This is a genomic window from Curtobacterium sp. RM9, from assembly GCF_054956955.1.
The window spans coordinates 1,302,988-1,418,330 of sequence record NZ_CM143271.1; the positions used below are offsets into that span (position 1 = coordinate 1,302,988).

The window sequence follows — 115,343 nt, forward strand, 5'->3', positions numbered from 1 at the left end:
GGCTCCCGTCGGTACGTGCGGCTGGCCGTCGAGTCGTCGCTGCGGCGGCTCGGGACGGACTGGATCGACCTCTACCAGCTGCACGCGCCGGACACGACGACGCCGATCGAGGAGACGCTGTCCGTGCTGGACGACCTCGTGCGCGAGGGCAAGATCCGGTACGTCGGGCACTCGAACTTCGCCGGGTGGCAGATCGCCGAGGCCGAGCTGACGGCCTCGATCGCCGGCACCACCGCGTTCGTGTCCGCGCAGAACGAGTACAGCCCGCTCGCCCGGGCCGTCGAGGACGAGGTGCTGCCCGCCGTCCGCGCCTATGCGATCGGCTTCCTGCCGTACTTCCCGCTGTACAACGGGCTGCTCACCGGCAAGTACACGCGCTCGGGTGGGCCGGCCGACGGTCGCCTGACGACGGCCAAGCCGCACCTGCTGCAGGACGCGCCGTGGGCGGTGCTCGAGGAGTACCAGCGGTTCTGTGACGAACGGCACGTCACGATGCTGCAGGCCACCTTCGCGTGGCTCCTCGCCCAGCCCGGGCTGTCGAGCGTCATCGCCGGAGCGACGAAGCCCGAGCAGGTGGTGCAGAACGTCGACGCCGGGGCGGCGTGGACCCCGTCCGAGGACGACCTCGCCGAGATGACGATCATCTTCGACGGTGCCTGACCCCGGACGGGGCGCGGGTCACATGTCGCGGTAGCGCACCGCGTCGGCGAGCTTCTGGCGGAGCTCGTCGGCGGTGAAGCGGGCGACGTACCCGGGGGTGTCACGCTGGATGCGCCAGCCCTCGGCGAGGGGACCGGCGTCGACCACGTCGAAGCCGAACTGGTCGATGAGGTCCGACACGGTGCGCTTGGCGTCCGCGTCGTCACCGGCGACCACCAGGGCGCGACGGTCCGGCGTGCCGGCGGGGGAGGCGTGGCCGGTCAGGTCGGCGGCACCGATGTGGTTGAACGCCTTCACGACGTGTGCCCCGGGCAGGTGGTCCTGCAGCAGTTCCGCGGTGGTGGTCGTCTCGTCGTCGAGCGCCGCGATGTGGCCGTCGCGCTGCGGGTAGTAGTTGTTCGTGTCGATCACGACCTTGCCCACGAGGGGCTCGACCGGGATCGTCTCGATCGCCGCGAGCGGGGTCGTCACGACGACGACCTCCCCGGCGGACGCCGCCTCGTCACGGGTCGCCGCGCGCGCCGCGCCCTGCCGGATGCCGTCCAGCTCCGACACGAGGTCCGCGAGGGTCTCCGGACCGCGGGAGTTCGCGATCACCACCTCGTGGCCGTGCTGCACGGCGAGGCGTGCCAGCTGGGATCCGATGTTGCCTGCTCCGATGATGCCGATGGTCGTCATGCTCCCGTCCAACGCGCGGGGCGGGCGCGCATTCCCCGAGCGCTACCCGTGCCCGGCACCCTCGCGGACGGCAGGGGCCGCGTTCCGCGCACTCCTCGGGCGGGCGCGTTCCGTGCGGTGGCGCCGGGGTGCATGATGGCGGCATGGACCACGAGTTCCGCAACGAGGCAGACCGGGACCGCTACGCGATGTACGTCGGCGGCCAGCTCGTGAGCGTCCTCGACTACCGCGAGAACGACGACGCCATCGCCTTCCCGCACACGTACACGGTGCCGGCGCACCGTGGCCACGGGTACGCTGCCCAACTCGTCGACCACGCGGTCGCCGACGTCGAGGCGACCACCACGAAGCGCATCGTCCCGATGTGCTGGTTCGTCGGCAAGTGGTTCGACGAACACCCCGAGAAGGCCGACCTCCTCAGCCGCGGTGTCGCGGAGTAGGGAAAGACCATGCCGTCCATCACCCCGTTCCTCTGGTACGACTCCGAGGCCGAGCAGGCCGTCGAGCGGTACGTGTCGCTGTTCCCGGACAGCCGGGTCGACAGCGTCGCGCGGACACCCGACGGCGCCGCGCTCGTGGTCGAGTTCACGCTGCTCGGTCGTCCGTACCGGGCGATGAACGGCGGGCCGGGGCACCCGCACTCCGACGCCGTCTCCTTCCAGGTCGACGTCGACACGCAGGAGGAGCTCGACCGGGTCTGGGACGCGCTGCTCGAGGGCGGGACCCCGAGCCGGTGCGGCTGGCTCGCCGACCGGTGGGGCGTCACGTGGCAGGTCACGCCGTCGATGATGGGCGAGCTCATGGCCGGCTCGGGCGACCCGGCGGCGAACGCCCGCGTCTACGAGGCCATGATGCAGATGGTCAAGCTCGACATCCCGACGCTGCAGGCCGCAGCGGCGGGTCGGTAGCGACGGGCTCCGACCGTGGGCCGGGCGCGGCGGGTCGCTGAGCCGAGGCGGACCGGACCCGCCGGTATGGTGGCGGGACCGCAGCCGTCGGTGCCGTGCCGACACGACAGGTGGGAGTCAGCGCGATGAACGACCGGGAGTCCGGCGTCCGCAACAGCGACATCGGACGTGCGTACACCGAACTCGCCCGCATCACGCGCCGGGCGAGCATCCGGGCACGGGGATCCGAGTCGTTCCTCAGCGTCGTCGACCAGTCCCTCGTCGACTTCGTCGTGCAGCACCCCGGCTGCATGGCGATCGACATCGCCCGCTACCTCCGGCTGAACCGCTCCACGATCTCGCGCCAGCTCTCCGGCCTCATCGCCGCGGGGCTCGTCCGCACGGTCGACGGCGGCTCGGGCAACGCGAAGCCGCTCGAGGCCACCGCCGAGGGGTGCGCCGCGCTCGACCGGTCCGTCAAGCTGCACCGCGACGCCCTCGAGGAACGGCTCGCCGACTGGTCCGACGACGACGTCGCCCTGCTCGCCGGCCTGCTCGAACGCCTCGGCGCGGCGGACGAGGCCGGGTTGCCGATGCCCGGACGCCCGGCGTCGTGACCACCTCGTTCGTCCTCCTCTCCGACACCCACCTGCCGAAGCGTGCGAAGGACCTGCCCGCACCGCTGTGGGACGACATCGACGCCGCCGACCTGGTCGTGCACGCCGGCGACTGGGTCGACCTCGCGACGGTGGAGGCCGTGCAGGCCCGCGCGCGCCGGTTCGAGGGCGTCCGCGGGAACAACGACGGGCCGGAGTTCGACGACCGGCTGCCCCTCGAGGCCCGCTTCGCCGTCGACGACCTCCGCTTCGGCCTGGTGCACGAGACCGGCGCCGCGGCCGGACGGGAGCGCCGCATGGACGCCGCGTGGCCGGACGTCGACGTCCTCGTGTTCGGGCACTCGCACATCCCGTGGGACACCGTCGCACCGTCCGGCCTGCGGCTGCTCAACCCGGGCTCGCCGACCGACCGCCGCCGGCAGCCCGACTTCACGTGGATGCGCGGGACGGTCGGCGGCAGCGAGCTGACGGTCGAGCTCGTCCGGCTGCCACCGAGCCGCTAGTCGTCAGCGCGTCGTCGGCTGGCGCCGGCCCGCTCGCCGCCAGCGCGCTCGACCGGCATCCGGAAGAAGGCCTCCTCCCACGCCACCGACCGGCGGAACGCCCGCGTCATCCGTCCCCGTTCCCCGGGATCGGCGGCGGCCGCGGCCTCCTCGACGTACGCCGTCGCGGTGGCGCTCGCCGCCGCGAACCCGGGGTCGCCGTACGCGCCGAGCCAGTCCGCGAACGGATGCCCGACCGGCGCGACCCCGAGCTGCGTACCGACCCACGCGTAGACCCGGAAGCACGGCAGCACCGCGGCCGCGAGGACCGCCGTCGAACCCGTGGCAGCGGCGGCGTCGAGGTGCGCGAGGTACCCGGCGCACACCGGGTGCACGGGGTCCTCGGCGTGCGTACCGGCGAGGCGTCGGTGGTGCAGGTCGCGTGCCTCCCGTTCGCACCCGACCGCGGCCTCAGCCCAGAACGCCGCTTCGGCGCCGGACGTCCGCTCGGCGAGCGAGGCGAGGTGCCCCTGGTACGCCCGCAGGTAGTGCACGTCCTGCGCGAGGTACCCGGCGAACGCGTCGGGGTCGAGCGTGCCGTCGCGCAGGCCGACGAGGAAGTCGCCGGCGATCGTCGCCGCCAGGACCGGCCGTGCGTCCGCCCACCACCGGTCCGTCCAGGACGGCGTCGGCAGGGCTGCCCGGGTCTCGGCACCGTGGTCGACCGGGCCGGTCCCGCTGCCGACCGCGAGGGCGTCCGCTCCCCGGAGCGCCGTCGTCAACCAGGCCTTCGCGGTGCCGACGGCGAGCTCCCAGTCGCCGTCCCGCGCCATCCGGGTCGCGATCGCGCTCGACAGGGAGCACCCGGTGCCGTGCGTGTTCGTCGTCGCGACGCGGGGTGCCGTGAAGGTCCGGACGGCACCGTCGGCGTCCACCAGCACGTCGTCCGAGGTCGGTCCGTCGTCGTGCCCGCCCTTCGCGAGCACGAGCACGTCCCACCGCCGGGCGACCGCGCGGGCGGCGGCGACCGGGTCGGCGCCGACGGGTGCACCGGCGAGCTCCGCCAGTGCGGCGAGCTCCGGCCGGTTCGGCGTCACCAGGTCGGCCAGGGCGAGCAGGTCCGCCATCGCCCCGGCGGCGTCCTCGTCGAGCAGCCGGTCGCCGCTCGAGGCCACCATCACGGGGTCGACGACGACGACCGGCGGCCGGTGCGCGCGCAGCCAGTCCGTCACCGTCCGCGCGACCGCTGCGGTGCCGAGCATCCCGGTCTTCACCGCGTCCACCTCGACGTCGTCGGACACCGCGTCGAGCTGCTCCCGCAGGAACGACGGGTCCGGCACGTGCACCGATCGGACGCCGCGGGTGTTCTGCGCGACGAGCGCGGTGACGACCCCCATGCCGTAGCCGTCGTGTGCCGCGATCGCCTTGAGGTCGGCCTGCAGTCCTGCCCCGCCGGTCGGGTCGGTCCCGGCGACGGACAGCACGCGGGGCACGCGCGCTCCGCCCGCGCTCACGCCCGGTCCTCCGCGTCGGACGGCGCGGTCTGGAGGCGCGGCTCGCCACCTCCGGGCACCGTCCGGCCCGGCGCGGCACCGGTCCACGCCGCCACGTAGGCCGCCGCCGCAGCGCCCGGATCCGGGGCGGCGCAGATCCCGGACACCACCGCGACGCCGGCTGCGCCGCGGACGCGGAGCGCCGGGACGTCGTCCAGCGTCACCCCGCCGATCGCCACGCACGGCAGGGCGGTCGCGCCTGCGATCCGGGCGAAGCCGTCGTGCCCGAGCGCCGGTGGGTGGTCGGGCTTCGTCGTGGTCGGGTGCACGACCCCGACGCCGAGCAGGTCCACGGACCCGGAGGGCAGACGATCGAGCGCGTCGAGGTGCGCGGCGGTGTTCGCGGTGAGGCCGACGTGCGCATCCGCCCCGAGGAGCGCCCGCGCCGCGGTGACCGGCACGTCCGCCTGCCCGAGGTGCACCCCCGCGACGCGGTGTCCGGCGAGCCGGGCGGCGAGGGCCACGTCGAGCCGGTCGTCGACCACCACCGTCGCCCGGTCGCCGACCGCGTCCGCGACCGCCGACACGAGCGCGAGGAGGTCCCGGGCGGAGGCGTCCTTGTCGCGCACCTGCACCGTCCGGACCCCCGCGTGCACCGCGGCGCGGACGACCCCGAGCACGCCGTGCCCGTACCGGTCGCACAGGGCGCCGTCGGTGACGAGGTAGACCCCGACCTCGTGCGCGCCGGTCACGCTGCGGCCTCCTGCTCGACGCTGATCCGGGCGTGCCGCACGACGTCCTCGGGGGAGAGCGCGGCCAGCCGGTCGAGGAACAGCGGCTGGAACGTGCCCGGGCCGCCGGCCTCCTCCGCCGCGAGCTCGGCGGCGATGGTGTGCACCGCGGTCGCCGCGACCGCCGCCGCGCCGGCGTCCGGGGTGACCGCGGCGAATGCCGCGACGACCGCGCCGAGTGCACACCCGCCGCCCGTGATCCGGGTGAGCAGCTCGGTGCCGTTCGCGACCCGGACCGTCCCGGTGTCCGGCGCGACCAGCAGGTCGACCGGACCCGACACGGCCACCGCGGCCACGCGCCTCCCGGCCGCCGCGACCGCCGCCGCACGCGCGTCGTCGGGACCGGCCGTGCTGTCCACCCCGCGACCGCCCGCCGCGTCGCCCAGCACGGCGAGGACCTCGGACGCGTTGCCGCGCAGGACCGTCGGACCGAGCGCGAGCAGCTCGCGGGCGAGCGCCGTGCGGACCGGCAGCGAGCCGACCGCGACCGGGTCGAGGACCCACGGCGTCCCGGCGTCGACCGCGGCGGACGCGGCCTCGACCGCGGCGGCCCGTGGCTCGGCGTGCGGGGTGCCGGTGTTCACGAGCAGCGCGTCCGCGACGCGGGCGAACGGCCCCGCCTCGGTGACGACGTCGACCATCGCGGCCGAGGCGCCGATCGCGAGCAGGACGTTCGCCGTGACGTTCTGCACCACGGTGTTCGTGATGCAGTGCACCAGGGGACTCCTGGCGCGCACGGCCTCCAGCAGGTCGGCGGTGCGGTGGGCCCAGGCAGGGGAGGGCGCAGCAGTGTGCATGGACGATCCCTTCGCGAGTACGAACTCGAGCAGGTTCGACGGGTGTGATCTCAGCCGCCGGATGCGGCACCCCGTGTCTCGGGACAGACCGTACACGGGCCGCGTGTGCCAGGGTTGACGGGTGCCCGATGCAACGCCTCCCGGCCCGCCGCCCGGTCCCCGCGACCCCGGAGACGCGTGGGCCGTCGGCCCGGACGGCACGAAGGCGTGGGGGCTCTTCGGCGCGGCCGGCCTGCTCGTCGACGACGGCGACGGCCGGGTGCTCCTGCAGCACCGCGTCGAGTGGAGCCACCACGGCGGCACCTGGGGCATCCCCGGCGGGGCACGCCACCAGGGCGAGGACGCCGTCACCGGGGCGCTCCGCGAGTCCGCCGAGGAAGCCGGCGTCCCCGAGGACGGCATCGACCTACGACACACGGCCGTGCTCGACCTCGGCTTCTGGACCTACACGACCGTGGTGGGGCGCGCCTCCCGGCCGTTCGAACCGGTGATCGCCGACCGGGAGAGCCTCGAGCTGTCCTGGGTCCCGGTGGCCGACGTCGACGACCTGCCGCTGCACCCGGGGTTCGGGGCGGCCTGGCCGGCGCTCCGGGCCGGCATCGCGACCACCCCGCACGTCGTGGTGGACGCGGCCAACGTGGTCGGCAGCGTGCCCGACGGCTGGTGGAAGGACCGTGCCGGCGCGGCCGAGCGGCTGCTCGTGTCGGTCGGGGCGCTCGCCGCGGCAGGGGTGTCGGCGGCCGAGCTGGACCTGCCCTTCGCGCGGTGGTGGCCGCGGTGGACCGTCGTGCTCGAGGGCGCGGCGAAGGACGCTGCGGACCGGGCCGGGATCGACGTCGTCCGGGCCGGGGGCTCCGGCGACGACGCGATCGTGACGGCGGCGCGTGCAGCGGTCGAGCGGGGGGACGCGCCGGTGCTCGTCGTCACCGCGGACCGGGAACTCCGGGCGCGGGTGGAGGCCGTGGGTGCCGGCGTCCGCGGACCGGGGTGGTTCCGCGACCTGACGGCATCAGTCGACTGAGCCGAGACGCGTGCCGCGTGCCGCGTGCCGCGTGACGCGTGCCGCGTGCCGCGTGCCGCGTGCCGCGTGCCGCGTGCCGCGTGCCGCGCCCGCGTGCCGCGCCCCGCGCGCGGGGTGACCGCGCTCCCTACTCCGGGACGTGTCGCCGTGAGCCCGCGAGCAGCGCCACCCACGACACCACCCCGAGGCCCACGACCACGCCGAGCACGACCGTGACCGGCACCCCCGACGCCCCGACCACGGCCGCGATGACCGCCGGCACGAGGAACCCGGCGTAGGCCACGGCGTAGAACGCCCCGGTCAGCCCGGCGAGGTCACGCGGGCCCGCGATCCGCTGCACCTCGAGCAGCGACGACACGAGCGCGGTCCCCATGCCGACGCCGATGACCGCGTTCGCCGCGAGCCCGACCCACACCGACTGCAGCTGCACGGCGACGCCGACGACCGCGATCCCCACCGTCATCACGGCCACCGCGACGACGAGCCCGCGCGCCGACGACACCGAGTGCAGGCGCTTGGCGACCGGCTGCACGGCGCTCGACACCCCGAGGGCGACGACCGTGGCCGCGGTCGCGAAGACGAGCCCCCAGGTGCCGGTCGCCCCGGCGAGGCGCGTCGGCAGGTACCCGTACCCGATCGCCGCCGAGCCGAAGATCCACGGGGCGGCGACGAGCACGACCCGGGTGAACCGGCGGTGGCCGGCGCTGGGGATGCGCAGCTGCCGCCACCACGGTCCCGGCAGGCCGCCCGAGCGGCTCGTCTCCGGCGTGCGCCAGACGACGACGGCGAAGGGCAGCGCCACGGCGACGTGCACGAGGAAGGGCAGCACCTCGGGGATCGGGCCCCACTGCGCGATGAGCCCGGCGACGAGCGCCCCGGAGCCGGAGCCGAGCGTGAACGCGAGCGAGGCGCGCCGGGCCCCGGCTCCGACGTCGGCCCGCGGGTCGTGACGGCCCTGCGACAGCTCCTTCACCCAGCTGTTGCCCACCGCCATCGCGATGCCCACGGTGCAGCCCGAGAAGAGACGACCGGCCATCAGGAACCCGACGCCGAGCGGACCGAGGGCGAGCAGGGTGCTGCCCACGACCGCGGTGCCGATCCCGACGAGCACGAGCGGTCGGCGGCCGTGCCGGTCGGAGAGCGACCCGGCGACGAGCAGCGCCGGGGCGAGCCCGAGCACGTAGACGCCGAGGAGCACGTTCACGACGAGCGACGAGTAGTGGGCCCGCTCCTCGTACATGAGGAGCAGCGGCGAGAACTGGTTCCCGCCCCACGAGCAGACGAAGACGGCACCCCACACCGCGACCCACGGCATGACCCGGGTGTGCGGAACGGCGACGGAGCCGGTGGTGGGGATGCTCCCCGTCGTGGCGCTCACAGCGCGCCCCGGTGCGATGCGACGTGGGCGCGCAGCACCTCGGCGTACCGGGCGGCGTCCCCGGCGTCGAGCGCGGCGGCGAGGGCACGGTGGTCGTCGAGCGACGCTCCCAGCTGCGCGGGCTGCAGGCGCATCAGGTGGTGCCGCAGCCGCTGCTGCCGGTCGCGCAGGGTGCCGGCGAACATGACCGCGATCGCGTTGCGCGACGCGGCGATGACGGCGCCGTGGAACGCGGCGTCCGCCTCGACGAAGCGGTCGACGTCGCCGGCCGCGACGGCCGCCTCCTGCTCCGCCAGGACGGTCTGGAGGCGCAGGGCCACGTCCGGCACGCGGCCGTCGGTCACGACGCGGGTCGCCGCGGTCGACTCGATCGCCTCCCGCATCTCGAGCACGTCGGCGGCCTCGCTCGGGGACATCGGTCGGACGACGGCGCCCTTCCGGGACTCGAGGCTGAGCAGTCCCTCGGCGGCCAGGCGCAGGAACGCCTCGTGCACCGGGGTCCGCGAGACGCCGATCTCACCGGTGAGCGCGTTCTCGCTGATCGCCGTCCCGCCCGGGAGGTCGCCGCGGATGATCGCCCGCTTGACGTGCTCGTAGGCCCGGTCGGACGCTGCCTCGGTGCGCTGCTCGATCGTCACCCGCCCCAGTGTACGTCCTTGCATGCAACGATGCATCCGGTCATGTGACGCGATGTTCACACGGCAACCGGACGACACCCCCGCAGCGGTGGATACGCTGGCCCACACGTCAACGGAGACGTGCCGACAGGAGGTTCCGCATGGAACGGATCACCAGGGCCGACGACCGCGTCCACCGCCCGGCCGGACCGTGGACACCCACGGTGCACCGGCTGCTCGCGCACCTGCACGAGCAGGGGTTCGTGGGCGCGCCGGAACCGATCGAGCACGGTGACGTCCTCGAGACCGTGTCCTTCGTGCCCGGCGTCGCGGGGGAGTACCCGTGGCCCGCCGACGTCGCGAGCGAAGCCGCCCTCGTCACGAGCGCCCGGCTGCTCCGGCACTACCACGACGCCGCCGCGACCTACCCGCGCGACCCCGGACTCGACCGCTGGTCCCGGGCAGAGCGCTCGCCCGCCGAGACGATCGTGCACGGCGACTTCGCCCCGTACAACTGCGTCTACGACGGCATCGCCGCCGTCGGGCTCATCGACTTCGACACCGCGCACCCCGGGCCGCGGGTGTGGGACGTCGCGAGCGCGGTGTACCGCTTCGCCCCGTTCACCACCGGGATCGTCGAAGGGGCCACCGCGCCCTCGCTCGACGAACGCCTCGACCGCGCCGCCGAGTTCTGCCGCGCCTACGACCTCGACACCCGGTCCCGCGAGGTCCTCGTCGAGACGATGATCGCCTCGCTCGTCGCCCTCGTCACCACGATCGAGACCGAGGCCGCAGCCGGCGACCCGAAGTTCGTCAGCGACCTCGAGCACGGGCACGCCGACCTGTACCGCGCGGACGTGACCTACCTCGAGCAGCACGCCGGGGACATCGCGGCCGCGGTCGCCTGACACGCGGGGCACCGTGCCGACCTCGCCCGTGCAGCTCCGCGCCCTGCGGCTCGCCGCACAGGGTGTCGGAGCACGCGGGCAGGACCCGGTGGCGGCCGTCACCCGCATGACGGCGGTGCAGGGACAGGACCTCGGGCAGGTGCTGTGGGCGATCGGCGTCCGCTCGCCCGGGTCGAACCGTGAAGACGTCCGCGCCGCCTTCGACCGCGGCGACCTCGTCCGGTCGTGGCCGATGCGGGGCACGCTGCACGCCCTCGCCCCGGACGACCTCCGGCTCCTGCTCTCCCTGACCGCCGAGCGGACGGTCCGGGCGCTCGCCCGCCGCGAGGCAGAGCTCGGCATCGACGGCGCGCTCCTCGGACGGGCCCGCGACGTGCTCGTCACCGCGCTGACCTCGGGACCCGCACTCCCGCGCGACGAGGTGTTCGCCGTGTGGCGCGCCGCCGACATCGACCCGACCGGTGGCCGCGGCTACCACCTGCTGCTCCGGCTCGCCCAGGAGGCGCTCATCGCGTGGGGACCGACGGCCCGCGTCGGGCAGGGGGTCGTCCTCCTCGACGCGTGGTCGCCACCGCGCGAGCCCGTGCCGGACCGCGACGAGGCGCTCCGCCGGGTCCTGCGCGCGTACCTCCGCGGCAGGGGACCGGCGACCGTCGCGGACGCCGCCGCGTGGACCAAGCTGCCGCTCGGGGACCTCCGCCGAGCCGTGTCGGCCCTCGGCGACGAGGTCGAGGACCTCGGCGACGGACTCCTCGCGCTCGCCGACCGCCCCGACCCCGGCGGCCTGCCCACCGGGCACCTGCTCCCCGGGTTCGACGAGTACCTGCTTGGGTACGCGGACCGCTCCGCGCAGCTCGACCCCGTGCACGCCGACCGGGTCGTGCCGGGCGGCAACGGCATGTTCCTCCCGATGGCCGTCGTCCGCGGCCGGGTCGTCGGGACCTGGAGCCGCGCGGAACGCTCCCGGGGCACCACGGTCACGGTGACGCCGTTCGCCCCGCTCGACGCCGCCGCGGCGCGCGCACTCGACGCCGCCGCCGACCGGCTCGGCCGCTTCCTCGGCGCGCCCGTGACCTGCACCGTCTCCTGACCTGCTCGCCCCGCGCCTCCAGGCAGCGTCCAGCCCGCGCGCGGCGGACTCCGACGCTCCCTCCGGTACTGTCGCAGGGCCATGACCGACAGCCCGGCCGACGCCACCCCGTACGAGGTCCTCGGCGTCCCCGCGACCGCCGACGACGACGAACTCCGCCGTGCCTACCGCCGGGCCGCCCGCGAGTCCCACCCCGACCTCGGCGGCGATGCCCGCCACTTCCGCCGGGTGCAGATCGCGTGGGAGCGCATCGGCACCCCCGCAGCGCGCCGCGCCTACGACGCCGGATCGCACGCAGGCGCCGATGCGGGTCCGTCCGGCTCCGCGACCTGGCGGCCCGGGTCGGAACGCGACGCCTACGCGCCGCCGGCAGCGCGCCGCGACTCCCGACCGCGGGCCCGGTCCCACGGCCACCCCGGCGGTCGGTCGCGCGAGGTCTTCCTGCAGGCCGAGCGCGAGTGGGTCGGCCTCGGCGACCCGATCGAGGACCCGTACGACCCGACGCTCGTCCGCTCCGCCCCGCGGCACGTCCGCCGACTGCTCGGCGAGGCGCTGGCGGAGGAGGCGACCGCTGCGATCGTCGCCGAGATGGGCATCGGCGTGACGGTGTGGCACGACCTCGACGCCGGGGCCGAGGGCAAGCTCGACCACGCGGTGCTCACCCCGACGGGCCTCTGGGCGGTCGAGTCGATCGACTGGGGCGGCCCGGTCCGCATCGAGCACGGCGAGGTCGTCGGCGACACGCTGGCGCCGGGGGAGCGCCCGGTCAAGGAGCTCGTCCGCGCGGCCCGTGCCGTGCAGAAGCAGACGCGGGTGCGCTTCACCGGACGGCTCCTCGTCGTGCCGGACGGCGCCGTCGACGACGACGTGCAGGTCGTCGGGTCGGACCGGAAGCCCACGGCCTTCGTCGTCCGACGCGGTGCGCTCCGCCAGGTCCTCGCGGGCGTGTGGTCACCGGAGGGCCGGGTGGACGTCTTCGACATCCGCGACCGGCTGCAGCAGACCGTCCGGTTCGTCTGACGACCGAACGCGCGCCCTGCGCCGGGCCGCCCAGTCGGCGGCTCAGTAGCCGCGGAGCTTCTCGAGGTCGCGGCGCTCCCGCTTGCTCGGGCGTCCGGCGCCCCGTTCGCGCATCGGCACGAAGCCGGCTTCCTCCTTCGGGAGCCGTGGCGGGGTCTTGTCCGCGTAGTGCTTCGCGGCCTCGGGAGCGCTCGTGCGCTTCAGGATGATGCCGGTGACGACCACGATCCGGTCGAACCCGGCCTGCCGGACCCGGACCTCGTCGCCCGGCCCGATCGGCTGCGCGGGCTTGGCGCGTTCGCCGTTCACCCGGACGTGGCCGGCCTTGCACGCGGCGGTCGCGGCCGAGCGGGTCTTCGTGATCCGAACCGCCCAGATCCAGCTGTCGACGCGCGCCTTCTCCATGCCTCCACCCTACGTGCGGTCCTAACCTGGCACGGTGACGGACGCCGGTGGACAGGACCAGGTCGCCCGGGCCCGCGCCCTCGCGGTGGTCCGCGGTGCTGCCGTGGGGGACCGGCTCGTGGTCCGCGCGCACCACGGGTCCGGGGCGCGGGACGCGCTCGGGGTGCTGCTCGGACGGACCGCCGAGTCGGTGACCATCGAGACCCGGCGAGGGGTCGTCGAGGTACGGCTCGCCGACGTCGTCGCCGCGCGTCCGGTCCCGCCGCCGCCCGAGCCGCGCCGCCGGGGCTGACCGCACCGACTCCGGCGAGCCGTGCCCGGCGCGACGCCCGCCCCGCCGTAGCCTGACGACCATGGCCGTCCCCGTCCCGCTCGGCACCGAGGACCGCACCGCCCGCCTCACCCTCCGCCGCCCCGACTCGTGGCGTCGCGAGGAGTCGGCCCAGGCGGACCTGCGCGTCTCCGGTGACGACGTCGTGCTCACCGTCCGCTCCCGTCCGAGCGAGCGGACCATCGCGGAGGAACACACCAGCCTCCTCGAACGGCTGCCCGGTTCGGTCGACGGGCTCCGGCTCATCGGCTGCGACCCCTGGACCGCCGCGGGCGCACCGGCACGGCTCGTCGAGTACGTCCGACCGGACGAGGACGGCGACGTCGCGGGCGCGCACCTGGTGTTCGTCACCGGCCGACACCGCGTCGACCTCACCGTCGAGCGACCGCTCGCGCGGATGCTCGCCACCGACGACGTGGTCTCCGCCGTCCTCGAGTCCGTCCGGGCCACCGAGCCGGCACCGGTCCGTCCGCAGCGCGACCTCGAGGCGCTGCCCGCACCCGCACCTGCACCTGAGGTCGACGGCCCCCGCCTGAGCGCCGGCGCGCTCGGCACCCTCCGCAGCCTCGCGGGGCGGCGTTGGAACCCGACGCTCCTCCGCTCCGAGGCCGGCCGCGAGCTCATCGAGTCCGGCCTCGTCGGCCGACTCGGCACCCTGCCGGAGGCGACCCAGGAGCTCATCGCACCGTGGGGCGGCGACGCCCGGCCGGTCACCCTGGAACAGCGGCTGCCCGACGGACGCACCACGCGCCTCCAGACCTGGTCGGACACCGTCGTCGACGGGACCGACGAGACGGGGTCCGTGGTCACCCGGCTGTCCGCCGAGCAGGTGGTCGCGCTGGCGGCCGGGAGGCTCGGCATCGGTCCGGCATGGACCTTCCCGTTCCGGACGGGGTCGCTCCGCGCCGACCTGCTGGGTCGCCGTACCGGCACAGCCGACGAGGCACCGGACCTGCCCGCGGCACTCGCCGAGGCGGACCCGCGGCTCGCCCGGTTCTGGGCGGCGCCGTGGACGGTGTCCTCACTGCAGCGGCCCGACCGGCCGACGCCGGTCGTCGTCGTGCACGCCGAGGGGATCGGCTTCGCACGGGTCGGACGGACGGAGGCCGGGGAGACGGCCTTCCGGTCCGACTCCCCGGCCAACGTGTACCGGTCGCTCGTGCGCGCGCTGCTGGGCTGACCCGGAGCGCCCGCAACGGGCTGGCTGTCCAGCGGGCGGCTAGGCCGCGGGGCCCGCGGTCAGGGTGACCGTGACGGTCTTCGCGGCTCCGGAGGCGTCGGTGTACCCGACCGTCACCTCGTCGCCCACCGCGTGCGAGTGGACCGCCGACGTCAGCGCATCCGCGCTCGAGACCGCCGTGCCGTCGAGGCTCGTGATGGTGTCGCCGGCGACGAGCCCTGCCGCCGCCGCACCCGAGCCCTCGACCGTGCCGGCCACCGCGACGCCGCCGGTCGTGGCCGTGCCGCTGACCTGCACCCCGAGGAACGCCGGCAGGCCGATCGTGATGGTGTCCGACGACTCGCCCGCGAGGATCTTGTCCGCGATGGCCTTCGCCGTGGTGATCGGGATCGCGTACCCGGTGACGTCGGCCGATCCGGAGGACGCCGCGGTCGCCATGCCGACGACCTCGCCCTCGCTGTCCAGGACGGGGCCGCCGGAGTCGCCGGAGACGATGTCCGCCGCGACCTCGATGAGGCCCTTGAGCGACTCCGTGCCGGTGCCGGTCTCGCTCTGCACCTGGATGTCCTGGTCGAGTGCGGTCACCGTGCCCGTCGCGGAGACCAGGTTGCCCGTGCCTTCGGCGTTGCCGACGTCGGTCACGGTGTCGCCGGTGGACGGCTCGCCGTCGTCGTCGAGCGTCACGGTGGACAGGCCCGACGCGTCGCGGAGCTTGAGGACGGCGACGTCGTTCGTGGCGTCCGACCCCACGACGTCCGCGGTGTACTCCTTGCCGGTGGTCTCGTCGGTGACGGTGATGCTCGTCGCGCCCTGGATCACGTGGTTGTTCGTCAGCACGGTGCCGTCGGAGGTGAGGACCATGCCGGTCCCCGCCGCCTGGGACGCAGCGTCGTAGTCCAGGACCGTGTTGATCGTGACGACGCCCTTCTTCTGGGCGGACGTCGCTGCAGTGGCCTCGGACTGGGTGCCGGTACCGGTGCTGCCGCTGCCGCTGCCGCTGCCGCTGCCGTTCCCGGGGACGGTGAAGCCGTTCGTGCCGGAGCCGTCGCTGCCGGTGCCACTGCTGCCGTCGCTGCCGGTGCCGTTGCCCGGGAACGTCGTGCTGCCCTGCGACTGGCTCGACGTCGTCGTGGTGTGCTGCGTGGAGAGCCCGAGTGCTGTCCCGCCGGCGGCGCCGAGGACCGCCAGCGCGGCGAGCCCCGAGCCGATCACCAGGCCGAGTCGCCGCGGACGCTTCGTCCCGGTCGCGCCGTGGTCGGCCGCAGCGGCGTACTGCGCCCAGCCCGCCTGCACCCGGAACGGGCCGCTGCCGTCCGGGGCGTAGGCGTAGGGGCCGGAGCCGTCCGGTGCGTAGAGGTACGGGCCGCTGCCGTCGAACGCGTACGCCGAGCGGAGCGTCGACGGGTCCACGGGGGCGGTGCCGCGCTGGTCGTCGGCGGTCGGGTGGTTCGGGGTCTCGTTCATGGTGCTCTCCGGTCGTCCCTCGACGACCCGGTCGGGTGTCGATGGATCCGAGTACAGGCCGGTTCCCCATGACGGCCCTATGAACGGACTCTGCGCCTGCTCCGGGCTTCCTCGGCGGTCGCCGAGCGGGGTGGTCGCATAGGGTTGCTGCACCAGCCATGCGTTCCCCGTCGCCCACCCCACCCGCGCCCAGCTCCGTCTCCCGCCTCGTCGGCGCGACCGTGCTGGCGGTGGTCGTCCTCGCCGTGGCGGTGGCGCTCTCGGTGGCCTTCGGCTCACGGCCCATCCCGCTCGGCACCGTGCTCGACGCCGTCCTGCACCCCGGTCGGAACGACGAGGTCGGGCTCATCGTCCTCGGCAACCGCGTGCCCCGCACCGTCGTCGGACTGCTCGCCGGCTCGGCCCTCGGCGTCGCCGGCGCGGTCATGCAGGGCGTCACGCGCAACCCCCTCGCCGACCCGAGTGTCCTCGGCATCAACGCCGGGGCCGCACTCGCCGTGGTCGCCGGCATCGCGCTGTTCGGCATCAGCGGGACCGCGGCGTACCTGCCGTTCGCGTTCGTCGGCGCGGGGCTCGCCGCACTGCTCGTCTACGGCATCGCTGCGGTCGCCCGGCGCGGTCTGTCCCCGGTCGGCCTCGCCCTCTCCGGCGCCGTGGTCGCGGCTGCGCTGTCGTCGATCACCACCGCCGTGCTCGTGACCGACCAGAGCCTGCTCGACCAGCTCCGGTTCTGGCAGGTCGGGGCGCTCGCCGGGAAGGACCTCGGCACCGCGGGCGTCGTCGTCGCGCCGGTGCTCGTCGGCCTCGTCGTCGCGGCCGCCCTCGGCCGTTCCCTGAACACCCTGGCGCTCGGCGACGAGCTCGCGGCGTCGCTCGGCCAGCGGGTCGTCCTCGTCCGGGTCGTCGGCGGCATCGTCACGGTCCTGCTCGCCGGGTCCGCCGTGGCCGCCGCCGGGCCGATCGCGTTCGTCGGCCTCGCCGTGCCGCACGCCGTCCGTCGGCTCACCGGACCGGACCAGCGGTGGACGATCCTGCTCTCCGCCGTCGTCGCGCCGGCGCTGCTCCTCGTGGCCGACGTCGTGGGCCGGGTCGTCGCGTACCCGGGTGAGCTGCAGGTCGGCATCGTCACGGCCCTCATCGGCGCGCCGGTCTTCATCTGGCTCGTCCGGTCGCGGGCGGTGCGGGGCCTGTGACCGCCCGTCGCCGCGAGGGCCTCGTGCTCGCCGTCGTGCTCGTCGTCGTGATCGCCCTCGTGCTCGTCGGCCTCGGTGTCGGCGAGATCCCGCTGTCGCCCGTGCAGGTCGTGCAGGCGCTCGTCGGACACGGGGACACGGTGTCCGACTTCGTGATCGGACAGCTGCGCGGGCCCCGAGTCGCCGCGGCGGTCCTCGTCGGGGCGTCCCTCGGCGCGGCAGGCGGGATCGTGCAGAGCGTCGTGCGGAACCCGATCGCGAGCCCCGACGTCATCGGCATCACCTCCGGGGCGAGCGCCTCGGGCCTGGCCGCGATCGTGCTGTTCGGGGCGAGCGGCGGTGCGCTGTTCTCGGTCGTGCTCGTCGGCGCCGTCCTCGTCGCGCTCGTCATCGCCGGACTGTCCTGGCGGCGGGGCATCACCGGCAACCGCGTGGTCCTCGTCGGCATCGGCGTCGCGGCGATCTGCCTGAGCATCACCGGGTGGCTGCTCACCACCGGCAACGTGCAGCAGGCCGGCACGGCGCTGCTCTGGCTCTCCGGCAGCCTGAACGCCGTCGACCGGACGACCGTGGCGATCCTCGCGGGAGCGTTCGTCGTGCTGCTCGTGCTCGCGCTCATGCAGTCGCCGCGGCTCACCGTCCTGACGCTCGGCGACGAGGTCGCCGCGGCACTCGGCCTCCGGCCGGACCGGGCGAAGGTGCTGCTCCTGCTGACGGCGGTGCTCCTCACCGCGGGCGCTGTGGCCACCGCGGGGCCGGTGTCCTTCGTCGCGCTGATGGCGGCGCCGATCGCCCGCCGGCTGGTCGGGGGAGGGCGCGTGGCGCTGGGGCCGATCGCGGCGGTCGGGGCGGCGATCGTGCTCGGGAGCGACCTCGTGGCGCAGTTCGCGATCCCCGGGAACGCACTGCCGGTCGGTGTCGTGACCGGCGTCGTCGGCGCGCCGTACCTCCTCTGGCTCCTGGCCCGCGGCCGCTGACGGGGCGCCGGCGGTGGAGCCGAGGCGACCCCATGCCGGCCTGGAGGCGCGGTACCAGCTGGCACCGCGCCTCCCGTCCGTCGGCGGTGCGGCCCCGGTACGCGACCCGTGTGGCGGCGGTGCGTTCGCTGAGCGCGATCTGCCGAGTTCTCCCGACCCTGATTCGGGGCTGCCGCGGAGTCACTGCTTTCCGATACGCTGGTGCGCCAAGAGGAGGAGGTCCACCGATGCCAGAACCAGTGGTCCCGCAGCCGGGTGGTCAGAAGACCCCGGAGCAGCGGCTGGTCGACACCACGCTGACCTTCAGCATGGACATGGGGGCGGCCCTGACGGCCGAGTCCGGTGTCTCCGCAGAAGAGCGCGAGGCGATCAACGCCCTGCCCTCCGGGTCGGCGCTGCTCGTCGTCCGTCGCGGTCCGAACGTGGGGGCGCGCTTCCTGCTCGACTCCGACGTCACGACCGCCGGCCGTCACCCCGACGCCGAGATCTTCCTCGACGACGTCACGGTGTCCCGCAAGCACGCGCAGTTCCTGCGTCACGGCACCGCGTTCAGCGTCCGTGACAACGGCTCGCTCAACGGCACGTACTTCGACGGTGTCCGCATCGACGAGGCGCTGCTCACCGACGGGTCAGAGGTCCAGGTCGGCAAGTTCCGCCTGACCTTCTACGCCTCCCGGGTCGACCTGGCGCGCCTGGCGAACGCGTAGTGGCCGCACGGTCCGCCGCGGCCCGGGCGGGGTCCGCGGTCCCGGACCTGCTCACGATCGGGCAGGTCCTCGCGCGCCTCAAACCGGAGTTCCCGGACCTGTCCAGCTCGAAGCTGCGCTTCCTCGAGGAACGCGAACTCGTCACGCCGATCCGCACGGCGAGCGGCTACCGGAAGTTCTCCGGGGCCGACGTCGAGCGGCTCCGTGTCGTGCTCGGACTCCAGCGCGACCACTACCTGCCGCTCAAGGTCATCAAGGACTACCTCGCCGACCTCGACGCCGGGCGCGAGCCCGTGCTGCCCGGTGGCGGAGACGCGCCGAAGCCGTCGATCCTCGGGCGCGAGCGCCGGTACACGCGCGACGAGACCATCCGGGCCGCCGGCGCGACGCCGATGCTGCTCGCCGATGCGGTGTCCGCGTCGCTCCTTCCCGCCGCCGACACGTACGGTGACGACGGGGTCGCGGTGCTCAAGGCCCTCGTCGACCTGCAGCGGTCCGGCATCGAGCCACGACACCTGCGCACGATGCGGACCGTCGCGGAGCGTGAGGTCGGGCTCATCGAGTCGGCGCTCATGCCCGTGTCGCGGCGCGGCGATGCGACCTCGCGGGCGAAGGCGACGGAGTTGGCGCGGGAGATCGCGGGGCACCTCGAGGTCATCCGGTCGAGTCTCATCCGGTCCGCGATCGGACGGCTCGACGCGTGAGCGCGGTTCCTCCGAGGCACACGGTCGTGTCCTCCGGGCCTGTCGTTCGTCGGGGGTCCGGGCGTATCCTCGACACGCCGGACGCGCCGAGTCGGATGTCCCGCGCCGGAGGGGTCGGAGTCGCTACCGTGGACCTCGGAACAACCCTCAACCCGTCGTTGAAACTTCAGGTGAGGGGCCGTACGTCGTGGAAGGCATGCACATGAGTGGGACTGACACCCCCGGTACCGAGTCCGAGGTGACCCGGTACGACCTCGGCCTGCTCTTCACCGACGGTCTCCCCGAGCACGACGAGCAGAACGGCTACCGCGGCACCGTCGCCGCCCGGGCCGCCGGCATCTCCTACCGCCAGCTCGACTACTGGGCCCGCACCGAGCTCGTCGAGCCGACGATCCGCGGGGCAGCCGGGTCCGGATCGCAGCGGCTCTACGGCTTCCGCGACATCCTCGTGCTCAAGCTCGTGAAGCGCCTGCTCGACACCGGCATCTCCCTGCAGCAGATCCGCACCGCCGTGAACCAGCTCCGCGAGTCCGGCGTGAGCGACCTCGCCCAGACGACGCTGATGTCGGACGGCGCCTCGGTGTACCTGTGCACCTCGGACGACGAGGTCATCGACCTGGTGTCCCGCGGCCAGGGCGTCTTCGGCATCGCGGTGGGCAAGGTCCTGCGCGAGGTGGAGTCCTCCCTCGTGGAGCTCGACGCCACCCCGGCGGCCGACCCCGCCGACGAGCTCGCCGCTCGTCGGGCCACCCGCGCTTCCTGACGGCCGCCGGCGCTGCCCCGGCCCGTCTGTTCCACCCTGCCCTGCCCTGCCCTGCCCTGCCCTGCGCTGCCCAACCCGCCCTGCCCAGCCCGCCCCGCCCTGCCACCGAGCGGGCCTGTTCTGTCACGCTCGGTGAGCCCCGCCGACGACGACTGCCCGACCGGCGTCACGCGCGCGGCGTGTCCTGACCGCTCGGCACCCGCAGCCGGGCGTGTCGGCCGACGCTCGCCAGGCGTCTCCGCACTCACTTCGGTCGCGCAAGCCGCCGCTCGCGTCCGTTCCGATCGCACGTCCCCCCCCGGGTCCGTTCCGGTCGCACGACGCGCTGCGCGGCGAGACGGCGACCGGCATGTCGTGCAACGGGAACCACCGGATGCGGGCACGTCGAAGGCGCGGTCGACCCCGACGCCGACGCCAACACCGAACAGCTGCAGGCTGCAGCCGCGAGTCACGTCCGACAGGCGCACCGAGCGGGTAGGACACGCCGCATGTGGTTCGCCGGGCGGGCAGAACCTGCCGCCGTCTTCCGCCGAACGTGACGGTAAAGGCCCGCTCGGCGAAGCCGAGCGGGCCGGCCCGCAGCGCCGAGCGCGGTCCGCCTAGGCGGCGCCGCCCTCGGCGTACGGGCCGATCTTGCCCGTCCGCATGATGCGCTCGAGCAGCTGGTCGAAGTTCTTCGCCATCTCCTGCGCCGACTCACCCGGCCACACGTGCAGGGGCTTCGCGGCACCCTGCGCCTGCTGCAGCGAGGTCCGCTCGGGCAGCTGCGGGGAGAGCACGAGCGGCCCGAACATGTCGCGGAGCTCCTTGATGCGGAACTGGTGCTCGAGGGACTGCACGCGAGCCCGGTTCACGACGATGCCGAGCGGCTGCAGGCGGGGGGAGAGTCCGCGGCGGATCTCCTCGATCGCGCGGAGGGCACGGTCGGCGGCGGCCACCGAGAACAGCCCCGGCTCGGTGACGACGGTCACCCGGTCGGACGCTGCCCACGCGGTGCGGGTGAGGGCGTTCAACGACGGAGCGCAGTCGATGAGGACGAGTTCGTAGTCCTGCTCGACGTTCGCCAGTGCTTCCTCGAGCTTCCAGATGTCCCGGATGGAGGGGTGCGGCCCATCGAAGTTGATGGCCGAGGGGGAGCCGACCATGACGTCGATCTTGCCCTGGGAGCCCTTCGTCCACCCGGACGGGGCGATCGCCTGCCGGACGATCTTCTCCTTGGGGTTCTCGAGCACGTCGGCGACGTTGAGGTGACCCGAGATGTCGATGTCGAGGCCTGTCGAGACGTCGGACTGCGGGTCCAGATCCACCACCAGCGTGCGCAGTCCCTTGGCGAACGCGGCCGAAGTCAGGCCGAGCGTCACCGTCGTCTTGCCGACACCACCCTTGAGGGAGCTCACGCTGAGTACATGCACGGTGAGCCACGTTACCGCCACTAGGGTTGTGTCACCTCAACCCGGGCTGAAAGGGACGTCGTGTTCAGCAAGATCCTCGTGGCGAACCGTGGCGAGATCGCCATCCGCGCGTTCCGTGCCGCGTACGAGCTGGGGGCGAACACGGTCGCCGTCTACCCGTACGAGGACCGCAACTCCCTGCACCGTCTCAAGGCCGACGAGGCCTACCTCATCGGTGAGCGGGGACACCCCGTCCGGGCGTACCTGGACGTCTCCGAGATCATCCGGGTCGCCCGCGAGTCGGGAGCCGACGCGATCTACCCGGGGTACGGGTTCCTGTCGGAGAACCCGGAGCTCGCCGCTGCTGCGGCCGCTGCCGGCATCACCTTCATCGGTCCCGGTGAACACGTCCTCGAGATGGCCGGCAACAAGGTGACGGCGAAGGAGCACGCGATCGCGGCGGGTGTGCCCGTCCTCGCGAGCACCGCGCCGAGCCGCGACGTCGAGGAACTCCTCGCGGGCGCTGACGCGATCGGCTTCCCGGTGTTCGCGAAGGCGGTCGCCGGCGGCGGCGGTCGCGGCATGCGCCGGGTGGAGACGAAGGCCGAACTGCGCGGAGCCCTCGAGGCCGCGATGCGCGAGGCCGACAGCGCGTTCGGCGACCCGACGATGTTCCTCGAGCAGGCGGTCATCCGTCCGCGGCACATCGAGGTGCAGATCCTCGCGGACGCCACCGGCACCGACGCCGGCACGATGCACCTGTTCGAGCGGGACTGCTCCGTGCAGCGCCGCCACCAGAAGGTCGTCGAGATCGCTCCGGCGCCGAACCTCGACCCGGCCGTCGCCGCCGCTCTGCACCGCGACGCCGTGGCCTTCGCCCGCTCGATCGGCTACGTGAACGCCGGCACCGTCGAGTTCCTGCTCGACACCGAGGGTGAGCGCGCCGGCCAGCACGTGTTCATCGAGATGAACCCCCGCATCCAGGTCGAGCACACCGTGACCGAGGAGGTCACCGACGTCGACCTCGTGCAGTCGCAGATGCGGATCGCCGCGGGGGAGACCCTCGCTGACCTCGGCCTGTCCCAGGACACCGTCAGCGTGCACGGCGCCGCCCTGCAGACCCGCATCACCACCGAGGACCCCACCCAGGGCTTCCGGCCGGACACCGGGCGGATCACGACCTACCGCAGCCCGGGTGGCGCGGGTGTGCGCCTCGACGGCGGCACGGTCGCGACCGGCGCCCAGATCAGCCCGCACTTCGACTCGATGCTCGCGAAGATGACCTGCCGTGGGCGGGACTTCCCGGCGGCCGTCGCCCGCGCCAAGCGCGCCCTCGCCGAGTTCCGGATCCGCGGCGTCAGCACGAACATCCCGTTCCTGCAGGCCGTCCTCGACGACCCGGACTTCGCACGCGGCGACGTCTCGACGAAGTTCATCGAGGAGCGCCCGCAGCTCTTCGGCGGGCACGTGTCGCGCGACCGTGGCACGAAGGTCCTCGGCTGGCTCGCGGACGTCACGGTCAACAAGCCGAACGGCGAGCGTCGTCCGCAGACCGTCGAGCCGAGCGAGAAGCTCCCGGCCGTCGACTTGTCCGTGCCGCCGCCCGCCGGGGAGCGTGACCGTCTCCGCGAGCTCGGGCCGGCGGCCTGGGCGCGGTCGCTGCGGGAGCAGACGGCCCTCGCGGTGACCGAGACCACGATGCGGGACGCGCACCAGTCGCTCCTGGCCACGCGGGTCCGCACGAAGGACCTCGTCGCGGTCGCCCCGCACGTCGCACGGCTCACCCCGCAGCTGCTCAGCGTCGAGGCCTGGGGCGGTGCGACGTACGACGTCGCGCTCCGCTTCCTCGGCGAGGACCCGTGGGAGCGCCTGACCGCGCTGCGCGAGGCGATGCCGAACATCCCGGTCCAGATGCTGCTGCGTGGCCGCAACACGGTCGGGTACACCCCGTACCCCACTGAGGTCACGGACGCCTTCGTCGCCGAGGCGGCGGCGACGGGCGTCGACGTGTTCCGGGTCTTCGACGCACTGAACGACGTGTCGCAGCTGCGTCCCGCCCTGGAGGCCGTGCTCGCCACCGACACGGCCGTCGCCGAAGCGGCGCTCTGCTACACCGCCGACCTCCTCGACCCCGCCGAGGACCTCTACACGCTCGACTACTACCTCCGCCTCGCGGAGCAGATGGTGGAGGCTGGCGCCCACGTCATCGGCATCAAGGACATGGCCGGTCTGCTCCGCGCCGGCGCCGCCGAGAAGCTGGTCACCGCGCTGCGCGCGCGCTTTGACCAGCCCGTGCACGTGCACACCCACGACACCGCGGGTGGTCAGCTCGCGACCCTGCTCGCGGCTGCCCGCGCCGGGGCGGACGCGGTCGACGTCGCAGCGGCGCCGATGGCGGGCACGACGAGCCAGCCGAGCATGTCCGCCCTCGTGGCGGCGCTCGCGCACACCGAACGCGACACGGGCATCTCGCTCACGGCCGTCGGCGACCTCGAGCCCTACTGGGAGGCGGTCCGCCGGGTGTACGCGCCCTTCGAGTCCGGGCTCCCGGGTCCGACCGGCCGTGTCTACAAGCACGAGATCCCGGGCGGGCAGCTGTCGAACCTCCGGCAGCAGGCGATCGCGCTCGGCCTCGGCGACCGCTTCGAGCAGGTCGAGGACTGGTACGCCGAGGCGAACCGGATCCTCGGCCGACCGACGAAGGTCACCCCGTCGTCGAAGGTCGTCGGCGACCTCGCCCTGCAGCTCGCGGCGGTCGACGCCGACCCTGCCGACTTCGAGGAGAACCCGCAGCAGTACGACATCCCGGACTCGGTGGTCGGCTTCATGGCCGGCGAGCTCGGCGACCTGCCGGGCGGGTGGCCGGAGCCGTTCCGCTCGAAGGTCCTCGCCGGGCGTCACGTCGAGCCGTCGATCACGCCCGTGCCGGACGACGAGCGCCCGAACCTGGCGACGCCGGGCAGGGACCGGCAGCAGGCGCTGAACCGCCTGCTCTTCCCGCAGCCGGCCCGTGAGTTCGAGCGCGTCCGTGAGCAGTACGGCGACGTCTCGGTCGTCCCCACCGTCGACTACCTCTACGGTCTGCGCCCCGGGCAGGAGCACATCGTGCCGCTCGGGCGCGGCGTGAACCTGCTGGTCGGGCTCGAGGCGATCGGCGAGGTGGACGAGCAGGGCATCCGCACGGTCATGACGACCCTCAACGGGCAGCTCCGCCCGGTGGCCGTCCGTGACCGTTCGGTCGAGGTCGAGACGAAGACCGCCGAGCAGGCGGACCGGTCCGACCCGAAGCAGGTCGCGGCGCCGTTCTCCGGCGTCGTGACGCTCAAGGTCGCCGTCGGTGACGTCGTCGAGGCCGGTCAGGCCGTGGCGAGCATCGAGGCGATGAAGATGGAAGCGGCCATCACGGCGCCCGTGTCGGGCACCGTCGGCCGTCTCGCGATCCCGGCGACCCAGCAGGTGGACGCCGGCGACCTCCTGGTGGTGCTGCAGTAACGTGACCGTCCGTCCCATCCGCCTGTTCGGCGACCCCGTCCTCCGCTCGCCCGCCGACCCCGTGACGATCGGTGCCGACGGGGTCCGTGAGCTCGTGCAGGACCTCATCGACACCGTCAAGGAGCCTGGTCGCGCCGGGGTGGCCGCGCCGCAGATCGGCGTGGGCCTGCGCGCCTTCTCGTACAACGTGGACGGCGAGGTCGGCTACGTGCTCAACCCCGAGATCGTCGAGGTCTCCGGCGAACCCGAGCTGATGGACGAGGGCTGCCTCTCGGTACCCGGTCTGGCCTACCCGACGCGACGGTCCCCGTACGCGAAGGTCCGCGGCGTGGACGTCGACGGCGACGAGGTCGTCCTCGAGGGCACCGGGCTGATGGCCGAGGCGCTGCAGCACGAGGTCGACCACCTCGACGGCACGGTCTACGTGATGACGCTCGACCCGGAGGTCCGCCGGCAGGCGCTCCGCGACATCCGCGCACAGGACTGGTTCCACTAGATCCCGCAGACCTCGTTGCGGGACTCCGTGACACCCGGACGTGGGATTGTCCGGTCGTCCTGCCCGCGAGGTACTGTGTCCGCGTCGGTCTCCCAGCCGACGCCCTTCCCACACCTCAGGACCCAGCATGACCCCTCAGAACGACGAGCTCAGCTCGCACCGCACCCGCACCAACCGCCGCCCCGACGACGTCCCGGCGACCACCGCGTCGACCGCCGTCCTCGACGCCCCGGAGGCGCAGCAGACCCCGGCGGCGTAGCGCGCCGACGCGTTCCTCGGTCGGGTCGCGCCCCGCGCGCAGACGACGGTCAGGAGGCCCGGTGCCGGTCCGTGGGACCGGCACCGGGCCTCCTGTCCGTCGTCCAGGGCGGGTGGTCAGCCGCGGCGTCGGCGTCCCGCCACGACGGGCGTGGCGGTGGTCTGCACCTTCGAACCCGAGTAGATGTGCGCGATGTCCGCGGCGAAGTCGCGGAGGATCACCGAACGCTTGATGGTGAGCTTCGGTGTGAGGTGCCCGGAGCCCTCGGTGAACTCGGTGTCCAGGATCGTGAAGGACCTGACCGACTCGGCGCGCGAGACGCGCTGGTTCGCGGCGTCGATGGCCTCCTGCACGGCCTGGTGCACGCGCTCGTCGTACGCCGCGTCGCGCGCGCTGAGTGCCGGCGTGATGCCACGGCTCTCGCACCACCCTGGCAGCATGTCCCGGTCGAGCGTGACGAGGGCGGCGACGAACGGCTTGCCCTCGCCGACGACGACGACCTGGCCGACCAGCGGGTGCTCGCGGATGCCGTCCTCGAGCGGCGCCGGCGCGACGTTCTTGCCGCTCGCGGTGACGATGAGCTCCTTCGCGCGACCGGTGACGGTGAGGACGCCGTCCGCGTCGAGTCGGCCGAGGTCGCCGGTGCGGAACCAGCCGTCGACGAAGGCCTGCCGGGTGGCCTCGTCGTTGTGCCAGTAGCGGTCGAACACGTCGACGCCGCGGATGAGGATCTCGCCGTCCTCGGCGATCCGGACGTCCACGCCCGGCAGTGCGCGGCCGACCGAGCCGATCCGGAGCTCCGACGCCCGGTTCACGGTGGCGGGCGCGGTGGTCTCGGTGAGGCCGTAGCCCTCGAGGATGTGCACCCCGATCGACCGGAAGAAGTGCGACAGTCGCGGCGACAGCGGTGCGGAGCCGCTGACGGCGTGCGTGACCCGGCCGCCGATCGCCCCACGGAGCTTCGCGTAGACGAGGCGGTCGAACAGCCGGAACCGGAGCGACAGGCCGAGCGGCACCCGACCGGCGGCGAGGGCCTCGGAGTGCGCCACGGCGGTCGCGGCGGCGGCGCGGAAGATCCGGCCCTTGCCGCCGAGGTCGGCCTTCTGCTCGGCGGAGTTGTAGATCTTCTCGAACACCCGCGGCACGGCGAGCAGGAACGTCGGCTTGAAGGACGACACCGCGGGCAGCAGGTCCTTCGTGTCCGGCTCGTGGCCGACGAGGACGCCGGCGGAGAGGCTCATCACGGCGATGAAACGGGCGAAGACGTGGGCCATCGGGATGAACAGCAGCGTGGAGGCGCCGTCGGCGACGATCTCCGGCATCGCCTCGGTGGCGCCCTCGACGGTGCCGGTGAAGTTGTCGTGGCGGAGCACGCAGCCCTTCGGCCTGCCGGTGGAGCCGGACGTGTAGATGATCGTCGCGTCGTCGTGTCCGTGCACCGCGGCGGTGCGCGCGTCGAGCTCGGCGTCGCTGACCTCCTCGCCGAGCCGGACGAGGTCGTCGAGTCCGCCGCCGTCGATGGTCCAGTGCTGGCCGAGGCGCGGGAGGTCTGGAGCGATGCCAGCGACCCGTCGCGCGTGCTCCTCCTGTTCGACGACGATGGCGACGGCCTCGGAGTCGCCGAGGAGGTAACGGACCTGGTCCGCGGAGCTCGTCTCGTAGACCGGCACGGAGACCAGGCCCGCGGTCCACACCGCGAAGTCCACCAGCGTCCACTCGAGGCGGGTGCGGGACAGGATCGCGACGTGCGCGCCCGGTTCGAGGCCCGCGGCGACGAAGCCCTTGGCGATGCCGCGCACCCGGGCGAGGGTGTCCGCGGCGGTGATCGGGGTCCAGGTCGACCCGTGCCGCTCGGCGAGCACCGGTCGGTCCGGGGTGCGACGGGCCCGGTCGGCGAGCAGCCCGGCGGCTGATCCGTGGTCGGGTGCGGTGGTGGGGGCTGGGTGCCGCTGATCGTTCACGGTGACTCCCTTGTCGGCCGGTTCGATTCGAGTGTGTCTCAGCGTCGAGGACACATCGTCAGCATAGGGCGGGTGGCCGCGCGTTCCGTGTGGACTCGGCGAACCGGTAGGCTCCTTGCTCGTGCATGCCATCGGAATCGACATCGGGGGCACCAAGATCGCTGGGGCGGTCGTCACGGAGCTCGGCGAGATCCTCGCCGAGGACCGGGTGGCCACCAACGCTGCGGACCCGGACGCCATGCTCGACGACGTCGTCGCGATGGTCACACGACTGCGCGCCTCGAACGAGGTCGGCGCCGTCGGGGTGGCCGCGCCCGGCTTCATCGACGCCTCGCAGTCGATCGTCTACTACACGCCGAACATCCGCTGGCGGAACGAACCGCTGCGCCAGAAGCTGCAGCAGCGCATCGGCGACCTGCACATCACGGTCGACAACGACGCCAACGCCGCGGGGTGGGCGGAGTTCCGCTTCGGCGCCGGCCGACTCGTCTCCGACATGACCATGCTGACGATCGGCACCGGCGTGGGTGGCGCGATCGTCACCGAGGACCGCCTCTTCCGCGGGGGCTTCGGCACCGGTGGCGAGATCGGCCACCTCAGGATCGTGCCGAACGGCCTGCCCTGCGGCTGCGGTGCCCGCGGCTGCATCGAGCAGTACGGCTCCGGCCGGGCCCTGCAGCGCATGGCGAACGACGTGGCGGACGCCGGCGGCATCGGCCAGGCACTCGCCGACGCCCGCGCCGACAACGGCGGCCAGCTCGACGGCAAGCTCGTCGGCGACCTCATCCTCGCCGACGACCCCGGCGCCCTCGCGGCCCTCCGTCGCCTCGGCCGGCACCTCGGCGAGGCGTGCGCGTCGTTGTCCGCGGTGCTCGACCCACAGCTCTTCGTGTTCGGCGGCGGCGTCGCGAGCGCGGGGGACCGGCTCCTCGACCCGATCAAGCAGGCCTACCTGTCGAACCTGCCGGCTCGCGGCTACCACCCGGAGCCGGACTTCGTGATCGCCGAGCTCGTCAACGACGCCGGTGTCGTCGGGGCCGCCGACCTCGCCCGGATCCACGCCCGCACGGCGTAGGGTCGGGCACACCCCACCCCCTCGGAGTCATCGATGACCTACTGGCTGCTGAAGAACTTCGTGCTCGGCCCGCTCATCCTCACGCTCTTCCGGCCGTGGGTCGTCGGGCGTGAGCACGTGCCCGCCAAGGGTCCCGTCATCTTCGCGTCGAACCACATCTCCTTCATCGACTCGGTGATCCTCCCCGCGGTCCTCGACCGGCGGATCTCGTTCCTGGCGAAGAGCGACTACTTCACCGGGCGTGGCCTCAAGGGCTGGGCGACGAAGACGTTCTTCAACGCGATCGGACAGCTGCCGATCGACCGCTCCGGCGGGAAGGCCTCGGAGGCGTCGCTGCGCACCGGGCTCCAGGTCCTGGCCCGCGGTGAGCAGCTCGGCATCTACCCCGAGGGCACGCGGAGCCCGGACGGCCACCTGTACCGCGGTCGGACCGGCATCGCCCGGATGATCCTCGAGGGGCGTGTGACCGTGGTCCCCGTCGCCATGGTGGGGACGCGCGAGGTGCAGCAGATCGGGCAGCGGTTCCCGAAGTTCAAGCGGGTCGGTGTCGTCTTCGGCGAGCCCCTCGACTTCTCGCGGTTCGCGGGCTTCGAGACCGACCGCTTCATCCTCCGCAGCGTCACCGACGAGGTCATGCACGCCCTCGCGGGGCTGTCCCGGCAGGAGTACGTCGACGTCTACGCGACGAGCGTCAAGGAGCGCGCGAGCACCGCGCGCGAGCAGGTCATGCGGGGCAAGGTCACACGCGCCGGTCGCGACGCCGCCACACGTTAGGATTCGAGGGTCCGGCACCCGGCCGGCGCGGTCCCAGCGGACCTGACCACCCGAGAACACCGAGGTAACGCCTTGTTCGAGTCGACCGACTTCGTCGCCCTGCAGGATCCGGACGTCATCGAGGGCCTCGACCACTGGCGCACCCTGCCGATCAAGCAGCAGCCCACCTGGCCCGACTCCGGCGCCGCCGAGGCCGCCTCCGCCGAGATCGCCACGCTGCCCCCGCTCGTCTTCGCGGGCGAGGTCGACAAGCTGCGCGAGCGGCTCGCCTCGGCCGCCCAGGGCAAGGCGTTCCTGCTGCAGGGCGGCGACTGCGCCGAGACCTTCGCCGGGGCCACCGCGGACTCGATCCGCGACCGGGTGAAGACGATCCTGCAGATGGCCGTCGTGCTGACGTACGGCGCCTCGATGCCGGTCATCAAGATGGGCCGGATGGCGGGGCAGTTCGCCAAGCCCCGGTCGAGCGACTTCGAGACCCGTGGCGACGTCACGCTGCCCGCCTACCGCGGCGACATCGTGAACGGCTACGACTTCACGCCGGAGAGCCGTCAGGCCGACCCGCGGCGCCTCGTGCAGGGCTACCACACGGCGGCATCCACGCTGAACCTCGTCCGCGCCTTCACGCAGGGCGGGTTCGCCGACCTGCGCCAGGTGCACTCGTGGAACAAGGGCTTCGCATCGAACCCGGCGAACGCCCGGTACGAGCACCTCGCGCAGGAGATCGACCGTGCGATCCGCTTCATGGACGCATGCGGGGCTGACTTCGACGAGCTGAAGCACGTCGAGTTCTACGCCTCGCACGAGGGCCTGCTGATGGACTACGAGCGGCCGATGACCCGCATCGACTCACGCTCCGGGCTGCCCTACGACACCTCCGGCCACTTCATCTGGATCGGGGAGCGCACGCGCGACCTCGACGGCGCGCACGTCGACTTCCTGTCGCGGGTCCGCAACCCGATCGGCGTGAAGCTGGGCCCGACCACCAGCGTCGACGACATGAAGGCCCTCGTCGAGAAGCTCGACCCGAACCGCGAGCCCGGCCGACTCACCTTCATCACCCGGATGGGTGCCGGCAAGATCCGCGACGAGCTGCCGAAGCTGCTCGAGGCGATCAAGGGCATGGACGCGAACCCGCTCTGGGTCACCGACCCGATGCACGGCAACGGCCTGACGACCCCGACCGGCTACAAGACGCGCCGCTTCGACGACGTCGTGGACGAGGTCCTCGGCTTCTTCGAGGCGCACCGCGAGGTCGGCACCTACCCGGGCGGCATGCACGTCGAGCTCACCGGCGACGACGTCACCGAGTGCCTGGGCGGGTCGGAGCAGATCGACGAGGCCGCCCTGGCGAACCGCTACGAGTCGCTCTGCGACCCGCGCCTGAACCACATGCAGTCGCTCGAGCTCGCCTTCCTGGTGGCCGAGGAGCTCAGCGCGCACCCGCAGGTGCGCGTCTAGGACGCGACCCGCAGACAGACAGGAGGCGCGGTGCCAGCCGGCACCGCGCCTCCTGTCTGTCCTGCGCTGCGGCTACTGCCGGTAGTCGAGCGTGATCGTGTCGCCCTTGTAGACGGTGGTGCCGGCCGGCGGATCGGTGGAGGCGACGGGGAGCGAGGCCTTCCAGTCGTAGAAGCCGCAGAGGATGTTGGTGCAGTCCGGCACCGACACCTGCAGCCCGAGGGCCTCGAGCGTCGACACCGCGTCGTTGATCGTCTTGTCGTGCACGTCCGGCAGCGTGATCGGGGTGGGCCCCTTCGACACGACGAGGTCGATCGCGGTTCCCTCGACCACCGGATCGTCCTGCGGCGCCGCCGAGATGACCTGCCCCTTCGGCACGCTGTCACTGAACTGCTGCGTCTGCGAGCCGAGCTCCAGACCGACGGCGTCGTAGGCAGCTGAGGCCTCGTCGACAGTCTTCCCGGCCACGTCCGGGACCGGCCCGAGGGACACCGTCAGGGTCACCGGACCGCGTTCGCCGTAGGTCGGCACCTTCGACAGGTCGACGGTGGCGCCGTCTGTGCCGAGACCCGTCGCCGCGATGACGGTGTCCTTCGCCGCGTCGGCCGAGAACCGGTACTGGTCGTCCTGTAGTTGGAAGTCGTCGTCGAGGGCGGCCGTGACGGTGGAGAGCGGCTGACCGACGATCGCGGGCAGCGGGATGAGCCGCGGACCGTCCGAGACGACGATCTGCACTGCCGTTCCCTTGCGGACCTCGTGCCGGGCGGCCGGCTTCGTGGTCGAGACCTGGCCCTTCGCGACCACCGCGTCGAAGCGCGTGCTCGTCCTCGCGGACGGGGTGAGACCCTGCGCGACCAGGAGCTGGCGGGCCTGGGAGACGGACTTGCCGGCCACCTCGGGGATGCGGACGTTGCCCCACGGCCCCGGACCGAACGCCCAGCCGAGTCCTGCGCCGATCACGGCGAGCACGACGACCACGGCGAGGACGATCCAGCCGCGCTTCCGGCGCTTGGCCGACTTGTCGGCGAGGCGCTGTCCGGCGGGGGAGAGCACGCCCGGCTGCGTGCCGGTGCGTCGAGGGCCCGGTGCGGTGCGACCCGAGCGCCCCCCGGACGGTGCCGACGTGGGCCGGGTCTCGAGGACCGTCGTCGCGTCGGCGGAGTCCGGCGACGCCGGTGTCTGGCCGCCCGCGGGCAGGATGGCGGTCGCGTTCTCGGGCCGCAGCACCGCGGTGCGGTACTGGCCGGTGGCGCGCTGCTGGTTGCCGGCCATGTGGTCGAGCATCTCGCGGGCGTCGGCGGGCCGGTCGTCGGGGTTGCGCGCGGTCGCCCAGGCGACGAGGTCGTCGAGTTCCGGTGGCGTCCCCGGCACGGCGGCGCTCGGCGCGGGCACGGTGTCGTTCGCGTGCTGGTAGGCGATCTGCATGGGCTGTTCGCCCTTGTACGGCTGCTCGCCGGTGAGCATCTCGTAGAGCATGATGCCGAGCGCGTAGATGTCGCTGCGGGAGTCGGCGGCGCCGCGGGTGACGAGCTCGGGGGAGAGGTAGGCGATGGTGCCGAGCAGGGCGGCGCCCGTCGCGGTGTTCGCGGTCGTGGCACGGGCGAGCCCGAAGTCCCCGAGCTTGATCCGGCCGTCGTCGGCGAGCAGCACGTTCTCCGGCTTGAGGTCGCGGTGCACGATGCCGGCGCGGTGCGCGGATGCCAGGCCGGCGAGCACCGCGCGGAGGATGTCCGTCGCCTGCTCGGGCGTGAGGGCGTGGTGCTCCTGCAGGAGGTCCCGCAGCGTGATGCCCGGGATGTACTCCATGACGATGTACGCCGTGTCGTCCTCGGCGCCCTGGTCGTACACACCGACGAGGTTCGGGTGCGAGAGCCGGGCGGCCGACCGGGCCTCCTGGATGAAGCGCTCCCGGAACGCCTGGTCGTCGGCCAGGTGCCCGTGCATGATCTTGATCGCCACCCGGCGCTCGAGGCGCACGTCGGTCGCGAGGTACACCGTCGCCATGCCCCCGCGCGCGATGCGCGAGCGCACGCGGTACCGGTGGTCGATCATGCGACCGATCATCGGGTCCGTGGCGGCGTTGGTGGTCATCGGCGGCATTCTACGAACCGGGGCGGCGCGGCACCGTCCTGACGCTCCGGTCGTGACCAGATCTCGATCTCACGGATGACCCGTCGCCGCCGGGCGGACAGTGCGGTCAGAGTGAGGCCAGCAGCTGCTTCGCCGTCGACTCCCACTTCGCGTAGGCGGTCGGGTACGCCGACACCTGCACGGCCTGCGCCGCGTCGGTCACGCTGAGCGAGGACCAGCCGCGGACGTCGAGCAGGCCGCGGGTCTTGCCGGGGTTGCCCGTGAAGAACAGCTTCGTCGCGGTCGCCGGGTCGTGCAGGGCGGCAGCCGAGCCCCAGCCCTGGCTCGGACGCTGCTGGAACAGCCCGACCGAGTCACGGTCGCCGTTCGGCAGGTTGCGGAGGCTCGACTCCTGCATCGCGGCGGCGAGGGCGACGACGATGCCGCGCTCCGGGACGCCGAGCGAGCGGCCGACCGCCACGATAGTCGCCGCGTTCGCACGCTGCTCGGCCGAGAGGCCGGTGCCGGAGGCCGGCAGGACGAGGGTCTTCCCGGCGTAGATCGTGCTCGTGTACGTCAGGCCGTTCGCGGACAGGAGCGCCGAGACCGAGATGCCGTGCGCCGCCGCGATGGACGCGATGGTGTCGCCCGACCCGATCCGCACGCTGCCGGCCTTCGTGCTCGCCGGTGCCGGGGTGACCGCGACCGCGCCGGACACCGACCCGCCGGAGGCCGGGCGGGGTGCGGGCCTCGAGGCCTGCGGGACGCGGAGGGTCTGCCCGGGGTAGATCACCGATCGCTGAGTGAGCCGGTTCGCGCTGAGGAGCGCCGAGGTCGAGACGCCGACACGGGCGGCGATGCCCGACACGGTGTCGCCCGACCGGACGTGGTAGCTGCCCGTCGCCGCGCTCGTCGCGACGGCCGGTGCTGCCGCGGGCGTCGACGCGAGGTGCAGCGTCTGCCCGGGGTGGATGATCGTGTTCCAGCCCAGGCCGTTGCGGACCAGGACCTCCTGCGCGGAGAGGCCGTACCGGGCGGCGATGCCCGAGACGGTGTCGCCCTGACGCACGGTGTAGGTCGTCGGTGCGGCGGTGCGGGTGGTGGCGGCGACTGTCGTCACCGTGGACTGCGCCGGTCGGGCGACCGCGGTCTCGAACACCGGCCGCTGGCTGACGACCCGGTCCTCGTCGACGTGCCGCTTGGCGGCGCCGTCGTCGTCGTGCCGGGGCTCCGCGTGGGCGACCGGTCCGGTCAGGCCCGCGGTCACCGCGATGGTGCCCGCGAGGACGATGGGCATGGTCGCGAAACGGGCGGAGCGTGCGCGCCGGGCGTCGTCGTCTGCAGCGTGGTCCACGGTGTCTCCTGATCTCCGGTGAGCCGAGCGCGTCCGGGTGCGCTCACAGGCTGCTCAACGCTGGCATGTCGTGGTTCACAAGTCAATCAGAGGTTCCCATGTTGGGGGTGTGACGGATGTGACGAACGAGGCGGTGTGGCGGAGGCCGCTCCCTCTGGCAACATGGGACCCGTGAGCGCAGCACCCACCGACGACCTAACCCTGTCCGAGCGCTGGCTGACCGTGCCCGACCTCGTGGACCTCCTCGGAGTGAGCCCCGGTCGCGTGCACCGCCTGTTCGAGCAGAAGACCCTGCTGGCCGCTCGGGTCGGCGGCGTCCTCCGCGTGCCGAGCGAGTTCCTCGACGGCGCCGAGCCGCTCCCCGAGCTGCGCGGCACCCTCGTCGTGCTCGGCGACAACGGCTTCTCCGACGACGAGGCCGTGCGCTGGATGCTCAGCGTCGACGACTCGCTCCGGACGTCGCCGATCGCGGCGCTCCGCGCCGGCCGCAAGGCCGAGGTGCGTCGCGTGGCGCAGTCGCTGCTCTAGACCGGAACCCCTGACGGACTGGAGGCGCGGTACCAGCCGGCACCGCGCCTCTCCCCACCGGCACGCCGGCCCGCCGCTGGCGCGTCGGTCCGGAACCGGCGGCGTGGGCCCTGTCCGTCGGACGGTTGCGTCTAGGCGACGCGACGGCTGACCGTGTCGGCCAGCGTCACGAGCTGGTCGCGCGCCGACGGGGAGAGCGGAGCCGCCTCGATCGCCGCCTTCGCGCGCTGCACGTGGCGGTCGATCGACCGCTCCACCGCCGCGACCGCGCCGGATTCGGTGAGCGTGGCTCGGAGCATCTGCACCTGGTCGTCGTCGAGCTCCGGGTCGCCGAGCAGCTCGTCGAGCAACTGGCGCGGGCCGTGCCCGAGCGCCTTGCGGGCCGAGGCGATGAGGACGGTGCGCTTGCCCTCGCGCAGGTCGTCGCCCGCGGGCTTGCCGGTGACCTCGGGGTCGCCGAAGACGCCGAGCATGTCGTCACGGAGTTGGTAGGCGACGCCGAGCGGCAGTCCGAAGGAGCGGAGCCCCTCGAGCTGTGCCTCCGACGCGCCGGCGACGAGCGCGCCGATCACGAGCGGGGCCTCGACCGAGTACTTCGCCGACTTGAAGACGATCACGCGCTGGGCGCGGAGCAGGTGCTCGGACTCGTCGATCGCCGGCCACGCGGTCTCCTCGTGCACGTCGAGGTACTGCCCCGCCGTGACGTCCAGCCGCATCGTGTGGAACTCCTGCCGGACGACGCGCGCCCGGGCCGGGTCGAGGAGCGCGAGGCCCTCGTCGAAGGTCGCGTCGCTCAGTGCGAGCAGCAGGTCTCCGAGGAGCAGCGCCGAGTTCGTGCCGTACTGCGCCCGGTCACCCGCCCAGCCGGAGTCGGCGTGCAGGGACTCGAAGCGACGGTGCGCCGCCGGGCGACCACGACGCGTGTCCGAGCGGTCCATGATGTCGTCGTGCACGAGGGCCGCCGCGTGGAAGATCTCGAGCGCCGCCGCGACGGTGACGATCGCCTCCGCCGTGGTCTGCCGTGAGCCCTCCGCGAGGGGGTCGAACGAGCCCGAACGGCCCGCCACCGACTGCCACCCCCAGTAGCAGAACAGCGCCCGGAAACGCTTGCCGCCGGACAGCAGGTCTCGGGCGTACTCGTCGAACGGGACGAGGTCAGGACTGATCGCGGCGAGGCGTTCGCGCTGCTCGTCGAGCGCCCGATCGATCCGCGCCGAGACGAGGTCCACTAATCGCGTACTCTCAGCCACGATGCCTACCCTAGTGGAGTGGTCGGGACGTACACTCGATCCCACTTCAACCACGCGTTGATCCCAGGAACAGAGGGAACAGAGATGCCACTCTCGGAGCAAGAGCAGCGACTCCTCGAAGAGATGGAGCGGAGCCTCTACCAGAACGACTCCGACTTCGTGGCGCGCGTCACACGCCGCCAGGGCCGTCCCACGTACACGTCGATCACGCTCGGGGTCCTCGGCGCCCTCGTCGGTGTCGCGGTCGTGGTGCTCGGCCTCGTGTTCAAGATGCCGCTCATCGGTGTCCTCGGCTTCGTGGTGATGCTCGCCGGTGTGCTCTTCGCCCTCCGGCCCGGGCTCCGGGCGCCCAAGGCGAAGGCGCCTCGGGCCAGTGGTGGTCCCTCGGCCGGGCGTGCGCCGCGGCAGGGGTCGGCCGGCGGGTCCTTCATGGACCGCATGAACGACCGCTGGGACAAGCGGAACGACCAGAGCTAGTACCTGACTTCCGGAACGGGGTCGGTCCTTCGGGACCGGCCCCGTTCTGCGTTCCCGGTGTCGGTCGGGGCGGGGGCGGCGCGGGGCGCCGGCGGTCGGCACCGAGAGGGCAGGGCACGCCGTGCGCGCGGCGTCGAGCGGGCGGAAGGTGTCGCCTCGGCCGCTCGAAGGTGACGGAGAAGGCCCGTTCGGCACTTCCGAGCCAGCACCCGGCCGTCGCCGACGGTGCGGGTGAGGGTGACCGAGCGGGCAGGGCACGCCGTGTGCGTGGCGGCGAGCGGGCGGAAGGTGTCGCTTCGGCCGCTCGAAGGTGACGGAGAAGGCCCGTTCGGCACTCCCCAGCCAGCACCCGGCCGTCGCCGACGGTGCGGGTGAGGGTGAACGAGCGGGCAGGACACGCCGTATGCGTGGCGGCGAGCGGGCGGAAGGTGTCGGCGGAGCCGCTTGGACGTGACGGAAGAGGCCCGCTCGGCGTCCGGGGCAGGGCCGGGGCTGGGCCGGGGGACTTCCGGACGCGTCCGGAACTGCCACTCGACGTTCTGGCAGGGTCCGTGCCCTCCACTTCGCTCCACCGGCCGGGGATCCGCAGCAGTTCGGGGATGCCGGACACCTGTGACCGCCCCAGAACGGGGCACGTCGGGCGATCGGGGAGCACAAAACACCCGAAAGGGAGGGCGGTGGAGTAAAGTGGAGCACGCAACGGTCCGGTGGAGCGGAGGGGAGGCCCGACGTGCTGCTCGGTACTCATGCCCCGAAGCTCGACGAGAAGGGTCGCGTGATCCTCCCCGCCAAGTTCCGGGACGAACTGTCCGGGGGGCTCGTGATGACCCGCGGGCAGGAACGGTGCGTCGTCGTCTTCAGTGCGGACACGTTCGAGCAGCTGCACGAGCGGATCCGCACGGCACCGATGACGTCGAAGCGCACCCGGGACTACATGCGCCTGTTCCTCTCCGGAGCGAGCGCCGAGACGCCCGACAAGCAGAACCGCGTGACGATCCCGCAGAACCTCCGTGAGTACGCGGGGCTCGAGCGGGACCTCACGGTCATCGGCAGCGGTGACCGTGCCGAGATCTGGTCCACCCCCGCGTGGGAGGCCTACTACGCCGAGGTCGAAGAGGGCTTCGCCGACAACGACGAGGAGGTGATCCCGGGCATCTTCTGATCCGCGGATCGGGACTCCCAGCCGTGAAGCCCTGACACACCTTCCCCGGTGTCAGGTCGCATGGATGGGGATCCGGATGCGTGGCCCAGAGGATCGAGGGGCTGCACATGGCCGAAGACCTGCCGAAGTTCCCGCACACGCCGGTGATGCTCGAGCGCATCGTCGACCTCTTCACGCCGACGCTCGAGGGCCCCGGCAAGGTCGTCGTCGACGCGACCCTCGGGATGGGCGGCCACTCCGAGGGGCTGCTCGAGCGCTTCCCCGAGCTGACGCTCATCGGCCTCGACCGCGACACCGACGCGCTCGGCATCGCGGGCGAGCGGCTCGCCCGCTTCGGTGACCGCGTCCGGCTCGTGCACACGGTCTACGACGGCATCGCGGACGCCATCGTCGACGAGGGCTTCGACGCCGTCGACGGCGTGCTCTTCGACCTCGGGGTCAGCTCACTGCAGCTCGACCGGGCCGAGCGGGGCTTCGCCTACAGCCAGGACGCGCCGCTCGACATGCGGATGGACCGGACCGACGGGCAGACCGCGGCCGACGTCCTCGCCACCTACGACGAGGGCGAGCTGCGACGGATCTTCCAGCGCTACGGCGAGGAGAAGCTCGCTGGCCGCTACGCCCGGGCCATCGTCGCGCGCCGCGCCGAGCGTCCCTTCGAGATGTCCGGCGACCTCGTGCAGGTGCTGCACGACGCGACCCCGGTGGCCGTGCAGCGGCAGGGCCACCCGGCGAAGCGCGTGTTCCAGGCGCTCCGCATCGAGGTCAACGAGGAACTCAGCGTCCTCGAGCGCGCGATCCCGGCCGCCCTCGACAGCATCGCGGTCGGCGGCCGCATCGTCGTCGAGTCCTACCAGTCGCTCGAGGACCGCATCGTCAAGCGCGCCCTCGCCGAACGCACGAAGTCGAGCGCTCCGGCCGGCCTGCCGGTGGAGCTGCCCGAGCACGCCCCGACCTTCGCCCTGGTCGTCAAGGGCGCGGAACTGGCCGACGAGGCCGAACGCGCCGCCAACCCCCGAGCAACCCCCGTGCGCCTGCGCGCGGCCGAGCGGATCCGGAACTGACATGAGCACGAACCTCGCACTCGTCGATCCCGCCGTCCTCCCGTCGCGGGCTCCTCGCCCCGACCGGCGGCGCCCGGAACTCGTCGAGGTGGCACCGACGAAGGCCCAGCGTCGCGCCCGTCCGCGCATCGCCTACGCGGCGGTCGCGGTGGCCGCGCTCGGCATCCTGCTGCTCGCGCAGCTCGGCATCAGCATGGCGCTGAGCCAGGGGGCGTACACGCTCGACTCCCTCAGTGCCGAGCAGACCAAGCTCTCGCGGACGCAGCAGTCGCTGTCCGAGGACCTCCGCGTCCTCGACTCGCCGCAGAACCTGGCCCGCAACGCGCAGCAGCTCGGCATGATCACGAACTCGACGCCGGTGTACCTCGACCCGAAGACGGGCCGGGTGTACGGCACGCCGACCCCGGCCGTCGCGGACGAGAGCACGGCGAGCACCGCGAACCAGGTCCCGAACGCGCTGCTCGACCAGGTGCCGCTCGCCGCGAAGTCCGGCGACACCGCCGCGAGCAGCGGGTCCGACGCGACCGGCACCACCGACGCGACGAAGAACACCAGCACCAGCACCGGCAGCGGCACGACCACCGACGCTGGGAAGACCGACGGGGCCAGCGCGTCGGCCGGGGCATCCGCGACGCCCGACGTAGAGTCCGACCCGAACCAGCTCCAGGCGCCCACCACCCGGTGACCTGCGGGTCGGAACACCCCTGACGCACCACCGGGAAGGACCGCACCGCGTGACGAAGACGATCCGCAACCGACGACTGCGCTACAGCGTCGTGATGCTCGCCGTGATCGCCCTCGTGGCGGTGTTCGTCGTCCGCCTGGTCGACATCCAGGTGGTCCAGGCCGCGGCGCTCAACGACCAGTCCAAGGAGAAGCGCAGCATCCCGGTGACGATCTACGGCACCCGCGGGTCGATCGTGGACCGCAACGGGGTCGAGCTCGCCGACAGCGTCACGCGCTACAACATCACCACCGCCCCCCGCCTGGTCAAGGGGTTCACCGGCAAGTTCGGCGGTGAACGGCTCAAGAAGGTCTCCGTGAAGGAGGCGCTCGACGCCGTCGCGAAGGCGTCCGGTGGCGACGTCGCCGTGATGCGGAAGAACATCGCGGCGAACCCGGACTCGGACTTCGCGTACCTCGTCAAGGGCCTCGACGTGAAGCACTACGAGGCGGTGCGCGCGCTCGGCATCCCGTGGGTCTACCCGGAGCCGCAGTCCGCCCGGGTCTACCCGACCGGCGCCACGACCGGCGGCCTGACCGGCTTCATGGGCACCGACGGCGCGCAGGCCGGCCTCGAGTACTCCTACAACGAGTGCCTCGCGGGCAAGAACGGCTCGCAGACGTACGAGCGCGGCGAGGACGGCGTGCAACTCCCCGGCAGCACGGTCACGACCGAGCAGGCCAAGGACGGCGGCACGCTCGAGACGACGATCGACAGCGACCTGCAGTACATGACCGCGCAGTCACTCGCGTCCGCCGCGAAGGCGTTGCAGGCCGAGTCCGCGACGGCGACGGTCACCCGGGTGAAGACCGGTGAGCTCCTCGCCGTGGCGGACTGGCCGACGGTGGACCCGAACGACGTCGACGCCACGACCGACAAGGGCGCGTTCGGCTCCCGCGCCCTCACCGCGTCGTACGAGCCCGGGTCGACGATCAAGGCGGCGATCGCGGCGGCGCTCATCGACCAGGGCAAGTCGAGTCCGACCGACCAGGCCGTCGTGCCGTACTCGCGGTCGTTCCCGTGGGGCGGCGTGATCAAGGACGCCGAGTACCACGAGACCGAGCACCTGACGCTCGCCGGCATCCTGCAGAACTCGTCGAACGTCGGCATCACCGAACTCGGCGAGCGGCTGTCCGCCCAGCAGCGGTACGACTACATGAAGAAGTTCGGCCTGTTCCAGCCCGAGTCCGCGATCGACTACCCGGGCCAGCCGTCGATGGACTACGGCAGCACGCCCGGGTGGGAGTCGCAGACGAACATCAACTCGATGTTCGGCCAGGGCATCTCGACGACCGCGGTCCAGGTCGCGGGCATCTTCCAGACCCTCGCGAACGACGGCGTGCGGATCCCGCTGCACTTCGTGAAGGGGTGCAGGACGGCCGACGGCAAGACGATCGACGCGCCCGACGTGCAGCCGACGCGCGTGGTGTCGGCTGCCGCTGCGACCCAGGTCACGGACATGCTCCAGAACGTCGTCAAGGGCGGCACCCTGGCGGGCATGGAACCGATCTCCGGCTACAACGTCGCCGCGAAGACCGGTACGGCCGAGGTCGCCGAGGGTTCGAAGGGCTACGGCAGCCAGCGCATCATCTCGGTGGCCGGAATGGCACCCGCCGAGGACCCCCAGTATGTTGTCACGGTGACGTTCACGAAGCCGCAGACGAACAAGTTCTCGTCCGGTGCGGCTCCGGCGTTCCGCACGATCATGTCCCAGGTGCTCGAGAAGTACCGAGTAACCCCCTCCACGTCGCAGGCGACGCTGTACCCGTCCACGTGGTGAGGAAGAAGGAGCACTTGTCCGCACGGATCCCCCCGGTCCTCCGACCCGAACACCCGACCCCGAGGGCCGTGGCCGAACTCGCGAACGCGTTCGGTCTGCGCGTCGTCGGCTCGGTCGACGCCGTCGAGACGACGGGCGTCACCCTGAGCGCCGCCGAGGTGCAGCCGGGTGACCTCTTCGTCGGGGTGCACGGCGCGAACCGGCACGGTGCGCAGTTCGCCGCCGAGGCCGCCGAGCGCGGTGCGGTGGCGGTGCTGACGGACGCCGAGGGCGTCGCGCTGGCGGAGCCCGCCGGCCTGCCGGTGCTCGTGGTCGACGACCCCCGCGCGGCGCTGGGGGACGTCGCCGCGTGGGTCTACCGCACGCACCCGGACGAGGCCACCGACCTGCCGCAGCTCTTCGCGGTCACCGGCACGAACGGCAAGACGAGCACGTCGTACATCCTCGAGGGCATCCTCAAGCAGCTCGGCCTCGTCGCGGGTCTCAGCTCGACCGCGGAGCGCCACATCGGGTCGCTCAGCGTGACGAGCCGCCTGACCACGCCCGAGGCGAGCGAGATGCACGCGCTCCTGGCCCGCATGCGCGAGAGCGAGGTGCGCGCGGTGGCCGTTGAGGTCAGCGCGCAGGCCCTCAGCCGGCACCGCGTCGACGGCATCGTCTTCGACGTCGCCGGGTTCACGAACCTGTCGCACGACCACCTCGACGACTACGCCGACATGGAGGAGTACTACCACGCGAAGCTCCCGCTGTTCGAGCCCGAGCACGCCCGCCGCGGCGTCGTCTCGCTCGACACGGACTGGGGCCACCGCGTGGTGCAGGACTCCCGCATCCCGGTGACCACCATCACGGTGCACCCCGACGTCGAGGCCGAGTGGCACGTCGACATCGTCGAGGCCCACGCTGCGTACACCGAGTTCCGCCTCACCGGTCCCGAGGGCCGGGAGCTCACCACCCGTGTGCCACTCATCGGCTGGCACATGGCCGCCAACGCGGCGCTCGCCATCGTCATGCTGGTGGAGGGGGGCTTCGAGCTCGGCGCCATCGCGCAGGCGCTCGAGACGGGCCACCGCCACTACGCGGACGAGGACACGCACGGCGAGCACGACGACGACGCGCACCGTGTCAGCGCCATCGAGTGCTACCTGCCCGGTCGCACGGAGCGCGTGTCCGGCGACCGTGGTCCGAGCGTCTACGTCGACTTCGGGCACAGCGCCGACGCGTTCGAGAACACCCTGGCCGCGGTGCGCCAGTTCACGTCCGGCAAGGTCCTCATGCTGTTCGGCGCCGACGGCGACCGCGACACCACCAAGCGCGGCGACATGGCACGCGTGGCAGCGGCCGGTTCGGACATCCTCGTGATCACCGACCACCACCCGCGCTTCGAGGACGCCGCGAGTATCCGGAAGACCCTGGTCGACGCTGCGCGAGAGGCCTACCCCGACCACGAGCTGTACGAAGTGAGCCCGCCGGAGGCCGCGATCCGCAAGGCGGTCGCCCTCGTCGGTGACGGCGACTCGATCCTCTGGGCCGGGCCCGGCCACCAGGACTACCGGGACATCGCCGGCGTCCGCACGCCGTACTCGGCCCGCGACGAGGCGCGACAGGCGCTGCGCGAGGCCGGTTGGGAGCCGAGCACCGGCGCCGCGGAGGAGATCCGATGATCGCCCTGACCCTCGCCGAGATCGCCGCCGCGGTCGGCGGCGAGCTGATCGACGGTGCCCAGGCGACGGACGCCCGTCAGCAGGGGGACGTCGTCGTCGACGGCTCGGTGGAGACCGACTCGCGTCTCGTCCGGCCCGGCAGCGTGTTCTTCGCCCTCCCCGGTGAGGTCACCGACGGCCGCCGGTTCGTGGCCGCCGCGGTCGATGCGGGCGCTGCGCTCGTCGTCACGCCCGAGCGGGTCGACACCACCGCGCCGCAGATCGTCGTGTCCGACGGCTACGCCGCCCTCGCCGCGCTCGCGCACGAGGTCGTCGCCCGTGTCCGGCTCGCGAGCGAGGACCGCCTGGACGAGCACGGCCGCCCGGCACCCCTGCGCGTCGTCGGCATCACCGGCTCGAACGGCAAGACGAGCACGAAGAACATGCTCCGCACGATCCTCGCCACGCAGGGCGAGACCGTCGCGCCCGAGGGCTCGTTCAACAACCACGTCGGCGCACCGATCTCGATGCTCCGCATCACGGACGACACCCGCTTCCTCGTCGTCGAGATGGGCGCGAGCGGCAAGGGCCACATCGCGAAGCTCGTCTCGATCGCCGAGCCGGACGTCGGTGTCGTCCTCAAGGTCGGCCTCGCGCACGCCGGCGAGTTCGGTGGCATCGAGGCGACGCAGCGCGCCAAGTCCGAGATGGTCACCGACCTCCCCGCGAGCGCGACCGCGCTCCTCAACGTCGACGACGACCGCGTCGCGTCGATGCGCGGCCTCACGGCCGCTCAGGTGGTCGGCTTCGGCACGTCGGAGACGGCCGACTACCGCATCACCGGTATCGAGACGGACCGCAGCGGCACCCGCTTCACGCTCACCGCGCCTCCCGTGCGGTCCGCGGACGCGGACGCAGACCGGTCTGGAGGCGCGGAGCAGGCCGACGTCCGGCTCGCGATCCTGGGTGAGCACCACGCGATGAACGCGGCCGCCGCGCTCACCGTCGCCCACCTGTGGGGCGTCCCGCTCGCCACCGGCGCCGAGGCGCTCGCGTCGATGACGCGCGCCGAGCGCTGGCGCATGGAGCTCCTCCAGGGCGGTCCGGAGGGCGTCACCGTGATCAACGACGCGTACAACGCGTCGCCCGACTCCACCGCCGCGGCGCTGCGCACCCTCGCGCAGATCGTGCGCCCGGGGGAGCGCTCCGTCGCCGTGCTCGGCGAGATGGCCGAGCTCGGCGAGTTCTCGACGGAGGAGCACGACCGGATCGGGCGGCTCGTCGTCCGGCTCGGCATCGGACAGCTCGTGGTCGTCGGCCGCGGCGCGATGGCCATCCACCAGGCCGCCACCCTCGAGGGATCGTGGGACGGCGAGTCCGTGTACATCGAGGACGTCGACGACGCCGTCCGCTCCCTCCAGGACATGGTGCGCCCCGGCGACGTCGTCCTGGTCAAGTCCTCGAAGTCCGCCGAACTGCGATTCCTCGGCGACCGCCTCGGAGGTGTCACCGAATGATCGCGCTCCTGATCGCCGGCGCCGTGGCGCTGGTGTTCACACTGCTGCTCACGCCGCTGTTCATCAAGCTGTTCCACCGCCTCGGCTGGGGACAGTTCATCCGCGACGACGGCCCGCAGTCGCACCACACCAAGCGCGGCACCGCGACGATGGGCGGCATCGTCCTCATCATCGGTGCGGTGCTCGGGTACTTCGTCGGGCACCTCGTCGGCGGGGACTCGGTGACGCTGTCCGGCCTGCTCGTGCTCTTCCTCATGGTCGGGCTCGGGTTCGTCGGCTTCATCGACGACTTCCTCAAGGTGCGACGGCAGCGGAGCCTCGGGCTCGGCGGCTGGGCCAAGGTCCTCGGCCAGGTCATCGTCGGCGTGATCTTCGCCACGGTCGCGCTCGTCGTGCCGACCTCGAACGGCAAGCCGCCGGCGTCCACGATGATCTCGGCGATCCGTGACGTGCCGTGGCTCGACTTCATGGCGCTCGGCACGGTCATCGGCACGGTGCTGTTCCTGGCGTGGATCGTGCTGCTCACGGTGTCGACCTCGAACGGCGTGAACGTCGCGGACGGCCTCGACGGGCTCGCGACCGGATCGAGCATCCTCGCGATCGGCTCGTACGTCATCATCGGCTTCTGGCAGTCGAACCAGATCTGCGGCGGCGCCCGACTCGACGAGAGCACCGCGCACGCCTGCTACACCGTGACGAACCCGCTCGACCTCGCGGTCGTGGCGGCGGCCGTGTGCGGCGGCCTGATCGGCTTCCTCTGGTACAACACCTCACCGGCACAGATCTTCCTCGGCGACACCGGCTCGCTCGGGCTCGGCGGGGCGCTGGCGGGTCTCGCGATCCTCAGCCGCACCGAACTGCTGCTGATCCTCATCGGTGGTCTGTTCTTCATCGTCACCGGGTCGGTCATCCTGCAGCGGGCGTACTTCAAGATCACACACGGCAAGCGCATCTTCCGGATGAGCCCGCTGCACCACCACTTCGAGTTGAAGGGGTGGGCCGAGGTGACCGTCGTCGTCCGGTTCTGGATCATCGCGGGGCTCTGCGTCGCGGCCGGTGTCGGGCTCTTCTACCTGGAATGGATCGCCCGTGTCGGCTGACGCCGCCCCCACGCCCGTCAGCCGCCTCGACGGGCTCGACAGCTGGTACGCCGAGGGGTGGAAGGGCCTGCGCGTCGCCGTGCTCGGTCTCGGGTCGACGGGCTTCTCGGTCGCGGACACCCTCGTCGAGCTCGGCAGCGACGTCACGGTCTACGCACCCGACGGCCCGGCCGACACGATCGAGCTGCTCGACGTGATCGGCGCGCGCTTCGAGCGCACCCCGCTCGACGCCGTGCCCGGAGCGCTCGAGGCGCAGGCGCCGGACGTCGTCATCGTGTCGCCCGGCCTGCCGCCGCACAACGCGACCGTGCAGTGGGCCGTGGCGAACAGCACCGTCTGGGGTGACATCGAGCTCGCCTGGCGCGTGCGCGACAAGGTCGTCCGCGGCCCGATCGCCGCGCCCTGGGTGACGATCACCGGGACCAACGGCAAGACCACGACGACGCAGCTCACCACCGCGATGTTCGAGGCGGCCGGGCTGCGCGCGGTGGCCTGCGGCAACATCGGTGTCCCGGTGCTCGACGTGGTCCGCGACCCGGACGGGTTCGACGTCCTCGTCGTCGAGCTGTCGAGTCACCAGCTCCACTACATGCCGACGACCGGGGACGGCGCCGTGGTGCCGCTCGCGAGCGCGTGCCTGAACATCGCGGACGACCACCTCGAGTGGCACGGTTCCGCCGAGGCGTACCGCGCCGCGAAGGCCAAGGTCTACGAGCGCACGGTGATGGCCTGCGTCTACAACACGTCCGACGAGGTCACCCGCCGCATGGTGCAGGACGCCGACGTGGTGGAGGGCTGCCGCGCCGTGGGCTTCACGCCCGGCGTCCCCGCGCCCGGAGACGTGGGCATCGTCGACGACGTGCTGTGCGACCGCGCCTTCACCGAAGACCGCCGGAACAGCGCGTACGAACTCGCGACCGTCGCGGACCTCGAGCAGGCCGGACTCGCGAGTCCGCACATGACGATGAACGTCCTCGCCGCGGCTGCGCTCGCGCGTGCCGCCTCGGTCGAGCCGGCGCACATCCGCACCGCCGTCCAGGGCTTCCGCGCCGACCACCACCGCACCGAGTTCGTGGCGACCGCGGACGGCGTGACCTGGGTCGACGACTCGAAGGCCACGAACCCGCACGCGGCGACGGCGTCGCTCGCGTCGTTCGACACGGTCGTCTGGGTCGTCGGCGGGCAGTTCAAGGGGGTCGACATCGACGCCCTGGTCGCCCGGTTCGGTCCGGACGTCCGCGCCGTCGTGGTGATCGGGACCGACCGGACACCCGTCCTCGAGGCATTCGGGCGACACGCCCCCGGGGTGCCCGTCCTGCAGGTCGAAGCAGCGGACACTGATCAGGTCATGCCCGAGGCGGTCCGGCATGCCGCGTCGGTCGCGAGACCGGGCGACACGGTCCTCCTCGCCCCGGCCGCGGCGTCGTTCGACCAGTTCGACTCCTACTCGGACCGGGGGCGTCGATTCGCGGCGGCGGTCCACGAGCACCTGGGAGGCAGCGCCGATGGCGACGACGGATCTTCCGAGCGGCCGTAGCACCACGAGGACCGCCGGCGGAGCGGCCTCCGGCACGCAGCGCCGCACGCGCGGCGCCGTCGTGGCGGTCAAGAACGTGTTCGTCGCCGAGTCGAGCACGTTCTACACGATCCTCGGCGTGACCCTGTTCCTCGTCGTCTTCGGCGTCGTGATGGTGCTGTCGTCGTCGAGCGTCGAGCAGTACGCCGCGACGCACGACTTCTTCGGGGCCGCCTCGCGGCAGGGCCTCTACGCCGTCCTCGGCGTCCCGCTCATGCTCATCTCGAGCCGCATCCCGGCGCGGTGGTGGCGGAAGTGGGCGATGCGCCTGCTCGGTGCGGCCCTCGTGCTGCAGCTGCTCGTGTTCACCCCGCTCGGCCTCGACGTGCAGGGCAACCGGAACTGGATCGAGCTCGGCTCGTTCACCGCGCAGCCCTCCGAGGTGGTCAAGCTCGGCCTCGCGCTCGGCATCGGCGCGATCATGTACGTCAAGCGGGACAAGCTCGACGACTGGAAAGAGGTCTTCGTCCCGGTCGGCATCGCCTCGGTGCTCGCGCTCGGCTTCGTCGTCCTCGGCGGTGACCAGGGCACCGCGATGATCATGGTGCTGCTCGTGCTCGGCGCGCTGTACGTCGGCGGGGCCCGGGCGAAGCACCTCGCGCTCGGCGTCGTGACGATGCTCGTCGTGCTGCCGTTCGTCACGATGGCATCGGCGTCCAGGCAGGTCCGCATCAACGCGTGGCTCTCCGGCTGCACCGACTCGAACCAGTACCAGGACCTCTGCTGGCAGCCCGTCCACGGCATGTGGGCGCTGGCGTCCGGCGGTGTGTTCGGCGTCGGCCTCGGCAACTCGAAGGCGAAGTGGTCGTGGCTGCCCGAGGCGGACAACGACTACATCTTCGCGATCATCGGCGAGGAGCTCGGGCTGGTCGGCGCGGTCGTCGTCCTCGCCCTGTTCGTCGTGCTCGCGATGAGCATGATCAAGGTGATCCGGAAGTCGGACGACCCCTTCGTGAAGACCACGACGGGCGCGATCCTGGCGTGGATCATCGGGCAGGCGCTCGTCAACATCGCGGTCGTCCTCGGGCTGCTCCCGGTGCTCGGCGTCCCGTTGCCGCTCATCTCCGCAGGTGGGTCGGCGCTCATCATGACGCTCGTCGCGATCGGCGTCGTGCTGTCCTTCGCCCGTGACCTGCCCGGCAAGAACAGCCTGCCGGGCACGCACGGTCGCCCCCACCTCTCGAACGGACCTCTCCGGTGAGCAAGTACCTCTTCGCCGGCGGCGGTACCGCCGGTCACGTCAACCCCCTGCTCGCGGTCGCCGACCGGCTGACCGAGCGGTCCCCGGGGGTCGAGGTCCTCGTCCTCGGCACCGCGGAGGGGCTCGAGTCCCGCCTCGTCCCGATGCGCGGCTACGAGCTGCTCACGATCCCGCGCCTGCCGTTCCCGCGTCGTCTCAACGGCGCCGCGCTCCGCTTCCCGCAGCGCTTCCTGGCCGCGGTGCGGCGCACGGAGCGGCTCATCCGGGAGCACGAGATCGAGGTCGTCCTCGGCGTCGGCGGCTACGCGGCGGCTCCGGCGTACATCGCCGCCAAGCGCACCGGCACGCCGATCGTCGTGCACGAGCAGAACGCCAAGCCCGGTCTGGCGAACCGCCTGGCGGCCTTCCTCACGCAGCACGTCGGCGTGACCTTCTCGAACACGCGGCTCCGGCACGGCCGCGTCGTCGGCATGCCGCTCCGGCGTGAGATCGAGTCGCTCGACCGCCGCGTCGTGCGCGCCGAGGGCCTCGCCGAGTTCGGACTCGACCCGGCCCGTCCGGTCCTCCTCGTGACCGGTGGGTCGTCCGGCGCGCGCAGCATCAACCGCACCGTGAACCGCTCCGCCGCGACGATCGTCGGCGCGGGCTGGCAGGTCCTGCACGTCGTCGGTGAGAAGTCCGACATCGGCCCGAGCGACCTCGACGGCTACCACGTGCTCCGGTACTGCGACCGGATGGACCTGGCGTACGCCGCCGCGGACTTCGTCGTCTCGCGCTCCGGCGCCGGCATGGTCTGCGAGCTCACCGCGGTCGGGCTGCCGAGCGTGCTGGTGCCGTACCCTGTCGGCAACGGCGAGCAGCGCCACAACGCGAAGGACGTCGTCGACGCCGGGGGAGCCGTGCTCGTCGCGGACCAGGAATTCGACCAGGACTGGGTGACGTTCCAGCTCCTGGCGATCCTGCAGGACCGCGCCCGCATCGCGGACATGACGGTCCGAGCCGGCAGCGTCGGCCACCGGGACGGCGCGGACCGGATGACGGACCTCGTCCTCGACGCGGCGAAGCACGCCGCCAGCACCACGGAGGAAGCATGACCATCAAGCCGGACCTGACGCAGCCGATCCCGGAGGACCTCGGCACGGTGCACTTCGTGGGCATCGGTGGTTCGGGCATGAGCGGCATCGCCCGGATGTTCCTCGCCGCCGGGCACCGGGTGTCGGGCAGCGACTCCCGGGAGACCGCGACGACGGGCACCATGCGTGACCTCGGCGCCGACGTGCACATCGGCCACGACGCCGCGAACCTCGGCGACGCGGACACGGTCGTCGTCACGAGCGCCCTCTGGCCGGACAACCCGGAGCTGCTCGAGGCGCAGCGCCGCGGGCTGCCGGTCCTGCACCGCTCGCAGGCCCTCGCCGCCCTGATCGCCGAGCACCGCCTGGTCGCGGTCGCCGGCGCGCACGGCAAGACCACCTCGACGGGGATGATCGTCACCGCCCTCGTCGAGCTCGGGCTCGACCCGAGCTTCGTCAACGGCGGCGTCATCCAGTCGCTCGGCACGAGCTCGTCCCCGGGGTCGAGCGACCTCTTCGTCGTCGAGGCCGACGAGTCCGACGGCTCCTTCCTGCTCTACGACGTCGCCGTGGCCCTCGTCACGAACGTCGACGCCGACCACCTCGACCACTACGGCAGCGAGGAGGCCTTCACCGAGGCCTTCGTCGAGTTCGCAGCGAAGGCGAGCGAGCGCGTCGTCATCTCGAGCGACGACGCCGGCGCGAAGACGGTCACGGCCGGCATCCGTCAGCGCCCTGACGCCCCCGAGGTCGTGACCTTCGGCGAGGCCGTCGACGCCGACGTCCGGATCGAACGGATCACCGAGGCCGCCGGCGTCGAGGTCGACTTCCGCGCCCACGGCGAGACCCACCACCTGACCCTCCGCGTCCCCGGTCGCCACAACGCGGTGAACGCCGTCGGGGCCTTCGCGGTGCTGACGGGCCTCGGTGTCGCCCCGGCCGACGCGATCCGCGGGCTCGAGGCCTTCGGCGGCACGCAGCGGCGGTTCGAGCTGCACGGGGTCGAGCGCGGCGTCTCGGTGTACGACGACTACGCGCACCACCCGACCGAGGTGGCGGCGGCACTCAAGGCGGCGCGCAACGTCGTCGGCGACGGCCGGATCATCGCGATCCACCAGCCGCACCTGTACTCCCGCACCCGCCTGATGGCCGGCGACTTCGCGAAGGTCTACGAGGAGCTCGCGGACCACACCGTCGTGCTCGACGTCTACGGCGCGCGGGAGGACCCGGAGCCCGGCGTCACCGGCGCCCTCGTGCAGGAACGCTTCGTCGACCAGTCCCGCGTCGAGTTCCTGCCCGACTGGGACGAGGCCTCGGCCCGCGCGGCGGCGGTCGCACGCGACGGCGACATCATCATGACCCTGAGCTGCGGCGACGTGTACCGGATCATCCCGCAGGTGCTCGGCGCGCTCCACGACGACGGAGCGACGTCGCGGTGAAGCGGCCCGAGGGGTTCGACGACCGCCCGGCGCAGCCGGACGCGTCCACCGGGGACGCCTCGGCGGCCCGGCAGCGTCGTGACCCGCGCCTGCCCCGGCGCACGCCACGCGGGCCGGTCGACGGCCTGGAGGCGCGGCACGACCCCGCCCCGTCGGACCACGTCGACCAGCCGGTCGGCACCACCGCCGCGCCGCACCCCGACGGGGACACCGCACCCCGCCAGGACGGGGTGCAGCGTCCGCAGCAGGGTGCGGCCGCCAGCCAGCGCGACCGCGCGGGCGCCCTCGCCGGCGCCGCCGGCCGGCGGCTCGGCGCCGGCTGGTCCACGGTGGCCGAGCGCCTCCGCACCTACACGCCGGACGAGGACCACACGTCGGACGACGACCACCGCGCGACGGTGACGGACGTGATCGACGCGCCCCGCTCCTCCAGGACGGAGCACGACCGGACGCAGCACGAACGGACGGAGCACGACGGGACGGAGCACGACGGCGACCGCACCACGCCGATCGGCGCGGGCGTCCGCGCTGCCGAGACGGCGCGCGAAGCGCGGGTCGCGAAGCGGCGCCGCCGACTGCTGGAGCGCGCGGAGGTGCGCCGCTTCACCCGGCGGAGCCGCCACCGCCGCGCCGCCTGGATCACGGCGGCGAGCGTCCTGCTCGTCTTCGGGGTCTCGATCCTCGTCGCGGTGTTCTCCCCGCTGATGGCGCTGCAGACGATCGAGGTCAAGGGCACGAACCGCGTCGACGACGCACAGCTGCGCCAGGCGCTGTCCGACCAGGTGGGCACGCCGCTCGCGCGCCTCGACTTCGACGAGGTCAAGCGGGACATCGCGGGCTTCCCGCTCATCGAGAGCTACGTGACCGAGGAGGTGCCGCCGCACACGCTCGTCGTGACGGTGACCGAGCGCACGCCGGTCGTCGCGGTGCGCTCCGGGAAGTCCTTCGACCTCGTCGACCCCGCCGGGATCGTCGTGCAGTCGTCGCCCACGCAGCCGGCCACCATGCCGGTCGCCGACATCGGCACCGCGAAGCTCGGGTCGCCGGTGTTCCGCACCATGACCGAGGTCGTCCTCGCACTGCCCTCGACCCTGCGCACGCAGGTGACCGGGGTGGCGGCGTCGACGGCCGACGACGTGACGCTCTCGCTCAGGGACGGCTCGACGGTCGTGTGGGGCAACCCGGACGAGTCGGACGCCAAGGCGGCGCTGCTCGCGGCGCTCGTGAAGGACCACGCCGCTCGTGCCCCGGGGACGGCGGTCGAGTACGACGTCAGCGCCCCGGACAACGGGATCGTGCGGGCGAAGCGGTAGGCACCGCGCGAACTCCGCGCGGAATCGCACGACACGCGGCGTGGCGGGGCGACAGCGTGCGGAGCGGCCCCGTAGCGTCGTCGCGAGCACCACATCTACCAGCATTGCCCCTGAACTTCAAGTAGAGGTTGAGGGTTCGACCGGAGGCCCGACTGACGTGACCACGAACCACAACTACCTCGCCGTCATCAAGGTCGTCGGTGTCGGCGGCGGCGGCGTCAACGCCGTGAACCGCATGATCGAGCTCGGCCTCCGCGGCGTCGAGTTCATCGCGATCAACACCGACGCGCAGGCCCTGCTGTTGAGCGACGCCGACGTCAAGCTCGACGTGGGCCGCGAGATCACCCGCGGGCTCGGCGCCGGCGCGGACCCCGAGGTCGGCCGTCGTGCCGCCGAGGACCACGCCGAGGAGATCGAGGAGGCCCTCGCGGGTGCCGACATGGTCTTCGTCACCGCCGGCGAGGGCGGCGGCACCGGCACGGGTGGTGCACCCGTGGTCGCCCGCATCGCCAAGTCCATCGGTGCGCTCACGATCGGTGTCGTCACGAAGCCGTTCAGCTTCGAGGGCAAGCGTCGGCAGTCCCAGGCCGAGAACGGCGTCGCGTCGCTCAAGGACGAGGTCGACACGCTCATCGTCGTGCCGAACGACCGCCTCCTCGAGATCTCGGACCGCGGCATCTCGATGGTCGAGGCCTTCGCGACCGCCGACCAGGTGCTCCTCGCCGGCGTGCAGGGCATCACCGACCTCATCACCACGCCGGGCCTGATCAACCTCGACTTCGCCGACGTGAAGAGCGTCATGCAGGGTGCCGGTTCTGCCCTGATGGGCATCGGCTCGTCCCGCGGGGCGGACCGGGCGATCAAGGCCGCCGAGCTCGCGGTCGCATCGCCGCTGCTCGAGGCCTCGATCGACGGCGCGCACGGCGTGCTGCTCTCGATCCAGGGCGGGTCGAACCTCGGCATCTTCGAGATCAACGACGCCGCGCGTCTGGTGCAGGAGGCCGTGCACCCCGAGGCGAACATCATCTTCGGTGCCGTGATCGACGACACCCTCGGCGACGAGGTCCGCGTGACCGTCATCGCCGCGGGCTTCGACGGTGGCGAGCCGCAGCAGCAGCAGAAGGAGCGTCGCTCCAGCTACGTCGACCCGGACGCCGGCGCGACCGTCCCGGTCACCGGCTCGACGTCGCACGACGAGGCGCCCTCGACGCCCTCCTGGGCGTCGCAGCAGCACGAGGCGCCGGCGCAGCGCGCCGCCGACCCGGCGTTCGACGACGACGACGACGAGCTCGACGTCCCCGACTTCCTGAAGTAACCCGACCCGTGGCAGCTGATGCGCGCCTCCAGACCGCTGCGTCCCCGGACGACGGACTGGAGGCGCGTCTCGCGTCCGTCCGCAGCGGCATCGCCGATGCGGCGCGGGTCGCAGGACGGTCCGACGACGAGCTGACGCTCGTCGTCGTCACGAAGTACCACCCGGCGTCGCTCGTCCGCGAGCTCGCCGCCCTCGGCGTCACCGACGTGGGAGAGAACCGGCACCAGGAGGCGCAGGCCAAGGCGACCGAGCTCGCCGACCTCGATCTGACCTGGCACTTCGTCGGGCAGCTCCAGTCGAAGAAGGCCCGGCAGGTGCGCCGGTACGCGCACGTCGTGCAGTCCCTCGACCGGGACTCCGTCGTCGACGCGTTCGCGCCGAACGAGGCCGAGCCGGAGCCGCCCGTGATCGACGGGTTCGTGCAGGTGAACCTCACCGACGACCCGGGTCGTGGCGGCGTCGCCGAGGGGGACGTCGAGGCGATGGTCGAGCGCGTGCTCCGCACCGGGACGATCCGGCTGCGCGGTGTCATGGCCGTGGCGCCGCTGGACGAGGAGCCCCGTCGTGCGTTCGCGCGGCTCCGCACGATCTCCGACCGCGTGGTGTCCCTCGAGCCCGCTGCGACCGACGTGTCGGCGGGCATGAGCGGCGACTACCCCGAGGCGATCGCGGAGGGCGCGACACACCTCAGGATCGGGACCGCAATCACCGGAGAACGGCCGGTCTCGCCCTAGCCTCGTCCCAAGGGCATCCACGAGCACGAACTCCGGAGGAACCATGGCCAACCCGCTCAAGAAGACGATGGTCTACCTCGGCCTCGCCGACGAGGAACTCGAGTACGAGGACGAGCAGCCCCAGCAGCCCGCTCGCCAGCACTCGGCACCCGCGGCGACCCCGGCGGCAGCGCCGGCACCGGTCGCGCACGAGGCCCCCGCCCCCGCGGCGGCTCCGGTGCAGCCGGCTCCCGTGGAGACGAAGACGCACACCCACCAGCGCGGCGCCCAGGTCACCCCGCTCCGCCGCTCGCACACGACCGCACAGAAGGCGACCCCGGTCCAGGAAATGAACGAGATCCTCACCGTCCACCCGCGCGAGTACAAGGACGCCCAGTCCATCGCCGAGAGCTTCCGCGACGGCATCCCCGTCATCATCAACCTCACGCAGATGACCGAGGGCGACGCGCGGCGCATGATCGACTTCGCGTCCGGCCTGTCGCTCGGCCTGTACGGCAAGATCGAGCGCGTCACCAACAAGGTGTTCCTGCTGTCGCCGGCACACGTCGCCGTGAGCGGTGAGGCGCCTGAGGTAGAGTCCGACATCGAGGCGTCCTTCTTCGCCCAGTCCTGAGCCTGACCGCCCCGCGTCCGACGTCCCGGTGACGTCGGTCCACCCGAGCCGAGCGAGCCCATCGTGTCCGCGATCTTCTGGATCCTCTACCTCCTGACGCTGCTCTACTTCTTCGTGATGTGGGGTCGGTTCGCGCTCGACATCGTGCAGTCGTACAACCGGTCCTGGCGTCCGCGTGGCGGGCTCCTGGTGACGTCCGAGGTGGTCTACACCGTCACGGACCCGCCGATCCGCGCGATCCGCCGCGTCCTCCCGCCGCTGCGGATGGGACCGGTCGCGCTCGACTTCGGGTGGACGATCGTGATGCTCGGGGTCATCATCCTGATGCAGGTCTTCCGCTGGCTCGTGGTCGTCGCCTGACGGCCGCTCCAGCCGCAACACGCGCCACGCCCAGTGCGAGGTCACGGTTCCTGGCCCTCGTCGGTGTACGGTGGTCGGGATCGATGCCCGCTCCGGTGAGGCATCCGCACCGCACGGCGTGACTGGTACATTCGGTCGCGACGCAAGTGGTTCCACACGTTCAGCAGTTCTATTGAGGTGACGGCAATGGCTTTGACGCCGGAAGACGTAGTCAACAAGCGGTTCCAGCCGACGAAGTTCCGCGAGGGCTACGACCAGGACGAGGTCGACGACTTCCTCGACGAGGTCGTGGTCGAGCTGCGTCGTCTCACGGCTGAGAACGACGAGCTCCGCCAGCGCCTGCAGGCGGCCGAGTCGGCCCCGGCGCCGTCGCTCGAGAAGTCCGAGGAGCCCGCTCCGGCTCCCGAGGCCACTCCGGAGCCCGCGCCCGTCGCAGCCGCACCGGAGCCCGCTCCGGTCGCCGCAGCCGCGCCGGCCACCACGGTCCCGGCCGACGAGGACACCGAGGGCACCACCAACCTCCTCACGCTCGCCCGTCGTCTCCACGAGGAGCACGTCCGCGAGGGCATCGAGAAGCGCGACGCGCTCATCGCCGAGGGCACCGCGCAGGCCGCCCGCCTGGTCTCCGAGGCCGAGGCGAAGCAGCGCCAGATCATCGCCGACACCGAGAACGCCAACCGTCAGCGTGTCGCGGTGATCGAGCAGGAGCAGCGCCAGCTCGAGGGCAAGATCGACGAGCTCCGGACCTTCGAGCGCGACTACCGTGCGCAGCTCAAGAGCTACATCCAGAGCCAGCTCGCCGAGCTCGACGGCTCGGGCTCCGAGCAGTCCGGGCTCGCCCCGGCGCCGGCCTCGGCGCAGGGCTTCGGCAACTGACGTTGTCGCGACCAGCATCACGAGCGAAGGTCAGTGTCCGCGCGATCGCGGCACTGGCCTTCGCCGCTGTCGTCGTGGTGGCGCTCGACCAGGGCGTGAAGGCGCTGGTCGTCGCGAACCTGCCCTACGGCACACCCGTCGCCGTCCTCGGCAACGCACTGCAGCTGCTGTACGTGCGGAACCCCGGGGCGGCGTTCTCGTTCGCCGTGAACATGACGTGGGTCTTCTCCGTCGTCTCGACCGCGGTCGTCGTGGGGATCATCGTGTTCGCCCGTCGGATCCGTTCGATGTGGTGGGCGATCGTGCTCGGCATGCTGCTCGGTGGCGCGCTCGGCAACCTGCTCGATCGGCTCTTCCGTGAGCCCGGCTTCGGCCGCGGGCACGTGGTCGACTTCATCTCGACGCCGTGGATGATGCCCGCGATCTACAACATCGCGGACGCGTTCATCTGCGTCAGCATGGTGGTCTTCGTCCTGCTCGTGATCCTCGGGGTGAACCTGGACGGCTCGCGGGGGACCTCGGACGAGCGGCAGCGTGCGACGACCCAGGAGCCGCTCGACGCCGGAGCGGCCTTCGCCGCACCCGCCGCCGACGGTGCCGACGGCCGGACGGCGCGCGACGGCCACACGACCCGGGACGGCCGCGAGACCCTCGGGCACGACGCGACGTGAGCGAGCAGCGGTCCCTGCCCGTCCCGGACGGGCTCGCCGGTGAGCGTGTCGACGCCGCCATCGCCAAGCTCCTCGGCTTCAGCCGCTCCTTCGCGGCCGATGTGGTCGCCACCGGTGGCGTGCGTGTCGACGGCGTCGTCGCCGAGAAGTCCGACCGCCTGCACGGCGACGCCTGGCTCGAGGTGGAGTGGACGCCGAAGGAGGCGCCCCGGATCGTGCCGGCTGCCGTCCCCGGCATGACGATCGTGCACGAGGACGACGACATCGTCGTCGTCGACAAGCCCGTCGGGGTCGCCGCGCACCCGTCGCCCGGCTGGGACGGTCCGACGGTGCCCGGCGGACTCGCTGCGGCTGGCTTCACCATCGCGACCTCCGGTGCGGCCGAGCGTGCGGGCATCGTGCACCGGCTCGACGTCGGGACGTCCGGACTCATGGTCGTCGCCAAGACCGAGCTGGCGTACACGCACCTCAAGCGTGCCTTCAAGGAGCGCACGGTCGACAAGGTCTACCACGCACTCGCGCAGGGGCACCCCGACCCGACCTCGGGCACGATCGACGCGCCCATCGGCCGGCACCCGTCGAGCGACTGGAAGTTCGCGGTCACCGCGGACGGCAAGCCGAGTGTCACGCACTACGAGACGCTCGAGGCCTTCCGGTCGGCGACGCTGCTCGAGGTGCACCTCGAGACCGGCCGGACCCACCAGATCCGGGTGCACATGGCGGCGACGCGGCACCCGCTCGTGGGCGACACCACGTACGGCGCGGACCCCGTGCTGGCGGGGGAGCTGGGGCTGACCCGCCAGTGGCTCGACGCCGTCCGGCTGGGGTTCGAGCACCCGCGGACCGGGCAGTGGGTGCAGTACGAGGCGCACTATCCGGAGGACCTCCGGATCGCGCTCGACCGCATCCGCGACGCGTCCGCCTGACGTACGGCGCGCTGCGGCTGGCTGCGGCGCGCGCCGTCGGCGCGCGCCGAGCGTGCCAGATCCGTCACACTCGGCGGCTTCGGCCGACGAACTCCGCCCTCCCGTCGAGACGCGCGCGGCATGTCGTGCGCACTCGGCGGGACCTTCGCCGCTCGGCTGCAGGAGCGTGCGCCGCTCGGCGAGCGGGCAGTTTCCGTCACGCTCGGCGCTGCCCGGCACCGTCTTCCGCCCGCTCGGCGGCACGTACGCGGCGTGTCCTGCCCGCTCGGCGGGACGCGCGCGGCGTGTCCCGCCCGCCCGCTGTGGGCGGTGAGCGGGGCTGACCGCCGGACGGGAGGCGCGGGGCGGCGGTGCTGCGCGCCTCCCGTCCGCCGTCCGGTCGCGTCCACCGCACCCGACACGCCCGTCCGTGTCGGCCACCGCGGTTAGGCTGTTCCCACCCCGCAGCTCGATCGAACCGGAGGCATGCGTGTCGGACACCGACTCCTTCGTCCACCTGCACGTGCACAGCGAGTACTCGATGCTCGACGGCGCCGCGCGACTGGGCGACCTGGTCGCCGAGACGGCGGCGCAGGGCATGCCCGCGGTCGCGGTCACCGACCACGGCAACATGTTCGGGGCGTTCGAGTTCTGGAAGGCCGCGAAGGCCGGCGGGGTGAAGCCGATCATCGGCACCGAGGCGTACATCACGCCCCGCACCCACCGCACCGACAAGACCCGCGTGCGCTGGGGCGACGGCGGCGGGGACGACGTGTCGGGCTCGGGTGCGTACACGCACATGACGATGTTCGCCGAGAACACCACGGGCATGCACAACCTGTTCCGGCTGTCCAGCCGTGCGTCCATCGAGGGGTACTACTTCAAGCCCCGCATGGACATCGAACTGCTCGAGCAGTACCACGAGGGCATCATCGCGACGACGGGTTGCCCCTCGGGCGAGATCCAGACGCGCCTGCGTCTCGGCCAGTACGCCGAGGCCCGGCAGGCGGCGGCGGACTACCGCGACATCTTCGGCAAGGAGAACTACTTCGCCGAGGTCATGGACCACGGCCTCGAGATCGAGCGTCGGATCATGAGCGACCTCATCCGGCTCGCGAAGGACCTCGACATCCCGCTGGTCGGCACGAACGACCTGCACTACACGCACTCGCACGACGCCAAGTCGCACGCCGCCCTGCTCTGCGTGCAGTCCGGCTCGACGCTGAACGACCCGAACCGGTTCAAGTTCGACGCCGACGAGTTCTACCTGAAGACGCCGCAGCAGATGCGGCACCTGTTCCGCGACAACCCCGAGGCCTGCGACAACACGCTGCTCATCGCGGAGCGGTGCAACGTCGAGTTCGACACCGCGGCGAACTACATGCCGAAGTTCCCGGTGCCGGACGGCGAGACCGAGCACTCCTGGTTCGAGAAGGAGGTCGCCGCCGGCCTGCGGTACCGCTACCCGGACGGCATCTCGAAGGAGGTCCAGGACCGCGCCGACTACGAGGTCGGGATCATCAACCAGATGGGCTTCCCGGGGTACTTCCTCGTCGTCGCCGACTTCATCAACTGGTCGAAGAACAACGGCATCCGCGTCGGACCGGGCCGTGGCTCCGGCGCCGGCTCGATGGTGGCCTACGCGATGCGGATCACCGACCTCGACCCGATCCGGCACGGCCTGATCTTCGAGCGCTTCCTCAACCCGGACCGCGTCTCGATGCCCGACTTCGACGTCGACTTCGACGACCGGCGCCGCGGTGAGGCGATCAAGTACGTCACCGAGAAGTACGGGTCGGAGCGCGTCGCGCAGATCGTGACCTACGGCACCATCAAGGCGAAGCAGGCGCTGAAGGACTCCTCGCGCGTCCTCGGCTTCCCGTTCGGCATGGGCGAGAAGCTCACCAAGGCCATGCCGCCGCCCGTGATGGGCAAGGACATCCCGCTCACCGGGATCTTCGACAAGGAACACCCGCGCTTCAAGGAGGCCGTCGACGTCCGCACGGTCGTCGAGACCGACCCCGAGGCGAAGACGGTGTTCGACACCGCGCTCGGCCTCGAGGGCCTGAAGCGGCAGTGGGGCGTGCACGCCGCCGGTGTGATCATGTCGAGCGACCCGCTCATCGACATCATCCCGGTGATGAAGCGTGAGCAGGACGGCCAGATCGTCACGCAGTTCGACTACCCGGCAGCGGAGTCGCTCGGCCTGATCAAGATGGACTTCCTGGGGCTCCGCAACCTCACGATCATCAGTGACGCCCTCGACAACATCAAGGCGAACCGCGGGATCGAGCTCGACCTCGAGAACATGGGCCTCGAGGACGACGAGGCCTACAAGCTCCTGCAGCGCGGCGACACCCTCGGCGTGTTCCAGCTCGACGGCGGCCCGATGCGCGGACTGCTGCGCCTGATGAAGCCGGACAACTTCGAGGACATCTCCGCGCTCATCGCCCTGTACCGCCCGGGGCCGATGGGTGCGAACTCGCACACGAACTACGCGCTCCGGAAGAACGGCGAGCAGCCGATCACCCCGATCCACCCGGAGCTCGCCGAGCCCCTGCAGGACATCATCGGCACGACCTACGGCCTGATCATCTACCAGGAGCAGGTCATGGCCATCGCGCAGAAGGTCGCGGGCTTCTCGCTCGGCCAGGCGGACATCCTCCGTCGCGCGATGGGCAAGAAGAAGAAGTCCGAGCTCGACAAGCAGTACGCGGGCTTCGAGAAGGGCATGCAGGACAACGGCTACTCGGCCGCCGCGATCAAGACCCTGTGGGACATCCTGCTGCCGTTCTCCGACTACGCGTTCAACAAGGCGCACTCGGCGGCCTACGGCGTGGTGTCGTTCTGGACGGCGTACCTCAAGGCGCACTTCCCGGCCGAGTACATGGCGGCGCTCCTGACGAGTGTCGGTGACGCCCGCGACAAGCTCGCGCTGTACCTCAACGAGTGCCGTCGGATGGGCATCAAGGTCATGCCCCCGGACGTCAACGAGTCGATCGGCTTCTTCGCGGCCGTCGGCGACGACATCCGCTTCGGCATGGGTGCGATCCGCAACGTCGGTTTCAACGTCGTCGACGACATCGTGCAGGCCCGCACCCAGAAGGGTGCGTTCGAGTCCTTCCACGACTTCCTCCGCAAGATCCCGATCTCGTCCGCGAACAAGCGGACCGTCGAGTCGCTCATCAAGGCCGGTGCCTTCGACGAGTTCGGCGACTCCCGCCGTGCGCTCGTCGAGATCCACGAGGGTGCGGTCGAGTCCGCGGTGAAGGTGAAGCGTGACGAGGCCAACGGCAACGTCGGGTTCGACTTCGACTCGCTGTTCGCCGAGGTCGCCGAGGAACAGCCCGCGGCCGCCCCGGTGTCCCAGGTGCCGGACCGACCGGAGTGGGCCAAGCGCGACAAGCTCGCCTTCGAGCGGGACATGCTCGGTCTCTACGTGTCCGACCACCCGCTCGCCGGACTCGAGATCGAGCTCGCGAAGCACCAGTCGATCACCATCGCCGACCTCATCGCCGCCGACGACTCGGTCGAGGGCGAGACGGTCACGGTCGCGGGGCTGCTCACGAGCGTGCAGCACCGCGTCGCGAAGTCGAGCGGCAACCCGTACGGCATCGTGCAGATCGAGGACTTCGGCGGCGAGATCGGCGTCATGTTCCTCGGCAAGACGTACCAGGAGTTCGGGCCGTCCCTCGTGGCGGACTCGATCGTGGTCCTGCGTGGTCGGGTGAACGTGCGCGACGACGGCAAGGCCCTGCACGCGGTGAGCATGTTCCAGCCGAACGTCGGCGATGCGATGGGCTCCGGTCCGCTCACGCTCTCGGTGCCGGAGCGGCAGGCCACCACCGAGACCGTGACCGAGCTCGCGGCGGTCCTCGGCCGGCACAGCGGTGCGACCGAGGTGCGGCTGCGGTTGCTGAAGGACGACGTGGCCCGGACGTTCGAGCTGCCGTTCCCGGTGAGCCTGACGCCGGACCTGTTCGGCGAGCTGAAGAGCCTGCTCGGGCCACGCTGCCTGGTGTGACCGGCGCGTCGGCCCGAGTCCGAACGCCCGGGGCCGACGTGCTCCGGGCGTTCGGCGCCTCCGGCCCGCTCGTCCGGCTCGCCGGCGGCCGCGGGCTGACCTGGCGATCGGGCGACGTCGTCCTCCGCCCCCACGACGGCGCCGCCGAGACGGACTGGCGCGCGGGCGTCCTGGAGCGGTTGCCGCACTCCGGTGCCGTCCGCACGCCTCGGCCCGTCCGGGCCGTCGACGGCTCGTGGCGCGCGGGGGAGTGGGAGGCCTGGCGATGGGTGCCCGGGCAGGCGGCCGAGACGCGGGTCGAGGACGTGCTGCTGGCCGGGGAGGCGTTCCACCGAGCCGTCGCCGGCCTCGACCATCCGGCGTTCCTCGACCGCAAGCAGGACCCCTGGAGCCGCGCCGACCGCGCGGTGTGGGGCGCGGCGGCCCTCCCCGCCGACCCGACCCTCGACCGGCTCCGTGGGGCGTTCCGCCCGGTCCGTGCGCCGTCCCAGCTCGTGCACGGCGACCTGCTCGGCAACGTGCTGTTCGCCGAGGGGCGCGCGCCGACGGTCATCGACTGGGCGCCGTACTGGCGGCCGGTCGGGTACGCCGCAGCGATCGCGGCGGTCGACGCCGTGTGCTGGCACGGGGTGCCGCTCGACCGGCTCGCCACGCTCGGCGCGGGCGTGGACGGGTGGGCGCAGTTCCTCGTGCGGGCGCTCGCCTTCCGCATCGGGACGCTGCACCTGCTCGGAGCGTGGGACGAGGCTGCGATGCGTCGCCACGAGCCGGTCGTCGACGCGCTCGTCTGACGGGAGGCGCGGTGCGGGTGCGCGACGGACCGCACCCCTCCTGCACCGCGCGTCCACCACGAGGTCGCCTCCACAGACCCGCTCACGGCAGCGGGGCCGTCAGCGGGCGTCGGTAGGCTGGGGGCCTGATGATGCAGCGAATCGACCTCCGTGGCGGCCTGCCCGCCCGTGCCGAACTCCTCCGACTCATGCCCCGCGCCGCGGGTGACATCGGCCACGCCGTGGACGCCGCGCGCGTCCTCGTCGAGGACGTCCGCGACCGGGGGGAGCACGCGCTGCACGAGCAGGCCGAGCGTTTCGACGGGGGAGCGCCGGCGCACGTCCGTGTCCCCGCCGCCGAGATCGCCGCAGCCGTCGCGGGCCTCGCGCCCGCCGTCCGCACCGCCCTCGACGAGGCGATCCGCCGCGTCCGCGCCGCCAGCGCCGCGCAGGTGCCCGCCGCCTCGGTCACCACGCTCGCGGACGGCGCCGAGGTCCACCAGCGCTGGCAGCCGATGCGTCGCGTCGGGTTGTACGTCCCCGGCGGCAAGGCCGTCTACCCCTCGAGCGTCGTCATGAACGTCGTCCCCGCGCAGGTCGCCGGCGTCCGGTCGATCGCGCTCGTGTCCCCGCCCCAGCGGCACCACGGTGGCGCGGTGCACCCGACGATCCTCGCGGCGGCCGGGCTGCTCGGCATCGACGAGGTCTACGCGATGGGCGGCGCCGGCGCGGTCGGCGCCCTGGCGTACGGTGTGCCGGGCATCGGCCTCGAGCCCGTCGACCTCGTCACCGGCCCCGGCAACAACTTCGTCGCGGCGGCGAAGCGCCTCGTGCGCGGCGTCGTCGGCATCGACTCCGAGGCGGGCGCCACCGAGATCCTCGTGATCGCCGACGAGACCGCCGACCCGGGGTTCGTCGCGGCCGACCTCGTCAGCCAGGCGGAGCACGACGAGCAGGCGGGCAGTGTCCTGGTGACGACCTCGGAGTCGTTCGCTGACGCAGTGGAAGCGGCCATCCCGGAACGCACGGCGGTCCTGGGGACGGCTGCGCGCCTCCAGACCGCCCTGGACGGACCGCAGTCCGCCGTGGTGCTGGTGGACTCGCTCGCCGACGCCGCGACCGTGAGCAACGCGTACGGCCCGGAGCACCTCGAGATCCAGACCGCGGACGACGACGCCGTGCTCGCGGACATCGACGCCGCCGGGGCGGTCTTCGTCGGTCCGAGCACCCCGGTGAGCCTCGGTGACTACCTCGCCGGGTCCAACCACGTCCTGCCGACCGGCGGCCAGGCACGGTTCGGTTCCGGGCTGTCCGCGTCGACCTTCCTCCGCCCGCAGCAGGTGATCCGGTACACGGCCGAGGCACTCGCCGAGGTCGCCCCCCACATCGTGGCCCTCGCATCCGAGGAACAGCTGCCCGCCCACGGTGCCGCCGTGACGGAGCGGACGAACCGGTAGCCTGGGGACGCCATGTTCTGCCCCTTCTGCCGCCACCCGGACTCCCGCGTCGTCGACTCCCGCACCAGCGACGACGGCACGTCCATCCGTCGCCGCCGCCAGTGCCCGAACTGCGGGCGCCGCTTCTCCACCACGGAGACCGCGTCGCTCAACGTCGTGAAGCGCAACGGCGTCACCGAACCGTTCAGCCGCGACAAGATCGTGTCCGGGGTGCGCAAGGCGTGTCAGGGGCGACCGGTCACCGACGGCGACCTCGCGGTGCTCGCGCAGCGGGTCGAGGAGACCGTGCGGTCGTCCGGGTCCAGCCAGATCGACGCCAACGACATCGGGCTCGCGATCCTGCCTCCGCTCCGTGAGCTCGACGAGGTCGCCTTCCTGCGCTTCGCCAGTGTCTACCAGGCGTTCGAGTCCCTCGAGGACTTCGAGGACGCCATCTCGCAACTGCGCCTCGACCACCACGCGGCGTCCACGGGCGCGGGTCCGGCGTCCGGCGCATGAGCGGCGTCGCCGAGCGTCTCGTCCGCGGTGCCTACGCCGTCGTCTTCCGGTCGGTGTTCGCGAACATGGACCCCGAACGGGCGCACCACATCGCGTTCGCGGTCATCACGGCCCTGCCGAGCATCCCGGTCGTCGGCGGCCTCGTCGAGCGGTACTCACGGCCGTCCGCCCTCGACGGTGTGACGACGATGGGCATCCACTTCCCCTCCCGGTTCGGCCTCGCCGCCGGGTTCGACAAGGACGCGAAGGGCATCATCGGCCTCGGGGTCCTCGGGTTCGGGCACGTCGAGGTCGGCACGCTGACCGCGAAGCCGCAGCCCGGCAACGAACGACCCCGGCTCTTCCGGCTCATCCCGGACCGGGCGCTCATCAACCGCATGGGCTTCAACAACCAGGGCGCCGTGCGGGCGGCCCGACGCCTCGAACGCGCACGGCGTCACCCGGGTCGGCCGGTCATCGGCGTCAACATCGGCAAGAGCCGGGTCGTGGCGGTCGAGCACGCCGTCGACGACTACCTCGAGTCGACGCGGCTGCTCGCTCCGTTCGCCGACTACCTTGCGGTGAACGTCAGCTCGCCGAACACGCCCGGACTCCGCGGTCTGCAGGAGCTCGACCAGCTCCGGCCGCTGCTCTCCGGGGTCCGCGATGCTGCCGGTCGCACCCCGGTGCTCGTGAAGATCGCGCCCGACCTCACCGACGAGCAGATCGACGCGATCGCCGGGCTCGCGGTGGACCTCGGGCTCGCCGGGATCATCGCGAACAACACCACGATCGCGCGCACCGGGCTGACCACGCCCGCGGCCGAGGTCGAGGCGATGGGGGCCGGCGGACTCTCCGGAGCCCCGGTTGCCGAACGGTCGCTCGAGGTCCTGCGGCGCGTGCGGGCTGCCGTCCCCACGGACTTCTGCGTCATCGCCGTCGGTGGGGTGACGAGCGAGCAGGACGTGCAGGACCGCGTCGACGCGGGGGCGACACTCGTGCAGGGGTACACCGCGTTCCTCTACGAGGGACCGACCTGGGCGACCCGGATCAACCGGCTGCGGCGGCGCCGCCTGCGGCGCGCGGAGCGCAGCGCGGGCTGAGGCGCAGCGCGGGCGCTCCCGGTCGCGCGACTGGCTGCTCGCTGCTGTTCCGGTCGCGAGCCGTCGGCGCAGCCGCTCGGCGGCGAGTCCTACGACTGGAACGCGCGTGGCCGGGCGCGCCTCGGGGTGGTCGGCACCGTCGCCGGACGGGAGGGACGATGCGGGCGCTGACCGAGCCTCCCGTCCGGTGGCCTTGCGGAGACCTTCCGGGACGGCATCGAGCGGGCACGACATGCCGCTCAGGTTCCCGGCGCGGGCGCGAGTCGCCGCCGGGCCTCGCTGAGCGTGCCCGATGTTGCCCGCTCGGCGGACGAGCCCAGGGTGAGCCCGGGCGATGCCGGGCGATGCCGGGCGCGCCGGGCATGCCGCGGGCCTGCCGCGCTCTCGCCGAGCGGGCACGACATGCCGCTCAGGTTCGCGGCGCGGGCGGAAGTCGTCGGAGGTCCATGTCGAGCGTGCCCGATGTTGCCCGCTCGGCAAGCCGACCCGGACGTGTGCGCCGGACCGGCCGCGCTCTGATTGAGCGGGCACGACATGCCGCTCATGTCCGCGGCGAGGGTGATGTCGACGCCGGACGATGCCGGGCGTGCCGGATTTCGCCCGCTCGGCGGACGAACGCCGGCCTCGCCGGCCCCGCCAGCCCCCCACCCCGCACACGCAGGAGCGCCGCCCGGCACGGCCGGACGGCGCTCCTGTGACGCGGTGAGCGTCAGAGGGTCGGGTACTGCCCGCGGCGCACCTGCGGCTTCGGCAGGCGCAGGAAGCGCAACTGCCACGCCCGGGTCAGGACGTACAGGAACGTCCCGCGCTGCATCGAGCCGAACTTCGCCGTGAGCTTCTTGCGGAACGACAACCAGAGGATGGCGCAGTCGAGCACGAAGAGCGCGACGAACGCCCACACGAGCAGCAGCGCGTACGAGGCCAGGGCGGTCTGCGCGGCCGCGAACCCGACGAGCAGGAACAGCACGAGCACGGGCATCATGACCTCGCCCACGTTCCAGCGGGCGTCGATCCAGTCGCGCACGAACTTCCGCTGCTCGCCCTTGTCCTTCGCGGGGAGGTACTTCTCCTCGCCGTTCGCCATGCCGACGCGGGCCTTCTCGCGCTCGCCGTTCAGCCGGGCGCGAGCTGCATTGCGGTCCTGCGGGCTGTTGCCGACGAGGGGACGGCGGTTGGCTGCCTCACGCTCGCGCCGCGAGGGCGTCGGGCGACCCTTGCCCTGCTCGAGGAGTTCTTCCTCGGAGGGGTTGACGGTCGTGTTGGTCTTGGGGGCTGCCTTCGCCACGGTGCGTTCCTGACTGCGGTTGCGTGCTGGATCTCCTCTAGATTACCGGGCATGACCGACACCGAACAGACCGCGCCCGCGACCGACCCCGCGCTCCTCGACGCCCTGCGCGAACACGTGCAGGGGTCGCTGCCCGCCACGATCGCCGACCTGTCCGCGCTGGTGCGCCTGCCGTCGGTGTCGTGGTCGGCGTTCGACCCGGCCCACGTCCGGGCCAGTGCCGAGGCCGTCGCCGACCTCGCGCGGTCGACCGGGGTGTTCGACGCCGACGCGGTCCGCATCGTGCGCTCCGCGGTCGAGGGGGACACCTCGGCGGTCGAGGCGTCCGGCGGTGAGCTCGGTCAGCCGGCGGTCCTCGCCGTCCGTGCCGCCCGCAACGGTGCGCCGACCGTGATGCTCTACGCGCACCACGACGTGCAGCCCCAGGGCGACGACGCGCTCTGGGAGACCCCGCCCTTCGAGCCGACCCTGCGCGGCGACCGGCTGTACGGCCGCGGCGCCTCGGACGACAAGGCCGGGGTGATCTCGCACATCGCCGCGCTCAGGACGCTGCACGCGCAGTTCGGTGACGACCTCGACCTCGGCGTCGTGCTCTTCGTGGAGGGCGAGGAGGAGTTCGGGTCCCGTTCCTTCCGCACCTTCCTCCGCGAGCAGCAGGAGCACCTCGCAGCCGACGTCATCGTCGTCGCGGACAGCGACAACTGGTCCGCCGAGATCCCGTCCATCACCGTCTCGCTGCGCGGCAACGTCACCTTCAAGGCGACCCTCACGACGCTGGAGCACGCCAGCCACAGCGGCATGTTCGGGGGAGCGGCCCCGGACGCGATGATCCCGATGGCGCGCCTGCTCGCCTCGCTCCACGACGACGCCGGGGCGGTCGCGGTCGCCGGGCTCACCTCGTACGACGCCGACGTGCCCGAGCGGAGCGAGGACGAGCTCGCCGCCGACGCCGCACTCCTGCCCGGCGTGCGTCCGGTCGGTACCGGGCCGGTGCTGTCGCGCATGTGGTTCCAGCCGTCGATCACGGTCACCGGTCTCGACGTCCCGAGCGTCGCGAACGCCTCGAACACGCTGCTGCCGACGGTCGCGGCGCGCATCTCCGTCCGCATCGCGCCCGGCCAGTCGGCGACGGACGCCTTCGCCGCCGTCGAGCGGCACCTGCGCGAGCACGTCGCCTTCGGCGCGCGTCTCGAGATCGACGAGGTCGACACCGGGGACGGCTTCCTCGTCGACACGGCCGGCTGGGCCGTCCAGGAGGCGCGCACGGCGATGCGCGAGGGCTGGGGCAACGAGGTGGTCGAGACCGGCATCGGCGGCTCGATCCCGTTCGTCTCGGACCTCGCGGCGCAGTTCCCGGAGGCGCAGATCCTGGTCACCGGCGTGGAGGACCCGGACACCCGGGCGCACAGCCCGAACGAGTCGCAGCACCTCGGCGTCCTGCACCGCGCGATCCTCTCCGAGGCGATCCTGCTGGCGCGCCTCGCGACGCGCGGCTGAGCGTGCTTACAATCGGACCAGGCGCGGTGAACCACACCGCCCGGAGGGAGACGCGCGTATGAGCGACACCATCACCGAGAACGCACCGGCGACCGAGACGCCCTCGCACGGCGTCCTGCTCAGCGACGCGGCCGCGGCGAAGGTGGCGAGCCTCCTCGAGCAGGAGGGCCGCGACGACCTGCGTCTGCGTCTCGCCGTGCAGCCCGGCGGCTGCTCGGGCCTCATCTACCAGCTCTACTTCGACGAGCGGCTGCTCGACGGCGACACGACCGCCGAGTTCGGCACCGGCGTCGAGGTCGTCGTCGACAAGATGAGCGTGCCGTACCTCGACGGCGCCACGATCGACTTCGAGGACACGATCCAGAAGCAGGGCTTCACGATCGACAACCCGAACGCGCAGGGCAGTTGCGCGTGCGGCGACAGCTTCCACTGACGCCAGCGCGCACCGACACGAGCGGGGAACGACCGGATGGTCGTTCCCCGCTCGTGTCGTGTCCGGGCGTGGCAGCGCTCCGACCAGGGAAAACGCCGCACAGAGCAGCGCGCATCGCGGCTGGGGGCGTGTCGCATGTGCACTCGTGGTCGTCGGCTGCGAGTAGGCTAGGAGTGTTCCAACCAAGCTGGGAGTGCGCCTGAAGCGACCTTGGTGTCGCGGTCACCCCGGTTAACACGTTCTTCCGAGAGGTAACAGTGCGTTCGAATCGCCGTATACGTTGGGCGGCCGTCCCGGTGGCCGTCGGTCTGGTCATCGCACTGGCTGGCTGCACGCAGCAGCAGATGAACGGATGGCTCCCCGGCACGGAGGAGACGAAGGACGTCACCAACCACACGAGCCGCATCGTCGGCCTGTGGACCACGAGCTGGGTCGTCCTGCTCGCGGTGGGCCTCATCGTGTGGGGCCTCATCATCTGGGCAGCGATCGTCTACCGCCGCCGGAAGGGCCAGACCGGCCTGCCCGTGCAGATGCGGTACAACATGCCGCTCGAGATCTTCTACACGATCGTGCCGCTGATCCTCGTGCTCGGCTTCTTCGCCTTCACCGCGAAGGACCAGTCCGCGATCGAGAAGCCGTTCACGAACCCGGACGCGACGGTCCACGTCTACGGCAAGCGCTGGGCGTGGGACTTCAACTACATCAACGAGAAGAACCCCGAAGAGAGCGTCTACTACCAGGGCATCCAGGCCCAGGAAGAAGAGAACGGCGACGGGGCCATCGACGAGTCGCAGCTCCCGACGCTGTACCTGCCGGTCGACAAGAAGGTCAAGATCGAGCTGTCGTCCCGCGACGTCGACCACTCCTTCTGGGTCATCGACTTCCTGTACAAGAAGGACATGCTCCCGGGCAAGACGAACTACGAGTACTTCGTCCCGCAGAAGATCGGCACGTACCAGGGCAAGTGCGCCGAGCTCTGCGGTGAGTACCACTCGCTGATGCTCTTCCAGGTCAAGGTCGTCTCGAACGCCGACTACCAGAAGTACCTCGGCGACCTGCGCGACCAGGGCAAGGTCGGTCTCCTCGGCAACGAGTACGACACGAACACGAACGAACCGAACAACAAGGCGCCGGTCGAGGCGTCCAGCGAGAACAAGTAGGGGCTCGTCAGATGACAACGTCACTCGTCGGTCAGCCGACAGCGCCGACGACGCCGGACTTCCAGGCGTCGAAGGTCGGTCGGAAGGGCAACATCATCGTCCGGTGGATCACCTCCACGGACCACAAGACCATCGGGTACATGTACCTGATCGCCTCGTTCATCTTCTTCCTGCTCGCGGGTGTGATGGCCCTGGTCATCCGTGCCCAGCTCTTCGAGCCCGGCCTGCACGTGGTCGCGACGAAGGAGCAGTACAACCAGCTGTTCACGATGCACGGCACGATCATGCTGCTGATGTTCGCGACGCCGCTGTTCTCGGGCTTCGCGAACGCGATCATGCCGCTCCAGATCGGTGCGCCCGACGTCGCCTTCCCGCGACTGAACGGCTTCGCGTTCTGGCTCTACCTCTTCGGCTCGCTGATCGCGGTCGGCGGCTTCCTCACCCCGCAGGGTGCGGCGTCGTTCGGCTGGTTCGCCTACGCGCCACTGAGTGACACGACGTTCACACCGGGTCTCGGTGGGACGCTCTGGGTCTTCGGCCTCGGCATGACCGGCTTCTCGACGATCCTCGGTGCGGTGAACTTCATCACGACGATCATCACGATGCGCGCCCCGGGCATGACCATGTTCCGCATGTCGATCTTCACGTGGAACACCCTCGTGACGTCGCTCCTCGTGCTGATGGCGTTCCCGGTCCTCGCCGCCGCGCTGTTCGGCCTCGGTCTCGACCGCGTGTTCGACGCCCAGATCTACAACCCGGCCAACGGTGGGGCACTGCTCTGGCAGCACCTCTTCTGGTTCTTCGGCCACCCCGAGGTGTACATCATCGCGCTGCCGTTCTTCGGCATCGTCTCCGAGGTCTTCCCGGTCTTCAGCCGCAAGCCGATCTTCGGGTACAAGACCCTCGTCTACGCGACCATCTCCATCGCGGCCCTCTCGGTCACGGTGTGGGCGCACCACATGTACGTCACCGGTGGCGTGCTGCTCCCGTGGTTCTCGCTGATGACGATGCTCATCGCGGTGCCGACCGGCGTGAAGATCTTCAACTGGGTCGGAACGATGTGGCGCGGCTCCGTGACCTTCGAGACGCCGCTGCTCTGGGCCGTCGGCTTCCTCATCACGTTCACCTTCGGTGGTCTCACCGGCGTGATCCTGGCGTCGCCGCCGCTCGACTTCCACGTGTCCGACTCGTACTTCGTCGTCGCGCACTTCCACTACGTGGTCTTCGGAACCGTCGTCTTCGCGATGTTCTCCGGCTTCTACTTCTGGTGGCCGAAGTGGACCGGCAAGATGCTCAACGAGCGCCTGGGCAAGATCCACTTCTGGCTCCTGTTCATCGGCTTCCACACCACGTTCCTCATCCAGCACTGGCTGGGCGTCATCGGCATGCCGCGTCGCTACGCGACCTACCTGCCGAACGACGGCTTCACCTGGATGAACCAGCTGTCGACGATCGGCTCGATGATCCTCGCGATCTCGTTCCTGCCGTTCATCTTCAACGTCTACGTGACCGCTCGGAACGCGCCGAAGGTCGCCGTGAACGACCCGTGGGGCTACGGCCGCTCGCTCGAATGGGCGACCAGCTGCCCGCCGCCGCGCCACAACTTCACGTCGATCCCGCGGATCCGTTCCGAGTCCCCGGCCTTCGACCTGAACCACCCCGAGGCCGGTGTGCCGATCGGTGTGGGGCCGGCGAAGGACGCCCCGGACGCTCCGACCTACGACGCCGCGAAGGGCGAGGTGAAGTAACGCCATGCGCGCCAACACCAACCTGTTCTGGATCCTCTTCGGGTTCTTCATCCTCGCGGACGCCGCGTACACCATCTGGGCGCTCATCTACTACGGCCGCCCTGAGTGGGTCGGCACTGTCGCGATCGGCCTCACCGGGATCATGTCCGCGTTCATCGCGTTCTACCTCGGCCGGGTCATGTCCAGCCAGGGCGGCGTCCTCCCCGAGGACCGCCCCGACGCGAACATCGAGGACGGCGACGCCGAGCTCGGGCACTTCAGCCCGTGGTCGTGGTGGCCGATCCTGCTGGCGGCCTCGACGGCGCTGTGCTTCCTCGGTCTCGCGGCCGGCCTCTGGATCGTCCCGATCGGGCTCTCGCTCGTGACGGTGACCCTCGTCGGCTGGGTCTACGAGTACTACCGCGGCAACTTCGGACACTGATCCGCAGCCTGCAGCGCACCTGACAGATTCGGGCGGCACCACATCCGGTGCCGCCCGAAGTGCGTCCGCACCAGAACCACCCGGTGCCCGTCCCCTCCCGACACGTGTTCCACGGTCGATGCGGGTATCAGGGAATCAACCGGCCCGCACGCGGCTTGACCCCAGGCGGACCTCCCACGACAGCGAAAGGACTCACCTCCGGTGACCGACAAGCGCACTCTCATCATCTTCGGCGCGACGGGCGACCTCGCCTCCCGCCTGCTGCTGCCGGGTCTCGGCACGTTCCTGCAGAGCGGCCGCGCGGTCCCCGTGCAGCTCATCGGCACGGGTCGCAGCGCCCGCAGCGAGGAGCAGTGGAAGGACGTCGTCTCGAAGTCCTTCGCGTCGCAGGACGTCAAGGGCCCCGAGGTCGACGCAACCATCGCGTCGACGAAGTTCATCCAGGGCGACCCGACCGACCCGGAGCACCTGAAGGCCCTGCTCGACGCCGCTGAGGCCGAGCCGATCCTGTACTTCGCGCTCCCGCCGCAGATCGCCTCCGACATCTGCGAGGCACTGCAGCAGGTCGAACTCCCCGAGGGCACGACCCTGGCGTTCGAGAAGCCGTTCGGCACCGACGTCGCCAGCGCCGAGGCCCTCAACGAGACGGTCCTCAAGCTCGTCCCCGAGGAGCGCGTCCACCGCACCGACCACTTCCTCGGTCGGACCACGGTCCTGAACATCATCGGGCTGCGCTTCGCGAACAGACTGTTCGAGCCGATCTGGAACGCGGACAACATCGAGAAGGTCGACGTCTTCTACGACGAGACCCTCGGTCTCGAGAACCGCGCCCAGTACTACGACGAGGCCGGCGCGCTCGTCGACATGATCCAGTCGCACCTGCTGCAGATCCTCGGCCTCGTCACGATGGACGCCCCGGCCGCGATCGACGCCGTGGAGTTCCGCTCCTCGCTCGCGCGTGCCCTCCGCTCCACCCGGCTCAAGGGCGACGACCCGAAGATCGCCTCGCGCCGTGCCGTCTACACGGCCGGCACGATCGACGGCAAGGACCTGCCCTCGTACCAGGACGAGGACGGCGTGGACAAGTCGCGCGGGACCGAGACGCTCGCCGAGATCGAGGTCGAGGTGGACACCGCGCGCTGGAAGGGCGTGCCGTTCACGCTCCGTTCCGGCAAGGCGCTCGGCGCCAGCCGCAAGGAGGTCCTCATCACCTTCAAGCCCGTCACGCGCCTGCCCTCCGGGCTCTCCGGTCGCCCGAAGACGGACACGCTCCGCATCGTGCTGAACCCGGACGAGATCGAGCTCTCGCTGTCGGCCAACGGTGGCGGCAACCCGTTCGAGATGGGGCAGGTCACCCTGTCGTCGTCGTTCAGCGACGGCGAGCTCACCCCGTACGGCGAGGTGCTCAACGGCATCTTCCACGACGACCCGCTGCTCTCGATCCGCGGCGACGTCGCGGAGCGCTGCTGGGAGATCGTGGGTCCGGTCGTCGACGCGTGGCAGTCCGGCGAGGTCCCGCTCGAGGAGTACCGCGCCGGTTCGCGGGGCCCGGCGGACTGGGTGTCGTCCTCCTGACGACCCCCGGCTCCTGACCGGAGCGGAACCGACGGGAGGCGCGGTGCCAGCTGGCACCGCGCCTCCCGTCTGTCCCGGTGCGGGTCCGGGACCTCGCTCACGTGGTCAGGCAGGGGAACCGGCTCGGCGCCCCTCGCCGGTCCAGGAGCGCGTGCCGCCGTCGTGCACGGCGAGGCGGGTGCGGTGCCCGGCGGACACGCCCCGTGCCCGGGCCACGGCGTCCGCGGCGGACACGAGCGTCAGGTGCGAGAGCACCTGTGGGGTGTTGCCGATGTGGTGCCCGGTGGCGACGTCGATCTCCTCGGAGAGCATCCCGACGTCGTTCGCGTACCCGACGAGGACGTCCATGAGGCGTTCGGCGTCCTCGATGCGCCCCGATGCCGCGTACTGCTCGACGAGCCAGAAGGAGCACGCGAGGAAGGGGTGCTCGCTGCCGGACAGACCGTCGAACCCCGCCTCGGTGCGGTACCGGAGCACGAGCCCGTCCGGTCCGGTCCGGAGGTCCTGTTCGATCGCGGTGACGGTGCCCGTCATGCGCGGGTCGTCCGCCGGCAGGTAACCGATCTGCGGCAGGACGAGCAGGCTCGCGTCGACCTCGTCGGTGTCGTAGTGCTGCCGGTAGCTCCCGCGCTCGGCGTTCCAGCCGTGCTCCTCGATCTCGGCCCGGACACGGTCGCGCAGGGTGCGCCAGCGGTCCACCGGCCCCTCGAGCCCGAACTCCTCGACCGCCGCCACACCACGGTCGAACGCAGCCCAGATCATCGCTCGGGAGTGCGTGAACTGACGCCTGGGGCCGCGCATCTCCCAGATGCCGTTGTCGGGCTCCTGCCAGTGCTCCTCGACGAAGCCGAGCAGGGCGCGCTGCAGGGCCCAGGAGTCGGCGTTCTCCTCGACGCCGAGCTCACGCGCGTCGTGCAGCGCCGCGAGGACCTCCCCGAACACGTCGCCCTGGTACTGCGTGTACGCGCCGTTGCCGACCCGGACGGGCTTCGAGTCCGCGTACCCCGGCAGGTGGCCGAGCTCGCGCTCCGGCAGCTCCCGTTCACCCGCGATGCCGTACATGATCTGCACGTCGGCGGGGTCACCGGCGATCGCCCGGAGCAGCCACCCGCGCCAGTGGGTCGCCTCGTCGCGGTACCCGTGCGCGATCAGCGACGCGAGGGCGAGCGAAGCGTCGCGGAGCCACACGTACCGGTAGTCCCAGTTCCGCTCGCCGCCCGGGTCCTCCGGCAGACTCGTGGTCGCGGCTGCCACGACGCCGCCGGTCTCGCCGTGCGTCATCGCGCGCAGGACGAGCAGGGAGCGTCGGGCGGCCTCGGCGTAGGGGCCCTCGGTGCGGGCGGTGGCCATCCAGTCCGTCCACCACCGGGTCGTCGCGTGCAGGGCGGCATCGACGTCGAGCGGCTCGGGCGGTTCGCGGTGCGACGGGTACCAGGTGAGGACCGTGTCGAGGACGGTGCCGTCGGTGATCGTCGTCCTCGCGACGTGCCGGTGGCCGTCCGCGCGGAAGCGGGCGCCCCGGACGATGACGGACCCCGGGCCGGCGGTCGCGAGGAGCGCGGGGTCGTCGTCGCCCCCGATCTGGCGCACCCACGGCAGGGCCCGTGCGTAGTCGAAGCGGATCCGGAGGTCCTGCTCGAACTCGACGGAGCCGCGGAGTCCGCGCACCCGGCGGACGACCGCTGCTCGGTGCACACCGACCGGCATGAAGTCGGTGACCTCGGCGACGCCCGTCGCGGTCGTCCACACCGTGCTGAGCACCAGGGTGTCGTGGTGGTAGCGCCGGACGGCGGTCGCGTCGGGGTCAGCGGGCCGCAGCGCCCACTGCCCGTGGTCGGCGGTGCCGAGGAGCGCGGCGAACGTGGACGGACTGTCGAACCGGGGCAGACACGCCCAGTCGATCGTGCCGTCGCGCCGGACGAGCGCTGCGGTGTCGGTGTCCCCGATCAGGGCGTGGTCCTCGATGCGGGAGGACGGTGCGGGCGTGCTCATGGCCCGATCCAACCACCGACGACCGTGCCGGCCGGGTGGCGGACTGAGGGTGTGCACAGCACCGCCGTCCACAGGCGGCTTGGGGGAGACCGCTCAGACGTGGTCGGAGGGGTCCGCCTGCACCAGGCCGACCCTCGCGAGCTCGGCCCACATGCCGGCGCCGTCCGGAGCGTAGACCCACGGCGCGGCCGAGTCGCGAGAACGCTCTTGCGCGCGCGAGCGGCCACCGGCGAGCACGGCCTCGCTCGTGGAGAGCTGACGGACCGCCACCCCGGCGACGTTCTCCGGGTGCTCCCGGGCGAACTCGCCGTACAGGGCCTCGTCGTGCTGGCCGTCGTCCCCCACGAGCAGCCACTGCACGTCCGGGAAGTCCCGGGCGAGGCGCTGCAGGTTCTGCTGCTTGTGGAGCTGCCCGCTGCGGAAGAAGCGGTCGTGCGTCGGACCCCAGTCGGTGAGCAGCATCGTGCCCGACGGGTACATGTTGCGCGTCAGGAAGCGCTGCAGCGTCGGAGCGACGTTCCAGGCGCCCGTCGACAGGTACACCGTCGGCGCGCCGGGGTGCTGCGCGAGGACCCGCTCGTAGAGCACGGACATGCCGGGCACCGGACGCCGGGCGTGTTCGGTGAGGACGAACGAGTTCCAGGCGGCGAGCATCGGACGCGGGAGCGAGGTGACCATCACGGTGTCGTCGATGTCGGACAGGAGCCCGAACCGCGTGTCCGGGTGGACGATGAAGACGTCGGCCTCGACGTCGCGCATGCCGCCGGCGGACAACCGGATCGTCTGCCAGCCGGGCTCGAGGTCGATCGGCACGATGGTGTCGACCACGCCGCCGCGGTCGGACTGCACGACGTGCGAGGTGCCGTTCGCGGTCACCGTGACCTCGGCGGCGTCCACCGCGACGCTCGTGAAGCTGCGCCAGCCGCGGACGCCGTAGTACGAGGCGTCCGACGCGAGGCCGCGCCGGGTGAGCAGCACCCGGCCGAGCACCCGGACCCAGCCGGGCGCGCCGTAGCCGGTGTACGGGACGACGGTCGGGACGAGGCCGCGGCGGCGGGCGCGCTGTTCGCGGAACTCCTGGACGGCGTCCTCGATCCGGGCCGCCCGGTGCAGGATCGGCTCGGCCAGCGACGGCTCGTGGGGCGTCGGGTCGGGCATGGGACCATCCTTCCACGTCGGGCTCTCGCAGACCGGATGTCCTCACAACTGCGATGGGAGAGTCGCAGCGATGTTCCAGCCGTCCTCTGCGACAGTTGGTCCGTCACACCGAACGAACGCGCCACGGCGCTGGAGGAGAACACGTGCTCGTCACCGAGGTATCGAACGCACTGCCGGGGGGATCATCACTGCTCAGGAACGAGCCGGTCCAAGCCCGCAGTTCGGCGCGCCTCGCCGGGCTCCTCGACGCTGCCGCGGCGGTCATCGACGAGATCGGGTTCGAACGGCTGACCACGGCGATGGTCGCCGAACGGGCCGGCGCCTCGATCGGCACCGTCTACCGCTACTTCCCGGACCGCATCGCCGTGGTCGAGGCCCTGGCCATCCGGTGCACCCAGCGACTCGCCGAACGCTTCGTCGGCGCGCTCGACGCGAGCGGCGCCGAGACCTGGCAGCAGGCCTGCGACGCCCTGATCGACCTGACCAGCGAGATGTACCGCACCGAGCCGGGCTTCCGCGCGATCCGCTTCGGCGACTCCGCAGACACCGGTTCGCGTGAGGCCGAGGACCGGATGGTCGCCCTCGGTGCTTCCGTCTCGACGATCCTGCACGAGCGCTTCGGGTTGCCGACCGGCGAGCGGATGCAGCGCACCTGGACCGTGCTCGCCGAGTCTTCGCACGCCGTGCTGGCGCGCGCCCACCGCGACCCGTCCGCACCGGACGAGGCGCTGATCGAGGAGTACCGCACGATGAGCCGGGCGCACCTCGAAGCGGTGATCCGCGCCTCCTGAACGACCGTCGGACGGGCCCTGCGCGACACGCGCGGGGCCCGTTCGCTGTCCGCGAGCCGTCATGCGCCGACACGGGGGTGCCGTGGCCGGATCACGCGGGTACGCTCATGCGGAGTCGGGCTACCTCCGAACCGAAGGGCACCCACCATGATCGAGTTCCGCTCTGTGCGCAAGACGTACCCGGACGGCACCGCCGCAGTCGACGACTTCAGCCTCGTGATCCCGTCCCGGACCACCACGGTGTTCGTCGGGTCGAGCGGGTGCGGCAAGACCACCCTCCTCCGGATGATCAACCGGATGGTCGACCCGTCCTCCGGTCAGGTGGAGATCGACGGCGAGGACGTCGCGGGGGTCGACCCCGTGCAGCTCCGTCGGCGCATCGGCTACGTCATGCAGAACGCCGGGCTGCTGCCGCACCGCAAGGTCGCGGACAACATCGCGACCGTCCCGCTCCTGACCGGCGTCGCCAAGGCCGAGGCGCGTGCACGTGCGCTCGAGCTGATGGACACCGTCGGCCTCGACCGGTCGCTGGCCGACCGCTACCCGTCCCAGCTCTCCGGCGGACAGCAGCAGCGCGTCGGCGTCGCCCGCGGCCTGGCCGTCGACCCGAACATCCTCCTGATGGACGAGCCGTTCGGCGCGGTCGACCCGCTCGTCCGGAACGACCTGCAGGACGAGCTCATCCGCCTGCAGCGCGAACTCGGCAAGACCGTCGTCTTCGTCACGCACGACATCGACGAGGCCTTCAAGCTCGGCGACCAGGTCGTCATCCTCAAGAAGGGCGGCGAGATCGCCCAGCTCGGCACCCCGGCGCAGATCCTCGCCGAGCCGGCGGACGACTTCGTGGCGAACTTCATCGGCGCCGGTCGAGGCCGCCGAGCACTGCGTGTCGAGCAGACCCCCACCGGGCCGATCGTCGTCGACGGCGACGGACGTGCGGCCGGTGTGCTGACCGGGCCGGTCCAGGTCGTCGACGCCGCGGCCGCGGTGCCCCAGGGGCATCGGAGCGACGAGTGAACTGGGTCCTGGGCAACCTCGACACGATCACGTCGAACCTGATCGCGCACGTCTGGCTGTCCGTCCCGCCGATCGTCATCAGCTTCGTGCTGTCCGTGCCGATCGGGTTGCTCGTGTCGCGGCTCCGGCGTCGCCCGTCGCAGACGGCTCGCGCCACCGGCTCGGCCTTCGTGGTGATCACGAGCCTGCTCTACGTGATCCCGGCGCTGCCGCTCTTCCTGACCCTGCCGGCGATCATCGGCACCAGCTACCTCGACCCGATCAACGTCGTCATCGCGATGACGATCTTCGGGATCGCGCTGATGGCCCGGTCCGCCGCCGACGCGGTCGACGCGGTGGACGCAGACGTCGTCGGGGCGGCCGAGGCGCTCGGGTACTCTGCCGCACAGCGCTTCTTCAAGGTGGAACTCCCGCTCGCCGGCCCGGTGCTGCTCGCCGGCGTCCGTGTGGTGTCGGTGTCCACCATCAGCCTCGTCACGGTCGGCGCGCTCATCGGCATCCCGAACCTCGGCTTCCTCCTCACCGACGGCCTCAAGCGGGCGATCAGCGCCGAGATCCTCACGGGCATCGTGCTCACCATCGTGCTCGCGCTCGTGTTCGACGTGCTGCTCGTGGCCATCGGCCGACTGGTGATGCCGTGGACCCGGGGGAGCGGGCGCGCCGCGCGTGCGGTCCGTCGCCGCGCCGCCGACGACGTCCGGGCCGGGGAGGTCGCCGCGTGAACCTCTTCGCACAGGCCTTCGCCTGGATCTTCGATCCCGCCAACAACGTCGGCCCGGACGCGATCGGCGTCCGGCTCTGGGAGCACGTGTGGATCACGCTGCTCACCGTGGCGATCGCCGTCGTCATCGCCGTGCCCATCGGCCTGCTGATCGGACACACCGGCAAGGGTCGCTCGATCGCGGTCGGTGTGTCCGGCGGCATCCGCGCCCTGCCCACGCTCGGCCTGCTGACGCTGCTCGCGCTGGCGCTCGGGTTGGGACTGCAGGCGCCGCTCGTCTCGCTCGTCGTCCTGGCGATCCCGTCCGTGCTCGCCGGCACGTACTCCGGCGTCGAGGCGATCGACCGCGTGGTCATCGACGCGTCGCGTGCGCAGGGCATGACGGCGTGGCAGCTCCTCTGGAAGGTCGAGATCCCGCTCGCCCTGCCCCTCATCGTCGGTGGCATCCGCGCTGCCGTGCTCCAGGTCGTCGCCACGGCGACCCTGGTCGCCTACATCAACGCCGGCGGACTGGGCGGCTACGCCTTCTCCGGCATCGCCAACTCGGACTACGCGGAGGTGCTCGGCGGCTCGATCATCGTCATCGCCCTCGCCATCGCGTTCGAGATCCTCTTCGCCGCACTGCAGCGGCTCGCCGTGCCTGCGGGGCTCTCCGCCGGCTCGGCGGGCCGGGCCGCGCGGAGCACCCGTCGCTCGGCACCACGAGCATCGACCCCTGTGGAAGGAACCCACCCGTGATCACAGCAACCACCCGGCGCCTCGCCGCCACGATCGCCGTCGCGTCCGCGGCTGCCATCGCCCTCGCGGGCTGCTCCTCGAGCGACCCGCTGTCCTCGGACTCCGGCTCCGGCGGTGGCGACTCGAAGACCATCGTCGTCGGCTCGCAGGCCTACCCCTCGAACGAGATCATCGCCGAGCTCTACGCGCAGGAGCTCGAGCACGAGGGCTTCACCGTGAAGAAGCAGCTCAACATCGGCCAGCGCAAGGCGTACTGGCCCGAGATCGAGAAGGGGAGCATCAACGTGTTCCCCGAGTACAACGGCAACCTGCTGAACTTCCTGCTCCAGGAGGACGGCAAGTCGACCACCACCGAGACCACGACGGACGGCATCAACTCGGCGCTGTCCAGCGCGCTGCCCTCGAAGGTCAAGGCGCTGCCCTCGGCTGACGCGTCCGACGCGGACACCTACACGGTGACCCAGGCGACCGCCGACAAGTACGACCTGAAGTCGATCGCGGACCTCAAGAAGATCGGCGGGACGATCTCGATCGCCGCGAACCCCGAGTTCGCGACGGCTGCCTACGGCCCGAAGGGCCTGAAGGAGAAGTACGGCATCGACGGCGAGGTGAACCAGCAGAACGACTCGGGCGGCCCGCTCACGATCAAGGCCATCCAGGACGGCGACTCGCAGGTCGCGGACATCTACTCCGCCAGCGCCTCGATCAAGACCGAGAAGCTCGTCACGCTGGAGGACCCGGAGCACCTCGTGCCGGCGAACAACGTGACCCCGATCGTGTCGAAGGACCTCGACTCGAAGGCGGCGGACGCCATCGAGAAGGTCAACAAGCTCCTGACGACGGACGCGCTCATCGAGCTGAACCGTCAGAACTCGGTGGAGCAGAAGTCCGCCGCGTCGGTCGCGAAGACCTTCCTGCAGGACAACAAGCTGCTCTAGCGGCCGCGGTTCGACCGCGCGCAACGACGACAGGTGTCGGGCAAATGCCCGGCACCTGTCGTCGTTCCCGGAGCCGCGCCGGAGCCGCGCCGGAGCCGCGCCGGTGCACCGATGTTCCGCACGGTTGTGCCGTGCACTCCTCGTGCACGTTTGTGCAAGCGCTTGTTCTACAACTTGTCGAAGCGGGTGGCAGCGCGCTAGCGTGGAGCTGTCCCAATGGCTGTGACTGCAGAAGTCCCCTTCCACAGGAAGCATCTGACGTGCACGAACACTGCGCGGCGAACCGGCTCGGACACGCCGCATGAACGACATCCTCGACCCGCTGATCCTGTCGCGGTGGCAGTTCGGTCTGACGACGATCTACCACTTCCTCTTCGTCCCGTTGACGATCGGCATGGCCGTCGTCGTGGCGGTCTTCCAGACCGCGTGGTACCGGACGGGCCGCGCACACTACCTGCAGCTCACCCGCTTCTTCGGGCGCATCTTCCTGATCAACTTCGCGATGGGCGTCGTGACCGGGATCGTGCAGGAGTTCCAGTTCGGCATGAACTGGTCGAACTACTCGCGGTTCGTCGGTGACGTGTTCGGTGCGCCGCTCGCGCTCGAGGGGATCCTGGCGTTCTTCTTCGAGGCGGCGTTCATCGGGGTCTGGATCTTCGGCTGGGACCGTCTGCCGAAGGGCCTGCACCTCGCGAGCATCTGGTGCGTCAGCGCGGGCACGATCATGTCCGCGTACTTCATCATCGCCGCGAACGCGTTCATGCAGCACCCGGTCGGCTACGCGATCAACGAGACCAAGGGCCGCGCGGAACTCACGGACATCTGGGCCGTCCTCGGCAACAAGGTCGCACTCGCGGCCTTCCCGCACACCCTCTTCGCGTGCTTCATGGTCGCCGCGGCCGTCATCGTCTCGGTCGCCGCGTACCACCTGGCGCGCAACCAGAACCTCGAGACCATGATGCCCGCGCTGAAGTTCGGCATGTGGACGATGCTCGCCGCCGGGGCCCTCACGGTGCTCACCGGCGACCAGCTCGGTCTGACGATGGTGGACACCCAGCCGATGAAGATGGCGGCCGCCGAGGCGCTCTACAACACGGCGACCGGCAAGGACGCCTCGTTCTCGATCTTCACGCTCGGCACCCCGGACGGCGTGCACGAGCTCTTCTCGATCCGCGTGCCGTACCTGCTGTCCTTCCTCTCGACGCACACCTTCAACGGCACCGTCGAGGGCATCAACGACCTGCAGGCGCAGTACTCCCAGGTGTACGGACCCGGCGACTACAAGCCGATCATCTGGGTCACCTACTGGTCGTTCCGCTGGATGATCGCGCTCGGCGTCGGCGCCGTGCTCGTCTCGCTCGTCGGGCTCTGGCTGACCCGCAAGGGCCGCTTCCCGACCCAGCGCTGGGTGTGGCGGATCGCGACCTGGACGGTCCCGTTGCCGATGGCCGCGATGATCGTCGGCTGGATCTTCACCGAGATGGGGCGGCAGCCGTGGCTCGTGTTCGGGCTGCTCAGGACCAGCGACGGCGTCTCGCCGAACGTGACGGGCATCGAGGTGCTCATCTCGCTCGTGGTGTTCACGCTGATCTACGGCTCGCTCGCGGTCGTGGAGTTCCGCCTGATCAAGAAGGTGGCGCAGGAGGGCCCCGCGGCACCCGCGGCGGTCGACGAGGAGACCGGTGAGGTCCAGCACGAAGTGACGGTGTACTGAGATGGACCTGCCCGTTCTCTGGTTCGCGATCGTCGGACTCTTCTTCGTCGGCTACTTCGTCCTCGACGGCTTCGACTTCGGCGTCGGCATGGCCCTGCCGTTCCTCGGCAAGGACGACACCGACCGTCGGGTGCTGATCAACACCATCGGCCCGGTCTGGGACCTCAACGAGACGTGGGTGATCGTCGCCGGCGCCTGCCTGTTCGCGGCGTTCCCCGAGTGGTACGCGACGATGTTCTCCGGGTTCTACCTGGCGCTGCTGCTCATCCTCGCCGCGCTCATCGCACGCGGTGTCTCGTTCGAGTACCGGCACCAGGAGAAGCACCTGGAGTGGAAGCGCCGGTTCGACCTGATGATCGTCGTCGGCAGCGCCGTCCCGGCGTTCCTGTGGGGCGTGGCGTTCGGCAACGTCGTCCGGGGGATCCCGATGGACGCGGGACACAACTACACCGGCACGCTGTTCGACCTGCTCAACCCCTTCGCGCTGCTGACCGGCGTGACGACGCTCCTGGTGTTCTTCACGCACGGCGTGGTGTTCGTCGCGCTGAAGACCGAGGGCGAGATCCGCGATCGTGCCAAGCGGCTGGCGACCCGCGCCGGCATCCTCACGATCCTGGTGGGTGCGACGTTCCTCGTCACAATGGCCTTCGTCCGGGCGACCCCGGCGTCGCTCGTGCTGTCGATCGTCGCCGCGCTCGCGCTCGTCCTCGCCGTGCTGTGCACCGCCTGGGGTCGCGAGGGCTGGGCGTTCACGCTGATGGCCGCGACGATCGCTGCGGTGGTCCTCGCGATGTTCACGGCGATCTTCCCGGACGTGATGCCCGCGACGAACGACCCGGCGAACAGCCTCACCGTGGACAACGCCTCGAGCGGGGCGTACACGCTGACGGTGATGAGCTGGGTGGCGCTGATCTTCGTCCCCCTCGTGCTCGCGTACCAGGCCTGGACCTACTGGGTCTTCCGCAAGCGCGTCTCGCGGGCGCACATCGCCCAGGCCGCCCACTAGGACCGAGGAGCCGAGGATGAAGCCGCTCGATCCGCGTCTGCTGCGCCTGTCGCGCTCCGCGCGCGGCTTCGTCGTCGCCGCGGCCGGCACCGGCCTGCTCCGGACGATCGCCACCGTCGCGATCGCCTGGGGCATCGCCGCGGCCGTCACGCTCACGGTCGACGCCGTGCGCGTCGGATCGGTCCCGGCCGCGTTCGCGCCGTCGCTCGCGGTGCTCGGCGCCGCGTTCGTGCTCCGGGCGGTCGCGGCCTGGGCGACGGACGACCTCGCCGGCCGTGCGGCGGCCACCGTGAAGAGCGAGCTCCGGCGGACCGTGCTCGCCCGGGCCGCCGAGCGGGGTCCCTCCTGGCTCGCCGGCCGCTCGAGTGCCGCGTTCGCGACGACGCTCGGGCCGGGCCTCGACGCCCTCGACGCGTACTTCGGGCGCTACCTCCCGCAGCTCGCGCTGACGGCGGTCGCCACGCCCGTGCTCCTCGTCGCGATCGGCCTCGGAGACCTGACGAGCGGGTTGGTCATCCTGTTCGCCCTGCCCGTCATCCCGGTGTTCATGATCCTCATCGGTCTCGCGACCCAGGCCCTGCAGCGGCGGCAGGCGGACGCGCTCGCCCGGCTCGGCGGCGCCTTCACCGAGGCGGTCGAGGGGCTGGCCACGCTCAAGGTCTTCGGGCGCGCCCGACGCCAGGTCGGGCGGATCGGCACCGTCACGGACGAGTACCGTCGCGGCACCCTCGGGGTCCTCCGGTTGTCCTTCGTGAGCGGCTTCGCCCTCGAGCTCGCGGCCAGCCTGTCGGTCGCGCTCGTCGCCGTGTCGATCGGCATCCGGCTCGTCGACGGCTCGCTCGGGCTCGGCGCCGCGATGTTCGTCCTCGTCCTCGCCCCCGAGGCGTTCGCCCCGATCCGACAGGTCGGCGCGGACTTCCACGCCGCGCAGGACGGGGTCGAGGCCTCGGCCGCGGTGCTCGACGTCCTCGACGACCGCGCTGCGCCCGCCCCCGTCGACGGCACGCCGGAGCCGGCCGCCACCGACCTGGTGCTCGCCGGGGTGACCGTCCGCCGTCCGGACGTCGTCATCGGTCCGGTCGACCTCCGGGCCCGACCCGGCAGCGTCGTCGTCCTCGCCGGCCCCAGCGGGTCGGGCAAGTCGAGCATCGTCGCGGCGATCCGCGGAGCGCTCCCGCACGACGGCACGGTCACCGTGCCCGGCCCGGCCGGGGCGACGCGCGCGGACCGCATCGCATGGGCCGACCAGCGACCCCGCCTCGTGCGCGGCACGATCGCCGAGAACGTCGCGCTCAGCGCCGCCCCCGACGACGCGGACGTCCGCCGCGCGCTGAGCGACGCCGGACTGACGATCGCGCCGGGACTGGCCGTCGGGTCCGGCGGCAGCGGCCTGTCCGGTGGCCAGGCGCAGCGGGTGGCGGTCGCTCGCGCCCTGTACCGCGCGCGTCGCGCAGCCACGCCGCTCGTGGTCCTCGACGAGCCCACCTCCGCGCTCGACGGCGAGTCCGAGGCGCGGGTCGTCGCGTCGCTGCGCAGGCTCGCGGACGACGGCGCGGTCGTGGTCGTCGCGAGCCACCGCCCCGCGGTCATCGCCGCCGCCGACCTGCGCGTCGACGTCCGCGCAGGCGGCGCGGTCGCGGTCACCGTCCCGGCCGGGGTGCGCGGATGAGCCGGGAGGCGCGGCACGACACGGTCCTGCGGCTCGCGGTGCCGCGCGGGGCCGGGTGGGGCAGGGCCGTGGTCGCCGGAGCGCTCAGCGCGCTCAGCGCCGTGGCGCTGCTCGCCGCGAGCGGCTACCTCATCACGCGGGCTGCGGAGCACCCGCCGATCCTCTACCTGACGCTCGTGATGGTCGGGGTGCGGGCCTTCGCCCTCGGCCGGGCGACGCTGCGCTACGTCGACCGGCTCGCCGGGCACGACGCGTCGTTCCGGCAGCTCGCCGTGGTCCGGACCGAGATGTACCGGCGGCTGTCGTCGGTGGCACCGGCGGGCCTCGGTTCGACCGGACGCGGGGACCTGCTCGCACGGCTCGTCACCGACACCGACCGACTGCAGGACCTGCCGATCCGGGTGGTCGGACCGCTCGTGTCCGCCGGGGTGGCCGCCGTGCTCTCGGTCGTCGCGGTCGCGCTCGTGTCCCTTCCCGCGGCCCTCGTGCTCCTCGCCGCGCTGCTCGTGGCGGTGGCCGTCGGGTCGGTCGTCACGGCCTCGGTCGCGCGGCGGTCCGACGAGCGCACCGCAGCCGACCGCGGGCACGTGGCCGACCTCGTGCTCGACACCGTCCGGACGCTCGACGTCTTCGCCGCCTACGGCACGCTCGACGAACGGCTCGACCACATCGCACGGCTCGACGTCCGCGTCACACGCGCGGTCCGCCGCCGGAGCACGGTCGAATCGCTCGTCGGCGCCCTCGTCGGCCTCGTCGGCGGCGGGGCGGTGATCGGGATCCTGGCGGTGGGTGCGCCGGCGGTCGTGACGGGAGCCCTCGACGGCCCCCTCTTGGCACTCGCGGTGTTCGTGCCGCTCGCGCTCTTCGAGGTCGTCGGCGCCGTCCCGCTCGCCGTGCTGACGCTGCGTCGCGTCCGCGCCGCAGCGGACCGCGTCGAGCGGGTCGTCCCCGCCGACCTCCCGGCCGGGATCGTGCCCGAGCCCGGCGATGCCGCGGATCCGGCGGAGCTCGTGGTGCGCGGGTCGGTGACGATCGCGCTCCGCGACCTCAGCGTGCGCTGGCCGGGGGCGGACCGAGCAGCGGTCGACGGCGTCTCGCTCGACCTCCGTCCCGGCGAGGTCGTCGTTCTCGAGGGCCCGAGTGGTGCGGGCAAGTCGACGCTCGTCGACGCGCTCGTGCGGTTCGTCGACCACGACGGCTCGTACACGATCGACGGCGTCGAGGCGCGGACCATGCACCCGGACGCTGTGCGCGCCCGGGTGGGCCTGATCGAGCAGGACCCGTTCGTCTTCGACCAGACGGTCCGTCAGAACCTGCTCTTCGCCCGGGACACCGCGGACGACGACGACCTCACGGCCGTGCTCGACCGGGTCGGACTCGCCGAGTGGGCGGCACGGCGCGGCGGGCTCGACGCCCCCGTCGGCGAACGCGGGTCGCTCGTGTCGGGCGGCCAGGCGCACCGGCTCGCCCTCGCCCGAGCCCTGCTCCACGCCTTCCCGGTCCTGGTGCTCGACGAACCGACGGCCGACGTCGACCCGGACCTCGGCGACGCGGTGCTGCGCGACCTCGTCGGCGTCGCCCGGGCCGAGGGCCGGACCGTCCTGATCGTGTCGCACGTGCCGGTGCCGGCGGACCTCGTGGACCGCACGGTCCGCATGCGGGACGGGCGGGTCGTCACCGTCTGACGGGCGGGCGCGGCCCGCCGGGGCCGAGCCGCGCCTCCAGGCCGGAGCGCGACGGCGGTGCGGCGGCGTCACGGGGCCGAGCCGTGCCTCCAGGCCTTGTAATCTTGGTGACCGTGACCACCGAGCAGCACGCCGAGGACCCGAACGCCTACGACTTCGGTCGTCTCCAGGAGAAGTGGCAGCCCCGCTGGGAGGAGCTCGGGCTCTTCACGACCGACCTCGACGACACCCGGCCGCGCAAGTACATCCTCGAGATGTTCCCGTACCCCTCCGGCGACCTGCACATGGGGCACGCCGAGAACTGGGCGCTCGGCGACTTCGTGGCGCGCTACTGGCGGCAGCAGGGGTTCAACGTGCTGCACCCGATCGGCTGGGACTCCTTCGGCCTGCCCGCCGAGAACGCGGCGATCAAGCGCGGCGTCGACCCCAAGGAGTGGACGTACGCCAACATCGAGCAGCAGAAGGCCTCGTTCAAGCGCTACGCGCCGTCCTTCGACTGGACGACCGAGATCCACACCTCGGACCCCGAGTACTACAAGTGGAACCAGTGGCTGTTCCTCAAGATGTACGAGAAGGGCCTGGCGTACCGGAAGGACAGCTGGGTCAACTGGGACCCGGTGGACCAGACGGTGCTCGCGAACGAGCAGGTGCTGCCCGACGGCACCTCTGACCGCTCCGGCGCGGTCGTCGTCAAGAAGAAGCTGACGCAGTGGTACTTCGCGATCACGAAGTACGCCGACCGCCTGCTCGACGACCTCAACCAGCTCGAGGGGCGGTGGCCGGCGAAGGTCATCGCGCAGCAGCGCAACTGGATCGGCCGCTCGGTCGGTGCCGACGTCGACTTCGTGATCGAGGACCGCGACGAGCCCGTCACGGTGTTCACCACGCGTCCGGACACCATCCACGGCGTGACGTTCCTCGTGGTGGCGCCCGACTCCGACCTGGCCGCGTCGCTCGTCGCCTCTGCTCCTGACGACGTGCGCGCCGATTTCGAGTCCTACCTGGTGGCGACGCAGAAGACGTCGGAGATCGACCGGCAGAACGCCGACCGGCCGAAGACCGGCGTGCCGCTCGGCCGGTTCGCGATCCACCCGCTGACGGGGGAGCGCCTGCCGATCTGGGCCGCCGACTACGTCCTCGCCGACTACGGGCACGGCGCGGTCATGGCCGTGCCCGCGCACGACCAGCGTGACCTGGACTTCGCGCGGGCCTTCGACCTGCCGGTCAAGGTCGTCGTCGACACGAACGCCGCCGTCACCGGGGCGATCCCGGTGATCCCCGAGGGCGCGACGCTGGACGACTTCGACCTCCCGGTGCTCGACCCGGTCGCGACCGGCGAGGCGCTGACCGGGCAGGGCCGGATGATCAACTCCGGCCCGCTCGACGGCATGTCGAAGCAGCACGCCATCACCGCCGCGATCTCGCTGCTCGAGGAGCGCGGCACCGGTCGTGCGGCGAAGACCTACCGCCTGCGCGACTGGCTCATCTCGCGCCAGCGGTTCTGGGGCACCCCGATCCCGATCATCCACGGCGCGGACGGCACCGAGCACCCGGTCCCGATGGACCAGCTGCCGGTGCGCCTGCCGTCGACCGAGGGCCTCGACCTCAAGCCGAAGGGCACCTCGCCCCTCGGCGGAGCGACCGACTGGGTGAACGTCCCGAACCCGGTGGACGGCACCCCGGCGACCCGGGACACCGACACGATGGACACGTTCGTCGACTCGTCGTGGTACTTCCTGCGCTTCCTCGCCGCGAACGACGACACGCAGGCCTTCGACCCGGCGATCGCGCGCAAGTGGGCCCCGGTCGACCAGTACATCGGCGGCATCGAGCACGCGATCCTGCACCTGCTCTACGCGCGCTTCGTCACGAAGGTCCTGTTCGACCTGGGGTACCTCGACTTCACCGAGCCCTTCTCGGCGCTGCTCAACCAGGGCATGGTGCTCTCCGGCGGCTCCAAGATGTCGAAGTCGAAGGGCGGCGTCTCGCTCGGCGACGAGCTCGACGCGAACGGCGTCGACGCCATCCGCCTGGTGATGGGCTTCGCCGGACCGCCGGAGGACGACATCAACTGGGAGGACGTCTCCCCGTCCGCTTCGGCGCGCTTCCTCGCCCGCGCCTACCGGCTCGCGCTCGACGTCACGTCGTCGCGCGACGCGGTGTGGGCGGACGGCGACCGGGCGCTGCGGCAGGTCACGCACCGGTTCCTGGCCGATGCGCCGGGGATGATGGAGGCGTTCAAGTTCAACGTCGTGATCGCGCGGCTCATGGACCTGGTGAACGTCACCCGCAAGGCGATCGACAGCGGCCCCGGTGCCGGCGACCCCGCCGTGCGCGAGGCCGTCGAGACCATCGCGCTCGCCCTCAGCGTGTTCGCGCCGTACACCGGCGAGGAGATGTGGGAGAAGCTGGGCTACGAGGCCACCGTCGCCACGTACGGCTGGCGGAAGGCCGACCCCACGCTGCTCGTGCAGGAGTCCCTGACCGCCGTCGTGCAGGTGAACGGCAAGGTGCGCGACTCGTTCGAGGTGTCGAAGTCGATCGAGGCGGACGAGCTGGAGCAGCTCGCGCGGTCGTCGGCCAACGTGCAGCGGTACATCGGGGACCGGGAGATCGTGAAGGTGATCGTGCGGGCGCCGAAGCTCGTGAACATCGCCATCAAGGGGTAGCGGCCACCCTGCACAGGGGCGGCATCGTGCCTTCCGTCCACTGACGGATCTCGGGGAGCCCGGCCGGACGGCCGGGCTCCCTAGCGTTCCGGCATGTCCTCGCCACCGCCCTCGTCACCCGCGTCGTGCGCCACGCTGACCCCGCGCGCCGCCCTCCTGCTCGCCGCCGCCGTCGTGCTCGTCGCGCTGGTGATCGTGGTCGTCGCGACACTGCGGTCTGGAGGCGCGGGGCACGGTCCCGGTGGTCCGGTGACGGTCACCGGGGCGGCTGCGCCCACGGCGTCGGGAACGCCGCAGGCCGCGTCGCGGCCGGCGCAGGGTGATCCGGCGGACGCGCCCGTCGCGGCGACGGCCGGGTCCTCCGTGGTGGTCCACGTGGCCGGCGCGGTCCGGCGCCCCGGAGTCGTCACCCTGACGTCGGGGGCCCGGGTCGAGACCGCCGTCGAGCGGGCCGGGGGAGCCACGCCGGCCGCGGACCTCGCGCGGCTCAACCTGGCGCGGCCGGTGGTGGACGGAGAGCGGATCTACGTCCCGGCGACGGGTGAGACGGAACCGCCGGCCGTGGTGGACGCCAGCGGCGGCGCAGGTGGAGACGCCGGTGCCGGTGCCGGTGCCGGCGGAGCTGCCGGGGCCGGACCGGGTGCCCTCGTCGACCTGAACGCGGCGGACCAGGCGACGCTCGAGACCCTGCCCGGCATCGGGCCCTCGCTCGCGGGGCGGATCATCGCCTGGCGTGAGGAGCACGGCGGGTTCCGCTCGGTGGAGGACCTGCTCGAGGTCAGCGGCATCGGTGACGGACGGTTCGCGGACCTGCAGGGCCTGGTCCGTGTCTGAGCCGTTGCGGCCGGGCGGGTCGCCGGGACGGGACGACCTCCGGCTCGCCGTGCCCGCCGTCCTGGCCTGGGTGCTGGCCGCCCTGCTGATCGGCGCCCCGGAGGCGGTGTGGTCGGTGATCGCCGCGCTCGGGCTGCTGTTCGGCGCCGGCTGCACGGCGCTCGTCACCCGTGCCGGAGGCACCCGAGTCGTGTCGCGGTGCACCGTCGCTGCTGCGGTGTGCCTCGTCGTCGCGATCGCCGTCCTCGTCGGACACGCGCACCGATCGCCCCCGGTCCTGCGGGCAGCCTCCGGACGGACGGCTGCCGTCGAACTCGTCCTGACGCGGGACCTGTCGCCGGCGGACCACTCGGTGACCGGACGGCTCACCCGGCTCAGCGACGTCGACGGGCTGTCGGTGCCGGTGCGGGTCGTCCCCGAGCATCGGACGCGACGACACGTGCTCGGAGCCGGCACCCTGCTGAGCGGGCACGGCACGGTCGAACCGGACGAGGCCGGATCCCCGACGGCTGCGGTCGTGTTCCTGCGGGGCGGGTCGGAGGAGACAGCGCCCACCGGCCTGCTCGCGGCGACCGGTCAGGTGCGGCGGTCCTTCACCGAGGTGACGGCGCGGTTGCCGGAACCCGGCGGGGCACTCCTCCGGGGGCTCGCGATCGGCGACCGGAGCGGATTCGACCCCGACACCGAGACGGCGATGGAGACCACGGCGCTCACCCACCTCACGGCGGTGTCCGGTGCGAACTGCGCGGTGGTCGTCGGCCTCGTGGTCATGCTCGGCCGCACGGTCGGCCTCGGGCGGGTGACCCGCGCGGTGCTCGCGGTGGGGTTCCTGCTCGTGTTCGTCGTGCTCGTCCGGCCGGACCCGTCCATCGTCCGGGCGACGGTGATGGCGGTCGTCGTGCTCGGTGTACGGCTGACCGGTCGACCCGTGCGCGGCGTCCCGCTGATCGCCCTCGCGGTCATCGGCATGCTCGTCGCCGACCCCTGGTACGCCCGGGCGCCGGCGTTCGTGCTGTCGGTGCTCGCGACGAGTGGGATCGTGGTGCTCGCTCCGCCGCTGACCGGGCTGCTCGTCAGGCACGTGCCGCTGCCGGTGGCCGCCGCGGTCGCGGTGCCCGTGGCGGCGCAGGTCGCGTGCTGGCCCGCCACCGTCCCGCTCGCGGCGGTGCTGCCGACGTACGGCATCCCGGCGAACCTGGTCACCGAACCACTCGCACCGGTCGTCACGGTGGTGGGCCTCGGGTCCTGTCTGCTCGCCCCGCTGTGGCCCTGGGGGAGCGGCGTGCTGGCCGGGGTCGCTTGGGCGCCCGCATCGGCGATCGGTGCGGTGGCCCGTGGAGCGGCCGCCCTGCCGGGTGCATCGCTGCCGTGGCCGCCGGGGTGGATCGGGGTGTGCGCTGCGGGGGTGGTGAGCGGATGCGTTTCCACGGCGATGCTGGTGCGGGAGCGAGCGGGCGCCGCCGAGGACACCGGCGTCACGCGCGTGCGTTCGCGGCAGGCCCCCACGTCCGTGCAGCGCAGATCACTGCTCCTGCTCGGGGCGGCCGTCGTGGTGGTCGTCGGCGTCGCCTCCGTGGCCGTCCCCACGCTGGTGGTCCGCAGTACGCTCCCCGCCGACTGGTCGGTCGCGGCGTGCGACGTCGGCCAGGGTGATGCGGTCCTGCTCCGCAGTCTCGGGGCCACGGCGCTGATCGACACCGGGGACGACGAGGACGCACTCGACCGGTGCCTGGTGCTCCTCGGCGTCGACCGGATCGACCTGCTCGTCCTGACCCACTTCGACCGCGACCACGTCGGCGCGGTCGGGCTCGTCGCAGCCCGGACCACGACCGCGCTCGTCGGTCCCACCGGTCGTCCGGAGGACCGCGCGGTGGTGCGGACGCTCCGCGGCGGCGGGGTCGACGTGCGCCGCGCCGACGACCGCACCTCCGGCACGCTCGGGGCGCAGCAGTGGCGCGTGCTCTGGCCGCGGGAGGGGGACGGCGAGGCCGGGAACGATGCGAGTCTGGTGCTGCGGACCGCGGGTGGCTGTGCGTCGTGTCTGGCCGGTCTCTTCCTCGGCGACCTCGGCGAGGACGGCCAACGCCGCCTCCGCGCCGCAGGCAGCGACGCCGGCATGGGCGGCATCGGGCCGGTCGACGTCGTCAAGGTGTCGCACCACGGCTCCGCCGACCAGGACCCGCAGCTCTACCGAGCAGCCGCAGCCGCTGTCGGGCTGATCGGTGTCGGCAGCGACAACACCTACGGGCACCCCACCCGTTCGGCACTCGACATGCTCGCAGCCGTGGGGACGACGCCCTACCGCACGGACCGGTACGGCACCGTCGTCCTCGGCCGTGCTCCGGGCGGGGGGCTGCGGGTGTGGACGGAGCGTCCCGGGTCGGACGTCGCCCGTAGGATCGAGGCATGGCCGCCAAGAAGCCCGTCCGGGCCGCCGCGAAGATCGACCAGGTGCCGTGGTCGGGTGTCCGACCCGCGCCCGTCGTGCTCATCACCGGGCCGGAGCAGTTCCTCGCCGACCGGGCCAGCAGCGTCCTGCGCGACCTGCTCGTGGGCGAGGACCCGGCGCTCGAGGTGCACGACCTCGAAGCCGACCAGTACGCTCCCGGCCTGCTCGCGACGCTCGCGAGCCCCTCCCTCTTCGGCGAACCGCGGCTCGTCCGGGTCACGAACGTCGAGAAGTGCACCGACTCGTTCATCACGGAGACGATCTCCTACCTCGGCGCCCCCGCCGACGACGTCACCCTCGTGCTCCGGCACGGCGGCGGGGTCCGGGGGAAGAAGCTCCTCGACACGATCCGCAGCGGCGTCGGCGGCGGCGTCGAGGTGCAGTGTGACGAGCTCAAGCGCGAGACCGACCGCATCGAGTTCGTGAACGCCGAGTTCCGGGCCGGACGGCGTCGGATCGTGCCGTCGGCCGTCCGGACTCTCGTCGCTGCGTTCGCGGACGACCTCGCCGAACTCGCGGCCGCGTGCCGGCAGCTGCTGGCCGACGAGGCGCAGGAGATCACCGACAAGGTCGTCGACAAGTACTACGGCGGACGGGTCGAGACGAACGCGTTCAAGGTGGCGGACATCGCCCTGGCCGGACGTTCGGCACCGGCGGTCGTCGAGCTGCGGCACGCCCTCGCGACGGGGGAGGCACCGGTCCCGATCGTCGCGGCCTTCGCCAGCAAGATCCGCACGATGGCGAAGGTCAGCGCGTTCAGGGGCCCGAGCGGGCAGGCGGCCTCGGCGCTCGGGATGGCGCCGTGGCAGGTGCAGCGGGCGCAGCGGGACGTCGCCGGGTGGAGCGAGGCCGGGCTGGCGAACGCCATCACGAGCATCGCCGAGGCGGACACCGCGGTGAAGGGCGGCTCGCGGGACGCCCACTACGCGCTCGAGGTCATGGTGCGGATGATCGCGCGGCGCGGCGAGGCCCGCTGACCGCACCCGCAGGGGTGCACCGTGGCCCGCCGCACGAGCTCGTGTGGTGGCTGCCGACCCACCGCCCGCGTGCCCGCACGGTTCGCGCGGAACGACGCCCGCACACGACGAAGGCCCCGCACCTTCCGGTACGGGGCCTTCGTGCAGCACTCAAGCGAGCGCGGTGCTCACGCTGCTCAGAGCGCGGAGACCTTCTTCGCGATGGCCGACTTGCGGTTCGCGGCCTGGTTCTTGTGGATGACGCCCTTGCTCACGGCCTTGTCGAGCTTCTTCGAGGCGAGGAGGAGCGCCGCAGCGGCCTTGTCCTTGTCGCCCGACAGGACGGCCTCGTTGGTGCGACGGATGACCGTCTTGAGCTCGGACCGGTACGCCTTGTTGCGCTCCTGGGCCTTGAGGTTGGTCTTGATGCGCTTCATCTGCGACTTGATGTTCGCCATGCGTGTTGCTCCTTCTCGTCTCTACGGGTGGTCGCGACCGCTGGGTAGAGGGTCCCTTGGTCGCATCGCGTTCCACCCGTGGGCGGGGAACGCGGAAGTCCAGCCGTCAACGTTACCAGGACGAGGGCGTTCCTCCAAAGCACCGACCCGCCGCAATCCGCCCGCAACACGGAAGCGGTTACGGTGACGACGTGCCTTCGCTCGCGCCCCGTATCGACACCGTCCCCGCCTCCGGCATCCGCCGCGTCTACGAGCAGGCAGCCCGACTCCGTGCGGAGCACGCCGAGCAGCGAGCGCAGCAGCAGGACGCCCAGGACGTCGAGGGCGTCGCGATGCTCGTCATCGGTGAGCCCGACGTCCCCGTCGCCGCCCACATCGGCGACGCCGCCCGCCGCGCGTGGACCGAGGACCGCACCGACTACACCCCCAACGGCGGCATCGCCCCGCTCCGTGAGGCGATCCGCGACAAGCTCCGCCGCGAGAACCGGATCGAGGTCGACGTCGAGCAGGTCTGGCTGACGATCGGCGCCACCCAGGCACTCTTCCAGGCGATGACCCTCGTGCTGTCCCCGGGTGACGAGGTGCTCGTGCCGGACCCGGGCTACACGACGTTCACGATGAACGCCCGCATCCTCGGCGCGACCCCGGTGCCCTACCAGCTCTCCCCGGCGCACGACTTCGAGCCGGACCTCGGCGCGCTCGAGGCGAGCATCACCGAGCGCACCCGGGCCATCGTGGTGAACTCGCCGTCGAACCCGCTCGGCTCGGTGTTCTCCGAGCAGACGCTCCGCGATCTCCTGGCACTCGCGAAGCGGCACGACCTGTGGGTGATCAGCGACGAGGTCTACGAGTACTTCACGCACGGTGTCCGCCACGTCAGCCTGGCGGCGCTCGACGAGGACGACCGTGTGTTCACGGCGTTCTCGCTGAGCAAGACGTACGCCATGACCGGCGTGCGCGTCGGGTACCTCGTGACGCCGAAGGGCCTCGGCCCGACGATGCGGACCGTGCAGGAGGCCATGATCAGCTGCGTCGCGGAGCCCGACCAGTGGGCCGCCCTCGCCGCGATCGTCGGCGATCACTCCGCCGTGCAGGAGGCCCGCGAGCACTACCGCGCGAACCTCGCGATCGCGAAGGAGGTGCTCGACGCCGCCGGCCTCCGCTACCTCGATCCCCGCGGTGCCTTCTACCTCTGGATCGACGTGTCGCACGCCTCGCAGGGGGACGTGCAGGGCTGGGCGCTCGACTTCCTGCAACGCGAACGGGTCGCGGTCGCACCGGGCAGCGCCTTCGGCCGCACGGGCGAGGGCTGGATCCGCGTGTGCCTCGCCGTGACCGCGGTGGACCTCCGTCGCGGCCTCGGTGCGCTGCCGGTCCCGGAGCCGGCCACGGTCTGACCGCCGGCCGGACGGCGGACCGACACCGTGCCTCCAGGCCGGTCTGGAGGCGCGCCCTCCTCGACACGCACCCGCTCGCTCCGCCGATGGCCGGTCCCACCCCTGCACAGCGTTGTCCGCACACCGTCCCGTCCACAGCCGCGGGCGGCGCTGCGCGCCACCCGCGCACAACCGTGGGACAATCGTGCGACCGTCCGACCCACCCCGAGGAACCGTGAGCCCACAAGCATCCGCGCCGCTCGAGCCCGCCTCGACCCCGGCCGACGCGATCCGCAACTTCTGCATCATCGCGCACATCGACCACGGCAAGTCCACGCTGGCCGACCGCATGCTGCAGATCACCGGCATCGTCGAGGACCGCGCCATGCGTGCGCAGTACCTCGACCGCATGGACATCGAGCGCGAGCGCGGCATCACGATCAAGTCGCAGGCCGTCCGCATGCCCTGGGAGCTCGACGGGCAGACCTTCGCGCTGAACATGATCGACACGCCGGGGCACGTCGACTTCTCGTACGAGGTCTCCCGCTCCCTCGCCGCGTGCGAAGGCGCCATCCTGCTCGTCGACGCGGCGCAGGGCATCGAGGCCCAGACCCTCGCGAACCTGTACCTGGCGCTCGAGAACGACCTCGAGATCATCCCGGTGCTCAACAAGATCGACCTCCCCGCGGCCGACCCCGACAAGTACGCGGCCGAGCTCGCGCAGCTGATCGGCGGCAAGCCGGAGGACGTCCTGCGTGTCTCGGGCAAGACCGGTGTCGGCGTGCCCGAGCTCCTCGACCGCGTCGTCCGCACCGTGCCGAACCCCGTCGGCGACGTCGAGGCCGCGCCCCGCGCGATGATCTTCGACTCCGTGTACGACAGCTACCGCGGCGTCGTGACGTACGTCCGCATGATCGACGGCACGATCCACCCCCGCGAGAAGATCCAGATGATGTCGACGAAGTCGACGCACGAGATCCTCGAGATCGGGGTGTCGTCGCCCGAGCCGAAGCCGACGAAGGGCCTCAGCGTCGGTGAGGTCGGGTACCTCATCACCGGCGTGAAGGACGTCCGTCAGTCGAAGGTCGGCGACACGGTCACGACGGCACAGAAGCCCGCGACGGAGCCGCTCGCCGGCTACACCGACCCGAAGCCGATGGTCTTCTCGGGTCTGTACCCGATCGACGGCTCCGACTACCCGGACCTGCGCGAGGCGCTCGACAAGCTCAAGCTGTCCGACGCCGCGCTGGTGTACGAGCCCGAGACGTCCGTCGCGCTCGGCTTCGGGTTCCGCTGCGGCTTCCTCGGCCTGCTGCACCTCGAGATCATCACCGAGCGGCTCTCCCGCGAGTTCGGCCTCGACCTCATCACCACCGCTCCGAGCGTGATCTACGAGGTCACGAACGAGGACAACTCGGTGACCGAGGTCACGAACCCGTCGGAGTTCCCGGGCGGCCGCATCGTCGAGGTCCGCGAGCCGATGGTCCGCGCCGCGATCCTCGCGCCGAAGGACTACGTCGGCGCGATCATGGAGCTCTGCCAGTCGCGCCGCGGCTCGTTGCTCGGCATGGAGTACCTCGGCGAGGACCGCGTCGAGATCCGCTACGAGATGCCCCTCGGCGAGATCGTCTTCGACTTCTTCGACCAGCTGAAGAGCAAGACGCAGGGCTACGCCTCGCTCGACTACGAACCGACCGGCGACCAGGCGGCCGACCTCGTGAAGGTCGACATCCTGCTGCAGGGCGAGCAGGTCGACGCGTTCAGCGCGATCGTGCACCGCGACAAGGCGTACGCGTACGGCACGCTCATGACCGAGCGCCTCCGCAAGCTCATCCCGCGCCAGCAGTTCGAGGTGCCGATCCAGGCGGCCATCGGTGCCCGCATCATCGCCCGCGAGAGCATCCGGGCGATGCGCAAGGACGTCCTCGCGAAGTGCTACGGCGGCGACATCACCCGCAAGCGCAAGCTCCTCGAGAAGCAGAAGGAGGGCAAGAAGCGCATGAAGATGGTGGGCCGTGTCGAGGTCCCGCAGGAGGCCTTCATCGCGGCGCTCTCCGGGGACGTCGAGGAGAAGAAGAAGTAGCCGGACCGGGCGTTCGTCGGACCTGGCGCCGACGACGCCCGGGTAGGGTTGCAGCATGAGTTCTCGCGGCGCGTACCGGACCGCACTGACGTACGGAGCCGTGGGGGCGACCCAGGCGCCGGACCTCATGACCTACCCGCCGGAGGGGTTCACCCCGTCCGAGTCACGGGCCCGGATCGGGCACGGGGACCAGCGGTTCGAGACCGCGGTGACGCAGGCGCTGACCTGGCAGATCCAGGAGCGCAGCGGCATCCGCGTGCAGGTCGAGGACCAGCCCGACGACGACGAGGTGCGCTACAACCCGGTGACCTTCGACGAGCACGGCGTGCCGATCGCCCCCGCGTCGATCGGGACCCCGCGGGTCGAGAAGTTCGCGCCCGACGGCACCCCGCTGGTGACGGCGGGCACGAGTGCGACGCTCACCATGCACGCGTTCGGGCAGACGGTGCACGCGCCGGTCCGGGTCGTGTCGATCATCGACGAGACCGACCGGAAGGGCTTCGCCTACGGCACCCTCGAGGGGCACCCGCTCTCGGGCGAGGAGTCCTTCGTGGTGGAACGGACGCCGGACGGCTCCGTGTGGCTGCAGATCCGGCAGTTCTCGCACCCGGCGAGCCGGAAGTGGCAGTTCGTGGCGCCGCTGGTCCGCCGCCAGCAGAAGTCGATGGCCGAGAAGTACCTGGTCGCCCTCCGCGGCGACTAGTCCAGCGGCGGCAGCGCCGCGATCGCGTCCTCGATGAGCGTGGCGTCGTCGACGCAGTTCCGCGCGATCGCCACCGCGCTCGTCGCCCGGAGCGCGTCGGCGTCGTAGACGCCCGTCGCGACCGCGAGGAACGGGATGCCAGCGGCGTCGGCGGCCTCGCCGTCGCGTGGGGTGTCGCCGACGATGACGGCCCGCGTCCCGGCGAGGGCGGCGGCCGCCCGGGCGGTCACTCCGGACCGGTCGACCTCGGTGTCGCCGAAGTAGGAGTGCTCCCAGTCGAACGCATCGACGTCGAACCCGGCGCCCTGCAGCTTGATGCGCGCACGGTGCGCGGAGTTGCCGGTGAGCAGGCCGTTCCGCCAGCCGAGGGCGGCGAAGCGGCGGACGAGCGCGACGGCACCCGGCGCGGGGGACCGGTGGTCGCCCGAGCGGTGGCGTTCGTCGGTGAGGTCGCGCAGGTGCGCGGTCACCGTGGGGATGAGGTCGTCCTCGAGGTGATGGGCGCGCACGTGCTCGGCGATGAGTCCGGCGTCGGTGCGGCCGTGCTGGTGTCCGACGCGCAGGACGAGGTCGCGTCCGACGGCCCGCTCGAGGGCGAGGTGGTATAGGTTCCCCGGGGACGCGGCGTTCATCACGAGGGTGCCGTCGATGTCCCACAGCACGGTCGTGGGGACGGGCTGGTGCTCCATGCCTCCATCATGACGGACAATGGAGATCATGCCGAGTGCTCTCCCGATCGCCGATCCCGCTCCCACGGACGGACTGATCGACCCGGGGCCCGGAGCGGGCGAGGTGCCGTTCGGTGTCTACGTGCACGTGCCGTTCTGCCGGGTCCGCTGCGGGTACTGCGACTTCAACACGTACACGGCGTCCGAGCTGCGGGGCGTCCGACGCGACGACTACGCCGGGCACGCGGTGCGCGAGATCGAGTGGGCCGCCGAGGTCCTCGACCGGTCCGGTGTCCCGCGCCGCCCGGTGTCCACGGTGTTCTTCGGCGGCGGCACCCCGACGATGCTCCCGGCGTCCGACCTGGCGATGGTGCTCCGTGCGATCGACGACACCTGGGGGATCCTGCCCGGCGCCGAGGTCACGACCGAGGCGAACCCGGACTCGGTGGACGCGGACGCCCTCGCGACGCTGCACGCGGCGGGCTTCACCCGGGTCAGCTACGGCATGCAGTCGGCGGTGCCGCACGTGCTGGCGACCCTCGACCGGACGCACGACCCTGAGCGTGTGCCCGTGGTCGTGGACCTCGCGAAGCAGCAGGGGCTCGACGTCTCGCTCGACCTGATCTACTCGACGCCGGGGGAGTCCCTCGACGACTGGCGGACCTCGCTCGACGCGGCCCTGGCCTGCGAGCCAGACCACGTGTCCGCCTACTCGCTCATCGTCGAGGAGGGCACCGCGATGGGCCGCATGGTCGCGCGCGGCGAACTGCCCGCTCCGGACGACGACCTGGCCGCCGACATGTACGAGCTCGCGGACCGGGTGCTCGGCGACGCCGGCTACGCCTGGTACGAGGTGTCGAACTGGGCCAGGACGGACCCGGACGGCGGGACCACTCAGCACGCCAGCCGGCACAACCTCTCCTACTGGAAGGGCCACGACTGGTGGGGCGTCGGTCCGGGCGCGCACTCCGCGGTCGCCGGGACCCGCTGGTGGAACGTCAAGCACCCGGCCGCGTACGCGAACCGGGTGCTGGCCGGCGACTCTCCGGCCGCAGGTCGCGAGACCCTCGACGACGAGACCCGGTACGTCGAACGGGTGCTGCTCGCGGCGCGGGTCCGCGGTGAGCTCGCCACGTCGGAGCTCCGCCGGGAGGCGCGGGGCCGCGTCGCCGGGCTCATCGCACGTGGTCTCGTGGACGGCCCGGCCGCGGTGCGGGGACGCATCGAGCTGACGATGCAGGGTCGCCTGCTCGCGGACGCGGTGGTCCGCGAGCTGCTCGACTGACCCGCGACTACTGCTTGATGAACTCGATCGCCAGCGGGTACTTGTAGAAGCGCCCCTGGTTGGCTGCGATCGCGGCCATGATCGAGAAGACGACCACGAGCACACCGATGACCGGCAGCAGCACGAGGCCGATGACCACGATCGTCAGCAGGCCGGAGACGAAGCCCGCGATGGCCGCCGTGATGTGGAAGTTGAGCGCCTGCCGGGTGTGCTCGCGGATGAACTGCCCGCGGTCGCGGAGCACGAGGTACGCGATGATCGGCACGACGAGGCTGAAGAAGATCGCGCCGACGTGCGTCAGGGTCGCCCAGAGCCGCTGGTCCTCGGGGCTGAGGGGCTGCGGCGGCGTCCATCCTGCCGGGTACTGCGGGCCGCCGGGGTACTGCGGGCCGCCTGGGTCCTTGGCGCCGGGTTCCTGTCCGTAGGGGCCACCGGGCTGCTGTCCGTAGGTCATGCGCCGAGCGTATCGCCGGGCTGTGCAGAAGTCCCGGTCGGTCGGCGGTCGGGCGTAGGATCAGCAGTCGACACGTCCGAGTGCCAGAACGAGTGGAAGGGGTCCGGGTGGTCAGCGAACGCAGCCTCGAGGTCCTCAAGGCCATCGTGCGGGACTACGTCGCCTCGCGCGAACCGGTCGGCTCGAAGACCATCGTCGAGCGGCACGCCTTCGGGGTGAGCGCGGCGACGATCCGCAACGACATGGCGCAGCTCGAGGACGAACAGCTCATCGCCGCGCCGCACACCTCGTCCGGGCGCGTGCCGACGGACAAGGGGTACCGGGTCTTCGTGGACCACCTCGCCGCCGCCCGCCCGCTGTCGAGCGCGCAGCGGCACGCGATCGAGACCTTCCTCGGCGCGCCGAACGACCTCGACGAGGTCCTCGGCCGCACGGTCCGCCTGCTCAGCCAGCTCACGAACCAGGTCGCCCTGGTGCAGTACCCCTCGATGGTGCGCGCCCGCGTGCAGCACATCGAGCTGGTCCGGCTCGCCGACACCCGGCTCATGGTGGTCCTCATCACCGACACGGCCCGCGTCGAACAGCGCGTCGTCGAGACGGACGTCCCGCTCGACGAGGGCTCGCTCACCGAACTCCGCGCCGTCGTCAACGGGGCGAGCGTCGGGCTCCTGCTGCAGGACGTCCCACGGGCGCTCCGCGCGGTGCCGCAGCAGGTCCGCCCGGATGCCCAGACGCTCGCGGGCGTCGTGGTGGCGACGCTCATCGAGCAGGTCGGCGCGAACCGCCAGGACCGCCTCGTGATGGCGGGCGCGGCGAACCTGGCCAAGAGCGAGCAGGACTTCACCGGCGGCCTGTTCCCCGTGCTGGAGGCGATCGAGGAACAGGTGACCCTGCTCCGGTTGTTCGGGGAGATGCAGGTGGACGACGGCGTCGCGGCCCGCATCGGCGTCGAGAACGCCCGGTACGGGCTCGACGCCACCAGCATCGTCGCGGGCGGGTACCTCGCCGGCGGCGAGGTCGCACGTCTCGGCGTGCTCGGCCCGACCCGGATGGACTACGGCACCAACATGGCCGCGGTCCGCGCGGTCGCCCGGTACCTGTCCAAGCTGCTGGGTGAACAGTGACCGACCCGGCCCCCGACCGACGCGCGGTGCCTCACCGGGGCGATCCGCGCCTCCAGACCGACCCGACCTGCGGCGACCGCCGCACCGACCGAACCGACTGAGGGATACGTGGCAGACCACTACGACGTCCTCGGCGTCCAGCAGGACGCCTCCGATGCCGACATCAAGAAGGCGTACCGCCGGCTCGCCCGCGAGCTCCACCCCGACGTGAACCCGAGCCCGGACGCGGCCGAGCGGTTCAAGGACGTGACGCACGCGTACGACGTGCTGAGCGACCCCGAGCAGCGGCGACGCTACGACGCGGGGCCCCAGGCCGACAGCCCGTTCGGCAACGCCGGCGGCTTCAGCGACATCTTCGACGCGTTCTTCGGCGGCGGCGGTGCCGGTCGCGGCAACGGCCCGCGGTCGCGTGCCGAGCGCGGCCAGGACGCCCTGCTCCGGATCGAGGTCGACCTCGACGAAGTCGTCTTCGGCATCCACAAGGACGTCGAGGTCGACACGGCCGTGCTCTGCGAGACGTGTGGCGGCTCCTGCGCGGCGCCCGGCACCCACCCCCAGACCTGCGACATCTGCGGGGGCACGGGGCACATCCAGCGGCAGGTCCGCTCGCTCCTCGGCAACGTCGTGACGAGCGCCCCCTGCGGCACCTGCCGTGGGTACGGCACCGTGATCCCCAACCCGTGCCCGACCTGCCAGGGTCAGGGCCGTGTCCGTGCCCGGCGCACGATCCCGGTGGACGTCCCCGCCGGTGTCGAGACCGGTCTCCGGCTGCAGATGCCCGGGCAGGGCGAGGTCGGTCCGGCCGGCGGCCCCTCGGGAGACCTCTACCTCGAGATCAAGGTCCGGCACCACGACGTCTACAGCCGCGACGGCGACGACCTGCTGGCGACGCTCGAGGTGCAGATGACCGACGCGATCCTCGGCGCGACCACGACCATCGACGGCCTCGACGGCCCGGTCGAGCTCGAGATCCGGCCCGGCGTGCAGAGCGCCGACGTCCTGGTCATCAAGGACCGCGGCGTCACGAAGCTCCGCGGCACCGGACGCGGCGACCTGCGGGTCGGCGTGCAGGTGGTCACCCCGACCAAGCTCTCGCACAAGGAGCGCGGGCTGGTCGAGCAGCTCGCGAAGTCGCACAAGGCACCGAAGCCGCAGCTCGCCCGCTTCCAGCAGGGCATGTTCGGCAAGCTCCGCGACCGCTTCTTCAACTTCTGATGGCGTCGCTCTACCTGGTCGAGCCGGGCACCCTCGACGGCATCGGCGTCGGCGACCCGGTGTCCCTCGACGGTGCCGAGGGGCGGCACGCCGTCTCGGTGGCGCGGGTCCGGGTGGGCGAGACGCTCCGGATCGCGGACGGTCTCGGGACGGTCGTCTCGGGTGCAGTCGCGGCGACCGGTCGCGACAGCCTGACGCTGACGGTCGCGGACGTCGCGGTCGAGGCTGCGCCGCGGCCCGCGCTCGTCCTCGTGCAGGCCCTGGCGAAGGGCGGGCGCGACGAGATGGCGGTGCAGGCGGCGACCGAGATCGGTGTGGACCGCATCGTCCCCTGGTCGGCGGCACGCAGCGTTTCCCGGTGGGAGGGACCGAAGGTCGAGAAGGGCCGTGCCCGCTGGGCGGCCATCGCGCAGGAGGCCGCCAAGCAGGCGGTCCGCTCGCGCGTGCCGTCGGTGGACGCTCCGGTGACCACGGCGCAGCTCGCGGCCGGCGCCGGTGCTGGGTCCGGGGGGTCTGCCGGTGCCGACCGGGAGGCACGACGCGCGCTGGTCGTGCTGGACCCGGTGGGCGCGGTGCGGCTCTCCGCGTGGCAGCCGCCAGCCGACGCCGACGAGATCGTCCTGATCGTCGGGCCCGAGGGCGGGATCGACGGTGCCGAGTTCGACCGTCTGTCAGCGGCGGGCGCGACGCGGGTGCGGCTCGGCGACACGGTGCTGCGCACCTCGACCGCCGGTCCGGCCGCCCTCGCGGTGCTCCAGACCCGGCTCGGGCGCTGGTAGCGGCGTCGGGGGCGGGTCCTACGATGGAGGACATGAGCACCAGCGAGCCGAGCGTCTTCACGAAGATCATCGCCCGTGAGATCCCCGCGACGATCGTGGCGGAGGACGACCGGGTGATCGCGATCGAGGACATCGCGCCCAAGGCGCCGGTCCACGTGCTCGTGATCCCGAAGACCGAGCGCTACCGCGACGTCACCGAGCTCGCCGCCAGTGACCCCGACCTCCTCGCGCACGTCGTCGCCACCGCCCGCCGCATCGCCGACGAACGCGCGGGCGGCCAGTTCCGACTCGTCTTCAACACCGGCGAAGCCGCCGGCCAGACCGTGTTCCACGTGCACGCGCACGTCCTCGCAGGTGAACTGCACGAAGGGAATCTCCTTGCCGGTTGACGAACCCGTCCACCCCACCGTCCGACCCGTGTCCGACCCGTCGGACGTCACCGTCGACATCCAGGTCGACGGCATCGCGATGGTCCAGCTCCTCGGCCCGCAGGACCGCCTGCTGAAGACCGTCGAGCGCCAGTACCCGGGCGTCCGGGTGCTCGTCCGCGGCAACGAGGTCTCGCTGTCCGGCCCGGAGCGCGACGTCCTCCGCGCGCACGCCCTCGTCGACGAGCTCGTCGGCATGGTGAAGCGCGGGCAGGACATCGGCCCCGCGGACATCCCGACGTCGGCCCGGATCCTCGACGAGGACCGCAAGCCGTCCGACACCTTCGGCACGCCGATCGTGTCGAGCCGCGGCAAGTCCGTGCGCCCGAAGACCGACGGGCAGCGGGCCTACGTCGACGCGATCGACCAGCACACCATCACGTTCGGCATCGGCCCCGCCGGCACCGGCAAGACGTACCTCGCGATGGCGAAGGCCGTCCAGGCGCTGCAGCGCCGCGAGGTCACCCGCATCATCCTCACGCGTCCGGCGGTCGAGGCGGGGGAGCGGCTCGGGTTCCTGCCGGGCACCCTGACGGACAAGATCGACCCGTACCTCCGGCCGCTGTACGACGCCCTGAACGAGATGATGGACCCGGAGCTGGTCCCGAAGCTCCTCGCCGCCGGCACGGTCGAGGTCGCTCCGCTCGCCTACATGCGCGGCCGCACGCTCAACGACTCGTTCGTCATCCTCGACGAGGCGCAGAACACCACGCCCGAGCAGATGAAGATGTTCCTGACGCGCCTCGGCTTCGGCTCGAAGATGGTCGTCACGGGTGACATCACGCAGGTCGACCTGCCCGGCAACCTGTCCGGGCTCCGCCTCGTGACGCGGATCCTCGACCAGGTCGACGACATCCACTTCGCCCGCCTGGGCAGCGAGGACGTCGTGCGCCACACGCTCGTCGGTCGCATCGTCGACGCGTACACCGTCTACGACGAGGAGCGCCTCGCCGAGCAGGCCGGGTACCGACAGGGCGGGCGCGGCACCGCGGCGGCGCCGGACCCGTCCGGTGCGAACCGCGCCGAGCGACGCGGCCGGCCGCCGCAGGACCACCAGTCGGCTCCCTGGCCGCACAACGACCCCCGAGGAGGGAACCGGTGAGCATCGAGCTCAACAACGAGTCGGGCGTCGAGGTCGACGAGGCCGCGATCCAGCGCCTCGCGACCTTCGCACTCGACGCGCTGCACGTCCACGCCGACGCGGAGCTCGCCATCGTGCTCGTCGACGAGGGCGCGATGGAGCAGCTGCACATCCGGTGGATGGACGAGCCGGGGCCGACCGACGTCCTGAGCTTCCCGATGGACGAGCTCCGACCGGGCACCGAGGACGACCCGACGCCCGCGGGGTTGCTCGGCGACATCGTGCTCTGCCCCCAGGTCGCCGAGGAGCAGGCGAAGACCGCCGGGCACTCGACGACCGACGAGATGCTCCTGCTCACGTGTCACGGCATCCTCCACCTGCTCGGCTTCGACCACGCCGAGCCGGAGGAGAAGGCCGAGATGTTCGGGCTGCAGGGCGAGATCCTCTCCGCGTTCGCCGCTCAGCGCCGAGGACGGTGACCTGATGCTGCTCGTCGCCGGCCTGCTCGCGGTGGCGTTCGCGCTGGTCGTCCTCGGCGGTCTGCTCGCGGCGTCGGACGCCGCGCTCTCCGTGCTGTCCCGCGCCGACCTCGACGAGATCGCCCGCGGCAGTCGGCACCGCCGCGCGATCGAAGCCGTGGGCGACGACGTCGGTGCTCACGTCAACGCCCTCAACTTCTTCCGTGTGCTCGCCGAGACCGCTGCGGCCGTCCTCGTGACCATCGCGCTCGTCCGGGTGTTCGACACCTGGTGGGTCGCGCTGATCGTCTCCGCGGCCGTGATGACCGCGGTCTCGTTCGTGCTCGTCGGCTCGAGCCCGCGCAGCGTCGGCCGAGCCCACGCCGAGCGCCTGATCGGCGCGACGGGCGGCGTGGTCCGCGCGGTCCGCATCGTGCTCGGCCCGCTGGCCGGACTCCTCGTCGCGATCGGCGACCGGGTCACGCCGGGCCGGGGCGGCAGCGCCTCGAGCGTGTCGAGCGAGGAGCAGCTCCTGTCGCTCGTCGACGAGGCCGCCGAGAGCAACGTGCTCGAGCAGGACGACCGCGAGCTGATCCACTCGGTGTTCGAGTTCAGCGACACGCTCGTGCGCGAGGTCATGGTGCCGCGCACCGACATGGTCACCGCCGACGGCACCGACACCCTCGCCGCGGGCATGGAGCAGTTCCTCGTGGCCGGCGTCTCCCGGATGCCCGTCACCGGGAAGGACAGCGACGACGTCCTCGGCGTGCTCTACCTCCGCGACGTCTCGCGCGCCCTCTACGAGCGGCCCGGGTCCGGCGTCGAGCCGGTGACCACGCTCGTGCGACCCGCCGAGTTCGTGCCGGAGTCCAAGGCCGCCGACGACACCCTGCGCCACATGCAGGCCGCGAAGAACCACCTCGTGCTCGTCGTCGACGAGTACGGCGGCGTCGCCGGCCTGGTCACGATGGAGGACCTCATCGAGGAACTCGTCGGTGACATCTCCGACGAGTACGACCGCACCGTGGTCGACCGGGTCGAGGTCGGCCCGGGCGTCTGGCGCGTGTCCGCCCGCCTGCCCGTCGACGAGCTCGGCGACCTGTTCGGCATCGAACTCGACGACGACGACGTGGACACCGCTGGCGGCCTGCTCACGAAGGAGCTCGGCCACCTCGCCGTCCGCGGCGACACGGTCACGGTCTCGGGCGTCGTCCTGACCGCGGACCGCGTCGAGGGCAAGCGGCGTCACCTCATCTCCGTGCTCGCCGAGCGCACCCCCGCCCTCGCCGAGGTCGAGGACGCCCTGCACGACGAACCGACCACGACGGGAACCACCTCCGCATGACCGACCCCACCCCCTACCGAGCCGGATTCGTCTCGTTCGTCGGACGCCCGAACGTCGGCAAGTCGACGCTCACGAACGCCCTCGTCGGCGAGAAGGTGGCGATCACCTCCTCGAAGCCCCAGACGACGCGACGGGCGATCCGCGGGGTCGTGCACCGGCCGAACGGCCAGGTCATCATCGTCGACACCCCCGGCGTGCACCGGCCGCGCACGCTGCTCGGCGAGCGGCTGAACGACCTCGTGCAGTCCACGCTCGGCGACGTCGACGTGATCGGCTTCTGCGTGCCGGCGAACGAACCGATCGGCCCCGGAGACCGCTTCATCAACGACACGCTCGACCAGTACCCGCGCGCCAAGAAGATCGCGATCGTGACGAAGATCGACCGCACCGCGAAGGACGCGGTCGGCGAGCAGCTCCTCGCCGTGTCGGCCCTGCGCGACTGGGACGCCATCATCCCGACGTCCGGCACCCGTGGCCTGCAGCTCGAGGTCCTGCTCGAGGAGATCACGAAGCTCCTGCCGGAGTCGCCGCAGCTCTACGACGACGCCACCGTGACCGAGGAGACCGACGAGGACCGCATCGCCGAGCTCATCCGCGAGGCGGCGCTCGAGGGCGTGCGCGACGAACTGCCGCACTCGCTCGCGGTGGTCATCGAGGACGTCGTCGAGCCGGACGAGGACGACGACCCGAACGGGCCGCTGCGCATCTTCGCCAACCTGTTCGTCGAGCGCGACAGCCAGAAGGCCATCGTCATCGGCCGCCGTGGCGAGCGGTTGAAGGACGTCGGGTCGCGTGCCCGGACCGAGATCGAGTCGCTGCTGGGCGGCCGGCACGTGTACCTCAACATCCGGGTGAAGGTCGCCAAGGAGTGGCAGCGCGACCCGAAGCAGCTCGGGCGCCTCGGCTTCTGAACCGGGTCATCCGCGCGACGGACGCGCACACCCCGGCCGGGTCGTACCGTGGTCGGGTGTTCCGTCCCATGCTCCGCGCGCAGGTCCTGACCGACGTCCTCGTCGCGGTCCTGCTCGGCGGGCTGGTCCTCCTGTTGACGGCCAGCGGCGCGGACTCGCCCCTGGCCATGGTCACCGTCGTCGGCATGTCGACGGTGCTCGCTCTGCGGCGACTGTCCCCGGCGCTCGCCCTGGCGCTCGCCTGGGCCGTCGGCATCTTCCAGATCGTCAGCGGGCAGCAGCCAGACTTCTCGGACGCCTTCCTGGCGGCGCTGATGTACTCGGCGGCGGTCTACGGCACCCGACGTGTCCGGTTCGTGGCGCTCGGCTCCGCTATCGCCACGCCGTTCGTCGTCGCCGTCTACCTCGGGCTCCGCGACTACGCGTGGCGCTCCGACATCCAGACGGCCACGACCCCGGAGCTCGAGTCGCTGCGCGTCGGGGTGTCCTACTTCGCGATCGTCCTGCTCCTGCTCCTGCTGCCGTGGCTCGCCGGCATCGTCGCGCGCACGCGGCGGTCGGCGAGCATGAGCCGCGAGGCCCAGCTCCTCGCGGAGCGCGACGCCGCCCGCGCCGACCGCGCCGTCGCGGTCGAGCAGGAGCGCGTCCGCATCGCCCGCGACATGCACGACATCGTGGCGCACTCGCTCGCCGTCGTGATCGCGCAGGCCGACGGCGCCCGGTACGCGCTCCGGGCCGACCCCGCCATCGCCGACGAGGCCCTCGGCACGATCTCGACCACCGCACGCCGAGCACTCGGTGACGTGCGCGAACTCCTCGGCGCCCTCCGGCACGAACAGGGCTCCGCACCGACCCCGGAGATCGACGACATCGAGCGCCTCGTCGGGGAGATGCGCGACGTGGGTCTGGACGTCGAGGTCGAGCGCCAGGGTGACCCCACCGGGCTGCCGACCACCACGCAGCTCGCGGTCTACCGCATCGTGCAGGAGAGCCTGACGAACGCGTGGAAGCACGGCGAGCCCGGTTCGCCGGTGCGCGCAGCGCTGACCTACCGGCCGGACACCGTCGAGATCACGGTCGTGAACCGTCGTGCCGACGACGGAACCCGCGGTCCCGGCACCGGACACGGCCTGGTCGGCATGCGCGAGCGCGCGATGATGACCGGCGGGTCGATGACCGCCGGGCCGCGCGGCGACGACTTCCGCGTCGACGTCCGGATGCCCGCCGTCCCCGCGAGCGGCCAGATGCCGCGCGGACTCGTCCCCAGCACCCCGACCCCCGAGGAGCACACCAGCCGATGAACGACACCCCGATCCGCGTCGCCCTGGTCGACGACCAGTCGCTCTTCCGCACCGGCATCCGGATGCTCGTCGACTCGCAGCCCGACCTGCGCTTCGTGGGCGAGGCCGGGGACGGCGCCGAGGGCGTCGACTTGGTGCGTCGCGCGCGTCCGGACGTCGTGCTGATGGACGTCCGCATGCCGGTGATGGACGGCATCACCGCGACGTCGCGCATCGTTGAGGACAGTGGGACGGACGGCGCGAAGGTGCTCGTGCTGACGACCTTCGACTTCGACGAGGCCGCGGCCAAGGCGATCCGCGCCGGGGCGAGCGGCTTCGTCCTGAAGGACGCCGACCCGGAGTTCCTGCTCGCGGCGATCCGGACCGTGCACGCGGGCACCGCCGTGTTCGCGGCGTCCGCGACCCGCGAGCTCCTGCGCCGGTACGAGGACACGAGCGACCAGACGCCGACCGTGCCGCCGGCCTTCGCCGACCTCACACCACGAGAGCGCGAGATCTTCGACCTCGCGGCCCGCGGGTTCAGCAACAGCGAGATCGCGCAGCACGAGTACGTCAGCGAGGCCACCGTGAAGACGCACATCTCGCGGGTACTCACGAAGCTCGAACTCCGCGACCGCGTCCGGCTCGTGGTGTTCGCGCACGAGCACGGCCTCGTGACGAAGGCGGACTGACCGTCATCCGCTCGGATGAGCCCTGCACCGAGGGGCACGCCGAGCGGACCATCCACAGGAGCCACGAGACCGACGCGGGGACCGGTGCCGGAGCGAGATCGTGGGTGCATGACCACGACCAGCACCCCGATCATCAGACTCGACCACGTCTCCAAGCACTACGGCGATGCCGCCCGACGGGTGACCGCACTCGACGACGTCAGTGTGGACGTCGGCGCGGGGGAGTTCACCGCGGTGATGGGGCCGTCGGGTTCCGGCAAGTCGACGCTCATGCACGTCGCGGCCGGTCTCGACGCCGTCTCGAGCGGCAGGATCTCGATCGACGGTGTCGACATCACGGCTCTCGGTGACGCGGCCCTGACCGAGCTCCGACGCCGCCGACTCGGATTCGTGTTCCAGTCGTTCAACCTGGTGCCGACGCTCGACGTCAGCGAGAACATCCGGCTGCCGTTCCTGCTCGGTGGCGCGCGGCCGACGCGTGACGAGTCGGCGTGGATCGACCGTCTGATCGACATGCTCGGTCTCGGCGACCGGCTGACGCACCGACCCCACCAGCTCTCCGGCGGGCAGCAGCAGCGTGTGGCGATCGCCCGCGCGCTGGCCTCGCGGCCGGCGGTCGTCGTGGCGGACGAGCCCACCGGCGCGCTCGACTCCCGCACCGGGCGCGACGTGCTCGGCATCCTCCGCGGTGCCGTGCAGGAATGGGGGCAGAGCGTCGTGATGGTCACCCACGACCCGGTCGCGGCGGCCAACGCCGACCGCATCCTCTTCCTCGCCGACGGCCGCATCGTCGACGACCGGCCCGCGATGACCGCGTCGGACATCTCCGCGACGATGCTCGGGATGGAGGCGGCAGCGTGAACGGCCTCCGCAGCTTCGCCCCGACGATCCTCGTCGCGGCGCTGGGCACCACCTTCGGCTCGGCACTCGTCATCGCGCCGGGCATCGTGACCGAGGCGCTGGCCGCCACCGGGTTCGACGACCTGGCGACGGTCAAGGCGATCCTCTCGGTCATCGGGTGGATCTTCCTCGGCGTCGCGCTCTACGTCGGCGCGGTCGTCACCGCCAACACCTGCGCCACCCTGATCGCCGGGCAGACCCGGATCATCGCGCTGCAGCGGCTGGTCGGTGCGACCGGTGCGACGCTCCGGAGACGGATCACCCGGACCGGTCTGGTCGTCGGTGCCGTCGGCGCGGTGATCGGCGTGGTCGTCGGGACCGGGCTGTCCGCACTCTTCGTGACCGTCCTGCGGAGCACCGGCTTCCTGCCGGACGTCGCGTACCCCCTCGTCCCGGTCGAACTCGTGCTGCCGGTCGTCGCCGTGGTGCTCGCGACGTGGGGCGCGTTCGCTGCGGGGTCGCGGCGGGTGCTGACCGTGACGCCGCTCGAGGCGCTGTCATCGACGGTCGAGCCGAGCCACGAGGACGTCCGTGCCGGCACCGCGCGCACGGTGTGGGCGATCCTGCTCATGGCTGGCGGCGGCGCGCTGATCGCGCTCGGGCTGGCCATCAGCGGGACGTCGCCGTACGCCGTGCTGCCCGCTGCCCTCGGCGGCTTCGTCTCCTTCACCGGCGTCGCCGTCGGCGCCACGATCGTGATGCCCCCGGTCCTGTCGCTCATCGGTCGGATCGGCTCGCGCGACCCGGTCGTCCTGCTCGCCGGACGCAACGCGATGCGGGCTCCCGGTCGGTCCTCGCGGGCGACCATCGGCCTGGTGATCGGCGTCACGCTGCTCGTCACCTTCGCGGTCGCCCTCGGGATCATGCAGCACGTGCTCGAAGCGCAGCTCCGCGCGATGGACGACGGCACCCTGCCGGCCGACGTCATCCAGGCGCAGCGCGACTTCTTCGTGCAGTTGAACGCCGTCGTCAGCGTGATCGTCGGGTTCTCCGCCGTGATCGCCGCCGTAGGGGTCGTCAACGCCCTCGCGCTCGGGGTCCTGCAGCGACGGCGGGAGCTCGGCCTCCTGCGGGTGCTCGGGCTCACCGGCGCCCAGGTCCGGCGGATGATCGTGACCGAGGCCGTGCAGATGGTCGTCGCGGCGGTCGTCGCCGGACTCGTCCTCGGCACGTTCTACGGGTGGGTCGCCGGCCAGACGCTGCTCGGGTCGCTCGGCGGCGTCGTGCCGCCGATCCTCCCGCTGTCGACGGTCGGCATCGTGGTCGTCGGGGCGCTGGTCCTCGCGGTCGTCGCCACGGTCGCGCCCGTGCGGCGCGCGATGCGGGTGCCGCCCACGCAGGCGCTGGCGGTCGACTGAGGTCCGGGGCCGGGGCCGGGGCCGGGGCCGGGCGGCGGGCAACGGGACGCACCCGTGGCTGGCCGCCCCGCGCCGCCCTGCACCGCACCGTCCCGTACCGTCCCGCCAGACGCTTGCGCCGAGCTGGTGTACCAGTGCTACGGTGAATCCGATGTACTCGGCGCTCCTCCTCCTTCGCTGCCGCGACGAGGCCTGACACAACGGCCCACCTCGTCGCGGAGTCCGTCGTGGCCTGACACACACCTGACGACGAAAGCGACGAAACGATGCAGAACACGCAGCGCCCCTCCGGGATGCCGATCCACAAGTACGTCCCGTTCCACGAGCAGATCCGCGTCGAGCTGCCCGACCGCACCTGGCCGACGAAGCGCATCGACCGTGCGCCCCGCTGGTGCGCGGTGGACCTCCGTGACGGCAACCAGGCCCTGATCGACCCGATGGACTCGGAGCGGAAGCGGGCGATGTTCGACCTGCTCGTGCGGATGGGCTACAAGGAGATCGAGGTCGGGTTCCCGAGCGCCTCGCAGACCGACTTCGACTTCGTGCGGTCGCTCATCGACGAGGGCGCGATCCCGGACGACGTCACGATCCAGGTGCTGACCCAGGCGCGCGAGCACCTGATCAACCGGACCTACGAGGCGATCGACGGCGCGAAGCAGGCCATCGTCCACCTCTACAACTCCACCTCGATCGTGCAGCGCGAGGTCGTGTTCCGCACCGACGTGCAGGGCGTCGTCGACATCGCCGTGGCCGGTGCGCGGATGTGCAAGGCGGCCGAGGCGACCCTGCAGCACGACACGCAGGTGTTCTACGAGTACTCGCCGGAGTCCTACACCGGCACCGAACTCGAGGTCGCGGCGCGCATCTGCAACGCCGTGCTCGACGTCTTCGAGCCGACGCCCGACCGCAAGGTGATCATCAACCTGCCCGCGACCGTCGAGATGGCCACACCGAACGTCTACGCCGACTCGATCGAGTGGATGTCGCGCAACCTCGACCACCGCGAGGACGTCATCCTGTCGCTGCACCCGCACAACGACCGGGGCACCGCCGTGGCCGCCGCCGAGCTCGGCTACATGGCGGGTGCCGACCGCATCGAGGGCTGCCTGTTCGGCAACGGTGAGCGCACCGGCAACGTCGACCTCGTCGCCCTCGGCATGAACCTGTTCACGCAGGGCATCGACCCCGAGATCGACTTCTCGGACATCGACCAGGTCAAGCGCACGGTCGAGTACTGCAACCAGCTGCCCGTCCCCGAGCGGCAGCCGTGGGCCGGCGACCTCGTCTACACCGCGTTCAGCGGCTCGCACCAGGACGCCATCAACAAGGGCTTCGACGCCATGCGCGCCAAGGCCGAGGCCGCGGGCACGACCGTCGACGAGATCGCCTGGGCGGTGCCGTACCTGCCGGTGGACCCGAAGGACATCGGGCGCTCGTACGAGGCCGTGATCCGGGTCAACTCCCAGTCCGGCAAGGGCGGCGTCGCGTACCTGCTCAAGACCGACCACGCGATCGACCTGCCCCGCAAGCTGCAGATCGAGTTCTCCGGCGTCGTGCAGCAGCACACCGACTCCGAGGGCGGCGAGTTCTCCTCCGAGCGCATCTGGGACCTGTTCCGCGACGAGTACCTGCCCGCCGACGACGCGTCGGACAAGTGGGGCCGGTACGAGATCACGAAGACGGCGACGTCGAGCGACTTCGACGGCACCACGAAGCTCTCGGTCGCGATGCGCGTCGACGAGGGCTCGGTGGACGCCACGGCGGTGGGTACCGGCCCGATCGACGCGTTCCTCTCCGTGATGCGCGACCAGGGGGTCGACGTCACGCTGTACGACTACTCGGAGCACACGATGAGCGCCTCCGGCGACGCGAAGGCGGCGTCCTACGTCGAGCTCGACGTCGACGGCACGCGCCTCTGGGGTGTCGGGATCGACGCCGACATCGCGACCGCCTCGCTCAAGGCGATCGTCTCCGCGGTCAACCGCGCGGTCCGCGCCGGGGCCGCGTCCGGCGCGCCGGAGCTGGTCTCGGCGTAGTCGCCACCACGTCCGGGAGGCGCGGTGCGGGTCCGACCCGCACCGCGCCTCCCGTGCATGCTCCGTCCACCGCGCCTCCCGTGCATGCTCCGTCCACCGCGCACCTCGCGTCGCCCGCGCCGTCCGGCCCGGCGCGCGCGGCGCCGGCTGTCGGCGGGGCGGGGGATACTGGGGGGATGCCGCTGTACCGGGACGAGTGCGTCGTGTTGCGCACCCACAAGCTCGGTGAGGCCGACCGCATCGTCACGATGCTCTCCCGCCAGCACGGCAAGATCCGCGCGGTCGCGAAGGGCGTCCGGCGGACCGCCTCGAAGTTCGGCTCCCGCCTCGAGCCGTTCATGGTCGTGGACGCCCAGTTCTACGAGGGCCGCTCGCTCGACATCGTGACCCAGGCCGAGTCACTCGGCTCCTACGGCGCCCAGATCGTCGCCGACTACGGCGCCTACACCGCCGCGAGCGCGATGGTCGAGACCGCCGACCGCCTGAGCGAGGCGGACGCCGGACTGCAGCAGTACCTGCTCCTCGTCGGGGCGCTCCGCTCGCTGTCCCGGCACGAGCACGTGACGACCGCGACGCTCGACTCGTACCTGCTGCGCGCAATGAGCATCGCC

103 protein-coding genes, 1 pseudogene and 1 riboswitch (2 of these 105 only partly in view) are annotated in these 115,343 nt (G+C 71.9%); of the genes and pseudogenes, 85 read left to right on the forward strand and 19 right to left on the reverse strand.

The window, feature by feature from the left end; all coding sequences use genetic code 11:
- Nucleotides 1-660 carry the 3' portion of an aldo/keto reductase gene (locus ACY3FI_RS06135; protein WP_462549896.1) on the forward strand. 309 nt of this gene lie to the left of the window's left edge, so the window shows 660 of its 969 coding nt (coding positions 310-969); its start codon lies beyond the left edge, outside the window; its stop codon occupies nt 658-660.
- Nucleotides 661-678: 18 nt separating this feature from the next.
- On the opposite strand, the gene ACY3FI_RS06140 is transcribed toward ACY3FI_RS06135, so the two are convergent.
- Nucleotides 679-1,338, reverse strand: a complete 660-nt coding sequence (locus ACY3FI_RS06140; RefSeq protein WP_462549897.1) for an NADPH-dependent F420 reductase — start codon at nt 1,336-1,338, stop codon at nt 679-681.
- 143 nt (nt 1,339-1,481) lie between these two features.
- Here ACY3FI_RS06140 and ACY3FI_RS06145 point away from each other — a divergent pair, with 143 nt between their 5' ends.
- The 4 genes from ACY3FI_RS06145 to ACY3FI_RS06160 all read left to right on the forward strand — a co-directional run bounded on the left by ACY3FI_RS06145 (nt 1,482) and on the right by ACY3FI_RS06160 (nt 3,345).
- Complete coding sequence (locus ACY3FI_RS06145) at nt 1,482-1,778, forward strand: GNAT family N-acetyltransferase (RefSeq protein ID WP_462549898.1); 297 nt, start codon at nt 1,482-1,484, stop codon at nt 1,776-1,778.
- Between the two features lie 9 nt (nt 1,779-1,787).
- Nucleotides 1,788-2,246, forward strand: a complete 459-nt coding sequence (locus ACY3FI_RS06150) for a VOC family protein (RefSeq protein ID WP_462549899.1) — start codon at nt 1,788-1,790, stop codon at nt 2,244-2,246.
- Between the two features lie 125 nt (nt 2,247-2,371).
- Nucleotides 2,372-2,842 carry a MarR family winged helix-turn-helix transcriptional regulator gene (locus ACY3FI_RS06155; protein ID WP_462549900.1) on the forward strand — a complete coding sequence of 157 codons (471 nt, stop codon included), beginning with the start codon at nt 2,372-2,374 and terminating at the stop codon, nt 2,840-2,842.
- Nucleotides 2,839-3,345, forward strand: coding sequence for a metallophosphoesterase family protein (locus ACY3FI_RS06160; protein WP_462549902.1), 507 nt, complete (start codon nt 2,839-2,841; stop codon nt 3,343-3,345). Before ACY3FI_RS06155 ends, ACY3FI_RS06160 begins: the two co-directional genes overlap by 4 nt.
- Here the strand turns inward: ACY3FI_RS06160 and thiD are convergent.
- From thiD to thiM, 3 genes are all read right to left on the reverse strand, one after another.
- On the reverse strand, nt 3,342-4,838 hold the full coding sequence (gene thiD / locus ACY3FI_RS06165) for a bifunctional hydroxymethylpyrimidine kinase/phosphomethylpyrimidine kinase (RefSeq protein WP_462549903.1): 1,497 nt from the start codon (nt 4,836-4,838) through the stop codon (nt 3,342-3,344). The two genes, ACY3FI_RS06160 and thiD, sit on opposite strands and share 4 nt — an antisense overlap.
- Nucleotides 4,835-5,569, reverse strand: a complete 735-nt coding sequence (gene thiE, locus ACY3FI_RS06170; RefSeq protein WP_462549904.1) for a thiamine phosphate synthase — start codon at nt 5,567-5,569, stop codon at nt 4,835-4,837. The genes thiD and thiE overlap by 4 nt, the downstream gene beginning before the upstream one ends.
- Nucleotides 5,566-6,405: a hydroxyethylthiazole kinase gene (gene thiM, locus ACY3FI_RS06175; RefSeq protein ID WP_462549906.1), complete on the reverse strand. Its 840-nt coding sequence runs from the start codon at nt 6,403-6,405 to the stop codon at nt 5,566-5,568. Before thiM ends, thiE begins: the two co-directional genes overlap by 4 nt.
- A riboswitch (TPP riboswitch) is annotated at nt 6,394-6,489 on the reverse strand. (Overlaps the previous gene by 12 nt.)
- A 37-nt stretch (nt 6,490-6,526) precedes the next feature.
- On the opposite strand from thiM, the gene ACY3FI_RS06180 reads away from it, so the two are divergent.
- Nucleotides 6,527-7,426: an NUDIX domain-containing protein gene (locus ACY3FI_RS06180; protein WP_462549907.1), complete on the forward strand. Its 900-nt coding sequence runs from the start codon at nt 6,527-6,529 to the stop codon at nt 7,424-7,426.
- Nucleotides 7,427-7,553: 127 nt separating this feature from the next.
- Here the strand turns inward: ACY3FI_RS06180 and ACY3FI_RS06185 are convergent, their stop codons facing one another.
- Both ACY3FI_RS06185 and ACY3FI_RS06190 read right to left on the reverse strand, forming a co-directional pair.
- A complete protein-coding gene (locus ACY3FI_RS06185) occupies nt 7,554-8,804 on the reverse strand; it encodes an MFS transporter (RefSeq protein WP_462549908.1) in 1,251 nt (416 codons plus the stop codon).
- Complete coding sequence (locus tag ACY3FI_RS06190) at nt 8,801-9,442, reverse strand: GntR family transcriptional regulator (protein ID WP_462549909.1); 642 nt, start codon at nt 9,440-9,442, stop codon at nt 8,801-8,803. The genes ACY3FI_RS06185 and ACY3FI_RS06190 overlap by 4 nt, the downstream gene beginning before the upstream one ends.
- Nucleotides 9,443-9,582: 140 nt before the next feature.
- On the opposite strand from ACY3FI_RS06190, the gene ACY3FI_RS06195 reads away from it, so the two are divergent.
- The 3 genes from ACY3FI_RS06195 (at nt 9,583) to ACY3FI_RS06205 (ending at nt 12,439) form a co-directional block, all read left to right on the forward strand.
- Nucleotides 9,583-10,329: a phosphotransferase enzyme family protein gene (locus ACY3FI_RS06195; RefSeq protein WP_462549910.1), complete on the forward strand. Its 747-nt coding sequence runs from the start codon at nt 9,583-9,585 to the stop codon at nt 10,327-10,329.
- Nucleotides 10,330-10,342: 13 nt separating this feature from the next.
- Complete coding sequence (locus tag ACY3FI_RS06200) at nt 10,343-11,419, forward strand: winged helix DNA-binding domain-containing protein (protein WP_462549911.1); 1,077 nt, start codon at nt 10,343-10,345, stop codon at nt 11,417-11,419.
- A gap of 81 nt (nt 11,420-11,500) precedes the next feature.
- Nucleotides 11,501-12,439 (forward strand): J domain-containing protein, encoded by a 939-nt coding sequence (locus tag ACY3FI_RS06205; protein WP_462549912.1) that lies wholly within the window; start codon nt 11,501-11,503, stop codon nt 12,437-12,439.
- Nucleotides 12,440-12,481: 42 nt separating this feature from the next.
- Here ACY3FI_RS06205 and ACY3FI_RS06210 read toward each other — a convergent pair whose 3' ends face one another.
- Nucleotides 12,482-12,844, reverse strand: a complete 363-nt coding sequence (locus ACY3FI_RS06210) for an RNA-binding S4 domain-containing protein (protein WP_462549913.1) — start codon at nt 12,842-12,844, stop codon at nt 12,482-12,484.
- A 34-nt stretch (nt 12,845-12,878) separates the two neighbouring features.
- Between ACY3FI_RS06210 and ACY3FI_RS06215 the strand changes: the two genes are divergently transcribed.
- Nucleotides 12,879-13,136 carry a putative acetyltransferase gene (locus ACY3FI_RS06215; protein ID WP_462549914.1) on the forward strand — a complete coding sequence of 86 codons (258 nt, stop codon included), beginning with the start codon at nt 12,879-12,881 and terminating at the stop codon, nt 13,134-13,136.
- 61 nt (nt 13,137-13,197) lie between these two features.
- Nucleotides 13,198-14,355, forward strand: coding sequence for a hypothetical protein (locus ACY3FI_RS06220; RefSeq protein ID WP_462549915.1), 1,158 nt, complete (start codon nt 13,198-13,200; stop codon nt 14,353-14,355).
- A 39-nt stretch (nt 14,356-14,394) separates the two neighbouring features.
- On the opposite strand, the gene ACY3FI_RS06225 is transcribed toward ACY3FI_RS06220, so the two are convergent.
- Complete coding sequence (locus tag ACY3FI_RS06225) at nt 14,395-15,819, reverse strand: S1C family serine protease (protein WP_462549916.1); 1,425 nt, start codon at nt 15,817-15,819, stop codon at nt 14,395-14,397.
- A 158-nt stretch (nt 15,820-15,977) separates the two neighbouring features.
- Here ACY3FI_RS06225 and ACY3FI_RS06230 point away from each other — a divergent pair, with 158 nt between their 5' ends.
- The 5 genes from ACY3FI_RS06230 (at nt 15,978) to ACY3FI_RS06250 (ending at nt 20,163) form a co-directional block, all read left to right on the forward strand.
- Complete coding sequence (locus ACY3FI_RS06230; protein ID WP_462549917.1) at nt 15,978-17,012, forward strand: FecCD family ABC transporter permease; 1,035 nt, start codon at nt 15,978-15,980, stop codon at nt 17,010-17,012.
- Nucleotides 17,009-17,989: a FecCD family ABC transporter permease gene (locus ACY3FI_RS06235; protein ID WP_462549918.1), complete on the forward strand. Its 981-nt coding sequence runs from the start codon at nt 17,009-17,011 to the stop codon at nt 17,987-17,989. The genes ACY3FI_RS06230 and ACY3FI_RS06235 overlap by 4 nt, the downstream gene beginning before the upstream one ends.
- Before the next feature lie 227 nt (nt 17,990-18,216).
- The gene (locus ACY3FI_RS06240) at nt 18,217-18,696 is read left to right on the forward strand and encodes an FHA domain-containing protein (RefSeq protein WP_462549919.1); all 480 of its coding nucleotides are present in this window, start codon (nt 18,217-18,219) and stop codon (nt 18,694-18,696) included.
- On the forward strand, nt 18,696-19,400 hold the full coding sequence (ftsR, locus tag ACY3FI_RS06245; RefSeq protein ID WP_462549920.1) for a transcriptional regulator FtsR: 705 nt from the start codon (nt 18,696-18,698) through the stop codon (nt 19,398-19,400). Before ACY3FI_RS06240 ends, ftsR begins: the two co-directional genes overlap by 1 nt.
- A gap of 202 nt (nt 19,401-19,602) precedes the next feature.
- A complete protein-coding gene (locus ACY3FI_RS06250) occupies nt 19,603-20,163 on the forward strand; it encodes a MerR family transcriptional regulator (protein ID WP_462549921.1) in 561 nt (186 codons plus the stop codon).
- 599 nt (nt 20,164-20,762) lie between these two features.
- Here the strand turns inward: ACY3FI_RS06250 and ACY3FI_RS06255 are convergent.
- Nucleotides 20,763-21,575, reverse strand: a complete 813-nt coding sequence (locus ACY3FI_RS06255; protein ID WP_462549922.1) for a ParA family protein — start codon at nt 21,573-21,575, stop codon at nt 20,763-20,765.
- Nucleotides 21,576-21,635: 60 nt separating this feature from the next.
- Here ACY3FI_RS06255 and ACY3FI_RS06260 point away from each other — a divergent pair, with 60 nt between their 5' ends.
- The 3 genes from ACY3FI_RS06260 (at nt 21,636) to ACY3FI_RS06270 (ending at nt 25,801) form a co-directional block, all read left to right on the forward strand.
- Complete coding sequence (locus tag ACY3FI_RS06260) at nt 21,636-25,046, forward strand: pyruvate carboxylase (protein WP_462549923.1); 3,411 nt, start codon at nt 21,636-21,638, stop codon at nt 25,044-25,046.
- Nucleotide 25,047: 1 nt separating this feature from the next.
- On the forward strand, nt 25,048-25,542 hold the full coding sequence (gene def / locus ACY3FI_RS06265) for a peptide deformylase (protein WP_462549924.1): 495 nt from the start codon (nt 25,048-25,050) through the stop codon (nt 25,540-25,542).
- A gap of 127 nt (nt 25,543-25,669) precedes the next feature.
- Entirely contained in the window at nt 25,670-25,801 is a 132-nt protein-coding gene (locus ACY3FI_RS06270) for a hypothetical protein (RefSeq protein WP_462549925.1), read from the forward strand.
- Nucleotides 25,802-25,917: 116 nt separating this feature from the next.
- Here the strand turns inward: ACY3FI_RS06270 and ACY3FI_RS06275 are convergent, their stop codons facing one another.
- Nucleotides 25,918-27,762, reverse strand: coding sequence for an AMP-dependent synthetase/ligase (locus tag ACY3FI_RS06275; protein ID WP_462549926.1), 1,845 nt, complete (start codon nt 27,760-27,762; stop codon nt 25,918-25,920).
- A gap of 121 nt (nt 27,763-27,883) precedes the next feature.
- Here ACY3FI_RS06275 and ACY3FI_RS06280 point away from each other — a divergent pair, with 121 nt between their 5' ends.
- The 3 genes from ACY3FI_RS06280 to ACY3FI_RS06290 all read left to right on the forward strand — a co-directional run bounded on the left by ACY3FI_RS06280 (nt 27,884) and on the right by ACY3FI_RS06290 (nt 31,069).
- Nucleotides 27,884-28,837, forward strand: coding sequence for an ROK family glucokinase (locus ACY3FI_RS06280; protein WP_462549927.1), 954 nt, complete (start codon nt 27,884-27,886; stop codon nt 28,835-28,837).
- A 33-nt stretch (nt 28,838-28,870) separates the two neighbouring features.
- Entirely contained in the window at nt 28,871-29,611 is a 741-nt protein-coding gene (locus tag ACY3FI_RS06285; protein WP_462549928.1) for a lysophospholipid acyltransferase family protein, read from the forward strand.
- Nucleotides 29,612-29,683: 72 nt separating this feature from the next.
- Nucleotides 29,684-31,069: a class II 3-deoxy-7-phosphoheptulonate synthase gene (locus tag ACY3FI_RS06290; protein ID WP_462549929.1), complete on the forward strand. Its 1,386-nt coding sequence runs from the start codon at nt 29,684-29,686 to the stop codon at nt 31,067-31,069.
- Nucleotides 31,070-31,141: 72 nt separating this feature from the next.
- On the opposite strand, the gene pknB is transcribed toward ACY3FI_RS06290, so the two are convergent.
- Complete coding sequence (gene pknB / locus ACY3FI_RS06295; RefSeq protein ID WP_462549930.1) at nt 31,142-33,160, reverse strand: Stk1 family PASTA domain-containing Ser/Thr kinase; 2,019 nt, start codon at nt 33,158-33,160, stop codon at nt 31,142-31,144.
- A 106-nt stretch (nt 33,161-33,266) separates the two neighbouring features.
- Complete coding sequence (locus tag ACY3FI_RS06300; RefSeq protein ID WP_462549931.1) at nt 33,267-34,493, reverse strand: LysM peptidoglycan-binding domain-containing protein; 1,227 nt, start codon at nt 34,491-34,493, stop codon at nt 33,267-33,269.
- A 162-nt stretch (nt 34,494-34,655) separates the two neighbouring features.
- Between ACY3FI_RS06300 and ACY3FI_RS06305 the strand changes: the two genes are divergently transcribed.
- Entirely contained in the window at nt 34,656-35,021 is a 366-nt protein-coding gene (locus ACY3FI_RS06305) for an Rv2175c family DNA-binding protein (RefSeq protein WP_462549932.1), read from the forward strand.
- Nucleotides 35,022-35,152: 131 nt separating this feature from the next.
- Here ACY3FI_RS06305 and ACY3FI_RS06310 read toward each other — a convergent pair whose 3' ends face one another.
- Nucleotides 35,153-36,271, reverse strand: a complete 1,119-nt coding sequence (locus ACY3FI_RS06310) for a polyprenyl synthetase family protein (protein ID WP_462549933.1) — start codon at nt 36,269-36,271, stop codon at nt 35,153-35,155.
- An 84-nt stretch (nt 36,272-36,355) separates the two neighbouring features.
- Here ACY3FI_RS06310 and ACY3FI_RS06315 point away from each other — a divergent pair, with 84 nt between their 5' ends.
- From ACY3FI_RS06315 to ACY3FI_RS06435, 25 genes are all read left to right on the forward strand, one after another.
- Nucleotides 36,356-36,748: an SCO2097 family morphological protein gene (locus ACY3FI_RS06315; RefSeq protein ID WP_462549934.1), complete on the forward strand. Its 393-nt coding sequence runs from the start codon at nt 36,356-36,358 to the stop codon at nt 36,746-36,748.
- A 730-nt stretch (nt 36,749-37,478) separates the two neighbouring features.
- Nucleotides 37,479-37,910 (forward strand): division/cell wall cluster transcriptional repressor MraZ, encoded by a 432-nt coding sequence (mraZ, locus tag ACY3FI_RS06320; protein ID WP_058729729.1) that lies wholly within the window; start codon nt 37,479-37,481, stop codon nt 37,908-37,910.
- Nucleotides 37,911-38,017: 107 nt separating this feature from the next.
- The gene (rsmH, locus tag ACY3FI_RS06325) at nt 38,018-38,974 is read left to right on the forward strand and encodes a 16S rRNA (cytosine(1402)-N(4))-methyltransferase RsmH (protein WP_462550319.1); all 957 of its coding nucleotides are present in this window, start codon (nt 38,018-38,020) and stop codon (nt 38,972-38,974) included.
- Between the two features lies 1 nt (nt 38,975).
- Nucleotides 38,976-39,659 (forward strand): cell division protein FtsL, encoded by a 684-nt coding sequence (ftsL, locus tag ACY3FI_RS06330; RefSeq protein ID WP_462549935.1) that lies wholly within the window; start codon nt 38,976-38,978, stop codon nt 39,657-39,659.
- Between the two features lie 49 nt (nt 39,660-39,708).
- Nucleotides 39,709-41,478: a peptidoglycan D,D-transpeptidase FtsI family protein gene (locus tag ACY3FI_RS06335; RefSeq protein ID WP_462549936.1), complete on the forward strand. Its 1,770-nt coding sequence runs from the start codon at nt 39,709-39,711 to the stop codon at nt 41,476-41,478.
- 14 nt (nt 41,479-41,492) lie between these two features.
- A complete protein-coding gene (locus tag ACY3FI_RS06340) occupies nt 41,493-43,139 on the forward strand; it encodes a Mur ligase family protein (protein ID WP_462549937.1) in 1,647 nt (548 codons plus the stop codon).
- Entirely contained in the window at nt 43,136-44,635 is a 1,500-nt protein-coding gene (locus ACY3FI_RS06345; RefSeq protein WP_462549938.1) for a UDP-N-acetylmuramoyl-tripeptide--D-alanyl-D-alanine ligase, read from the forward strand. Before ACY3FI_RS06340 ends, ACY3FI_RS06345 begins: the two co-directional genes overlap by 4 nt.
- Nucleotides 44,632-45,735: a phospho-N-acetylmuramoyl-pentapeptide-transferase gene (gene mraY / locus ACY3FI_RS06350; protein WP_462549939.1), complete on the forward strand. Its 1,104-nt coding sequence runs from the start codon at nt 44,632-44,634 to the stop codon at nt 45,733-45,735. The genes ACY3FI_RS06345 and mraY overlap by 4 nt, the downstream gene beginning before the upstream one ends.
- Nucleotides 45,725-47,272, forward strand: a complete 1,548-nt coding sequence (gene murD / locus ACY3FI_RS06355) for a UDP-N-acetylmuramoyl-L-alanine--D-glutamate ligase (RefSeq protein WP_462549940.1) — start codon at nt 45,725-45,727, stop codon at nt 47,270-47,272. Before mraY ends, murD begins: the two co-directional genes overlap by 11 nt.
- Nucleotides 47,241-48,512, forward strand: coding sequence for a putative lipid II flippase FtsW (ftsW, locus tag ACY3FI_RS06360; protein ID WP_462549941.1), 1,272 nt, complete (start codon nt 47,241-47,243; stop codon nt 48,510-48,512). Before murD ends, ftsW begins: the two co-directional genes overlap by 32 nt.
- Complete coding sequence (murG, locus tag ACY3FI_RS06365) at nt 48,509-49,606, forward strand: undecaprenyldiphospho-muramoylpentapeptide beta-N-acetylglucosaminyltransferase (RefSeq protein ID WP_462549942.1); 1,098 nt, start codon at nt 48,509-48,511, stop codon at nt 49,604-49,606. The genes ftsW and murG overlap by 4 nt, the downstream gene beginning before the upstream one ends.
- Complete coding sequence (murC, locus tag ACY3FI_RS06370; protein WP_462549943.1) at nt 49,603-51,024, forward strand: UDP-N-acetylmuramate--L-alanine ligase; 1,422 nt, start codon at nt 49,603-49,605, stop codon at nt 51,022-51,024. Before murG ends, murC begins: the two co-directional genes overlap by 4 nt.
- Nucleotides 51,021-52,337 carry a cell division protein FtsQ/DivIB gene (locus ACY3FI_RS06375; protein ID WP_462549944.1) on the forward strand — a complete coding sequence of 439 codons (1,317 nt, stop codon included), beginning with the start codon at nt 51,021-51,023 and terminating at the stop codon, nt 52,335-52,337. Before murC ends, ACY3FI_RS06375 begins: the two co-directional genes overlap by 4 nt.
- Before the next feature lie 157 nt (nt 52,338-52,494).
- Complete coding sequence (gene ftsZ / locus ACY3FI_RS06380) at nt 52,495-53,652, forward strand: cell division protein FtsZ (protein ID WP_462549945.1); 1,158 nt, start codon at nt 52,495-52,497, stop codon at nt 53,650-53,652.
- An 8-nt stretch (nt 53,653-53,660) separates the two neighbouring features.
- On the forward strand, nt 53,661-54,386 hold the full coding sequence (locus tag ACY3FI_RS06385) for a YggS family pyridoxal phosphate-dependent enzyme (protein ID WP_462549946.1): 726 nt from the start codon (nt 53,661-53,663) through the stop codon (nt 54,384-54,386).
- Nucleotides 54,387-54,429: 43 nt separating this feature from the next.
- Nucleotides 54,430-54,999 (forward strand): cell division protein SepF, encoded by a 570-nt coding sequence (locus tag ACY3FI_RS06390; protein WP_462549947.1) that lies wholly within the window; start codon nt 54,430-54,432, stop codon nt 54,997-54,999.
- Between the two features lie 63 nt (nt 55,000-55,062).
- Entirely contained in the window at nt 55,063-55,359 is a 297-nt protein-coding gene (locus tag ACY3FI_RS06395) for a YggT family protein (protein WP_462549948.1), read from the forward strand.
- Between the two features lie 186 nt (nt 55,360-55,545).
- Complete coding sequence (locus ACY3FI_RS06400; RefSeq protein WP_462549949.1) at nt 55,546-56,235, forward strand: DivIVA domain-containing protein; 690 nt, start codon at nt 55,546-55,548, stop codon at nt 56,233-56,235.
- Between the two features lie 2 nt (nt 56,236-56,237).
- The gene (lspA, locus tag ACY3FI_RS06405; protein WP_462549950.1) at nt 56,238-56,906 is read left to right on the forward strand and encodes a signal peptidase II; all 669 of its coding nucleotides are present in this window, start codon (nt 56,238-56,240) and stop codon (nt 56,904-56,906) included.
- The gene (locus ACY3FI_RS06410; RefSeq protein WP_462549951.1) at nt 56,903-57,832 is read left to right on the forward strand and encodes an RluA family pseudouridine synthase; all 930 of its coding nucleotides are present in this window, start codon (nt 56,903-56,905) and stop codon (nt 57,830-57,832) included. The genes lspA and ACY3FI_RS06410 overlap by 4 nt, the downstream gene beginning before the upstream one ends.
- Before the next feature lie 520 nt (nt 57,833-58,352).
- Complete coding sequence (gene dnaE, locus ACY3FI_RS06415) at nt 58,353-61,835, forward strand: DNA polymerase III subunit alpha (RefSeq protein WP_462550320.1); 3,483 nt, start codon at nt 58,353-58,355, stop codon at nt 61,833-61,835.
- Nucleotides 61,832-62,626, forward strand: coding sequence for a hypothetical protein (locus ACY3FI_RS06420; protein ID WP_462549952.1), 795 nt, complete (start codon nt 61,832-61,834; stop codon nt 62,624-62,626). Before dnaE ends, ACY3FI_RS06420 begins: the two co-directional genes overlap by 4 nt.
- A 128-nt stretch (nt 62,627-62,754) precedes the next feature.
- Nucleotides 62,755-64,062, forward strand: a complete 1,308-nt coding sequence (hisD, locus tag ACY3FI_RS06425; protein WP_462549953.1) for a histidinol dehydrogenase — start codon at nt 62,755-62,757, stop codon at nt 64,060-64,062.
- 12 nt (nt 64,063-64,074) lie between these two features.
- Nucleotides 64,075-64,560, forward strand: coding sequence for a transcriptional regulator NrdR (gene nrdR, locus ACY3FI_RS06430; protein WP_462549954.1), 486 nt, complete (start codon nt 64,075-64,077; stop codon nt 64,558-64,560).
- Nucleotides 64,557-65,642, forward strand: a complete 1,086-nt coding sequence (locus ACY3FI_RS06435; RefSeq protein ID WP_462549955.1) for a quinone-dependent dihydroorotate dehydrogenase — start codon at nt 64,557-64,559, stop codon at nt 65,640-65,642. Before nrdR ends, ACY3FI_RS06435 begins: the two co-directional genes overlap by 4 nt.
- A 709-nt stretch (nt 65,643-66,351) precedes the next feature.
- Here ACY3FI_RS06435 and ACY3FI_RS06440 read toward each other — a convergent pair.
- A complete protein-coding gene (locus tag ACY3FI_RS06440) occupies nt 66,352-66,927 on the reverse strand; it encodes a DUF3043 domain-containing protein (protein WP_462549956.1) in 576 nt (191 codons plus the stop codon).
- 51 nt (nt 66,928-66,978) lie between these two features.
- On the opposite strand from ACY3FI_RS06440, the gene ACY3FI_RS06445 reads away from it, so the two are divergent.
- The 6 genes from ACY3FI_RS06445 to ACY3FI_RS06470 all read left to right on the forward strand — a co-directional run bounded on the left by ACY3FI_RS06445 (nt 66,979) and on the right by ACY3FI_RS06470 (nt 73,761).
- On the forward strand, nt 66,979-68,424 hold the full coding sequence (locus ACY3FI_RS06445) for a dipeptidase (protein WP_462549957.1): 1,446 nt from the start codon (nt 66,979-66,981) through the stop codon (nt 68,422-68,424).
- Between the two features lie 58 nt (nt 68,425-68,482).
- Nucleotides 68,483-68,857, forward strand: coding sequence for a HesB/IscA family protein (locus tag ACY3FI_RS06450; RefSeq protein ID WP_462549958.1), 375 nt, complete (start codon nt 68,483-68,485; stop codon nt 68,855-68,857).
- Between the two features lie 257 nt (nt 68,858-69,114).
- Complete coding sequence (gene ctaC, locus ACY3FI_RS06455; RefSeq protein ID WP_462549959.1) at nt 69,115-70,017, forward strand: aa3-type cytochrome oxidase subunit II; 903 nt, start codon at nt 69,115-69,117, stop codon at nt 70,015-70,017.
- 11 nt (nt 70,018-70,028) lie between these two features.
- Nucleotides 70,029-71,765 carry an aa3-type cytochrome oxidase subunit I gene (gene ctaD / locus ACY3FI_RS06460; protein ID WP_462549960.1) on the forward strand — a complete coding sequence of 579 codons (1,737 nt, stop codon included), beginning with the start codon at nt 70,029-70,031 and terminating at the stop codon, nt 71,763-71,765.
- A gap of 4 nt (nt 71,766-71,769) precedes the next feature.
- Nucleotides 71,770-72,186: a cytochrome c oxidase subunit 4 gene (locus ACY3FI_RS06465; protein ID WP_462549961.1), complete on the forward strand. Its 417-nt coding sequence runs from the start codon at nt 71,770-71,772 to the stop codon at nt 72,184-72,186.
- Between the two features lie 201 nt (nt 72,187-72,387).
- Nucleotides 72,388-73,761 carry a glucose-6-phosphate dehydrogenase gene (locus ACY3FI_RS06470; RefSeq protein WP_462549962.1) on the forward strand — a complete coding sequence of 458 codons (1,374 nt, stop codon included), beginning with the start codon at nt 72,388-72,390 and terminating at the stop codon, nt 73,759-73,761.
- Nucleotides 73,762-73,866: 105 nt separating this feature from the next.
- Here the strand turns inward: ACY3FI_RS06470 and ACY3FI_RS06475 are convergent, their stop codons facing one another.
- A complete protein-coding gene (locus ACY3FI_RS06475; RefSeq protein ID WP_462549963.1) occupies nt 73,867-75,753 on the reverse strand; it encodes a glycoside hydrolase family 15 protein in 1,887 nt (628 codons plus the stop codon).
- A gap of 93 nt (nt 75,754-75,846) precedes the next feature.
- Entirely contained in the window at nt 75,847-76,911 is a 1,065-nt protein-coding gene (locus ACY3FI_RS06480; protein WP_462549964.1) for an App1 family protein phosphatidate phosphatase, read from the reverse strand.
- Between the two features lie 143 nt (nt 76,912-77,054).
- On the opposite strand from ACY3FI_RS06480, the gene ACY3FI_RS06485 reads away from it, so the two are divergent.
- From ACY3FI_RS06485 to holA, 13 genes and pseudogenes are all read left to right on the forward strand, one after another.
- Nucleotides 77,055-77,702 (forward strand): TetR/AcrR family transcriptional regulator, encoded by a 648-nt coding sequence (locus ACY3FI_RS06485; RefSeq protein ID WP_462549965.1) that lies wholly within the window; start codon nt 77,055-77,057, stop codon nt 77,700-77,702.
- Between the two features lie 147 nt (nt 77,703-77,849).
- Nucleotides 77,850-78,719, forward strand: a complete 870-nt coding sequence (locus ACY3FI_RS06490; RefSeq protein WP_462549966.1) for an ABC transporter ATP-binding protein — start codon at nt 77,850-77,852, stop codon at nt 78,717-78,719.
- Nucleotides 78,716-79,441 carry an ABC transporter permease gene (locus ACY3FI_RS06495; protein ID WP_462549967.1) on the forward strand — a complete coding sequence of 242 codons (726 nt, stop codon included), beginning with the start codon at nt 78,716-78,718 and terminating at the stop codon, nt 79,439-79,441. The genes ACY3FI_RS06490 and ACY3FI_RS06495 overlap by 4 nt, the downstream gene beginning before the upstream one ends.
- On the forward strand, nt 79,438-80,178 hold the full coding sequence (locus tag ACY3FI_RS06500) for an ABC transporter permease (RefSeq protein WP_462549968.1): 741 nt from the start codon (nt 79,438-79,440) through the stop codon (nt 80,176-80,178). The genes ACY3FI_RS06495 and ACY3FI_RS06500 overlap by 4 nt, the downstream gene beginning before the upstream one ends.
- Nucleotides 80,175-81,116 carry an ABC transporter substrate-binding protein gene (locus tag ACY3FI_RS06505; protein ID WP_462549969.1) on the forward strand — a complete coding sequence of 314 codons (942 nt, stop codon included), beginning with the start codon at nt 80,175-80,177 and terminating at the stop codon, nt 81,114-81,116. The genes ACY3FI_RS06500 and ACY3FI_RS06505 overlap by 4 nt, the downstream gene beginning before the upstream one ends.
- 301 nt (nt 81,117-81,417) lie before the next feature.
- A complete protein-coding gene (locus tag ACY3FI_RS06510) occupies nt 81,418-82,830 on the forward strand; it encodes a cytochrome ubiquinol oxidase subunit I (RefSeq protein WP_462549970.1) in 1,413 nt (470 codons plus the stop codon).
- A gap of 1 nt (nt 82,831) precedes the next feature.
- Complete coding sequence (cydB, locus tag ACY3FI_RS06515) at nt 82,832-83,836, forward strand: cytochrome d ubiquinol oxidase subunit II (protein ID WP_462549971.1); 1,005 nt, start codon at nt 82,832-82,834, stop codon at nt 83,834-83,836.
- Between the two features lie 16 nt (nt 83,837-83,852).
- Nucleotides 83,853-85,505, forward strand: coding sequence for a thiol reductant ABC exporter subunit CydD (cydD, locus tag ACY3FI_RS06520; RefSeq protein WP_462549972.1), 1,653 nt, complete (start codon nt 83,853-83,855; stop codon nt 85,503-85,505).
- Nucleotides 85,502-87,190, forward strand: a complete 1,689-nt coding sequence (gene cydC / locus ACY3FI_RS06525; protein WP_462549973.1) for a thiol reductant ABC exporter subunit CydC — start codon at nt 85,502-85,504, stop codon at nt 87,188-87,190. The genes cydD and cydC overlap by 4 nt, the downstream gene beginning before the upstream one ends.
- 113 nt (nt 87,191-87,303) lie before the next feature.
- Complete coding sequence (gene leuS / locus ACY3FI_RS06530) at nt 87,304-89,859, forward strand: leucine--tRNA ligase (RefSeq protein WP_462549974.1); 2,556 nt, start codon at nt 87,304-87,306, stop codon at nt 89,857-89,859.
- A gap of 93 nt (nt 89,860-89,952) precedes the next feature.
- Nucleotides 89,953-90,693 (forward strand): ComEA family DNA-binding protein, encoded by a 741-nt coding sequence (locus tag ACY3FI_RS06535; protein ID WP_462549975.1) that lies wholly within the window; start codon nt 89,953-89,955, stop codon nt 90,691-90,693.
- Nucleotides 90,694-91,294: 601 nt separating this feature from the next.
- A pseudogene (locus tag ACY3FI_RS06540) lies at nt 91,295-92,521 on the forward strand (ComEC/Rec2 family competence protein); the annotation flags it as partial.
- Nucleotides 92,522-93,099: 578 nt separating this feature from the next.
- Nucleotides 93,100-94,119 (forward strand): DNA polymerase III subunit delta, encoded by a 1,020-nt coding sequence (holA, locus tag ACY3FI_RS06545; RefSeq protein ID WP_462549976.1) that lies wholly within the window; start codon nt 93,100-93,102, stop codon nt 94,117-94,119.
- A 176-nt stretch (nt 94,120-94,295) separates the two neighbouring features.
- Here the strand turns inward: holA and rpsT are convergent, their stop codons facing one another.
- Nucleotides 94,296-94,556 (reverse strand): 30S ribosomal protein S20, encoded by a 261-nt coding sequence (gene rpsT, locus ACY3FI_RS06550; RefSeq protein ID WP_462549977.1) that lies wholly within the window; start codon nt 94,554-94,556, stop codon nt 94,296-94,298.
- Between the two features lie 191 nt (nt 94,557-94,747).
- Between rpsT and ACY3FI_RS06555 the strand changes: the two genes are divergently transcribed.
- The 3 genes from ACY3FI_RS06555 (at nt 94,748) to ACY3FI_RS06565 (ending at nt 98,718) form a co-directional block, all read left to right on the forward strand.
- A complete protein-coding gene (locus tag ACY3FI_RS06555) occupies nt 94,748-95,953 on the forward strand; it encodes a pyridoxal phosphate-dependent aminotransferase (protein ID WP_462549978.1) in 1,206 nt (401 codons plus the stop codon).
- A 214-nt stretch (nt 95,954-96,167) separates the two neighbouring features.
- Nucleotides 96,168-98,015, forward strand: coding sequence for a translation elongation factor 4 (gene lepA, locus ACY3FI_RS06560; protein ID WP_462549979.1), 1,848 nt, complete (start codon nt 96,168-96,170; stop codon nt 98,013-98,015).
- Nucleotides 98,016-98,070: 55 nt separating this feature from the next.
- On the forward strand, nt 98,071-98,718 hold the full coding sequence (locus ACY3FI_RS06565; protein ID WP_462549980.1) for a DUF1990 domain-containing protein: 648 nt from the start codon (nt 98,071-98,073) through the stop codon (nt 98,716-98,718).
- On the opposite strand, the gene ACY3FI_RS06570 is transcribed toward ACY3FI_RS06565, so the two are convergent.
- Nucleotides 98,715-99,407 carry an HAD family hydrolase gene (locus tag ACY3FI_RS06570; RefSeq protein ID WP_462549981.1) on the reverse strand — a complete coding sequence of 231 codons (693 nt, stop codon included), beginning with the start codon at nt 99,405-99,407 and terminating at the stop codon, nt 98,715-98,717. The genes ACY3FI_RS06565 and ACY3FI_RS06570 overlap by 4 nt on opposite strands.
- Nucleotides 99,408-99,435: 28 nt before the next feature.
- Between ACY3FI_RS06570 and hemW the strand changes: the two genes are divergently transcribed.
- Nucleotides 99,436-100,671: a radical SAM family heme chaperone HemW gene (hemW, locus tag ACY3FI_RS06575; protein ID WP_462549982.1), complete on the forward strand. Its 1,236-nt coding sequence runs from the start codon at nt 99,436-99,438 to the stop codon at nt 100,669-100,671.
- A 7-nt stretch (nt 100,672-100,678) separates the two neighbouring features.
- On the opposite strand, the gene ACY3FI_RS06580 is transcribed toward hemW, so the two are convergent.
- On the reverse strand, nt 100,679-101,125 hold the full coding sequence (locus ACY3FI_RS06580) for a DUF4870 domain-containing protein (RefSeq protein ID WP_462549983.1): 447 nt from the start codon (nt 101,123-101,125) through the stop codon (nt 100,679-100,681).
- A gap of 107 nt (nt 101,126-101,232) precedes the next feature.
- Between ACY3FI_RS06580 and hrcA the strand changes: the two genes are divergently transcribed.
- The 14 genes from hrcA to recO form a co-directional block, all read left to right on the forward strand.
- Nucleotides 101,233-102,249 (forward strand): heat-inducible transcriptional repressor HrcA, encoded by a 1,017-nt coding sequence (gene hrcA / locus ACY3FI_RS06585; protein WP_462549984.1) that lies wholly within the window; start codon nt 101,233-101,235, stop codon nt 102,247-102,249.
- Between the two features lie 108 nt (nt 102,250-102,357).
- Complete coding sequence (gene dnaJ, locus ACY3FI_RS06590; protein WP_462549985.1) at nt 102,358-103,464, forward strand: molecular chaperone DnaJ; 1,107 nt, start codon at nt 102,358-102,360, stop codon at nt 103,462-103,464.
- Nucleotides 103,464-104,243 (forward strand): 16S rRNA (uracil(1498)-N(3))-methyltransferase, encoded by a 780-nt coding sequence (locus ACY3FI_RS06595; protein ID WP_462549986.1) that lies wholly within the window; start codon nt 103,464-103,466, stop codon nt 104,241-104,243. The genes dnaJ and ACY3FI_RS06595 overlap by 1 nt, the downstream gene beginning before the upstream one ends.
- A gap of 32 nt (nt 104,244-104,275) precedes the next feature.
- Nucleotides 104,276-104,632, forward strand: a complete 357-nt coding sequence (locus ACY3FI_RS06600) for a histidine triad nucleotide-binding protein (RefSeq protein ID WP_462549987.1) — start codon at nt 104,276-104,278, stop codon at nt 104,630-104,632.
- Between the two features lie 79 nt (nt 104,633-104,711).
- On the forward strand, nt 104,712-105,773 hold the full coding sequence (locus ACY3FI_RS06605) for a PhoH family protein (protein WP_462550321.1): 1,062 nt from the start codon (nt 104,712-104,714) through the stop codon (nt 105,771-105,773).
- Nucleotides 105,770-106,231, forward strand: a complete 462-nt coding sequence (gene ybeY / locus ACY3FI_RS06610; protein ID WP_462549988.1) for an rRNA maturation RNase YbeY — start codon at nt 105,770-105,772, stop codon at nt 106,229-106,231. Before ACY3FI_RS06605 ends, ybeY begins: the two co-directional genes overlap by 4 nt.
- Before the next feature lie 4 nt (nt 106,232-106,235).
- Nucleotides 106,236-107,555 (forward strand): hemolysin family protein, encoded by a 1,320-nt coding sequence (locus ACY3FI_RS06615; RefSeq protein WP_462549989.1) that lies wholly within the window; start codon nt 106,236-106,238, stop codon nt 107,553-107,555.
- Nucleotides 107,552-108,466 carry a GTPase Era gene (gene era / locus ACY3FI_RS06620; protein ID WP_462549990.1) on the forward strand — a complete coding sequence of 305 codons (915 nt, stop codon included), beginning with the start codon at nt 107,552-107,554 and terminating at the stop codon, nt 108,464-108,466. Before ACY3FI_RS06615 ends, era begins: the two co-directional genes overlap by 4 nt.
- Before the next feature lie 56 nt (nt 108,467-108,522).
- Nucleotides 108,523-109,767, forward strand: coding sequence for a sensor histidine kinase (locus ACY3FI_RS06625; protein ID WP_462549991.1), 1,245 nt, complete (start codon nt 108,523-108,525; stop codon nt 109,765-109,767).
- On the forward strand, nt 109,764-110,438 hold the full coding sequence (locus ACY3FI_RS06630; RefSeq protein WP_462549992.1) for a response regulator: 675 nt from the start codon (nt 109,764-109,766) through the stop codon (nt 110,436-110,438). Before ACY3FI_RS06625 ends, ACY3FI_RS06630 begins: the two co-directional genes overlap by 4 nt.
- A 108-nt stretch (nt 110,439-110,546) precedes the next feature.
- Entirely contained in the window at nt 110,547-111,299 is a 753-nt protein-coding gene (locus ACY3FI_RS06635; RefSeq protein WP_462549993.1) for an ABC transporter ATP-binding protein, read from the forward strand.
- Nucleotides 111,296-112,696 (forward strand): FtsX-like permease family protein, encoded by a 1,401-nt coding sequence (locus tag ACY3FI_RS06640; RefSeq protein ID WP_462549994.1) that lies wholly within the window; start codon nt 111,296-111,298, stop codon nt 112,694-112,696. The genes ACY3FI_RS06635 and ACY3FI_RS06640 overlap by 4 nt, the downstream gene beginning before the upstream one ends.
- Before the next feature lie 266 nt (nt 112,697-112,962).
- Entirely contained in the window at nt 112,963-114,732 is a 1,770-nt protein-coding gene (gene leuA / locus ACY3FI_RS06645; RefSeq protein WP_462549995.1) for a 2-isopropylmalate synthase, read from the forward strand.
- 176 nt (nt 114,733-114,908) lie between these two features.
- Nucleotides 114,909-115,343, forward strand: the 5' portion of a protein-coding gene (gene recO, locus ACY3FI_RS06650; protein WP_462549997.1) for a DNA repair protein RecO. 459 nt of this gene lie beyond the right edge of the window; the window shows 435 of its 894 coding nt (coding positions 1-435); the start codon lies at nt 114,909-114,911; its stop codon lies beyond the right edge, outside the window.

Coding starts and splice junctions, on each gene's coding strand:
- ACY3FI_RS06140 (WP_462549897.1), bottom strand. CDS start 1,338: ATGACGACCATCGGCATCATCGGAGCAGGCAACATCGGATCCCAGCTG.
- ACY3FI_RS06145 (WP_462549898.1), top strand. CDS start 1,482: ATGGACCACGAGTTCCGCAACGAGGCAGACCGGGACCGCTACGCGATG.
- ACY3FI_RS06150 (WP_462549899.1), top strand. CDS start 1,788: ATGCCGTCCATCACCCCGTTCCTCTGGTACGACTCCGAGGCCGAGCAG.
- ACY3FI_RS06155 (WP_462549900.1), top strand. CDS start 2,372: ATGAACGACCGGGAGTCCGGCGTCCGCAACAGCGACATCGGACGTGCG.
- thiM (WP_462549906.1), bottom strand. CDS start 6,405: ATGCACACTGCTGCGCCCTCCCCTGCCTGGGCCCACCGCACCGCCGAC.
- ACY3FI_RS06195 (WP_462549910.1), top strand. CDS start 9,583: ATGGAACGGATCACCAGGGCCGACGACCGCGTCCACCGCCCGGCCGGA.
- ACY3FI_RS06205 (WP_462549912.1), top strand. CDS start 11,501: ATGACCGACAGCCCGGCCGACGCCACCCCGTACGAGGTCCTCGGCGTC.
- ACY3FI_RS06210 (WP_462549913.1), bottom strand. CDS start 12,844: ATGGAGAAGGCGCGCGTCGACAGCTGGATCTGGGCGGTTCGGATCACG.
- ACY3FI_RS06220 (WP_462549915.1), top strand. CDS start 13,198: ATGGCCGTCCCCGTCCCGCTCGGCACCGAGGACCGCACCGCCCGCCTC.
- ACY3FI_RS06225 (WP_462549916.1), bottom strand. CDS start 15,819: ATGAACGAGACCCCGAACCACCCGACCGCCGACGACCAGCGCGGCACC.
- ACY3FI_RS06230 (WP_462549917.1), top strand. CDS start 15,978: ATGCGTTCCCCGTCGCCCACCCCACCCGCGCCCAGCTCCGTCTCCCGC.
- ACY3FI_RS06240 (WP_462549919.1), top strand. CDS start 18,217: ATGCCAGAACCAGTGGTCCCGCAGCCGGGTGGTCAGAAGACCCCGGAG.
- ACY3FI_RS06250 (WP_462549921.1), top strand. CDS start 19,603: ATGAGTGGGACTGACACCCCCGGTACCGAGTCCGAGGTGACCCGGTAC.
- ACY3FI_RS06270 (WP_462549925.1), top strand. CDS start 25,670: ATGACCCCTCAGAACGACGAGCTCAGCTCGCACCGCACCCGCACCAAC.
- ACY3FI_RS06285 (WP_462549928.1), top strand. CDS start 28,871: ATGACCTACTGGCTGCTGAAGAACTTCGTGCTCGGCCCGCTCATCCTC.
- pknB (WP_462549930.1), bottom strand. CDS start 33,160: ATGACCACCAACGCCGCCACGGACCCGATGATCGGTCGCATGATCGAC.
- ACY3FI_RS06305 (WP_462549932.1), top strand. CDS start 34,656: ATGGGACCCGTGAGCGCAGCACCCACCGACGACCTAACCCTGTCCGAG.
- ACY3FI_RS06315 (WP_462549934.1), top strand. CDS start 36,356: ATGCCACTCTCGGAGCAAGAGCAGCGACTCCTCGAAGAGATGGAGCGG.
- rsmH (WP_462550319.1), top strand. CDS start 38,018: ATGGCCGAAGACCTGCCGAAGTTCCCGCACACGCCGGTGATGCTCGAG.
- ftsL (WP_462549935.1), top strand. CDS start 38,976: ATGAGCACGAACCTCGCACTCGTCGATCCCGCCGTCCTCCCGTCGCGG.
- ACY3FI_RS06345 (WP_462549938.1), top strand. CDS start 43,136: ATGATCGCCCTGACCCTCGCCGAGATCGCCGCCGCGGTCGGCGGCGAG.
- mraY (WP_462549939.1), top strand. CDS start 44,632: ATGATCGCGCTCCTGATCGCCGGCGCCGTGGCGCTGGTGTTCACACTG.
- ftsW (WP_462549941.1), top strand. CDS start 47,241: ATGGCGACGACGGATCTTCCGAGCGGCCGTAGCACCACGAGGACCGCC.
- murC (WP_462549943.1), top strand. CDS start 49,603: ATGACCATCAAGCCGGACCTGACGCAGCCGATCCCGGAGGACCTCGGC.
- ACY3FI_RS06390 (WP_462549947.1), top strand. CDS start 54,430: ATGGCCAACCCGCTCAAGAAGACGATGGTCTACCTCGGCCTCGCCGAC.
- ACY3FI_RS06400 (WP_462549949.1), top strand. CDS start 55,546: ATGGCTTTGACGCCGGAAGACGTAGTCAACAAGCGGTTCCAGCCGACG.
- dnaE (WP_462550320.1), top strand. CDS start 58,353: ATGCTCGACGGCGCCGCGCGACTGGGCGACCTGGTCGCCGAGACGGCG.
- hisD (WP_462549953.1), top strand. CDS start 62,755: ATGATGCAGCGAATCGACCTCCGTGGCGGCCTGCCCGCCCGTGCCGAA.
- nrdR (WP_462549954.1), top strand. CDS start 64,075: ATGTTCTGCCCCTTCTGCCGCCACCCGGACTCCCGCGTCGTCGACTCC.
- ACY3FI_RS06435 (WP_462549955.1), top strand. CDS start 64,557: ATGAGCGGCGTCGCCGAGCGTCTCGTCCGCGGTGCCTACGCCGTCGTC.
- ACY3FI_RS06445 (WP_462549957.1), top strand. CDS start 66,979: ATGACCGACACCGAACAGACCGCGCCCGCGACCGACCCCGCGCTCCTC.
- ACY3FI_RS06450 (WP_462549958.1), top strand. CDS start 68,483: ATGAGCGACACCATCACCGAGAACGCACCGGCGACCGAGACGCCCTCG.
- ctaD (WP_462549960.1), top strand. CDS start 70,029: ATGACAACGTCACTCGTCGGTCAGCCGACAGCGCCGACGACGCCGGAC.
- ACY3FI_RS06465 (WP_462549961.1), top strand. CDS start 71,770: ATGCGCGCCAACACCAACCTGTTCTGGATCCTCTTCGGGTTCTTCATC.
- ACY3FI_RS06475 (WP_462549963.1), bottom strand. CDS start 75,753: ATGAGCACGCCCGCACCGTCCTCCCGCATCGAGGACCACGCCCTGATC.
- ACY3FI_RS06480 (WP_462549964.1), bottom strand. CDS start 76,911: ATGCCCGACCCGACGCCCCACGAGCCGTCGCTGGCCGAGCCGATCCTG.
- ACY3FI_RS06490 (WP_462549966.1), top strand. CDS start 77,850: ATGATCGAGTTCCGCTCTGTGCGCAAGACGTACCCGGACGGCACCGCC.
- ACY3FI_RS06510 (WP_462549970.1), top strand. CDS start 81,418: ATGAACGACATCCTCGACCCGCTGATCCTGTCGCGGTGGCAGTTCGGT.
- cydB (WP_462549971.1), top strand. CDS start 82,832: ATGGACCTGCCCGTTCTCTGGTTCGCGATCGTCGGACTCTTCTTCGTC.
- cydD (WP_462549972.1), top strand. CDS start 83,853: ATGAAGCCGCTCGATCCGCGTCTGCTGCGCCTGTCGCGCTCCGCGCGC.
- cydC (WP_462549973.1), top strand. CDS start 85,502: ATGAGCCGGGAGGCGCGGCACGACACGGTCCTGCGGCTCGCGGTGCCG.
- ACY3FI_RS06535 (WP_462549975.1), top strand. CDS start 89,953: ATGTCCTCGCCACCGCCCTCGTCACCCGCGTCGTGCGCCACGCTGACC.
- holA (WP_462549976.1), top strand. CDS start 93,100: ATGGCCGCCAAGAAGCCCGTCCGGGCCGCCGCGAAGATCGACCAGGTG.
- rpsT (WP_462549977.1), bottom strand. CDS start 94,556: ATGGCGAACATCAAGTCGCAGATGAAGCGCATCAAGACCAACCTCAAG.
- ACY3FI_RS06565 (WP_462549980.1), top strand. CDS start 98,071: ATGAGTTCTCGCGGCGCGTACCGGACCGCACTGACGTACGGAGCCGTG.
- ACY3FI_RS06570 (WP_462549981.1), bottom strand. CDS start 99,407: ATGGAGCACCAGCCCGTCCCCACGACCGTGCTGTGGGACATCGACGGC.
- hemW (WP_462549982.1), top strand. CDS start 99,436: ATGCCGAGTGCTCTCCCGATCGCCGATCCCGCTCCCACGGACGGACTG.
- ACY3FI_RS06580 (WP_462549983.1), bottom strand. CDS start 101,125: ATGACCTACGGACAGCAGCCCGGTGGCCCCTACGGACAGGAACCCGGC.
- ACY3FI_RS06595 (WP_462549986.1), top strand. CDS start 103,464: ATGGCGTCGCTCTACCTGGTCGAGCCGGGCACCCTCGACGGCATCGGC.
- ACY3FI_RS06600 (WP_462549987.1), top strand. CDS start 104,276: ATGAGCACCAGCGAGCCGAGCGTCTTCACGAAGATCATCGCCCGTGAG.
- ACY3FI_RS06605 (WP_462550321.1), top strand. CDS start 104,712: ATGGTCCAGCTCCTCGGCCCGCAGGACCGCCTGCTGAAGACCGTCGAG.
- ACY3FI_RS06615 (WP_462549989.1), top strand. CDS start 106,236: ATGCTGCTCGTCGCCGGCCTGCTCGCGGTGGCGTTCGCGCTGGTCGTC.
- era (WP_462549990.1), top strand. CDS start 107,552: ATGACCGACCCCACCCCCTACCGAGCCGGATTCGTCTCGTTCGTCGGA.
- ACY3FI_RS06630 (WP_462549992.1), top strand. CDS start 109,764: ATGAACGACACCCCGATCCGCGTCGCCCTGGTCGACGACCAGTCGCTC.
- ACY3FI_RS06635 (WP_462549993.1), top strand. CDS start 110,547: ATGACCACGACCAGCACCCCGATCATCAGACTCGACCACGTCTCCAAG.
- leuA (WP_462549995.1), top strand. CDS start 112,963: ATGCAGAACACGCAGCGCCCCTCCGGGATGCCGATCCACAAGTACGTC.